Source organism: Amycolatopsis alba DSM 44262, assembly GCF_000384215.1.
GTDB lineage: Bacteria > Actinomycetota > Actinomycetes > Mycobacteriales > Pseudonocardiaceae > Amycolatopsis > Amycolatopsis alba.
In genome coordinates this window covers 4777549-4888264 of the sequence record NZ_KB913032.1, presented here as the reverse complement: position 1 = coordinate 4888264, position 110716 = coordinate 4777549, and the positions used below count along the sequence as shown (strand labels likewise).

Genomic DNA, 110716 nt, shown 5'->3' with positions numbered 1-110716 from the left:
GCTGTTCGTCCTGCTGCTGGCCGGGGTGAGCCTGCTCGTGCTCGCCCAGGAACAGGTCCGCGAACGACGGCGGGCCCTCGGCGCGCTGTCCGCCACCGGGGTCCCGGTCCGCGTGATCCTCCGGTCCCTGGTGTGGCAGAACGGGATCCCGCTGCTGCTGGGGATCGTGATCGCGACGGCGACCGGGATCGGGATCGCCGCGGTGGGCACGCGGATGTACTGGAGATCGCTGTACATCGACTGGGCCGCGGTCGGGGTGCTCGCCGCGGCGGCGATCGTGATGGTGCTGCTGGTGACGGCGTCGACGCTGCCGTCCGTGCGCTCGGCGGCGAAGGCGGAAAACCTGCGCACCGAGTGAGCCGTGTCCGCGGAGGCCTCTGCTTCAGGGCCTCCGCGGACTCACAGCACGGCGCTGACGTCGCGGGCGGCGGCGCGGAGCCCGTCGTGCGCCGCTCGCGTCGACCGCGGGTCGAGAGCGTTGGCGGCCAGGCGAAAGAGGATCGCGCGCAGCAGGAGCTGGGGCCATTCGGGCAGATGCGCCCAGCGTTCGAGCAGTTCGATGGTGGCGCCACCCCAGGCCAGCGCGTCGACCGCGACGATCGCGGCGCCCCATTCACCCGGCCGGTAGTACGGCACGAAATCGACGATGCCGGGGGCTTCGGCGCCGTCGAAGAGCACACCGGCGAGCAGTTCCCCGTGGACGACCTGGTCCGGCAGTTTGACCGGTCTTCGGGAGCCGGCCAGTACCTCGAACCAGCGGCCGCCCTTGTTCTCGTCGAGAGGCAGGTCCGCCTCGCCCCAGGCGAGTTTGTCGGCCAGTGCCTCGAGATCGGTGCGCCGTCCCAGGAAATCCGGCCGCGGCAGCCCCGCCGTCGCGCGGTGCAGTTTGACCGCAGCGTGCACGACCTCGTCATAGCGGTGTTCGGCCGTGCCGGACACGAACCGGTTCGCCGACCAGCCGCCGACCACCCACCGGCCGTCGCTGGACCGGACCGGCTTCGCGACCCGCAGTCCCGGCTCGTCGACGGCTTCCAGCGCACGGGCCGTCCACAGGGTCCGCGACTTGTCCTCGACCGGTTTGAGCACGAGATCGGCGTAGCGCCAGGAGGTGGTTCCGGGCATCGGCTCCGCGTCACCGTCACGTCCGCCGAACGCCGAACAGACGTGTTCCGGAGGGCTCTCTAGGGTGGCACGCACGGCTGGGCACGTTACCCCGTCTTCCGCACCACGAACGAGAAGACGCGCTGGTCATTGAGACACGATCACACTGACACCGCGTCCGGGGCGACGTCCGTGAAGGCCTCCTTGAGGGACTCTGAGTCCCTCAAGGAGGCCTTCACGGACTTGCGAACCTCGCGAGAAAGCGTCAGTACGTCGGCAGGCTCTGGTCGATCTGCCGCGCCCAGGCCAGCACGCCGCCGCCGAGGTGGGTCGCGTCCTTGAACCCGGCCTGGTGCAGCGCGGCCAGGGCCTCAGCCGAACGCGCGCCCGACTTGCAGTGCAGCACGATCGGCTTGTCCTGCGGCAGTTCCGCCAGTGCCTCGCCCGAGAGGATCCGGTCCTTCGGGATCAGCGTCGCGCCCTTGATGTTGACGATCTCGTACTCGTGCGGCTCACGGACGTCGATGAGGGCGAAGTTGTCGCCGTTGTCGAACTTGGCCTTGAGCTCCGCCGGAGTGATCGTGCTGCCCGCGGCGGCCGAAGCGGCCTCATCGGACACGACACCACAGAACGCTTCGTAGTCGATGAGCCCGGTGATCTCCGGGGTCTCCGGATCCTTGCGGATCTTGACCTCGCGGTACTTCATCTCGAGCGCGTCGTAGCTGACGAGCCTGCCCAGCAGCGGCTCGCCGATGCCGGTGATCAGCTTGATCGCCTCGTTGACCATGATCGAGCCGATCGACGCGCACAGCACGCCCAGCACGCCACCTTCGGCGCACGACGGGACCATGCCGGGCGGCGGCGGCTCCGGGTAGAGGTCGCGGTAGTTGAGGCCCTTGCCGTTCGGCGCGTTCTCCCAGAACACGCTCGCCTGTCCTTCGAACCGGTAGATCGAGCCCCACACGTAGGGCTTCCCGGTGAGCACGGCGGCGTCGTTGACCAGGTAACGCGTCGCGAAGTTGTCGGTGCCGTCGAGGATCAGGTCGTACTGCTCGAACAGCTCCAGCGCGTTCGACGACTCCAGCCGGTCGGTGTGCAGGTGCACCTTCACGAAGGGGTTGATCTCGGCGATGGTCTCCTGCGCCGACGCGGCCTTGAGCTTGCCGATGTCGGACTGGCCGTGGATGACCTGGCGGTGCAGGTTCGATTCGTCGACCTCGTCGAAGTCGACGATGCCGAGCGTGCCGACCCCGGCCGCGGCCAGGTACAGCAGCGCCGGGCTGCCGAGGCCACCGGCGCCGATGACCAGCACCTTGGCGTTCTTCAACCGCTTCTGCCCGGTCACCCCGACGTCCGGGATGATCAGGTGACGGCTGTACCGGGCCACCTCTTCCTTGGTGAGCTCGGCGGCCGGCTCGACGAGCGGCGGCAGCGTGCCTGACATCGGGTCCTCCATCTCGCGTGGATCGCGGGTCGCATCCCAGTATCTACAACAAAGACAGGCGGAAACGACTTCCCTTGTTTCAAATCCTGGGATATTCCAGCACGTGAGACGGCGGGGACTAAGGTGCCTGGTTCGGCCAGGAGCCCGGTTTGCAGACCTTGCCGTCCGCGGGCACCTTGCCGCGGTCACCGCCGGGGAGATTGTTCAGCTGCGCCACGAAGTCGTTGGAGACGCCGAACGTCTGCTGCATCATGACCGGCGCGATCGCGCCGTTCTCCTTGCAGCCCTGATGCTTTCCGCCCAGGGCATGGCCGACTTCGTGGTTGATCGCGTACTGACGGTACGAGACCATGTCACCCTCGAACGCCATCGCGCCACGTACCCAGCGGGCGAGGTTGATCACCACGCGCTTGTCGAAGCTCGACCGATAGCACGAGGTCTCGTAGGTGATCTGGAACATGCAGACGTCCGCGCGGTGCGTCGTGTTCGGTGTGGTGAGACTCACGCGGAAGGTGGGGTTCGGGAAACTAGCGTCGACGCGCTGGAGCGCCTTCTTCCCATCCCACGTCCAGCTCTTGGGGCTGGACAAGGTCTCCACGACCGACCTGGCGAAGCTGTCGTCGCCCATGTAGCTGGCCGGATCGATGCCGTCCTCGACCTCCACCGTGTAGGTGTACAACTGCCCCGTTCCGACCTTCTCCCCCTTGCCCGGCACCACGTGATAGGTGCCCTGGCCGGACTCGGTGAAGGGATCACCCTTGGGCAGGTCGGCGGTCGGGATCTTGAGGTCGACCGGTTTGGCCGGGTTCTCCGGGAGAACGTCGCCGCCCCCGTCGACACCGGCACCGCTCTCCCCGCCGTCACCACCCGAGCCGTCGGCCGAAGCGAGGCTCGTCCCGTCGGAGGCGATCGGCTCGGCCGGGCCGGTGGCGGTGTTGAACACGACCAGCGCGGTGATCACCACGAGGATCGGCAGCGCGTACACGCGCCAGCCGTAAGTCTTGGCGAAGTGGCCGATGCCGCCCTTGCTCTTGCGCTTGGCGGCCTTGGCTTTCGCGGTGCCGGGCTCGTGCGGCTCCCAGGACGCGCTGAGCGGCTGGGCACTGGTCCGGCGGCTGCCGGGGCGGTAGCGGTCTTCGTCGAGCCGCTGCGACGGCGGCGTCGTCGGCCGGTACTGGCCGGTGCGCGGAACGTCGGAGGACCGGGACTGCGCGCGCGGCGGACGACGGGCGGATGCGGAGTACTGAGACCGCCGACCTTCGCCCTGCGCGCCTTGCTTAACCCGATCCACGGAGACCAGGGTGCCATAACCGAACTGTGATGTTGTGAGCGACCGGCGCATCGCGCGGCGTGTCTTACCCACCCGAATGGGCTACCAGGTGTCCGTTTCGACCGCTTCCCACATGCCGAAAACGGCCTTCGCTACGACATTCGGGCGTTCCATCTGCGCCACGTGGCCGGTTCGGGGCAGAACGAGCAACCGGGCGTGCGGAATCAGCCGAGCGGTGCGTTCGGCGCGCCGGACGGAGATCACCCGGTCGTGCTGCCCCCATACGACGAGCGTCGGCGTGGCGACCGTCGGCGCGACGGCCCACAGCGACGCGGGCCCGCGTGCGGACCACGTCCGGAAGATGCCGAACGTGCTGCGGGCCAGCGCGGGCGCGGCCCAGTCGAACCCGGCGCGGGCGCTGTGCTCCTGTTCGAGTTCGTCGAGCCTGCTTTCGGCGAAGCGGGCAGGGTCGGCGAAGCACAGCTTGATGACCTGCATGGCACGTTCGCGCGGGCCGAGCGCGGCGAGCTGACGACGTACCCGCGGGCCGATCAGTGGCAGGTACGCGAACGCCATCCGCGGGTCGGACAGCCGCTTCATGCTGGGACGGAGGTCCGGCATGGCGGGCGAGATCAGCGTCAGCGTCTTCACCAGCTCCGGGCGGCGGGCCGCGACGAGCAGCGCGACCGCGCCGCCCATCGAGTTGCCGAACAGATGCACCGGCCCGGCTTCGAGGCTCTCGATGTGGTTCACGACGACCTCGGCGTGCGAGTCCAGGCTGAAGTCGAAGTCCTCAGGCGGCTCCGAATAGCCGAAACCCGGCAAATCAACCGAAGTGCCGCTTGCTTGAGGCGCCAGGAGGGCGGCGAGGTCCGTCCAGTTCGTGGACGAGCCGCCGAGCCCATGGACGTAGACCGCCGTCTCGGGACCGCCCGAGGTCCGGCGGATGTGCAATTTCACCCCGCCGACACCTATTGTTTCACCGGGCCAGGGCGGCGGCGCGGGGTCCAGCGACGGCAATGACCTGCGCGACAGCGGCACGTGGGTCAGCGGCGGGCGACCACGGGCGGCGCGGGAAACTGAAGAGGACACAGCATCAAGGATGCCCGACCCTTGGCGGTCCGGCCGTACCGGCGAGTAATCTCAAGCTCACTTCACGCGGCGGTGACCCCGCCCGGCGGAGCCCCGCTCGACTGGAGGCACGATGACAGAAATGGCGCGACTGCAGGCCCGAGGCGTCCGCCTGCCCAGAACCGAACGCCGCGCCCAGCTGCTGGCCGCCGCGCAGCGCGTGTTCGCCGCGAACGGATACCACGCCGCGGCGATGGACGAGATCGCCGAAGAGGCCGGAGTCAGCAAGCCGGTCCTCTACCAGCACTTCCCCGGCAAGCTCGACCTCTACATCGCGCTGCTGGAGAGCCACGTCGACGAACTGGTGCGGCGGGTCACGGAGGCGCTCGACTCGACGACGGACAACAAGCAGCGTGTCCCGGCGACCGTCGGCGCGTTCTTCGACTTCGTCAACAACGACGCCGGCGCGTTCCGCATGGTCTTCGAGTCCGACCTGCGCGGCGAGCCCGCCGTGCAGGAGGCGGTGGACCGGGCGACGTCGGCCAGCGTCGACGCGATCACCGAGACCATCACCGCCGACGCGGGCCTCGACGAGGACAAGGCGCGGCTGCTCGCCGTCGGCCTCGTCGGACTCTCGCAGGTCAGCGCCCGGTTCTGGCTGGCGCACCACAAGTCGATGAGCCGCGAAGAAGCCGTCGCCCTCACCGCCAACCTCGCGTGGCGAGGCATCGGCGGTGGCTTCCCGCTCCAGCACTGATCCCGGCGTTTCGTCCTCTGAATGCGAGCCTTTCACGCGTTCAGAGGACGAAGTGCGTGCGGTTTGGTCCGTCCGGTGGAACCGGGCCGGGCCGGGTTTCGGATATGACTCCAGCGACCGCGTTGCCGATCCGCGAGGAGTCCCATGCCCCACATCGCGCTCGACGAGAACCTGCCCGGTATCACCGCCCTGTTCGCCTACCGGCCGGAGACAGCGGCGCCGCTCGGGCAACTCGCCGAAGTCCTGCTTCGCGGCCCGAGCAGCCTCAGCGTGGGCGAACGTGAGCTGATCGGCGCGGTCGTTTCACGCGGCAACGACTGCACGTTCTGCTCGCGCAGTCATGCCGCCGTCGCCGCCGAAGCGCTCGAAGGCGGCATGCCGGTCGTCGAAGCGGCTTGGGAGGACGTCGACGGCGCGCCCGTGTCAGCGAAGGTGAAGGCTCTCCTGCGCGTCGCGCTCGCCGTCCGCGAAAGCGGGAAGTCCGTGAGCGAAGACCTCATCGCGGCTGCCCGCGCGGAGGGCGCGACGGACGTCGAGATCCACGACACGGTCCTGATCGCGGCCGCTTTCTGCATGTTCAACCGGTACGTCGACGGGCTCGCCACCCTCGCCCCGGACGACCAGGACGCGTACAAGGCGACGGGCGTCCGCCTGCTCGAAAACGGCTACACCCGCCTCTGAACGGAGCAAGGGACCTTTGCTCACGTTAGTTAGTGCGCTAACGAACGTGAGCAAAGGTCCCTTGCTCTCTCTTCAGACCCTCGCGGCGCGGCGGACGAGGGCGGCAATGCGGTCTGAAACCTCCTGGGCCCGTTCCTGCGGCAGCATGTGCCCGGCACCCGGATACCGCACGAATTCGGCCTCCGGCAGCGCGTCGGCGATGACCTTGGCGTGCGTCGTCGGGCAGAGCCTGTCCCGCTCCCCCGACAGCACGATCACCGGTTTCCCCTGCAACGCGCCCAAAGTGACCCGGCAGTCGTGCCGCGAGATCGCGTCCTGGAATCCGGCGACACTCGCCGGATGCGCGCACAGCAGCTGTTCGGCGACCGAGTCCACGTCGGCCCGCTGCGGGCGCCGTCCGAAGACGAGCAGCCGCGCGCCGGGGCGCACCACGGACAGCGGCAACGGCAAGGCGTCCCGGCGGTTCTTCGCGAGCAGCTTCGCGAGCCTCCGTTCGAACCTCGCCGCGCCGCTGCCCGCGATCCCCGGCAGGCCGAGGGTGATCCGGTCCATCTCACCGGACGAAGTGGCGACGAACGCGACCCCTGCGACGCGCCGGGCCACGAGGTCGGGATGCCGTCGGGACAGTTCCATGATCGTCATGCCGCCCATGGAGTGCCCGGCGAGCACGAGCGGTCCGTCCGGGACGCGGTCCTGGATCAGCTCGGCGAGATCGTCGGCGAGGGTCGCGATCGTGGCCGTCCCCGGTTTCGCCGGAGCGGAGCCACCGTGGCCGCGCAGGTCGTAGCGCAGGATCCGGACGGAATCGCCGAGCCGCGACGCCACGCCGTCCCAGGTCCGGTGGTCCTGGGTCCAGCCGTGCACGAGTACCAGCGTGAGTTCGGAGTCGGCGGGGCCGCTCACCTCGACGTGCAGGGCGGTGCCGTCGCCGGTGACGAAGCGGTGCTCGCGGGACGGATCCCAGGAGACGGCGTCGCGCTGTTTGACGCCCCTCATCGCTTCCCCGGCAAAAGGAAGGACTTGCGCCAGAAGTACATGCCGGGTTTGCCGACCAGACCGGATTCCTGCAGGAAAGGCATGATCTTCTCGCCGGCCCAGCGCACGCTCTCCTGCCAGTTCGGGTTGTTCATCGCGGCTTCGACGCCGTCACGCGGCCGGATGCCGACGGCCTTGTAGACGCGCGGGTTGATGAAGGCCCGCGTCACGAAGTACGAAATCAGCGCGATGATGAACTGCTGATAGATGATTTCCTTCTTCGTCAGCTTCGCCATCCCACGAGTGACCTCTTCACGGGCGAAGGTGACGTGCCGGGCTTCTTCGAGAACGTGGATCCGGTTGACCATGCGCACCAGCGGCTGGATGTCCGGGTCGTTCATCTGCTCGCGCTGAAGCCTGTCGAGGACCTCTTCGGCGACGAGGATCGCGCCGTAGCGCGCGGGGCCGTAGCTGATCGACGGCATCAGTTTCGCCAGTCGGCGCAGCCACGGGACAGGACCGTAGGACGGGCAGCCGATCCGCGACGCCATCCGCGCGAACATCGTCGAGTGACGGCATTCGTCCGCGATCTCGGTCAGCGCGTACTGCGCGTGCGAACTGGTCGGGTCCTCGTCGTAGACCTCTTTGAGCAGCATCTGCATCAGGAGGATTTCGAACCACAGCCCGGTCGTGGCGACGCTCGCGACCTCGTGCTTGCCGAGTTCGATGCGCTGCTCTTCGGACAGTGAATCCCACAGCTCGGTGCCGTAGAGCGAGGAACGGTGTGCCGGGATGTAGCGCTTCCCGTCCACGAGCGGAGCGTTCCAGTCGATGTCGACGTCGGGGTCGTAGAACTTGTTGGCGGAGGACTTGAGCAGCCGCTCGGCCGTCTTCTCCCTGTCAGTTTCCTTCAGCGCCCGCGTCATTGCCGACACACCCCTATCTGTAACTCGCGGTAACAGTTACCTCTGGTAGCATGACTTGGGTGATCGAACGTGTCAAGCGCAACAGCAAGCAGTCGAGCAAGCACCCCACGGCGGGTGAGGCCGACACGGGCGACGCCCGTCGCGACCGCTGGCGCAAGCACCGGATCACGCGCCGCGCGGAGTTCGTCGAGGCTGCTCTCCGCGCGCTCGACGCTCACGGGCCGGACCTCGGCATGGAAGACGTCGCCGCCGAAGCCGGCGTCACGAAACCCGTGCTGTACAGGCACTTCGACGACAAAGCGGATCTGTACGTCGCACTCGGGCAGCGCGGCACGGAGATCCTCTTCCAGCGGCTGATCCCGGCGATCAACTCCGAACTCGCCCCGGTCCCCCGGATCCGGATGGCGCTCGACGCGTTCTTCAGCGTCATCGAGGAGCACCCCAACCTGTACCGCTTGCTCGCGCGCGGCGGCCTGCAGGAGAAGGTGCTCGTCAAATCCGACGTCGTCGCCGAGGACAAGGAACTGATCGCCACCGCGCTGACCGCGCTGCTCGGCGACTACATGCGGATGTTCAACATGGACTCCGGCGCCGCCGAACCGTGGGCGCACGGCATCGTCGGCATGGTGCAGAGCACCGGCGAATGGTGGCTGGAGCGGCGCTCGATGGGCCGTGACAGCGTCGTCGAATACCTGACGCAGATCATCTGGGCCGCGATCGACGGCCTCTCCCGGCAGCAGGGCATCGTCATCGACCCGAACCTGCCGCTCGAAGAGAACAAGGTCATCCAGATGCGGAAGACCGAGGAAAAGCAGGTGGAGGGGCAATGAGCGAGCACGACGAAGACGGCTACGCCGGCGAAGCGGTCCTCGTGATCGACGGGACCGAGATCGCGGCCACGGTCGACCTGCGGGGCTACTTCCAGCCCATCGACGGGTACTACCGCTGGTACGGCCGCGTGGCCACCAACGAGCAGGTGTCCGCGGCCGCGGGCGGCAAGAAGACCGCCGTCGAGATCCGCGCGGGCGAATACAGCGCGAAGGGCGAGCTCTCCGACCCGGACCCCTGGGACCGCTACCGCATCATGGGCACCAGCACGCCGCCGTTCCACGTGCCGACCAGCCTCGAAGAGCTGAACGAGCTCAACGCCTGAGGCTCCCCAGTCAGCAGTCCGTGAAGGCCTCCTTCCCTACCTTCAGAGTAGGGAAGGAGGCCTTCACGGACTTTTGCTTCTCTCAACGTTAAGAGACGCGATAGCAAGGGACCTTTGCTCCCGTTCGTTAGCACGCTAACTAACGGGAGCAAAGGTCCCTTGCTCTCTTTCCGCAGGTCAGCCCCGCCGTTGAGCGGGCACCCGAGCATCGGCGAAAAGGTGTTTCGGCCAGCTCGACAGCTTGTTCATCGCCCATTCCAGCGGCCCGCGCCCGACGAACTTCCGCCACAGCACCGCGGCGGTCAGCGCGACCACCGAGAACTCGACGAAGTGCAGAACGCTGAAGATCGAGTCCCCGTCGCTCCCGTCCCACAGCAGCGCGATCGCCACGAAATGCAGCACGTACGCGCTCAGCACCCGTCCGCCCAGGTCCGAAAGCGGCCGCAGCACGCGCTCGAACTTCGGCATCAGCAGCTGGCAGCCGCCGATCACCCCCGCCGCGATCCCGATCGAGATCAGCAGGTCGAACGGCGTGTACGAGGTCCCCGTCGGCAGCAGTTCCCAGGCCCAGCTGGTGGTCGGCGGCGTGCCGTGGATCCAGGTCTGGTGGAGCCGGAAGAACTCCTGCGGCGTCATCCCCATCTGCGCGGCCGCCGGTTCCAGCGAGCGGTAGACGGCCTGCATGCCGCCGAGCGGCCCGGTCGCGATCCAGGACACGAGATAGCCGCCCACCGCGAGCGCCGATCCGCCGAAGAACAGCCGTCGGCACACGCTGCGCGAAGTCAGGTCCATCCGCCCGATCGACATCCCCGCGAACACGTACGCCATCAGTGTCATCGCGGGGAAGGTCCCGGTCAGGACGAGCACGGTCGCGGCCTTCAGCAGACCCGTCGACGTGACGTCGTCCGCGGTCAGGTCCGGCGCGAAGAAGAGCAGGTCACGGGGCAGCAGCTGGATCCGGATCAGATGCGAGAGCAGCGGGCCCGCCACGGCGACGACGACCGACGCGATCGCCAGCGCCTTCGCTCCCGCGCGCAGCCACGGGATCGCGAAGAGGAAACAGGCCCCGTAGTAGGCCAGGATCACCATGTAGCCGGTCTCGAGGCTGGTCAGCCACAGTCCCAGCGCCACCAGGAGCGGTGCGCGGGTCGCCAGTTTGAGCGCGACGCGCGTCCGGTCGCGGCCCAGTTTCGGGCGGCGCCCGCCGGACATCAGCGCGATCGAGACCCCGGCCAGCACCGCGAACAGCGCCGCGGAGTGGCCTTCGAACGGTTTGAACAGCACCCCGACGCCGCCCTTAGCGGGTTCGGGGCCGACATGCACCGCGTACATGCCGAGAACGGCCAGGCCGCGGGCGACGTCGATACCGGTCAGCCGCCCCGCGACCCGCTTGCCTCGTTCGGGAACAGTGCGCACGCCGTCGACCAGCGCGCGGTCCATCACAGTGACGCCGTCCACCTCATTTCTCGGCTAGCCCCCTGCCGTCCCCGCCTTAGCGTGACGATCAAATCTGAGAGCGAGCTGAGACGCAGCGGTGACGCCACTGTGACATGTGACTATGACCCGATCGGGTCAGCCTCCGACGGCGAACCCGACCTTGCGGACGTCCGACGGCGCGATCTCCACGTAGGCGATCCGGTCGGTGGGCACGATGTACTTGCGGCCCTTTTCGTCGTCGAGGCGGAAGATCCCGTCGCCGGCCCTCAAGGCGTTCGCGACCAGTTCCTCGACCTCGTCGGGTGACTGGCTGCTGGACACCACGAGCTCTCGCGGCGTGTCCTTGATGCCGATCTTGACCTCCACGTGGGACCTCCGCTTGAAAGTTCGAAATTCACTGGTCCGCCAAGGCTAGCCGAAGGGCTCAGCCGAGCCCCAGCACCTGCATGCGCTTGGTGTGCCCCTGCTGCAACCGGCGGAACAGCGCGGCGATTCCCGAAAGGTCGCCCGAACCTTCGACGATCAGTTCGGCGAGCCCGTCCCGCTCGGCGACGACGTACTGGGCCTGCGTCAGCGCCTCGCCCAGCAGACGGCGGCCCCACAGCGCGAGCTTGTCCCGCGCCTTCGGGTCGGCCACGATCCCGGCCGCGACCTCGCGCTCGGCGAACGCCGAATGCCCCGTGTCGGCGAGGACGGTGAGCACCAGGTCCTTGGTCTCGGGGTCGAGCCAGCTGGCCATCTCGCGGTAGAGGTCCGCCGCGAGCCCGTCACCGACGTAGGCCTTCACCAGCGACTCGAGCCACGAGCGCGGCGCCGTGGAGGCGTGCCAGGCGTCGATGTGCCCGACGAAGGGCCGCATCGCGTCCTCGATCGCGACGCCGTGCCCCGCGAGATGCGTGGTGAGCAGGTCGTAGTGCCCGATCTCGGCGGCCGCCATGGACGCCAGCGCGGCCCGGCCGGACAGCGTCGGCGCGGTGCGCGCGTCCTCGGCCATGCGATCGAATGCGGACAATTCCCCATAGGCGAGTACGCCGAGCAAATCGACTACGCCTTCACTGATCTGCTTTGCCTCCGTCACGGCGAAAAGGGTATCGCCGAACACACCGACACCGCCGGGAAGAGACCGATCCCACCCTGTCCGGCGCGGCGGGAGGTCGGCCGGAAAAGAGACTCATCCCACCTGGCGACACGATGGGGGCTATCGGAAAAGCGCAGACCAGGTACACTGACGGCCGGAAACGACGGATCTTCCGTCCGGACCGGAACGCTGCTGCGGCTGAAGGACAGTCGGCGCGGCACCGGTCAGCACAAAGAATGATGTGCGTGCACGCCATCCTGCGGCATTCCCACGAAGGGCCGCTTCAGCGCCAGTAGCGCGGAGCCGAGCGAATTTTCGTGGTCGAGTGTCGATCGGTGACCAGGGCAGTGCGCGCTGGTCACGAGAGAGGCGAGCACCCTGACCACGAACGAAATCACCACCGAAAAGAACACCACCACGAGCGTCCCGGAGGCCGTCGCGCTGGAGCACAGCGAGACAGGCCCGGCCGCGCTCGACACGTCGCACCCGCTGCAGGCGGGCGCGCCGGTGGAACCCGAATCCCCCACCTTCGCTTCCTTCGGCGTCAAGCCGGAGATCGTGAAGGCCCTCGGCGAGGCCGGGATCGAGCGCACCTTCGCCATCCAGGCGCTGACGCTGCCGCTGGCCATGGCGGGCGACGACCTGATCGGCCAGGCCCGCACGGGTATGGGCAAGACGCTGGGCTTCGGCGTCCCGCTGCTGCACCGCGTCGAGGTCCCCGGCGACGGCACCCCGCAGGTGCTGGTCGTCGTGCCGACCCGTGAGCTGTGCATCCAGGTCGCGAACGACCTCAAGGGCGCGGGCAAGCACCTCGGCATCCGCACCCTGGCCATCTACGGCGGCCGTCCCTACGAGCCGCAGATCGCGGCGCTGCGCAACGGCGTCGACGTCGTCATCGGCACCCCCGGCCGTCTGCTGGACCTGGCCGAGCAGAAGCACCTGGTGCTGGGCAAGGTCCGCGGTCTGGTGCTGGACGAGGCCGACGAGATGCTCGACCTGGGCTTCCTGCCCGACATCGAGCGCATCCTGCGGATGGTCCCGGACAAGCGGCAGACGATGCTGTTCTCGGCGACCATGCCGGGTCCGATCATCACGCTGGCCCGCACGTTCCTGACGCAGCCGACGCACATCCGCGCCGAGGAGAACGACGCCGGCGCCATCCACGAGCGCACCACCCAGTTCGTCTACCGGGCGCACTCGATGGACAAGCCCGAGCTGATCGCCCGCGCGCTGCAGGCCGAGGGCCGTGGCCTCACGATGATCTTCACCCGCACCAAGCGCACCGCCCAGAAGGTCGCCGACGAGCTCGTCGAGCGTGGCTTCGCGGCCGCCGCCGTGCACGGTGACCTGGGCCAGGGCGCCCGCGAGCAGGCGTTGCGCGCGTTCCGCTCCGGCAAGGTCGACGTGCTGGTCGCCACCGATGTCGCCGCCCGCGGTATCGACATCGACGACGTCACGCACGTGATCAACTACCAGACGCCGGAGGACGAGAAGACCTACGTCCACCGCATCGGCCGCACCGGCCGCGCCGGGCGCACCGGTGTCGCGATCACCCTCGTCGACTGGGACGAGGAGCCACGCTGGAAGCTGATCTCGGACACCCTCGGGCTCGACATGCCCGAGCCCGCCGAGACGTACTCGTCGTCGAAGCACCTGTTCACCGACCTCGGTATCCCCGAGGGCACCACCGGACGCCTCCCGCTGTCGAAGCGGACCCGCGCCGGGCTTTCGGCCGAGGCCGAGGAAGACCTCGGCGGCAAGCGCCGGGGCCGCGGCCAGGGTCAGGGCCCGAAGGACGAAGAGGCGCCCCGCAAGCGCAACCGCGCGCCGCGCAAGCGGACCCGCGGTGGAGCCGACGCGGCCGCCAAGATCGAGGCGGCGGACGCCGCCGCGACCGCGGAGGGCACCGAGGGCGAAAGCTCGTCGGAGGGCCGGACACGGACCCGCCGCCGCAGCCGCAGTACCGCGAAGCCGAGCCCGGAGGCCAGCGGTCCGGCGGTCGAAAAGGAGGCAGGCGAGGGCGCCGAGCGTCCGGCTCGCCGACGCCGCCGTCGCCGTCCGTCGGCGACTTCTGATACACCTGCGTCGGCAGACTGAGCTTTCAGACCGCGGACGTGGGGAGCTAGGGGCACGTGAGCGAACGCTGGGACGCCGCGCCGGACAACGATCCGGCGCGGCCCGTGCCCGCCGATCCCGAACCGGCGCCGAACGATGCCGAGCCGGACACGACGGCCGCGATCGGCACCGAAGACGTGCTGGACGCCGAACCCGCGCCGGTGGTGGCGGCCAAGCCACCGCTGGCCGGGAAACGCGCCCGGCGCTCGCCGTGGAACCGCACGCGGGATCGCGTGATCGCCGCGGCGATCGTGGTGCTCGTCGCGGTCACCGGCGTCGTCATCGGCGTGAACAGCGACAGCGCGGCGACGGTCACCCAGGTCGCCGTCACTTTGCCGCCGGGGCTCCCGCCCGCGCCGGCGCAGGTCCCCGGCTCGCTGAGCGAACTTTGGCAGGCGCCGAGTTCGTCGACGCCCGCCCCGATCGGCGAGGCCAACAGCGTCGTCACCGCCGACAAGGGCGAGGTACTCGGCCGGGATCCGTACACCGGCGACGTCCGCTGGCGTTATTCCCGCGATCTGGAACTGTGCACCGTCGCGCTCGCCGGGATCAAGGTGGACGCGGTGTACCGCAAGGACACCGGCTGCAGCGAGGTCACCCAGCTCGACGCGGGGACCGGGCGCCGCACCGCGCAACGCAACGGCGACGCCGAACTCGGCACCCGCCTGGTCGTCGACGGCTCGCATGTCACCACGACCGGCAAGAAACTGCTCAACACCTGGCGCGACGACCTGGTCAAGAGCATGGAGTACGGCCAGGTCCCCGCCATCGTGAACGCGAACAAGCAGCCGAGGACGGGCTGCACCTACGGCACGGTGGCCGCCGCCGCCGGCAAGATCGGCGTGATCGAACGCTGCCCCGGCGACCCCGCCGACCGCTTCACCGTCTACCGGGCGACCAACGACGAAGCCGACGACCCGAAGGTCGACTACAGCACTGTGCTCGCCGGGAAGAACGCGAAGGTCGTCGCGATGTCCGGTGACCTCGCGCTGATCGTGCTGCCCGAACAGAAACTGCTGGTCATCTACGGCGGCGACGGCGTGCAGAAGTCGGCGTACCCGCTCGACGTGCCCGCCGCAGACCTCGCGCAGGACCCGGTGGGCGGCATCATGACGACCTCGTGGACCGCTCAGGGCGTCTACTGGTTCACCGGCTCGAAGACCATGGCGTTCTCGCGGGACGACCTCACCCCGCGCTGGACACTGAACAGTTCCACCGGCCCCGGAGTGACCTTCGGCGACCAGCTGGTCGTGCCGATCCAGGGCGGGCTCGCCGTGCTCGACGAGCTGCTCGGCACCACGATCCGCACGGTCGGCGTCGACAGGCGCGGCTACACCGGCCCGGTGCTGGTCTCTTCGGTCGGGCCGGTGCTGCTGGAGCAGCGCGGCCCCACCCTGGTCGCCCTCAAGTGACCGCCAGGCGATAGCAAAGGTCCCTTGCTCCCCCGGCCGTCATCGCGTCGTCGAAGTCTTGGCGCTGCGAAGGCGGCCGATTTCCTTCCAGCACCATTTTTCGCCCTCGAGGGCGAGCGTGCCGGCACCGGTGCGGTCTCGCCCTTCGACGTTCACCGTGACCTCCACCGTGTACTCGGTTTCGGAGACCTTCGTGACCCCGCCGAGCGTGGCGCTCGAGACGTCGCCGACTCGTTCGATGGACTGATCGACGTCCTTTTCCGCATTCACGCACTTGAGCGCCGTCAACCCTGGCCTGTCGTGGGCGTTGATGCCGTCGATGATCGCCTGCGCGGTCGCTTCGGGACCGGTCGCCTTGCCGGCCTTGTCGTCGCTGAGGAAGAACCCTGGAGCGGCGAACCCGGTGATGGCCAGCGTCACCAGCACCACGACAGCGGCGGCGATGCCCACGATCAGGCCGGTGTTGCTCTTCTTCGGCGGCGCGGGCGGCCCGCCGAAGCCCTGTCCGTACTGCTGGTTCTGACCGGGGTACTGCTGGCCGTAGCCGGGGTACTGCTGCTGGGGCTGCTGGGGATACGCACCGCTCTGGTCGTAACCGCCCTGCGGGTACTGCTGCCCTGGATACTGCTGCTCACCTTGGCCATGGCCGGGCTGGGGTGGGTAGGTCATAACGGTGCCCTTCGTCCTCGCTGCGCGGCGGGTGTTCGTCTACGACGCGCCCAGTGAGTTCAAAGTTTCGCCGTACCGGAGCCTTTTTCCGGTCGCATGGCAGTTTGCTGCCGTACCGGCTAGTTCCACCAGAAGAGGCTCAGGGCCGCTGTCACGCTCACGACGACCAGGAGTCCCGCGAAGCCCGCGACGCGACCGTTGCGGGAATCGGCGACCCGTTGGGCCAGCAGAGCGACCACCGCCGCGACCGGATGTCCGGCCAGCATCAACGGTCCCGGCCCAGGGGCGCCGGTGAACAGGCAGATCCCGGCGACCACGAGGACGAACACCGCGAGCACGACCATCCCGGCCGCGAGCGAACCGGTCAGCCCGCGCCAGAACCGGCCGCGTCCGGCCGGTGCGGGCTCGTCCGCGGGTGGCGGTGTGGTCGCGAGTTCTTCGGTGTCCGGTGACGCCACGTCCTCGCCTGTCCAATCGTCGGGTCTCGGGAAGCTAAGGCGCCAGCAGCTCCCACGGCTGGGCCGCGGGTCCGGCTTCCTGCCCGGCGGCGCAACTGGGCCGGAAGTCGCACCATGAGCAACGGCGGCCAGGGCGCGCGGGGAACAACACGTCCTCGTCGCCGCCGGCGTTCAGGGTATCCGTCGCCAGCCGCAGGTCCCCGGCGGTCTCGTCGGCGCGCTGGAGATGCCTTTTGAGGCTCTGCTCGGTGTGCTCCGCCGCCGCGATGGTGCCTGTCGGCACATGATGCAACTCGACCTGATAGCACGGCGTCCGCAGCGTCCTGGCCGCCGCGACCGCGTACAGCGCCAAGGCCTGCGAAGAGCGCGCCTCGTACTCGTCCGGCGCGCGGCGGCCGGTCTTGTAGTCGATGATCACCAGTTCCCGGCCACGCTGGTCGATGCGGTCGGCGCGGCCCTCGATGATGAGGCTGGGCCCGCTGCCCGGCTCGAGCGTGACGGGCGCCGAAACCCAGCGCTCCAGCCCGACCGGGTCGACGCTGACGTCGTTGTCCTCGACGTACTCCGCGACCCACGCCTTGGCCCGTGCTCGATACCGGGCGGCCTGGTCGGTGTCTTCGAACCCGGCGTCCTTCCAGTGCTCGGCGACGAGCGCCATCGCCCGCTGCGGCACGCGTTTGATCACCGGCAGGTCGAACAACGCCCGCAAAGCGTTGTGCACCACCGCTCCCAGCGTGCTGTGCGCCCACGCGCCGGTGCGTGTCGGGGACGGGCGGTCCAGGTACGACATGCGGTAGCGGCGCGGGCAGTCTTCGAAAGTCGCGAGGCGCGCGGGCGAAACCTTCGTCAGCTTGCGCGGCGCCTCGACACCGAAGTCGAAACCAATCTGCTCCATCAGATCACCCCTCCCGCAACGCTACGCACCCCCACCGACACTTTTCGAGGGCATCCCCGCCGAAGAGAGCAAGGGACCTTTGCTATCGCCGGGGCCGGTGAGGGTCACGTGCCCGCAATGAAGCCCTTCACCGAGTTCGCCACCAGTTCGACCGCGATCGCGGCCAGCAGCAGACCGGCGATCTTCGCCAGCAGCGTGATCCCGCTTTCCTTGATCAGCCGGATGACCACGCCCGAGTACCGCATGCACAGGTACAGCACGAAGTGCACCGTCACGATCGAAAGCGCGAGAGCCACGTACGCGCCGGCGTGCCCATCGGCCTGGCGCACGAAGACGATGGTCGCGGCGATCGCGCCCGGACCGGCAAGCAGCGGTGTCCCGAGCGGCACGAGCGCGACGTTGACGTCGTCGCCCGCCGCCTCGGACTCGCCGCCGGTCTTCCCGGTCAGCAGCTGAAGCGCGATGAGCAGCAGCAACAGCCCGCCCGCGCCCTGCAGCGCCGGGATCCCGATGCCGAGGTAGGACAGGATCGCCTGCCCGGCGACAGCGAACAGCGAGATCACCAGCAGCGAGACCAGCACCGCCTGCCGCGCGGCCTTGGCGCGGAACGCCACCGGCTTGCGGCCGGTCAGGCTCAGGAACACCGGAACCGTGCCGGGCGGGTCCATGATGACGATCAGCGTGATCGTCGCGCTCATGAACAGGCGCGCGTCGAAGAAGTCCGTGATCGTCACCGGGTCACGACCTGGTACCCGGTCGACCGCGCGACGAGTTCTTCGAGCGCGAGCGGGTCGGTGGTCTCGTCGCCGAGATCGATGGTCTTGTTCGTGCCGTGGTAGTCACTCGACCCGGTGCGCACGAGTCCCAGCTCCCCAGCCAGCCCGTGCAGCCGGACGCGGGTCTCCTCGTCGTGGTTCGGGTGGTCGACCTCGACGCCGGTGAGCCCGTGCGCGGCCAGCCCGGCGAGCACGTCGACGGAGATGGTCGCGCCCCGCGTGTAGGCGAAGGGATGCGCGATCACGGTGACCCCGCCCGCTTCCGCGATCATGTCGATCGCGTCCTCGACGAGCGTGTCCTGCCGCGCCACGAAGTACCCGCTGCCGTTGCCGAGATAGCTCCCGAAGGCCTCGTTCACCGACGAGACGACACCGGCCCGCACGAGCGCTTGCGCGAGATGCGGCCGTCCGGCGGAACCGTCCTCGGGCAGCAGCGACATGACCTCGTCGGGATCGACCGGCAGGCCGTCGGCGGCCATCCGCTCGGCCATCACCCGCAGCCGCCACCGCCGCTCCGACCGCAGCCGGGTCTGTTCGGCGACGACCGCCTCCGACTCGGGGTCGAAGAGGTACGCGAGCAGGTGGACACTGATGTGCCGTCCGGACACCGGATCCACGGAGATCGTGGACAGCTCGGCTCCGGGCACCAGGGAAAGCCCTGGCGGGAGTGCCTCGGCGGCCGGGGCCCAGCCGGCCGTGGTGTCGTGATCGGTGATCGCGACTACGTCGAGGCCCGCCTTCGCGGCGGCCGCGACCAGCCCGGCAGGGCTGTCGGTACCGTCGGAGGCGGTGGAGTGGGCGTGCAGGTCGATGCGCATCGAGAATGAGTATCGAGGATGCGCCAGGTCACAGCGACCTCGGGACCTGCGCTAACCGACCTTCTTCTTGCCGCGGGCCGCACGCTGCGCCTTGATCATGGAGAAGCGCTCGGCCTGCTTCTGCTTGTCGCCGAAGACGAGCTCGGAGATCGTGTCGTAGAACTCTTCCGGCTTCGGCAGGTAGTCGATGCGGTTCAGCGCCTGGATCTGACCGGCCGACTCGACCACCATGGTCCCGTACCCCATCATCCGTCCCCACGCCGAACGTTCGTAGGTGAGGTCGGTGACCTTGGTGATCGGCATCATCAGCACTTTGGTCGTGTAGACGCCGGTGGTCATCACGAAGCGTTTGTCGGTGACCACCAGCCGCTCGACCCACCACTCCATCACCACATACGCGAAGCGCAGGATGACGAGCAACGCGGCGTACCAGAGAATGTTCTGGATCACCCACGCGGCGGGCGGCAGCAGGTACGACACCAGGACGCAGATGGCCAGCAAGGCCACCGCCTCGAAGGTGTCCCACAACAGCACAGCCCAGTGACGGCGGATCCTGATGACCCGTCGCTCGGTGTCGAGGAGATACTCGTCTGGATCGCGTGGGGCGAACATATCGATAGAGTATCCGCTCTGCCGCTAGCTGAAGACGTTGCTGACGAAGGTGATCACCGATTCGGCGGAGGAACGAAGGAAGCCGATGATGTTTCCCACGAGGCCCGCTGCCTGACCTGGCTGCGCGATCACGAAGAACAGCACCAACGCGATTCCTGCGAAAGTGAGTAGCTTTTTCGCGTTCACGGCGATCAATCCTGTCTCTTACGGTGACTGACTGCGGATACTGGCTATTCATTTTGTACCGCACCTTCCACCGGCGCGGGAGGGAAGTCCCGCGCTTGGGTCAGCCGGCGAGGTGAAGTGTACCGTACGGCTACTCTCCGTGTACAGGACAGCAGTTGTCAGGAAGCCCGCGTCTACCATTCGGGAATGAACACCGTTTCGGACAACACCGTCCGCTGCGTCGGCGGCATCGTCCACGACGAACTCGGCCGGATTCTGCTGATTCAGCGCGCGAATGAACCCGGTCGTGGACTGTGGTCGGTCCCCGGCGGACGCGTGGAACCAGGCGAAACGGACGAAGCGGCCGTCATCCGCGAGATGCGCGAAGAGACCGGGCTCGACGTGATACCGGGCACATACGTCGGCAACGCCCTCCGCGGCCGATACGACATCCACGACTACGCCTGCGCGGTCACCGGCGGCACTCTCCGTGCCGGGGACGACGCCGCCGACGCCCGGTGGATCGACGCCGAAACCTTGATCGAACTCGACAAAGGCGGCCGGTTGGCCGAACTCCTGTTCGTCACTCTCCGCGACTGGGGGGTGCTGCCGACCGGGTCTGCCACGTCGTCCTGACACGTGCTGTGTCCGGTTCGGCGAATACCGCGTGGATAAAGCAGCGCATGAGGTGAAAATTATCCTCGCCGATGCTTTCCCGACATCTTCGAAGCGGTGAAAAGCTAAACCGGGAGCCAGGTCATCCGCTGTCCGTGCGGAGCCGTTCTGGCCAGCGCCCGGACGTCCGGGACACCGCCGTCCCAGCGGACGAGCCCGAGCACGGCCTGATCCGCGGGTTCGGCCAGCTCGGTCCGGCCCGGCACCAGCGGCTCCAGCGCGGCGGCGTAGAACTCCTCGCTGACCCACCACAGCGGCCGGTCCGCGGCGAGTTTCCGCAGCTCTTCGAGGAAGTCCGTGCGCCGCTCCCCCAGGTACGCCAGCACGTGGCTGGTCAGCACGACGAGAGGAGCGTCGGCGGGCAGCGTGGCGGCCGCCGAGGCGAGATCGTCGACGGCGTCGCCGGTGATCAGCTCCGGCCGTTGCTTGCCCTGCGCCGCCGCGGCCGTGCGCAGGAGCCTGATCCGGTCCGGCTGGTCGGCCCAGACGCAGGCTTCGAGCCAGGCCAGCTCGTCCTCGTCGGCGAGGTCCACCGGGGCGCGGTCGAGACCGGCGCGGGCGGTGATCGTCAGCTTCTTCGGCACCTTCGGCGTGACGGCGCCGATCGCGAGGTCCAAGGCGCAGTGCAGGCCGACAGCGGTCTTCGCGGGCCCGGCGGTGAGCTGCTCGCCGCCGTCGCACTGGTAGCGGTAGGCGTATTTGTCCAGGCCGAGCAGCAGCCCGGCGCTGCAACCGACCTCGAGCAGCGCGATCTTGCCGCCCGCCTCCTTGGCCGCCGCCGTCACCGCGGGGTAGAGCAGCGCGGCGCGGCGGACCTCGTTGGTCTGCGTGTACCGCGAGGCGATGATCGCCCTGGCCCGGTCCGCCCGCTCCAGCAGGAACGAACGGAACAGCGGCCACGTCTCCGAGTCCACGCCGTCGAAACCGCCGACGGACGGGTAATACCGCGAGAGCGGGTGGATCGGGTCGGCCTGGATGAGCCGGTGCGCCGTCGCCATCAGCAGCGTTCCGCGCGCTTCACCGCCGCGAGCGTCGGTCAGCAGCCCGGCGACGTCGTCGTCCTCGGCGGCCTTCGCCGCCAAGTGCTCGTAAAGCGGCGAAACGCCGGCCGCCTCGACCGTCGCGAACTTCCGCAGGCGGCTTTTGATCTCATCCAGCCCGATGGGCATCGACGCGCTCCCTCTCCTGACAGCCGTTATTCGTGCGGCACGGGACGACCGGGCTGCTCCCCGCCCCTGGCGTCACCGTAGGACCGCTTCGGCACCATCACCTTGCGACGGAACACACACACGATCGTGCCGTCCTGCTTGTAACCGCGGGTCTCGACGTAGACGACGCCGCGATCGTCCTTCGACTTCGACGGCGTCTTGTCCAGCACCTCGGTCTCGCCGTAAATGGTGTCACCGTGGAAGGTCGGCTTCACGTGTTTCAGCGATTCGACCTCGAGGTTCGCGATCGCCTTGCCGGACACGTCCGGCACCGACATCCCCAGCAGCAGCGAGTAGACGTAGTTGCCGACCACGACGTTCTTCCCGAAGTCGGTGGTCTCCTCGGCGTAGTTCGCGTCGAGGTGCAGCGGATGGTGGTTCATGGTGATGAGGCAGAACAGGTGGTCGTCGTACTCGGTGACCGTTTTGCCCGGCCAGTGCTTGTAGACCGCGCCGACCTCGAACTCTTCGTAATAGCGACCGAACTGCACCCATTCCTCCTGCACGAGTAACGCGGCGTGAGCCTGGAACGACAGGCTTTCGTGTTGAGGAGTACCCTCGACCATTGGTGTCGGGTCGTCAACGCGACCCACACCACTGCGTAACCGTCCGTCGAGCCGAAGGAGGTGAGGAACCCGATGTCCAGTGGCGATAGTCCGCTTCCTAGTAGTCGCAGCGTTTCCGCCTTCACGTCTCGCCGGATCCCCACCTGGCAGGGCTGACGAAACCGGGAACGCTGGCCTAGCCGAGCGGCCCCCCGACCGCTTGGCCCGTCGTCTTCGCGCACAACGCACGACGTCTGCCCAGGAGATCCCATGCCTGCCATTCCCTCGCTCGGCGGCCTTCGCGGCCGGAGCAACGGCCGCGCCAAAGGTGCCCCCGAGCGCCCGCTGCCCGTCCCCCTTTCGGCGTACGTCGTCGACTGCGCGGTGTACGTGGAGGGCAAACGCCTGCCCGGCCGCTGGTCACACGCCGAGGCGATCAAAGAGGTACGCAAGCGGCACGCCGGGTTCGTCTGGATCGGCCTGCACGAGCCCGACGCGGTCCAGATCCAGGGCATCGCGGAGACCTTCGGCCTGCACGAACTGGCCGTCGAGGACGCGCTGGAGGCCCACCAGCGGCCCAAGCTGGAGCGCTACGACGACACGCTGTTCATGGTCCTGAAGACGGTCCGGTACGTCGAACACGAGTCGCCCGCGACGGCGAACGAGATCGTCGAGACCGGCGAACTGATGGCGTTCCTCGGCCGCGACTTCGTGATCACCGTGCGGCACGGGAACCACTCGGGGCTCGCCCGGCTGCGCCGCGAACTCGACCAGGACCCGGAGCGGCTCGACCTCGGGCCGTCCGCGGTGCTGCACGCGATCGCGGACCACGTCGTCGACCACTACCTCGACGTCACCACCGCGATCGAGTCGGACATCGACGAGATGGAGACGCACGTCTTCGCGCCGCGCTCCAAGGTGAGCGCCGAGCAGATCTACTTCATGAAGCGCGAGGTGCTGGAACTGCGCCGTGCGGTCATGCCGCTGGGGACGCCGCTGCAGCGGCTCGCCGAGGGCTACACGCGGCTGATCCCGGACGAGGTCCGCTCGTACTTCCGTGACGTCTCCGACCACCTCACCACGGTCGCGGAGCGGGTCGCGAACTTCGACGAACTGCTGACCACGCTGGTGGACGCGACACTGGCGAAGATCACCCTCCAGCAGAACACCGACATGCGCAAGATCACCGCGTGGGCGGCGATCATCGCGGTCCCGACGGCGCTGGCCGGCATCTACGGGATGAACTTCGACTACATGCCCGAACTGCATTGGCGGTTCGGCTACCCGCTGGCGATGACGATCATCTTCGGCGTCTGCATCCTGCTCTACCGAATATTCCGGAAGAACCGCTGGCTCTGACCCTTCTTCCGTTTTCGGCAGTACTGGAGTTCCCTCATGCCAAGGATCCTGACCAACCTCAAGTTCTGGGCACTGGCCTTCTGCGTCGTCTGGCTGGGCATCGTCATCGCGATCATCGCCAAGGACCCCGCGTTCGCGCACGGCCCCAAGTAGCGCCTCCGGCATTACGCTGGAGCGCATGAAGGCGCTGGTCGTCGCGGACGAGGTCGAGGAGCGGTTGTGGACGTCCGCTGTCCACAACCACCCGGCCGACCTCGTAATCGGCGCCGGTGACCTGCCGTACGCGTACCTCGAATTCCTGGCGGGCGCGCTCGACGTGCCGTGCGTGTTCGTCCCCGGCAACCACGATCCCGACCTGTCCGGCTACACCCGCTACGGCGGACTGTCCATGAAGGACGGTTTCCCCGCGGTATGGCCGGGTCCGGCGGGCGGGGTGAACGCGGACGGCCGGATCGTCGACATCGGCGGGCTGCGCTTCGCCGGGCTCGGCGGCTCCGTCCGCTACAACGACGGCCCGAACCAGTGGACGCAACGCCAGCAGGCCCGGCGCGCCCGTCGACTGGTGCGCCAGGCGCGGTTCCGCCGATGGCGGGACGGCAGGGACGTCGACGTCCTGCTCACCCACGCGCCGCCGCGGCACTGCGGCGACCGCGAGGACCCGCCGCACCGCGGGTTCGACTGTCTCCATCGCACGATCGAGTTGTTGCGGCCGAAATGGTTGCTGCACGGGCATATCCACCCGCACGGTGAACCCGTGCCGGACCGGGTGGTCGGCGGGACCACGGTACGCAACGTGGTCGGGCACCGGATCATGGAGTTCGGATGAAGGACACCGGTTTTCCCCGTGCGGACGCGGAACACGACTTCCTCCGCGCACGACGGCGTCAGGTGTTGTCGCGGCTCGCGAACTGGCTGCGCGGCGAACCCGACGACGTCAACATCATGCTGCCGTTCCACGAGGTGGTCGACGCGCTCGGCTACCTCGGCGAACGGAAGATCGGCGCGCGGGTGATCCGGCTCGATTCGATCGTCGGCAGCGTCGACCGCGGCCGCGACTTCGACCGCCGCTTCCGCCCGACGTCGGGCCGGGTCCGCGAACGCTGGGAACGGCTGGCGCTCGCCACCCGGCGCGGCGAGTCGATCCCGCCGATCGAGGTGTACCGCGTCGGCGAGCTGCATTTCATCATCGACGGGCACCACCGCGTCTCGGTCGCCCACGCGATGCGACTGTCCACAATAGAGGCGATGGTCACCGAGGTGCGGACCAAACTGGACCCGAGCGGGATCCGGTACCGCGGCGACCTGATCGTGAAGGACTACCGGCGGCTGTTCCTGGAGCGCGTCCCGCTTTCCGGGCACTCGCGGGCTTCGGTGGTGTTCACGGATCCGTGGGACTACGCGCGGCTCGGTGAGCACGTGGAGGCGTGGGGGTTCCGGCTGATGCAGGACGAAGGGGCCTTCTCGGATCGCGCGACGCTGGCGCAGCGGTGGTTCGACGAGGAGTTCGAGCCGGTGGTGGCGATGCTGCGGCAGGCGGACCTGATCGGCGAGCGGACCGATGCCGAGGCCTACCTGTGGGTCGCTTGCGAACGGTACCGGCTGATCCGGACGCACCGGTGGGACGACGAGGTCTTCGAGGCCGTGCGGTCACAGTCCCGCTGACAGCCGCATGGCCGGGTTGGTGGCAAGTCCGTGAAGGCCTCCTTGAGGGACTCAGAGTCCCTCAAGGAGGCCTTCACGGACATCCGGACGGCAACTACATGTGGACGGCGACCGGAGCGTTCTCCGGCGCCTTCGCCGGAGCACCGGACCGCAGCAGCAGCCCGCAGATCACCGCACCGATGACGAAGATCCAACCGCCCCACACGAAAGCGGTCGTGTAACTGTGCACCGCCGCTTCGGCCGCGAGCTGCGGCGTCGGCACCTTCCCGGCCAGGAACGACGTCGCCGCGTTACCGGCCAGTGTGCTCAGCAGCGCGGTCCCGATCGAGCCACCGACCTGCTGCGCGGTGTTGACCGCCGCCGACGCGACGCCGGCGTCGTGCGTGTCGACACCGAAGGTCGCGACGCTCATCGCGGGCGCCATGGCGAGACCGATGCCGACGCCCATGACCATCAGCGGGAACAGCACCCCGTTGGCGTAAGTGCTGGTGGTGTCGATGGCCGAGAGCCAGAACAGTCCCGCCCCGGCTATCAGCATTCCCAGTGACACCAACGGTTTCGCGCCGAACTTCGGCAGCAGCACCGCCGTCGCCGACGTCGCGCTGGCCATCAGGGTGGCCACCATCGGCAGGAACGCGACCCCGCTCTGCACCGGCGTGAACCCGAGGTTCAGCTGGATGTAGAAGGTGAGGAACAGGAAGATCGAGAACATCCCGATGGCGAGCAGGAACATCGCGAGGTACGAGCCGCCGCGGTCGCGGTCGAGCAGCACGCGCAGCGGCAGCAGCGGGTGCTCGGCCCGCTGCTGGATCACCACGAACACGGCGAGCAGCACGACACCGGCGGTGAGGAAGCCCCACACCGAGATCGCGGACCACGAGTCGCGCTCGGCGTTCGCGAAACCGTAGACCAGCGCGAACAGGCCTGCCGACGCGGTGATCGTGCCGGGGATGTCGAGCTTCGGGCGCGGGCCGTCGGACTCGGAGTTCTTCAGCAGCACGAACGAACCGGCGAACGCGATCACCGCGAAGATGATGTTGACGTACATCGACCAGCGCCAGTCGAGGTATTCGGTCAGCACCCCGCCGAGCAGGAGGCCGATCGCCGCGCCGCCGCCGCCGATCGCGCCGAAGACACCGAATGCCTTGCCGCGTTCCTTCGGGTCGGTGAAGGTCGTGGTCAGCAGCGAAAGAGCCGCCGGAGCGAGAAGGGCGCCGAAGACACCCTGCGCGGCGCGGGCGATGAGCAGCATCTCGATGCTGTTCGCGGCGCCGCCGATCGCGGACACGATGGCGAAGCCGGCGAGCCCGACGAGGAACGCGCGTTTGCGGCCGAAAAGGTCCGCGAGCCGCCCGCCCAGCAGGAGCAGGCTGCCGAACGCGAGCGCGTAGGCGGTGACGACCCACTGGCGGGCGTCGTTCGAGAAGCCGAGGTCCTGCTGCGCCGACGGGAGCGCGATGTTCACGACGGTGGCGTCGAGCACCACCATCAGCTGGGCGAGGCCGATCATCACCAGGATCAGCCATCTCCTGGCGTGGTGCGGGTTGGTGTGCTGCGTGGCGCCGGCCCCCGACGGCGTGGCGACAGCGGTGGATGACTCAGGCATACGGGCGGTTTCCTCACCGATAGTGACGAAGAAGCTATGTGGAGTAGGTATCTCCCCTTTTCGCCGCCAACGTACCCGAAAAGCGGAGAAGTGTCCTCTACTTCATTTGTTAAGCTGGACGGATGGCTCGGGACCTCGCTCCCGCCGCACCGGCGCGGCCGCTGCGGCGCGACGCTGAACTCAATCGGCAGCGCATCATCGCGGCGGCGCGCGATGTCTTCGGCGAGCGCGGGCTCGAAGCGACGCTCGACGACGTCGCGCATCACGCCGGCGTCGGCGTCGGCACCGTCTACCGGCGCTTCCCGAGCAAGGAACACCTGGTCGAGGCCATGTTCGTCGATCAGTTCGAGACGATCCGCGAGTTCGCTGAAGAGGCGCTTCGCGCCGAAGATCCTTGGGAAGGCTTCACCGACTTCACCTGGCGCGCGGCCGAACTCCACGCCGGTGACCGCGGGTTACGAGAGGTCATGCTGTCGAACGTCTTCGGCCAGGAACGCGTCGCCGAGGCGAAAGCACGCATGGTGCCGTTGATCACACAGCTCGTCGAACGCGCTCAGACGGCGGGCGTCCTCCGCGCGGACATCGTGCCGACGGACATGCCGCTGCTGCACCAGATGATCGGCTCGGTCATCGAATTCACGCACGGTATCCAGCCGGATCTGTGGCGCCGGTGCCTCGCGATGCTGCTGGACGGCCTGCGCGCCGAACCCGGCCGCGCCACCCCGTTGCCACATCCGCCACTGGACGTCGAAGCGCTGGAGGAAGTCATGTGCTCCTTCCGCCTGCCCAAACTCCGCTGACTCGCCGCCTTTCGCCTCAAATCGAGCCCGGCACCGATCTCGCGTGCTCGGAGGCGGAACTCGCGTGATCAAGGGGCGAACTCGCGTGATTGGGCGGCGATCTCGCGTGATTGGGCGGACGACACGCGTCGAACCCGGCGCCAGGCGTGTCGTCCGCCCAGTCACGCGAGTTCGCCCTTCAATCACGTGTGTTCCGCCTTCAATCACGCGAGTTCGCCGTCTGGACACGCGAGGTCCGTGTTCAGGCACGTGACGTGAAGCGAGACCTCTGCATCCAGAGGGCGAAACGCGGCTTGGAGGAGGGCTCAGGGGAGCTTCGGGAAGACCGCCACCGCGACCTCCCGCGCCGCCGCGCACGTGGTTTCTTCCGGCGCCCCGTCGACGCCGACCACCGAGATCGTCGCCTGCTCGACCCGTTCCGGGGTGCCGGGGATCGGCCGGTGCGTAGTCACCTGGCAGAACGCGCCCGACGTGGTGACCTGGACCTGCCGCCCGCCCAGCGCCTCCGTCGCGCCCGGCGTGGTGTCCGCCACCACCGACAGCGAAAAGCTGACCTTGCCGCGGATGCAGTCGTGCCCGGACAGCGCCGGGGCGGGTTTGGTCTCCGGACCGGCGGCGGCGTCGATTTCGTGCTGGTCGAGCGACGCGCACGGGGCCACGCGGCCCCACGAGCGCTGGTCGAGGTTCAGCCGCCCGACCTTGCGCGCGGTGATCACCTCCGCCGCGCCGCCGACCGTCGCGTCGGCGACCCGGCACCGGTCGCCCTGATCGGCCGGGGCCTTGTCGTCGGAGGTGACGGTGATGGACAGCCGGATCCCGTCGGCGAAGGTCAGCAGCCTGGTGCAGGTGGTCGCCTCGTTGAACGTCGACTGCTGGACGCTGACACCCTCCGGCAACGGCCCGGCGTATTCGTAGGGCTGATTGTTCGGGTCCTGGCCGGAGGTGATCGGGCCGGTGGTCACGGTGTAGCGGTTGGCGCCCTCGACGAATTCCAGCCGGCAGGATTCGAAAGAGCTCAGGGGCGGTTTGATCGCGTTTCCGCCGCCGATCACTTTTCGCTGGTCGACGAGGCTGCAGTAGTCGAGCGACGGATACTCGCCGAGCGCCTCGGACGCCGTCAGGGCCTCGTCGCCCGCGGTGGTCGGCGACGGCGCCGCCACCGGATCCGGTGTGGAGCAGGCCGCGGCGAGGAACAGGCCACAGAGTCCGGCGATCAGTCTCTTCGGGGGCACCGGAGAAGTATCGTCAAAAGATCCCGGAACACCACCCCTACGGGCGAAGAACACAGGGTCCGCCACGTTTTCCCAGGTGGATACTTCACGGCGATTTCACGCCCTTAGGGGTGTGTTTCGTTCCGCGGTGGGATGCGGGCGCGCCGTCACGCGACGAAAATGGGTTTCACACAACGTGACGACCGAAAGGGAAGAACCGTGAGCCACCCCGTAGCCGCCCGCCTGACCCGACCGCGCCAGGGCCGCATGATCGGCGGCGTCTGCGCCGGGATCGCCAAGCGCTTCGGCACCACGCCGGGCAAGGTCCGCCTGCTCGCCGTGCTGTCCTGCCTGCTGCCTGGCCCGCAGTTCATCATCTATCTGGTGCTGTGGCTCGCCCTGCCCGAGAGCGAGTACTGATCACGGGCAGGACGAGCCGGCGAGCTATGCGGTGTAGGTCAGGTTCTTGCCGCTGGCCCCGTCGAACAGCTTGATCTTGTCCGCGTCGAACCAGAGCTCCACATTCTGGTTCTCCGCGGCCGAAGACGCCGCCGAGAGCCGGGCCACGATCTGCGACTCGGCGCCGGGGACGTCCGAGGATCCGCTGTCGGCGGCGAGATCCGCGAGGTCGGACGACGACGCGGCCTCACCTTCGACCGAGAAGTGCGCGAACTTCTCCGAACCCATCGATTCGAGGACGTCCACGTGGGCGGTGAACGTCGCGCCCTGACGGGCGGAAGCGTCCACCAGCGCGGCGTCCTCGAAGTGCTCCGGCCGGATGCCGACGATGACCTCGCGCGGCGCGTCGGCGGCCTCGGCCAGCTGCCGGACCCGGTCGGTGAGCGGGATGTCGCCCAGCGCGCTGCGGGCGGTGCCGTTCTCCAGTGTGGCGGGCACGAAGTTCATCGACGGGCTGCCGATGAACCCGGCCACGAACAGGTTCGCCGGGTTGTCGTAGAGGAACTGCGGCGACCCGATCTGCTGCACGTAGCCCGCCCGGAGCACGACGACCCGGTCGCCGAGGGTCATCGCCTCGGTCTGGTCGTGCGTGACGTAGAGCGTCGTCGTGCCCAGCTGCTTCTGGATCTTCGACACCGAGGTCCGCATCTGGCCGCGGAGCTTCGCGTCCAAGTTGGACAGTGGTTCGTCCATCAGGAACGCCTTGGGGTTACGAACGATCGCGCGTCCCATCGCGACACGCTGCCGCTGCCCGCCCGACAGGTTCGCCGGTTTGCGGTCCAGATGCCCGGTCAGATCGAGGATCTGCGCGGCCTCCTCGACCTTGGACCGGACGATCCGGTCGTCGACCTTGGCCAGCCGCAACGGGAACGCCATGTTCTCCCGCACGCTCATGTGCGGGTACAGCGCGTAGGACTGGAACACCATGGCGATGTCCCGGTCCTTCGGCGCCTTTTCGTTGACGCGCTTGCCGTCGATGCGCAGTTCGCCGGAGGAGATGTCCTCCAGGCCCGCGACCATGTTCAGCGTCGTGGACTTGCCGCAGCCGGACGGGCCGACCAGGATGATGAACTCGCCGTCGGCGATCGTGATGTCCACTTCGGACACCGCGAGGGCGCCGTCCGGGTACTTCTTGGACACTTTTTCGAGAACGATTTCAGCCATGGGTCAGCCCTTCACCGCACCGGACGTCAGCCCCGCCACGATGCGACGCTGGAAGAACAACACGAACAGGATGATCGGGACGGTGATCACCACGGCGGCCGCGGAGATCGTCCCGGTCGGGTCTTCGAACTGCGACGACCCGGTGAAGAACGACAGCGCCGCCGGGACCGTGCGCGAGGCCTCGGTCGAGGTCAGCGAGATCGCGAACAGGAAGTCGTTCCAGCAGAAGATGAACACCAGGATCGCGGTGGTGAACACCCCCGGTGCCGCCAGCGGCGCGATCACCTTCCGGAACGCCTGCGCCGGGGTCGCGCCGTCCATCTTCGCCGCTTTTTCCAGCTCCCACGGGATTTCCCGGAAGAACGCGGACAGCGTGTAGATCGACAGCGGCAGCGCGAACGTGATGTAGGGCAGGATCAGGCCCGGCCAGGTGTCGAACAACCCCAGCTCACGTTCGATGTTGAACAGCGGCGTCACCAGCGATACCTGCGGGAACATCGCGATCAGCAGCGACATCCCGACCAGCACCTGCTTGCCGGGGAAGTCCAGCCGCGCGATCGCGTACGCCGCCATCGTGCCGAGGACGACCGCGATCACCGTCGCGATGATCGCGATCCCGATCGAGTTCACCAGCGCCCGGATGAACTCCGTGGTCTTGAAGATGTCCGCGTAGTTCTGCCACGTCCATTCCGTCGGGATGAAGCTCCCGTCGTTCAGGGTTTCCTTGGTCTTGAACGAAAGCGAGACGACCCACAGCACCGGGAACAGCGCGAACACCAGGACCAGGATGTCGATGAGGCCCCATTTGACCTTGCGGCCGGTAGTGACCGCTCCACCGATGGCCATCAGCGCTTACCCCCATTGTCACTGCCGGGTGCGGCCGTGCCGAACACCTTGATGAAGATGAACGCGATGATCGCCACCGTGATGAAGATCAGCACCGCCATCGTCGACCCGATTCCGAGGTTCAGCCCCTTGACCAGGTTGTTGTAGGTCTGCATCGACACCGACGACGTGTCCTGCGCGCCGTTGGTGAGCACGAAGATGTTGTCGAAGATGCGGAACGCGTCCAGGGTGCGGAACAGCAGCGCCACCAGGATCGCCGGTTTCATCACCGGCAGCATCACCTTGGTGAACCGCTGCCACGCCGTCGCGCCGTCCATCGCCGCGGCCTTCAGCAGATCGTCCGGCACCAGCGCCAGCCCCGCCATCAGCAGCAGCGCCATGAACGGCGTCGTCTTCCACACCTCGGCCAGCACGATGATCGCCAGCGAAGGCCAGTACTCGGTCAGCGGCGCGGTGTCCGGGAAGAACAGGTTGGCCAGGTAGCCCGTGTCCGGCGTCCAGGCGTAGTACCAGGAGAACGCCGCCACCACGGTCACGATGCCGTACGGGATCAGGGCGACCGTCCGCACGAGGCCCCGTCCGACGAGCGTCCGGTGCATGATCAGCGCCAGGCCCATGCCCAGGACGAACTCGATCACCACCGAAACGATGGTCAGCCCCATCGTCGTCCCGAACGCCGTCCACCAATAGCTGTTGGACAGCACCGAGACGTAGTTCTCCAGGCCGACGAACTCCTGCTGCGCCGGGAACCGGAGATCGTAGCGTTGCAGGGAAAGCCAGATCGAGTAGATGATCGGGTACCCGGTGACCGCGATCATCACGAACGCCGCCGGGGCACACAGCCAGAGCCCGAGTCTGCGCTCGGCCTTCTTTCCTTCACTGAGAACGGGTTTCGCCTTCTTGCCCGGCTTGCTCACGGTCGCCGAACCGGCGGTTTCCTGCACGGTCACGGGATCACTCCCTTCGACTGGAGCGCGTCGGCGAGCTGTTCCTTCAGCTTCTCCGCCGTCTTCTGCGGATCGATTTCGGAAGGCGGGGAAAGCACCTTCGACAGAACCGTCGAGGCGTTCTGGTACGCGGGCGTCAGCGGGCGTACCGCGGCGTTCTTGAGCGCGTCCAGAATCGTTTCCCGCATCGGGTATTTCGTGTCCATGCTCGGGTTGTCGTCGCTCACGCCCGCTGTCGCGTCGAGGGGGACCGTGTCGGTGTAGAGCGATTCGAGCGTCGGCGGGACACCGTCCTTGAGCGCGGAGAACTTCTGGTTCTTCTCGTTGCGCAGGCACAGCGCGACCTCGTAGGCCTCGGCCTTGTGCTTCGAAGTCGAGCTGACCGCCAGGTTGTAGCCACCGATCGTGGTCTTGGCGGGCTTGCCCGCCTCGAATTGCGGATAGGTGGTCCACTTGAAGTGCTGCAGTTCGGCCTTCTTCTCCTTGGCGTAGGAGGCGTAGACGAACGGCCAGTTCAGCTCGAAGGCGGCGTTGCCCCGCTGGAACGCCTGGCGGACCTCGTCCTCCTTGGAGTTGGTCAGCGACGGGTCGGTGATCCCGGCCGTGGTGACCTTCTTGAGCATCTCCAGCGCCTTGATCGCACCCTCGTCCATCACGACGGATTTCCCGTCGTCGGAGAGGATCTTGCCGCCTGCCGACTCGACGAGGGTGTTGTAGATGACGACGAGACCTTCGTACTGCGCGCCGGTGAACACGACGTTCCCCGGTTTGCCCTGTGCCTTGAGCGCCTTGGCCTGGTCGATCATCTCGTCCCAGGTCTTCGGCGGCGACGGGGTCAGCCTGTCGTCGTACCAGAGCAGCTGGACGTTGGTGTTCTTGGTCGCCGCGTAGAGCTTTCCGTTCCACGTGGCGGTTTCGAGCGGCCCTGGCAGGACGCCCGCGGTCGCCTCGGCCTTCGCTTCACCCGTCCATTCGTCGGCCCAGCCCGCCTCGGCGAACTCGGACACCCAGGTGACGTCCAGCCCCAGGACGTCGAGTGAATCGTCCCCGGCGGCCAGGCGCCGCACCATCTGTTCCCGCTGGCCGTCGGCCGGTCGCGGGAGCTTGTTGTAGACGACCTCGTACCGCCCGCCCGAGGCCTTGGTGCAATCGTCCACAACGGACTGGAAGTTGTCTTCGGGCGCGTAGTAGACGTTGATCTTCAGGCCGGCATCCGAACCACAGCCCGCCAGCAGGCCGACCGTCAGCGCTGTCGCGCCGAGTAGCGAGCCGGTGCGGCCTGGTGAGCGGCCTCTCCGGCTCGCGCTCATCCTCTTCCCCATGAGGCCTCCTCACCCGCGCACGCTGGGATACGCAAGCACTAGGACGCGTTGAAGAAGCCCGCGCGCCAGCACCCCGACGTGCTAGTGCTCGGGCGGCACGCTGGAGTACATGACCGCCCGACTGGTGTTGTGCAACCTATTCCGGGCGATCACCGCCCGCAAGCAGTATCGGTAACGATTCAGCGGACTGCACGACGAACAGGTGAACGAGTACCGCCGAATGTCACCGGTGCGGGCGCAGCGCCAGCTGGGCGAGGAGCTCCCGGCCCTGTTCGGCCGAACGCGGCTGGCACAGCACGTCGTAGCGGTTGGCGACCAGCTGGCTGGCCGAGGAGAAGTCGCGGCGCGACACGCTGTAGCTGATGGCCGCGAAGACCGTCCACGCCAGGATCCCGAGCACGAGCCCGCCGATCATGGGCTGCCAGGCGAACCCCTGGTTGTTGAACATGCCCAGCAGCAGCCCGATGATCAGGCCGAACCACGCGCCCGACACCGCCCCGGTGCCCAGCACACGTCCCCAGCTCAGCTTGCCGAGGATGCGTTCGACGAGCATCAGGTCGACGCCGACGATGGTCACGTCGGAGACCCCGAATTCCTTCTCCGCGAGAAAGTCGACGGCATGCTGCGCTTCGCCGTACGTCGCGTAGGAGCCGATCGGCCAGCCGGAAGGCGGTGTCGGCAGCCTGGGCAGCCCGCCCGCGGCCTGGCCGCCTCCGCCAAAGGGAGCACTCACGTAATCACCTCTCGCCCGTCCCGGTCCATCTTCTCAAGGACGGGCGAAAGGCGCGAACCTTCAGGAGCGCGACTTGTACTCGCGGAGCAGGCCACGGCTGATGATGGTCTTCTGGATCTCACTGGTGCCCTCGCCGATGAGCAGGAACGGCGCCTCGCGCATCAGGCGCTCGATCTCGTACTCCTTCGAGTAGCCGTAGCCACCGTGGATGCGGAACGAGTCCTGGGTGACCTCGGCGCAGTACTCGCTGGCGATCAGCTTCGCCATGCCCGCCTCGACGTCGTTGCGCTCGCCGGAGTCCTTGAGGCGGGCGGCGTTGACCATCATCAGGTGCGCGGCCTCGACCTTGGTGGCCATCTCGGCGAGTTTGAACGCCACCGCCTGGTGCTCGGCGATCGCCTTGCCGAAGGTCTTGCGCTGCTGGGCGTACTCCACCGCCAGCTCGAACGCACGGATCGCGATGCCGCAGGCACGCGCGGCGACGTTGACGCGCCCGACCTCGACGCCGTCCATCATGTACGCGAAGCCCTTGCCCGGCGCCTCGCCGAGGACCATGTCGGCACCGATCTCGTAGCCGTCGAAAACGGCCTCGGTGGTGTCGACGCCCTTGTAACCCATCTTGTCGATCTTGCCGGGGATGGTGAGGCCGGGAGCGACCTCGCCGAAGCCCTCCGGCTTCTCGACCAGGAACGTGGTCAGGTTCTGGTGGGCCTTCTCGGCGCCCTCGTCGGTCTTGACGAGCAGCGCGATCAGGTTGGAGCTGCCACCGTTGGTCAGCCACATCTTGGCGCCGTCGATGACGTACCCGTCGTCGGTCTTGCGGGCGCGGGTCTTGATGGCGGCGACGTCGGAGCCGAGGTCAGGCTCGGACATCGAGAACGAGCCGCGCACCTCGCCGGTCGCCATGCGGGACAGGAAGTGCTGCTTCTGCTCCGGCGTCCCGTGGCGGGAGATCATGTGCGCCACGATGAAATGCGTGTTGATGACACCGGAGACGCTCATCCAGCCGCGCGCGATCTCCTCGACCACGAGCGCGTAGGTCAGCAGCGATTCGCCGAGGCCGCCGTACTCCTCGGGGATGGTGAGCCCGAACAGGCCCATCTCCTTCATCCCCTCGACGATGTCGGCGGGGTAGGTGTCGGAGTGCTCGAGCTCCTGCGCGCGCGGGATGACCTCCTTGTCCACGAACTGGCGGACCGTGGCCAGGATTTCGGACTGCACGTCGGTCAAGCCGGCGGTCTGGGCGAGGCGAGCCATCGCTGCTCCTAAATTCGCGCGCACCGGGCTCCCGGCGCTGGGTTACCGGTGAGTATGACGCCTGACCGGGGACCTCGCTATGAGCGCAGTCACGCGTACACCATCGGTGCCATCGCACTACAGTGGCAAGCTGATCACGGTCCGAGGGGGACGGCGGGTGATCATCTCTCCCGCCATCGCGGTCGCGGTCCCGCCGAACATCGCCGCGAAACACGGAGCTTTCCGCTGACGACTACGGTCCGAAGCCGACGAGGGGACCCAGCATGACGAATCCGCATGACCCGTACGGGCAGCAACAGCCGTATGGGCAGCAGCAGCCGTCCGGGCAGTTCGAACAGCCGTACGGCCTCCAGCCGTACCAGCCTCCGCAGCAGTACTACGTCCAGCAGGCCTACGTCCGGCCGCCGGACCAGGGCATGGCGGTGGCGTCGCTGGTGTGCTCGCTGATCGGGCTGATCATGTGCTTCCCGGCGATCCTGGGGATCATCTTCGGGCACATCGCGCTCGGAAAGGCCAAACGCGGCGAAGCCGGTGGCCAGGGCATGGCGCAGGCCGGGATGATCATCGGCTACGTGGTCACCGGGCTGTGGCTGATCCCGGTCATCCTGTGGTTCGTTTTCGTGGTGTTCGCGATCGGTGCCGCGGGCGTCTCCTGACCCGTCCCCGGATACGGTGGGGTCCCGCACGAACCAGGGGGCCAACCGGATGAGCAGTCCCGACTCGCAGGACACACCGTCGACGTCGTCCTACACCGACTCGAACACCTTCTCGGACCCGACCTCGGCGTCCGAGACCGTGGCGAGCCCGTCGCCGACGGAACCGCAGCAGTTCCAGCCGCCCGCTCCCTTCGAGCCGCCGCCGCCGTTCGAGCCGCCCGCCCCGTTCGAGGTTCCTTCGGCCGATGCGCCGACGCCCGCCCCTGGGCCGGCTCCGGTGCCGGTGCCGGATGAGACGTACGGGCAGGCCATCGACCCGCTGACCGCCGAGCCCGTCCCGCCGTCCTTCGCGGCTCCGGACGCTCCTGCTCCTCCGGTGTACACGCCCGCGCCGGTCGCGTACCCGCCTCAGCCGTACGTTCAGCCGTACAACCCGTACGCGGCCTCGGCGGCGCCGCGGTCGCAGGACAACGGGATGGCGATCGCCGGGCTGGTGTGTTCGCTGGTCGGGCTCTGCTCGTGCGTGACCGTGATCGTCGGGGTGATCCTGGGGCACATCGGGCTGGCGAAGGCGAACCGCGGTGAGGCGGGCGGGCGCGGCATGGCGCTCGCGGCGGTGATCATCGGCTACGTCGTGATCGCGCTGTACGTCGGGTTCTTCGGGACTTTGATCATTCTGGGCGTCAACGGGGAGCTGGATTAGCGCAGGGCTCGCGAGTGGCAAGTGTCGTTAGAGCGGACCCGTATTTGCCTACCTGCGCGTGGGCGGGCTCGACGGTGGAGGATTTAGGACGTTGAACGTCCCAAATCCTCCACGCTCGACCACCACTCACGAGTTCGGGGCCGCATCGTCCGGCTCCCGTGGCGCCGGCGCCACCTGCCCGTTGGACTCCGGGGCCTTCACGGCCTCCGGCGCATTGTTCTTGGGCGTGGCAGCGTCGAGAAAGCGCAGCAGCTCCACCGGGAACGGCAGGACCAGCGTCGAGTTCTTCTCCGCCGAGACCTGCACGACGGTCTCCAGCAGCCGCAACTGCAGCGCCGCCGGGGTGTCGGCCATGGTCGCGGCCGCCTGCGAGAGTTTGTACGACGCCTGCAGTTCCCCGTCGGCCGAGATGACCCGCGCCCGCCGTTCGCGTTCGGCTTCGGCCTGGCGTGACATCGAGCGTTTCATCGACTCCGGCAGCGCGACGTCCTTGATCTCGACCCGGTCGATGTGGATGCCCCAGTCCAGCGCCGGGCTGTCGATCATCAGCTCCAGGCCCTCGTTGAGGCGTTCGCGGTTCGACAGCAGGTCGTCGAGGTCGCTCTTGCCGATGATGGACCGCAGCGAGGTCTGCGCGACCTGCCCGACGGCCGAGCGGTAGTCCTGCACGTTGACCGCGGCCAGCACCGGGTCGATCACCTTGAAGTACACGACCGCGTCCACCCGCACGGTGACGTTGTCGCGGGTGATGCCGTCCTGCGCGGGGATCGGCATCGTGACGATCTGCATGTTGACCTTCTGCAACCGGTCCGCGAACGGCATCAGCAGCGCGAGCCCCGGCTCCCGGATGGCCGGGCGCACCCGCCCGAACCGGAACACGAGACCGCGTTCGTACTGTTTCACCACGCGCAGGCTGGCCGCGACCCAAGCACCGCCCGCGACGGCGACCGCGCTGAGAATCTCCACCACCATGGCTGCTCCCAGGGTTGTTCTCGCTGTTCACGGTACGCCCGGCGGGTCACGGGGGAAACACGGTGGACAGGCCTGCCAAGGTGGATCCGTGACCGGTTTCAAGATCCCGCCCAAGTTCCTCGACCGCGCCGCCGAACTCGGCCCCGGAGCCGCCGAATGGCTCGACTCTCTCCCGTTCCTCGCCGAGAAGTACACCGCCAAATGGCAACTCGAATACGACGGTGACGCCATGCACGGCTTCGTCGGCGTCGCTCAGCCCGTGCGCCGCGCGGACGGCTCCCCCGCGATCCTCAAACTCGGCTGGCCGCACGAGGAATCCGACGACGAACCGCTCGCACTGTCCACTTGGGCCGGTCAGGGCGCGGTCCTGATGTACGACAACGTGCCCGAGGACGGCGTGCTGCTCCTGGAGCGGCTCGACGCCACCCGGTCGCTCGAAACGGAGCCGATCCAGCAGGCCGTCGAGACCGTCGGCGCGATCGCGCGACGGCTGGCCGTCCCCGCGCCCGAAGCATTGCGGCGATCCCTGCGCGAGGAAGCCGCCGAGCTGGTCACCGGACTCCCGGAGACCTGGCGTGAGCTGGGCGAACCGTTCGACCGCAAGTACATCGACGCCGCGGTGGAGATCTGCGTGGACCTCGGGCCGGAAGCCGGTGAGCTGATGGTGAACGAGGACCTGCACTTCGAGAACGTCCTCGCCGGGGAGCGCGAACCGTGGCTGGTGATCGATCCGAAGCCGCTTTCGGGTGACCTGGAGTTCGGCGCGATCTCGATCCTCTGGAACCGCGCGGGCGAGTCCACAATGGACGAAAAGATCAAGTGGTTCTGCGCGGCGGCCGGGCTCGACGCCGAACGCACCCTGGCGTGGACGCTCGTGCGCGCGGTGCAGAACTGGGCCTGGCTGTACGAGGACCTCGCCGAGGGCGCCTCACTCGAGAACCTCACCGAAGATCCGGCCTACGCCGCCGTCCCCGCGATCGCCGCGTGGGCATTGCGGTAGTCACACGAATCGTCGCGGGCCACGGGAGCCGATAGCCTTCTGGCATGGCAGCCGTGAACAGGGTATTCGCAGCTCAGCTGGCCGGTTTGCCGGTATTCGGGCCCGATGGTGAATCGATCGGCAAGGTACGGGACCTGGTGGCGGGCCTGCGGCTGGACCAGCAACCGCCGCGGATCCTCGGCCTCGTGGTCGAGCTGACGACCAGGCGCCGCGTGTTCGTGCCGATGTTGCGCGTGACCTCGATCGAGCCCAGCGCGGTCACGCTCGCCACCGGATCGGTGAACATGCGGCGCTTCCACCAGCGGCCCAACGAGGTGCTGGTGGTCGGCCAGCTGTTCGACGCGTACGCCACGCTCGCGGGTTCCGACACCAGGGTCACCGTCGTCGACGCCGGTATGGAGCCGACGCGGACGCGGGACTGGGTGCTCGCGAAACTCGCGATCCGCGAACGGTCGAGCAGGCTCGGCCTCGGCAGGCGGCGTTCGGCGATGCAGGTGCTGCCGTGGTCGGAGGTGTCCGGGCTCGGGCTCACCGACCTGACCGGCCAGACCCAGGGCGCGGCACAGCTGCTGATGCTGTTCGACACGATGCGCCCCGCCGACGTCGCCGCCACCGTCCGTGACCTGCCGCTGAAGCGGCGGCACGAGGTCGCCGACGCGATGGACGACGAGCATCTCGCCGACGTCATCGAGGAGCTTCCCGAGGACGACCAGAAGGAATTGCTGTCCTACCTCGCCGAGGAACGGGCCGCGGACATCCTCGAAGCGATGGACCCCGACGACGCCGCCGACCTGCTGGCCGAGCTGGCCCCCGCCGAGCAGAGCCGGTTCCTGGAGCTGATGGAGCCCGAGGAGTCGGCGCCGGTGAAACGGCTGCTGAAGTACTCCTCCGACACCGCGGGCGGTCTGATGACCCCCGAGCCGGTGGTGCTGACGCCGGACGCCACGGTCGCGGAGGCGCTCGCGCACATCCGCAACGCGGACCTCCCGGTGGCGCTGGCGAGCATGGTGTTCGTCTGCCGTCCGCCGACCGAGACGCCGACAGGGCGTTTCGTCGGCGTCGTCCACTTCCAGCGCCTGCTACGCGAACCACCGGCGGAGATGGTGGCGAGCGCCGTCGACTCGCAACTGCCCGCGCTGCGGCCGAACGCCACATTGGCCGAGGTCACCCGCTACTTCGCCGCCTACAACCTCACCTGCGGACCGGTGGTGGACGCCGAGGATCACCTGCTCGGCGCGGTCACCGTCGACGACGTCCTCGACCACCTGCTCCCGGAGGACTGGCGCGAGACCGGCCTGCACGACATCACCGGCGTGATCGCCGAAGAAACCGACGAGACCGAGGAGACCGAACGTGCCTGAACTGACGTCCGGGCGGCGGCTGGACCAGCCCCGCGGCCAGAGCCGGTTCAGGCTGAACATCGACCCCGACTCGTTCGGCCGGTTCACCGAACGGATCGCGCGGTTCCTCGGCACCGGCAAGTACCTGTTCTGGCAGACGCTGATCGTCATCATCTGGATCGTGCTGAACCTGGTCGCGGTCTCGCTGCAATGGGACCCGTACCCGTTCATCCTGCTGAACCTGGCGTTCTCGACGCAGGCCGCGTACGCCGCGCCGCTCATCCTGCTGGCACAGAACCGGCAGGACGACCGCGACCGGGTCTCACTGGACGAAGACCGGAACCGTGCCGCGCAGACGAAGGCGGACACCGAGTACCTCGCGCGGGAGCTGGCATCGCTGCGGATCGCGCTCGGCGAGGTCGCCACGCGGGACTTCCTGCGGGGCGAACTCGACAGGCTCCGTGAAGATCTTGATGCCAAGCCGCGCAAGGCCAAACCCGACCGCACGCCTACCGGTACGTAACATGGACGTGTGACCAGTACGCAGCAACTCCCCAGCGTCGACGATGTCCGCACCGCGCTGAAGGCCGTGTACGACCCGGAGATCAAGAAACCGATCACCGAACTCGGCATGGTCAAGGGCGTGGAGGTCGGCTCGGACGGTGTGGTCATCGTCGGGATCTACCTGACGGTCGCCGGCTGCCCGCTGAAGGCGACGCTGACCAACGACACCACCGAAGCCGTCAAGAAGCTCCCCGGCGTCAGCGACGTCCGGGTCGAGCTCGACGTGATGAGTGACGAACAACGCACTGAGCTGCGAAAATCGCTGCGCGGGGATGCCGCTGAGCCGGTGATCCCGTTCGCGCAGCCGGGCTCGCTGACTCGGGTCTATTGCGTCGCGTCCGGCAAGGGCGGTGTCGGCAAGTCCTCGGTGACGGTGAACCTCGCGGCCGCGATGGCCGAGCGCGGGCTCTCCGTCGGCGTGGTCGACGCGGACATCTACGGGCACTCGGTGCCGCGGATGCTCGGCACGCACGAAAAGCCGACCAAGGTCGACACCATGATCATGCCGCCGCAGGCGCACGGCGTGAAGGTCATCTCGATCGGCATGTTCACCCCCGGCAACACCCCCGTGGTGTGGCGCGGGCCGATGCTGCACCGCGCGCTGCAGCAGTTCCTCGCCGACGTCTTCTGGGGCGACCTCGACATCCTGCTGCTGGACCTGCCGCCGGGCACCGGCGACATCGCGATCTCGGTGGCGCAGCTGATCCCGAACGCGGAGATCCTGGTCGTCACCACCCCGCAGCAGGCGGCCGCCGAAGTGGCCGAGCGCGCGGGCGCGATCGCGCTGCAGACGCGGCAGCGGGTGGCCGGGGTCATCGAGAACATGTCGTGGCTGGAGACGCCGGACGGGCAGAAGATGGAGATCTTCGGCGCCGGTGGCGGGCAGTCCGTCGCCGATTCGCTGTCGAAGTCGGTCGGCTCGACCGTGCCGCTGCTCGGACAGGTGCCGATGGACCCGCGCGTGGTCTCCAACGGCGACTCGGGCACGCCGATCGTGCTGGCCGAGCCGGACGCCCCGGCGTCGCTGGTGCTCAAGGAGGCGGCGAAGAAGCTGACCGTCCGGGCGCGCGGGCTGGCCGGAATGATGCTGAACGTCACCCCCGCGGGCCGCTGACCTCCCCTTTACGCCATTTCGTCCGCTGAATGCGGTACTTGCACGCGCAAGGATCGCCTTCAGCGGACGAAAGGCATGGGGTCAGGTCGCGTCGGGGTCGACCGGAGGGCGCTCGCCCGGCTTCAGCGGCTCGGGTTGCGAAGCAGGCGCCGGGTGGCCGTTGGGCTTCGAGGCCCCGTTGGAACCGTTGGCCCCATTGGTGCCGTTGACGTCCTTGAGCCCCAGCGGGTCGGGGTCACCGTCGAACAGGTGCTGGGTCACGACCCGCTTCGGGTCGAAGTTCCGCAGGCCGCGCAGATCCTCCAGCGGCTTGCGCAACTGGTCGAACTCCGGGCCCATCTCCTCGCGCAGCTGCGTCTTGGCACCGGTCGCGAAATCGCGGACCTTGCGGACACTCTTCGCCACCCAGGCCGCCGCTTCGGGCAGCCGTTCCGGACCGAGGATGAAGAGACCCGCGACGACGATGATGAGGATTTCTCCCCAGCCGACACTCTCGAACACCTGTGTGAACCTCCGCCTCGGCGTCTTCCCCGTTCAGGGTACCCGCACGGACCCGCTAGTCCGAGGCCAGTTTCACGTCAACAACAAGTGAAGACCCATCCCGGACAAGGCGGACAGGGACCACTTCGCCGACTTCACGCGCGCGGACCGCGACGAGCAGTTCCGCCGAGTCGCGCACGAGCCGTCCGCCGACGTCGGTGATCACGTCGCCTTCCTTGATCCCGGCCGACGCGGCCGGGCCGCCGGGGGCGACGTTGCGGACCTGCGCGCCCATGGTGCTGGAGCCCGCGACGGTCGACGAGGCGTTGATGCCGATGTCGGGGTGGACGACCTTGCCGTCCTTGATCAGGGTTTTCGCGATCTTCACCGCGTAGTCGCTCGGGATGGCGAACCCGATGCCGATGCTGCCGCCTTCGGCGCTGGACGAGCGGATCGCCGAGTTGATCCCGACCAGCGCGCCGGTCGCGTCGACCAGCGCACCGCCCGAGTTACCGTGGTTGATCGCGGCGTCGGTCTGGATGGCTTCGTAGATCACCGGCGCGCTGCCGCCGTCGCCGCCCGCGGTCACCGGGCGGTTGAGCGCGCTGACGATGCCGGCGGTGACCGAGTTCTGCAGTGCCAGCGGCGAACCGACGGCGATCACCGAGTCGCCGACGGCGAGGTCGGCGGACTTCCCGACCTGCAGCGCGGTCAGGTTCTTGACGTCGACCTTGACCACGGCCAGGTCGGTTTTGGCGTCGGCGCCGACGACCTTCGCCTCGACGCGCTTGCCGTCGAAGAACACGGCGGTGACCTTGGTGGCCGAGTCGGCCGTCGCGGCAGAGATCACGTGTTCGTTCGTGAGCACGTAGCCCTGGTTGTCGATGACGACGCCGGAGCCCTGCTGTCCAGAGTCGGCGCCGGGCTTGAACACCTCGAGCGAGACCACGGCGGGTGCCACCCGGTGGGCGATGTCCGCGATCGAGCCCGCCGGACGTTCCTTGGCCGCGTCGGCCTCGGAGATGCTGGCCTGACCGGTCAGTTCGGTGCCGGTGTCGGCGAACCACCAGCCGATCAGCCCACCGGCGGCGCCGATGACCAGCGCGACGGCGGCGAGCATCGCCAGTGCCTTCGTCTGCACACGCCGCCCGAAGAGGACCTCGGGGAGGCTCAGCAGCGCACCTTGCGGGCGCTTCGCGTCCTTCTCCTCATCCGAATCCTGATGCACGGCGGGCCCGGCGAGCACCGCGCCGGAGCCGGGGTCGCGCCACGGATCCGAGGTCGTGGTCCAGAGCGGGCCGTCGGGGTCGTTCGCGGACGCCTCGGAGCCATTCGTCCCGTGCGGACGCTCCAGCACGACACCTTCGGCGCCCGGCGGGCGGCGGAAGGCCTCGGCGAGCGATTCCGGCGTCGGCGGTGCCAGGTTCAGGCCCGGCGCGGCCTGCCCGTTCGAACCGGGCTGGTAGAGCTTGTCGAAGGCGCCGTCGACGCCACGCGGCCTGCCGAACGTGGCCGCCTGCGCCGGATCGACGGCGGGCCGGGCCAGCGGGCGCGGCGCCAGCCGGTCCCCCGCCGGGTCACCAGGCTGCTGCGGATTCGCGTTCGGCTGCTCGGTCATCATTCCCCGGAGGCTGAGATCAGGTTGGCCGGACGCGAGAGTACGCCAAGCCTTGTCCTGGATTCTGCCGTGACCACGGTGAAGTGCGCGTTGATTCCCCGGAACGGCCAAGAAATGTGACACTTGAGGCAACCATGTCTCACTTGTGGCAGTCTAACCGGCATGTCGGAGAACACGGGAACTCCTTTCCCGCCTCAGAACGCCCCTCACCAGCAGTGGCCGCAGCACCAGCAGCAGTGGCCCCACCAGCAGCAGGGCTGGCCCCAGCAGCCGCCCAAGAAGAAGGGCCTGTCCACCAAGGTGAAGGTCCTGCTGCTCGTCGCCGCGCTCGTCGTGGTCGGCGGCGGGCTCGGCCTGGTCTTCGTGCTGAAGGCGGCCGCCGGGCCGGAGAAGCAGGCGGGGAAACTGACCGAGGGCGACTGCGTCGTGCTGACCGGATCAGGCAAGGAGGCCGACGCGGTCAAGACGCCGTGCGACTCGCCTCAAGCGCCGTACGCGGTGAGCCTCACCGGCGTGAACAAGGGCGATTGGGACTGTAAAGAGGGCTTCTACCGCTACGCCGTCGAGACGCCGCTGCGCGGGGAGGGCGTCGCCCTGTGCCTGGCGATCAACGCCAAGGTCGGCTTGTGCTTCGACGACATCGAGAGCAAGACCCCGCCGCCGCTCAAGGACTGCGGCTCGGCGCGGCTGAAGATCAGCGAGGTCTTCCCGCAGTCGAGCATGGTGAACAGCCCGTGCGCGGAAGGCACCGCGAACGTCATCTCCTACGCCAGTTACGGGACTTCGAAGTTCAAGAGCGCGACGATCTGCTTCGTCAAACCCTGACGAAGCAGATCAGCGAACCGACGCGGGCACGGGCACGCTCGACGTGCTCGGGCTCGGCGCGGTGCTCTGCGAAGGTTGCGGCGGCCTGGCGCCGCCCAGCTGCGCTGGCAGCAGACCGGCATTGACGCCCTGCGGCGGGACGAAACCAGGGTTCGGCTGGTCTTCGCTGCCGTCACCCGAGGTCGCGACCAGGGCCAGGGCGCTCAGCACCAGACCCGAAACGACGACTCCGGCGCCCTGCGCGTACTTCCGCCGGGCGAGGCCGAACCGCCCGCCACCGAGAACGTTCGGCGACTGGCCGAGCGGCGTCGATGAGCCCAACGGCGCTGTGCCGCCCAAAACCCCGGTGCCGCCCAAAACTCCGGTATCGCGCAGCCCGGCGACCCTGTCCGGCCGCTGGATGGCCACGAGCTGGCCGTCGGCCGTCATCGCCAGATTGTCCGGCGTGCCGGGGAGTTCGGTGTTCTGCGGGATGGAGCACAGGCTGGCCAGGAAACCCGCCGACATCGACGGGGCTCCCGCCTGCTTCACGGCCGCGACGGCCTGGCGCTGCGCGGAAACCTCGGCCGCGCAGACCTGGCAGCGGGCGATATGCGCCGAGGCCCTGTCCTGGGCGCCGAGGGTCAGCTCGCCGTCCACGAAGGCGACGATGGCGTCCGGAAGCAGATGCGACTCGGGGAGTCCCCAACCTCGCGGTGCGGTCATACCCCCACCTTCGCAGACTCCCGCGCCTCGGCGCGACGACGCTCCAAAGAAGCACGAAGCGCCTGGCGGCCGCGGTGGATCCGGCTGCGCACGGTGCCGAGCTTGACACCGAGAGTGGCGCCGATCTCCTCGTACGAGAGGCCTTCGACGTCACACAGCACGACCGCGGCGCGGAACTCGGGCGGCAACTCGTCGAGCGCGGCCTGCAGGTCCGGGTCGAGATGCGTGTCCGAGTAGACCTGCTCGGGGCTCGGGTCGTCACCGACGATGCGGTCGGTGTCCTCGGGGAGGCCTTCCATCCGCACGCGCGAGCGACGGCGGGCCATGTCGAGGAAGAGGTTCGTGGTGATGCGGTGCAGCCAGCCTTCGAACGTGCCGGGCTTGTAGGACGCGAGCGAGCGGAAGACCCGGATGAAGGTCTCCTGCGTCAGGTCCTCGGCGTCGTGGGCGTTACCGGTCAGGCGGTACGCCAGCCGGTACACGCGGTCGGCGTGCTCACGCACGACCTCGTCCCACGAGGGCGGCGTCCATGCGGCTTCGTCCACGGTCACCGGCGTGACCTGGTCCGCGTGCTGGTCTTGCATCGTGTCCTGCATCGGGGAAGTAGGCACCTCCATCAGCGTCTTCTCCCAACTACTCCACCCAACGCGGGCGATGTGCACGGTGTTCCCGTTGTCGAGGACCAGTCTGTCCGGCCTGCTTATGTTTCTAGTGAGACTGGACTGAGAAGAGGCTGAGAAGTCGGTACCAGGGAGTCTTCGCTCTTTTGCCGATAGGCAGCGCTAACCTCCGCGTGTGAATTCCGGGACGCATGCGGGCTCGCCTGCCGAGGCCGCCGACGCCGACCTCGTCGACGGGTACCTCCCCGACGACGAGGTTCTGGCCACCGCGCGGGCGCGGTCGGCCGATCTGGGATGCGGTCCGCTGAGCGCGGGCGCGGGCGCGACCCTGCGTTTTCTCGCCACGACACTGCGGGCGAAGGCCGTCGTCGAGGTCGGGACCGGGGCGGGGGTGAGCGGGTTGTGCCTGCTCAGGGGCATGGTCGACGACGGAATCCTCACCTCGATCGACATCGAGCCGGAGTACCACCGGGCGGCCCGGTCCGCGTTCCGTGAGGCCGGTTATCCGCCGGGACGGACCCGGCTGATCATGGGCCGCGCGCTCGACGTCCTCCCCCGGCTCACGCCCGGCGGCTACGACCTGGTGTTCGTCGATTCGGCGCCGATCGAGTACCCGAGTTGCTACGAGAAGGCCGTCGCGCTGCTCCGGCCCGGCGGGATACTGGCGTTCCACAATGTCTCGGGCACCAGGGTGACCGATCCCTCACGGCGCGATCCGGACACCCTCGCGCTGCGCGAGGTCGCGCGGGCCTTCCGGGAGGACGAACGGCTGGTCCCGGCGCTGCTGCCGGTGGGCGGCGGGCTGCTGGTCGCCGCGATCGCGTAGCAAGGGACCTTTGCTATCGCCGGGGGCTGAAGACGCGGTCCGTGAAGGCCTCCTTCCCTACGCTCAGGGTAGGGAAGGAGGCCTTCACGGACTTGGGGACCACCGCGACCACGGCCGCCCCGGCGAGGGCCAGCCAGCTGGCGGTCAGGGCGATCAGCCAGGTCCAGCCTGCGTGCCCGTAGACGGTCGCGCCGACGGCGCCGCCGATGCTGCTGCCGAGGTAGTACGAGAGCGTGTAGAGCCCGCCCACCTGGCCTCGCGCGTTGTCGGGCGCCTCCGCCGCGGCCCAGCCGTTGGCGACGGCGTGCGCGGCGAAGAAGCCGCCGGTCAGCACCACGAAACCGGCGACGACCAAGGGCAGCGAGTCGGACAGCGTCAGCGCGGCCCCGGCGATCGTGAGCAGCAGCGCGCCCACGAGTGCCCGGCGACGGCCGAGCCTGTCGACTAGTTTGCCCGCGGTCGCGGACGAGACCGAACCCATCGCGTAGGCGAGGAAGACCAGCGACGCGATCGCGGGCGAGAGGTTCAGCGGCTCGCCGGTCAGGCGGAATCCGGCGGCGTTGTACAGCGCGACGAACGAGCCCATCGCCAGCAGCGCGACCGCGTACTGGACCAGGAGGACCGGCTTCCGGACCGCGGCGCCGAGGCCGGCCAGCACCGCCCGCCCCTGCTCGCGCAACCGCTCTGACCTGGGACGATCCTCGGAAGTGATAGTAAAGGTCCCTTGCTTTCCCGGCGGCAGGGCCAGCACCGTGACCACCGCGCAGACCAGCCCGATCACCGCGACGACGAGCAGTGCGCCCCGGTAGCCGAACGGACCGGCGGTGAACCCGGCCGCGAGCCTCCCGACCATCCCGCCGATGGTGTTCCCGGCGATCATCGCGCCCACCGCCGCCGCGAGCCCGGCCTTGCCGAGCCGTTCCGCGAGGTAGGCCGCAGCCACTCCGGGGAACCCCGCGATGGCCACCCCTTGCAGCGCCCGCAGCACCAGCAGCGCCGGGTAGCTGGGCGCCAGCGGCAGGAGAAAGCCGAACACGACCGACGCGACCACCGAAGCGATGATCACCGGACGCCGTCCCACGACCTCCGAGAGCGCCGCGATCGGCAGCACGGCGATGGCGAGCGCGCCGGTCGCGACACTCACCGCGAGAGAAGCGCCACCGGGGTCGAGGTGGTATTGCCCGGCCAGCTGCGGCAGCACCGGCTGCGGCGCGTAGAGCAGGGCGAACGACGAGATCCCGGCCGCGGCGACGGCGATCGTCACCCGGCGGGTGGTTCCGGTGGCAGACACGATCTTGAAGCTAAGCCTGGCTAACCAATACGTCTAATACGATCATCTGCCACAATCGATACCGTGCTGAATGAAAGGATGACCGCCCAGTTAGCCCCCCAGCTCGCGCTGCTCTCCGCACTGCGCCGCACGACGAACGTCACACGCGCGGCCGAACTGCTCGGTGTCCCGCAGCCGACGGTGAGCCGCCGGATCTCGGCGCTCGGCGAGGCTCTCGGCGCGCCGCTCACGGTCCCCGACGGCCGGGGCATCCGGCTCACCCGTGCCGCCGAGCTACTGGCCGACGCCGCCGAACGTGCCCTCGCCGACGTCGACGCCGGAGTCCGCCAAGCCCGCGAAGAGGTCGACCCCGAGTCCGGGCACGTCGTTCTCGGCTTCCTGCACCTGCTCGGCCGGTCACTGGTCCCCACCATGCTCCGCGGCTACCGCGCGGACCATCCGGGAGTCCGGTTCACGCTGGTCCAGGGCTCACGACAGGACATGGTCGACAGGCTGACCAGCGGCGAACTCGATCTCGCGCTGCTCGCGCCCGCCCCCGTCGACGATCCGCTGCTCGACACGGCCGTGCTCTCCGAGCAGGAGATCTTCCTTTCCGTCCCGACGTCGCATCGGCTCGCCGACCGGCCCAGCGCCGCCATCGAAGATCTCGAGGACGAGGAATTCGTCCTGCTGGAGACGGGCTACGGTCTCCGCACCATCACCGACGAACTGTGCGCCGCGGCAGGCTTCGAACCGAAGATCGCCTTCGAGGGCCAGGAGTCCGACACCGTCCGCGGACTGGTCGCGGCCGGGCTCGGCGTGGCGCTGCTCCCCCGGTTCGAACCCGGCAGCCCGGCGGGTGTCGCCGAAGTCCCGCTGGTGCCGCCGGTCGGGCGGACCATCGGGCTGGCGTGGCGCAAGGACGTCGTCCTGCCGCCCGCGGTGATGCGGTTCCGGGAGCGGGTCCGCGCGCGGCAATGGTGACGTTCGTCAGGGTCGTTCCCTGACGAACGCGCAATGCGGCGCGGCTGTCTTTTTCGCTAACTTCGGGTGAATGTACGACGACATCGTGGAGCTGGCGGACGCGAGCCCGAGCTGGCTTCAGACGGCAGGCATCCTGTTCACCGAAGCAGGACTGCTCGCCTTCGCCGTGCTCTTCGTGTGGATGATCTGGCGGGCCCGCGCTTCTCCCGCCCGACTCGCGGTAGCGCTGCTGCCGCCTGCGGGAACCGCGCTCGCGTACGTGATCAGCGAAGGACTGAAGAGCGTGATCCAGGAGGACCGGCCGTGCCGGAACCTCGTCACGCTCGTCGCCTGCCCGCCGACCGGCGACTGGTCCTTCCCGAGCAACCACTCCACGATCGCCGCGGCGGCCGCCGTCGGGCTGGCCCTCGCCTGGCGGCGGCTCGCGCCGTGGGTGCTCCCCGGCGCCTTGCTGATGGGCTTCTCGCGGGTGTTCGTCGGCGCGCATTACCCGCACGACGTTCTCGCTGGGCTCGTCCTCGGCTCCGTGACGGCGTGGCTCGTGTTCCGGTACCTGTCAGGCCCCGCGACCGGCATCGCCCGCCGTCTCACCGCGCATGCCGGGGACGCGCCCACCCAGCCCATGCCCAGGGTGCGCCTGCGAGGCGATAGCAAAGGCCCCTTGCTCCCGCCCCGCAGGTAAGCCGCAGGTCAGACGTAGGAGGCGACCAGTTCGACCAGCGTCCGCGTCGCGAAACCGGTGGCTCCGGGCACGACGTCGGAGTAGGTCTTGTCGGCCCGCGCGGGGCCGGCGATGTCGAGATGCGCCCACGGCACGTCGCCGACGAACTCCCGCAGGAACAGTGCCGCGACGATGCCGCCGGGACCGCCCGGCGCCTGCCGGATGTCGCCCAGCGAACCCTGGACGGTCTCGGCGAGGTCTTCCAGCAGCGGCATCCGCCACCACGCCTCGCCGACCCGCTCGCCCGCCTTCGTGACCCGCTCCGCGAGGACGTCGTCGGTGGCGAAGACGCCACCGGTCCGGACGCCGAGTGAGACCTTCATCGCGCCGGTCAGCGTCGCCGCGTCGATCACGGCGTCGGGCTTGTGCTTCTTGATGCCGTAGACGAGCGCGTCGGCCAGGACCATCCGGCCCTCGGCGTCGGTGTTGCCCACTTCGGTGGTCTTGCCGCCGTAGTGCCGGACGATGTCGCCGGGCCGGTACGACGAACCGGACACGTGGTTCTCGGCGGCGGGCACCAGCCCGGTCACCTTGACCGGCAGGCGCAGCGCGGCGATCGCGCGGACGGCGGCGATGATCGCCGCGCCGCCCGCCATGTCGGTGCGCATGAGGTGCATGCCGTCGGCCGGTTTGATCGAAAGACCGCCGGTGTCGAAGGTGATGCCCTTGCCGACCAGCAGCAGATGCGTCGTCGTGCCGCGCGGCCGGTATTCCAGCTCGATCAGCCGCGGCGGTGCGGCCGAACCGCCGCCGACGGCGAGGACGCCGCCGAAGCCCTGTTCGGCCAGCCACTTCTCGTCCCGGACCGTCACGGCCAGGTTCGGGATGCCGCCGGAGGCGCGCGCGGCCGTGTCGGCGAGCCAGGCGGGGGTCTTGATGTTCGACGGCGTGTTCGCCAGGTCGCGCGCGAACGCGGCGGCCGCGGCGAGTTCGCGGATCCGCTCCAGCGCCTTGTCGTAGGCGGGCACGGCGCGTTCGTGGCGGGTGAGCAACCGCACGGCCCGCAGGCTCGGCTTCGGCTCTTCGGCCGTCACCGTGAAGCGGTAGCCGCCCAGCAGCAGCCCGAACGCGAGTTCTTCGAGGTGCTCGGCGCCCACGTCCTCGGGCAGTTCGACGGCGAAGGTGCGGAACGCCTTCTGACCCGCTTTGACGTCGTCCTCCAGCGCCGCCGAGACAGCGCGGACCAGCGCGGCACCGGCTTTGCGGTACTGCCGCGGTTCGCCGTCGCCGACGCCTGCCAGCCAGCGGGTGCGGCCGGTCGGCACGGTCTGCACGTCACCGGCCTTGCCGGAGGGCCGCACGCCGCCGATCTCCGCGAGTCCGGCGTCACCGTCCTCTTCGGACGGCGCCGCGATCAGCGTGGCCAGCGGCGTTCCGCGCCGCAGGTCGTCCGAGACCTCGAGTTCGAGCAGCTTCCCCGGAACGGGGGGTAGCGGGTTACGCACAGTGAGCGACCTCCGGGCGCAGATGAACCGCGACCCCGGCCTCCGAGGGGAGACCGGGGTGCGGGTGGTTGAACGTTGGTGCGGTCCGGCTCAGCCGGTGACCTCCTGCAAGGCCGCGCCGAGATCCTTCGCTTCTTCCGCGGAGAGTTCGACGACGAGACGCCCACCACCTTCCAGTGGTACGCGCATCACGAGGCCCCGCCCCTCCTTAGTCACTTCGAGGGGACCATCTCCGGTCCGGGGCTTCATGGCCGCCATAGCGTGCTCCCTCCGTCTCAACCGGCGCGCCCGGGTCGCGCTCGTCAAAGCCAGCCGGGTCTACTGTCCATTGTCCCTCATCAGCGGCCGAGCGCGAACGCGGACCGATCTTTTGCCGCCGTATCGGTGCTGGTATGCGGCTCGCGAGGCTGAAAGACTCAGTATCGGACCGCAGTTTCGCCGACTAGGAGATCCCGTGACCACATCCGACGTTCTGCTGACCGCCGACGCCGATGGCGTGCGCACCTTCACGCTGAACCGGCCGCAGGCGTACAACTCGCTGACCGTCGAACTCAAGGAACTGCTGCTGGCGGGCCTGACCGAGGCCGCGGCCGACGACAGTGTCCGCGCGGTCGTCCTGACCGGTTCCGGCAAGGCGTTCTGCGCCGGGCAGGACCTGAAGGAGCACGTCGGACTGCTTCAAGCGGGTGACCCGGCTCCGCTACACACGGTCAAGGAGCACTACAACCCGATCGTCAAGACCATCGTCGGGATGCCGAAGCCCGTCATCGCCGCGGTGAACGGCCCCGCGGCCGGCGCGGGTGCCGCCTTCGCCTACGCGAGCGACCTCCGGATCGCGGCGACGTCGGCGAACTTCCTGATGGCGTTCGCGAACGTCGGCCTCGGCCCGGACTCGGGCGCGTCGTGGACGCTGCAGCGGCTGATCGGTCTCGGCCGCGCGGCCGAACTGATGCTGCTGGCGCGCACGGTCGACTCCGCCGAGGCGCTGACGCTCGGTCTGGTCGGCGAGGTCGTGCCGGACGAGGAGCTGGCGGCCCGCGCGCAGAAAGTCGCCGCGAAGCTCGCGGCCGGCCCGACGGTCGCGTACGCGAAGATCAAGAACGTCCTGTCCGTCGCCGCCGAGTCCTCGCTTGAAGAAGCGCTCGACGCGGAGGACGCCGCGCAGTCCGCGCTGGGCGCGACCGCCGACCACAGCGAAGCGGTCGAAGCGTTCGTGGGCAAGCGCAAGCCGACCTTCCAGGGCAAATAGCCGAACCAGGACATCGACGAAGGCCGCCTCCAGCCCGCGACGGGCAGGAGGCGGCCTTCGTCGTCGCTGTCCCAGGTTTCCCCCAGTTTTTCCGAAGACCCCGGCGGCATGGTGAAACACACGACAAACCACGAACAAAGGGGAGGACATGAACAAAGTACGTTCCGCGGTGTCGATTCTCGCGATCTCGGCCGCGGCGTTGGCCGTCACGGCAGGCGGCGCCGGTGCGGCCGATGCCGGGGCCCGGTCGAGACCGTGCACCGTGGCCGGAGCTTTCTGCGCGACCTTCGACGGTACTTCGCGCACCGTGACGCTGCTCTGTGGCTGGGCGAGCCCCTTGCCGGCGCACGGGGGCGGCTATTGGAACAACCGTCTGCCCGGCAACGGCGTGGTCCGGATGGCGAAGGGCACCCAGGTCATCTACAACACGCCTCCCAATTACGGTCCCGTCCGAGGCAACTGGGCAGGGATCACCACCGTCCGCGCGGACTGCGGCTGAGCAAGCCGCGATACGTTTTCCGAAGGAGGGGAATCCATGTCAAGTCGTAGTCGTAAGTTCCTGGTGACCGGCGCGTTGGCCGCCCTGTTCCTGGTCGGGTCAGCGGCCGTGTCTACGGCGGCTCCCGGAGCGCACCACGCTGTGGGCACGTCGTACGGGGAAACCGGCCGCGATTACACGCGCGCCAACGTCATATCGACCATGGCTGCCGGGGAACGGCAAGCCGTCGAGGGGAAACCCGCGCCTCGGCCGGGAGCGGCGCAAGAGGCACTCGGATCGCCGGGACGATGGGCCTGACCGACCCGGTGAACGTCCGTTCGACCGCGGTTTCCTGAGCCGGGGGTGGGGGCAGTGGCCTGGCGCAGCCGCGCCAGGCCACTGGACGTGTCCCGAAGGATCACCCCACGGCCCGGAAGCAGTCCTTCACGTGGTCGTCGACCATCCCGGTCGCCTGCATCAGCGCGTAACACGTCGTCGGCCCCAGGAACACGAAGCCGCGCTTCTTGAGTTCCTTCGCCATCGCCTTCGACTCGTCGGTGATCGCCGGGACGTCCGCCATCCTGCGCGGCCGCTTCTGCGAGGAAGGCGCGAACGACCACAGCAGGTCGTCCAGCGAACCGTCCAGCTCCGAGATCACCCGCGCGTTGTTGATCGCCGCGAGGATCTTCGCCCGGTTCCGCACGATCGACGCGTCCTGCATCAGCCGTTCGACGTCGTCGTCGGTGAAGACGGCGACCTTCTTGGGCTTGAACTTCTTGAACGCCTTCCGGAACGACTCCCGTTTCCGCAGGATCGTGATCCACGAGAGCCCGGACTGGAACGACTCCAGGCACAGGCGCTCGTACAGTTCTTCGTCGCCGTGGAGCGGGACGCCCCATTCGGTGTCGTGGTACTCGACGTAGTCCGGGGCCGAGTTGCCCCACGAGCACCGCTTGATCCCGTCCGCGCCCAGCAGACCCGCCTCAGCCAACCCGGTACCCCTCCGCGTACTTCACGAATTTCTGCAGGCACAGCCGCAGTCCCAGTTCGAACCCCGGTTTCGCGACCGGCCAGCCGAGCCGTCCGACGACGCCGAACGGCGGCCGCAGATGCTCCGCCCAGACGAACGTCGACGAATGCGGCCCCTTCTCGATCACCTGGAACACCCCGGTGCCCTGCACGATCTTGCCGAGATGCGTCACGACGCAGCGCAGCGGTGGCTCCCAGGTGGTGATCTCCATGGTGTCGGTGAACCCGATCCCGGCGACACCGGTGAAGGCCGACAGCTTCGAACCCACGCTGCGCCCGTTGCCCTCGACGACCTTGACCTCGGTGCCGAGCATCCATTCACCCTGGCGTTCCCAGTCGGTCAGGGCGAGCCACGCCGTCCCGGCCGGTACCGCGACGTCGACGGAGACGACGACATCGGTCACCTGGCACTCTCGCGCTCGGCCTCCAGCTCGGCCACCTTGGCCCGCAGGTCCTCGATCTCGACCCCGAGCCGCCGCATCACCCAGTCCACTTCGGACATCTTGTAGCCGCGCAGCACCATCTGGTACCGGACGGCGTGGACGTCTTCGGCGGTGATGTCCTCGGCGGGCAGCCTGGTCGGCGAACTGCCGGGTGGCAGCGGGGCCAGTTCCTCACCCCGGCCGAACACCACGGCGGCCAGCAGAAACACCACCGCGGCCACCAGCAGCATGACTACGAGATAGATCAGGGCGGTCGTCACGCCACGATCGTGGCACACGAACGCCACGATCGTCGCGCCAGCAACGCGAGTCGCACGCTCAGCACCACCCAGAGGACCATCAGGATCCCGCACGGCACCGACAGGAACAGCCGCGAGGCGTCGATCAGGCCGGTGGCGATCACCAGCAGCGCCACCGAAAGCAGGTTCAGCCCGACGGCCTCGCCGATCAGCACGCCGGCGGTCTTGACCAGCTTGGCGCCGTCCATCCGCCGGGAGAGCCGGCGCATGCAGACGAGGGCGATCACCCCCAGCACCGGCACGATGAACACCGAACCGTGGGTGAATTGGGCGACGTAGCGGTACCAGTCCGGGGTCGGCGCGAGCTGCGACCAGTCACCGAAGGTCCACTTGCGCGCGAACTCCCAGGCGAGCTGCATCATCGGCACGCCGAGGATCAGTTTCCAGAGGGTGCGGGTCCCGCTGTGCATCCCCAGTTCGGCCTGATAGTCGCGGGCGATCAGGTGCACCGGCCCGAAGTCTTCGACGGCGCGCCGCTGGGCGTCGTGTTCGCTCCAGCCGCCGTCGCGGTAGGCGTCGGCGGCGTCGTTGAGCCCGTCGCGCGCCTCGCGCAGCAGATCCCGCTTCGCCGTCACGGGGCCGTCCAGCCGCGTGCGCAGCTCACCGAGATAAGCCTCGATCACCGTCATGCCGTGCTTCTCCGACTTCGTGCGGCGACCGTGAGCCGCGTACTGAACAGGATCCACGTTCCGGACAGGGCCGCGCACGGCATGCTGACGATCAGGCGGGCGGGCTCCAGCAGCCCGGTCGCGCCGCCGTACGTCGCGACCGCGAGCAGGTTCAGCCCCAGCGCCCCGGCCAGGGACCACGAGACCACGCGAGCGACGGGCAGGCCGTCCGGCCGCCGCGAGAGCACCCGTGCCGCGACCAGCCCGGCGATCGCGACCAGCGGGGACAGCGCGGCCAGGGTGTCGGCCGTGCCGATCGCGCGGTGGTACCAGGACGGTGGCTGCCCGAGCCTCGACCAGTCGCCGGAGCTGAGCACCCGCGCGAGATCCCAGGCGAGGATCAGCAGCGGGACCCCGACGATCAGCTCCCACAGGACGCGGATGTCGTGCCGCAGTCCCAGTTCCGCCTGGTAGTCACGGGCGATCAGGTCGGTGGGACCGAAGTCCGCGACGGCGCGGCGTTCGGCTTCCGCGTCGTCGACACCGCCCGCGCGATAGGCGTCGGCCGCGTCGATCAGACCGTCCCTGGCTTCGGTGAGCAGATCGGCCTTCGCCCCCGGCGACCCGCTCAACCGTCTGTCCAGATCGCCGATGCAGTCCTCGATCGCGTTCATGCCGTGCTCCCCCCGAGGACACCGCCGATCACGGTGGTGAACTCCTGCCACTCGGCCCGCTCCGCCGCCAGTGCCTTCTGCCCGGAGCGGGTGAGCTTGTACGTACGACGTTTGCGGCCGGAGACGACGTCCCATTCGCTGGCGAGGAATCCGGCGCGCTCCAACCGGCGAAGCGCCGGGTAGACGGTGCCCGTCGGCAGGTCGAGCGCACCGTCACTGCGGAGCTGGAGCGCCTCGATGATGGCGTACCCGTGCAGCTTCCGGCCGTCGAGGACGGCGAGAAGCAGCGCGTCGAGGTGCCCGCGCAGGCTGTCGGCCTTCATAGATAGACAGTCTACACATCGCCGAACCACAGGGTAGTCAGGTCTTTCCACTGGCCACCTCAGGGAATTACCCCGAGATCGCCCCGATTTCATAGATTTTGTGCCTACATGTAGCCAGGCTACGTATACAGTGCATCGGCATGGACGCACTCCCGATCGCGAGACTCCAGTTCGCGACGACGACCTCGTTCCACTTTCTGTTCGTGCTGCTCACACTGGGGCTCGTGACACTCGTCGCGGTGATGCAGACACGCTCCGCGTTCGGCGGCAAGCCGGAACTGACGCGGATGACGCGCTTCTGGGGCAAGCTTTACGTGATCAATTACGCGCTGGGAATCGCCACGGGGATCGTGATGGAATTCCAGTTCGGACTGACCTGGACCGGCCTGTCCGCCGTCGCGGGCGATGTCTTCGGCGCGCCGCTGGCCATCGAGACGCTGGTGGCGTTCTTCGCCGAGTCGACCTTCCTGGGGTTGTGGATCTTCGGCTTCGGCAGGCTGAACAAATGGGTTCACCTGGCGCTGATCTGGCTGGTCACGCTGACCGCGTACGCCTCGGCGCTGTTCATCATGGTGGCCAACTCGTTCCTGCAGAACCCGGTCGGCACCCATGCCGAAAACGGCGTGCTGAAGCTCGACGACTTCGGCGCGCTGTTCACCAACCCGGCGCTGACGATGTCACTGCCGCATGTGCTGAGCGCGGCGCTCATGACCGGCGGCTTCTTCGTGGCCGGTGTCAGCGCGTACCACTTCATCAAGCGCACCAAGGAGATCGAGTTCTTCCGGCGTTCGATGCGGATCGGCGTGCTCGCCTCGCTGGTGGGCAGCACGATGGTGATCGGCTTCGGCTTCGCCCAGTTCGGCCCGCTCGGGGAGTACCACCCCGGCAAGCTCGAAACACCGGAACCGCTGGTCGGCGCCCCGCTGGGGCTCATGATCCAGATCGGGTTCGTCGCCTTCCTCGCCTCGATCCTCGGCACGCTGCTGCTGTTCCGGAACTGGATCACCAAGGCACGGCCGCTGCTGTACGTGATGGTGCCGGCCATCCCGCTGCCGTTCTTCGCCGCGATCTCCGGCTGGCTGGTGCGGGAGATCGGCCGTCAGCCCTGGCTGATCCGCGGGCAGCTGAGGACCGCCGACGCCGTCGCGTCGATCCCGGCGGGGCAGATCCTGTTCTCCTTCATCGCGTTCACAGTGCTGTTCGCGGCGCTCGCGATCGCCGACTGGGTGCTGATGTCACGGGTCGCCAAACGCGGCCCGGAACCCGAAGAAGAGGCGATCGCGCCTCGCGCCGAACTTCCCGTCCTGAGCGGAGTCTGACCGATGGTGATCCTCTGGTGGTGTGTGCTCGGTTTCCTGATCTCCGGCTATTTCGCGCTGGCGGGCTACGACTACGGCGTCGGGATGCTGCTCGGCAGGCTCAGCCGTGACGAGACCGGACGACGGCGCGTGCTCGGCGCCTTCGGCCCGTTCTTCCTGGCCAACGAGGTCTGGCTGGTGGCGGCGGTCGGCGTCCTGTTCGGCGCTTTCCCGCATCTGGAAGGAAAAGTGTTCTCGGGGGCGTACCTCCCGGTCGTCGCCCTGCTGCTCGGGCTGGTCACGTTCACCGCGGCGGTGCAGCTGCGCAGCAGGCGGCCGGACGCGGGCCGCGGCGCCTGGACGCTGGCGATCAGCGCCGGCGCCTGGGTGACGGCGGTGTCCTGGGGCGTGTTCCTCGGCAACCTCGTCCTCGGCCTCCCGCTCGACGCCGAGGGGCATCCGGCAGGCGGTGTCCTCGCCGTGTTCCACCCGTACGCGCTGCTGTGGGGCGCCGGGTTCGTCGCGCTGTTCGCCTTGCAGGGAGCGGCTTTCCTCGCCGTGCGGGCACCCGCCGAATTCACCGCCCGTGCGAACCGGATCGCCAAGGCCCTGCTCGCGCCCACGTTCGCGTTCCTGGTCGTGGCCGTCGCCTGGGGCTTCTTCGAGACCACCGCGTCGTGGTCCGTGCTGCCCGCGATCGTGCTGGCGTTCGGCGCGCTGGGTGCCGCGTCCACGGCCTTGCGCGCCGGACGGCACAAGGCGGCGCTGATCGCCACGATGGTCCTGTCCGCGTCGCCAGCGCTGGCCGTCGGGACCATGCGCCTTCCGGACGCGCTTTCGTCCTCTGTGGACGGTGGATACTCGCTGAGCCTGACGGAAGCGGCCACCAGCACCGACATGCTCGGCCTGCTCACTTTCGTCCTGCCTCCCGCGCTGGTGGCGATCGCCGCCGTGCAGTGGGTGACGTGGCGCAGGCACGAGAGCCGGGTCGACCAGCGTTCGCTGCTGCACTTCTAGGAGCCTGAGATGCCTCCCCTTCCCGGACTGCGGCGTCATTTCGGTGTGCTGGGCGTCCTCGGAACACTGACCGCCGCGGCGATCCTCGTCCAGGCGGACGGTCTCGCGACGCTGCTCACCGGCGGCGGCGTGACCTGGACCCTCGCGGCCGCGATCGCCGCGCGGGTGTTGCTGGCGGGTGTCCAGGGTTCCCTCGGCGGCCGGTTCGCGGCGACGGTCAAGGCCACCCTGCGCAAACGGCTTCTCGGCGCGGAAGCGGAGAATCCCGGCGAGGCCGCGACCTTGGTGACCAAGGGAATCGACGCAGGTGACGCCTACCTGACCGGCTATCTGCCGACGGTGGTGCTGTCGGCGATCGTGCCGGTCGCGGTGGTCGTCCGGCTGTTCGCGGCGGATCTGTCGTCGGCGCTGATCATCACCGCGACGCTGCCGCTGATCCCGGTGTTCGCGATCCTGGTCGGGCAGCACACCAAAGCGAAGACCGCCAAACAGTGGCAGCTGCTTTCCAAGCTGGGCGGGCATTTCCTCGACGTCGTGCGCGGGCTCGGCACGCTCAAGGTGTTCGGCCGCGCCGAGGCGCAGGCCAAGACGGTGCGGGCGATGGCGGACGCGCATACGGACGCGACGATGCGCACGCTGCGGGTCGCGTTCCTGTCCGCGCTGGTACTGGAACTGGTGGCGACGCTTTCGGTGGCGCTCGTGGCGGTGCCGATCGGGTTCCGCCTGCTGGAAGGCGGGATGGTCGTGCACACCGCGGTCCTGGTGCTGCTGCTCGCGCCCGAGGCGTACCTGCCGTTGCGGGCGGCCGGGGCGAAGTTCCACGCCAGCGCGGAAGGGCTCGCCACGCTGAGGGAAGCGCTGGCCGTCCGTTCGGAAGAGGCCGTCCGGGGTTCGCGGGTGGCTCGCCGTGGCGCACCTCGGATCGTGCTGGAGAAGGTGAGTGTCGCGTACGGCGAAGAGCTCGTGCTGTCCGAAGTGGACATGACGGTCGAGGCGGGTGAGCACGTCGCGCTCGTCGGGCCCAGCGGTTCCGGGAAGAGCACGCTGCTGGCGGTCCTGCTGGGTTTCGTCACGCCGACGTCGGGCCGGGTCCTCGTCGACGGCGCCGACCTGCGCGAACTGGATCCGGCCGCGTGGCGGGCGGGAACGGCGTGGGTGCCGCAACGGCCGACGTTGTTCACCGGGACCGTCGAGGAGAACATCGCCACGGGCGGCGTGCCGGACGTCCAGGCGGCGGCCCGCGCGGCGGCGTTCGACGAGGTCGTACGCGGGCTGCCCGACGGCTACCGGACGCGCATCGGGGAGCTGGGCGCGCCGCTTTCCGCCGGACAGCGGCAACGACTCGGCCTCGCCAGGGCGCTGGCCCGCACGGAGGCGGGGCTGGCGCTGCTCGACGAACCGACCGCGCGGCTCGACGCGGGGACCGAAGCGGCCGCGCTCGGCGCGACCCGCGAACTGCTCACCGGCCGGACCGCGGTGCTCGTGGCCCACCGGCCCGCGATGGCCGCGCTGGCCACCCGCGTCCTCGAAGTCCGTGATGGCGCCGTACGAGAACGGGAACTGGTGTGAACGTCTGGGGTGTGTCCACAAAGGATGCTGTCCGGCTGGTCCGGGCCGGACTGATCGCGGCGGGCGCGGAACTGGCCGGGCTGGCGCTGATGGCCACCGCCGCGTGGCTGCTGCTGAAAGCGGCCGAGCAGCCGCCACTGGCGTCGCTCACGGTGGCGATCGTCGCCGTCCGGACGCTGGCGTTGCTGCGCGGCGGGCTGCGTTACGCGGAACGGCTCGCCGGGCACGAGGTCGTCCTGCGTTATCTCGGTGCCTTGCGGACCCGCGCGTACACGTCGTTGCTGCCACACCGGACCTCCCGGCATTCCGGCGGCGACCTCGTCACGCGCCTGGTGTCCGATGTGGACGCCGTGCAGGACGCGATCCTGCGCTGCCTGCTGCCCGCCGGTGTCGCCGCTTTCGTGGGCGCGGTGTCGACCGCGATCGCGCTCGTCTTCAGTCCGGTGGCCGGACTCGTCTTGGCGCTCGGGCTCGCGGTCGCGGGGATCGGGTTGCCGTGGCTGTGCGTGCGGATCACGCGCGACGCGGCTGAGAAGAGCGCTCCGGCACGGGCCGACCTCGCCGAACGGTCGGTCGAGCTGATCACCGGACGCCGCGAGCTGATCGCCTACGGCGTCCACGAGTCCACTGTGGACGCGGCGCACACCGCCGTCGACGCGCTCGCCGTCCGGGACCGGGCGACGGCGAACCGGACCAGCCTGCTGACCGCGGCCGGGATGCTCGTCCAGCTGCTGACCTGCGTCACGATCGCGCTGACCGCCGGGGTATCGCCGCCACTGACGGCGGCACTGGCGCTGGGTGCGCTGGCCGTGTTCGAACTGGTCCTCCCGCTGACCGCGGCCGCGCAGCGCTGGGTCGAGGTCCGGGCATCGGCGGAGCGGGTGCGCGCGCTGCTGACCGAGCCGTCACCCGCGCGGGGCAGCGCGATTCCCGAGCCGGGGCATCTGCGGCTGGAACGGGTCGGCGTTCACTTCGAAGGCCGGGCTCCGGCGCTGGACGGCGTCGACCTCGACCTGCCGCCGGGCAAGCGCGTCGGGATCCTGGGGCCGAGCGGAGCCGGAAAGACGACGCTGCTGAACGTCCTGCTCGGTTCCGTGGCGCCGACGTCCGGCCGGGTTGTGCTCAACGGCCGCGCGCTCGACGAGTACGACCCGGCGCTGCTGCCGTCGGTGGTCTCCGGCGCGCTCGCGGACGCGCACGTCTTCCACACGACGGTCCGGGAGAACCTGCTGCTCGCGAAGCCTGGCGCTTCGGACGCCGAGCTGCTCGCGGCGTGCGAAACGGCCGGGTTCGACCTGCCGCTGGACCGTGAAGCCGGTTCTGACGGCGACGCGCTGTCGGGCGGGCAGCGTCAGCGGCTCATCCTCGCGAGAGCAGTGCTCTCGGCGCCGCCGATCCTGGTGCTGGACGAGCCCGTCGAAGGACTGGACCCGGAACACGGCGACGCCGTCCTGGCAGACGTCCTCGCGGCCACGCGCGGCACCGTCGTCCTCGTGACGCACCGCGAATCGCAGGTGGCAGGGTTCGACGAGGTGCTACGACTGGGTTAAGCCACGCACTTCCCGCATCGGCGGCCGGTCGCTGACCGACACCTCGGCCACCTCCGGCAGCCATTCGTCACCCACCTGCGCGAACTGGGTGAGCTGGGCCGGGTCGTCCGACTTGATGCCGCAGCGCGCGAGCGCCGTCCCGAGGATCTGCCGCGCCATGACGCCCAGCTGAAGCAGCGAGCGGTTGCGATGTTTGCGTACGCCGAGGTTGACCTGTGCGAGCCCTTCGAGGCCGTAGCGCGCTTCGGCGTCGAGGATGAGTCCGATCTCGACGCCGTACCCGGCCGCGAAGGGCACTGACTCGAGGAACTCGCGCGTTGCCGCGTACTCGCCACCCAGAGGCTGGATGAGACCCGAAAGCGACGGGCGCAGCGCCGAGAGGACCGGCCGCGCCAGCAGTTCGGTGACCCGGCCGCCGCCGCTGCTCTCCAGCCGCAGCGGCCGCCGGTAGAAGCCCTTGACCAGGTGGACGCCGTCCTCGCAGAGCAGCGGTCCGAGCAGCGTCGGCACGAACGCCGGGTCCGGGTCGACGAGGTCGGAGTCGAGGAACACGACGACGTCACCCGTCGTCGCGGCGAGCGAGCGCCACAGGACCTCGCCCTTGCCCGGCACTGGCGGCAGCTCGGGGAGCACGTCCTCGCGGTGCACCACGCGCGCGCCTGCCTTCGCCGCGAGCTCGGCGGTGGCGTCGGTGGAGCCGGAGTCCATCACGATCAGCTCGTCGACGATCGTGCCCAGCAACGGGCGGACGGTGCCGACGACAGCGGCGACGGTGTCCTCTTCGTCGAGTGCCGGTAGCACGACCGAAACCGTCCGGTCACCCTTCGCAGCGACGATGTCGTCGAGCGTCCAACCGGGGTTCTGCCACGTACGCCGCTCGAACCAACTCATGAGTAGTGATCGTGCCATGCTGGAGTCCGACACCTTGTCGATGGAGGAACCTTGCTACCGCTGCTCGTCCGATTCGTCCTGGGTCCGCTGGTCAGGGCGCTGTACCGCCCCGATATCCGCGGCGTGGAGAACATCCCGGCCACCGGGCCGGTGCTGCTCGCGCCCAACCACCGGGCGGCACTGGACACCGGCGTGATCACTTTCACGGCGATGCGGCCGGTCAAGTTCCTCGGCAAGGCGGAGTACTTCACCGGCCGCGGGCTCAAGGGCAAAATGATGGCCGGTTTCCTCGGCGGCCTCGGCTACGTCCCGGTCGAACGCGGCAACGCGCAGGCCGGCCTCGCCGCGCTGGAAGCGGCGCGGAAGGTGCTCGACGCGGGCGGCGCGTTCGCGATCTACCCCGAAGGCACCCGCTCGCTGGACGGGCGGCTGCACCGCGGCCACACCGGCGTCGCGGCACTGGCGCTGGCGACCGGCGCGAAGGTCGTCCCCGTCGCGCTTTCCGGCACCGAGAACCTGCAGCCCGCCGGGAAGCGGATCCCGCGGCGGGCGAAGATCACCGTCACCTACGGCGAGCCGCTGGACTTCTCGCGCTACGAGGGTCAGGACTCGTCGCCGGCGATCCGGCGCTCGGTGACCGACGAGATCATGTACGCGATCCTGGAGCTTTCGGGCCAGGAGTACGTCGACTCTTACCACAAACGCCCTGATCAGAGCGCCGCCTGACGCCCTCCCGGTACCGGGGCGATAGCAAAGGTCCCTTGCTATCGCGCGAGCGCCGGGCAGCCGGCCCCTGGCTGCGAGTCCGTGAAGGCCTCCTTGCCTACCCTGAAGGTAGTGAAGGAGGCCTTCACGGAGCCAGGCGCAAGCAAGGGGGGCCTTCCTGTACCGAAACAGCGCCCGAAGCGCTACTTGGCCCACTTAGGGCGCGGAGGCGGCACGTAGTCCGCGAAGCCGTCCAGAAGCGCCGAAGCGTCCGAGTCGATCAAGAGCATGTCCCGGTACCCGGCCGACAGGAAGCCCTCCGACACCATGTGGTCGGCGAACTTCAGCAGCGGCCCGTAGTACCCGCCGACGTCGACCAGCCCGATCGGCTTCTCGTGCAGCCCGAGCTGCGCCCACGTCCACACCTCGAACAGCTCTTCCAGCGTCCCCGCGCCGCCGGGCAGTGCGAGGAAGCCGTCGGACAGCGCGGCCATCTTCGCCTTGCGCTGGTGCATGTCGGCGACGACGTGCAGTTCGGTCAGGCCGGCGTGCGCGATCTCGACGCTGCCCAGCGCCTCCGGGATCACGCCGATCACCTCGCCGCCCGCGGCCAGCGCGGCGTCCGCGATGACACCCATCGTGCCGACCGAGGCACCGCCGTAGACCAGCCCGATCCCCCGCGATGCCAGCAGCGTGCCCAGCGCACGCGCCTCGTCGGCGTAGCGCGAGTCGAAGCCCATCGAAGAGCCGCAGAAGACGCATACTCTGCGTGGAGCCGCCATCAGTGGGTGTCCTCCCATGCCTGGTACGAGTCCTGCACGACGCGGACGGCGTCGTCGATGTCGTCGGTGACGTGCAGCAGGTCGAGGTCCTTCTCGCCGATCTTGCCCTCGGCGAGCAGCGTCTTGGCGATCCAGTCGTACAGGCCGCCCCAGTAGTCGCTGCCGAAGAGCACGACCGGGAACTTGGTGACCTTCTTCGTCTGCACCAGGGTGAGCGCCTCGAACAGCTCGTCGAGCGTGCCGAAGCCGCCGGGCAGGCAGATGAACGCCTGCGAGTACTTGATGAACATCGTCTTGCGGGCGAAGAAGTACCGGAAGTTGACGCCGAGGTCGACCCACGGGTTCAGGCCCTGTTCGAACGGCAGCTCGATGCCGAGACCGACGGAGAACCCGCCCGCCTCGTTGGCGCCGCGGTTGACCGCTTCCATCGCGCCGGGGCCGCCGCCGGTCATCACCGCGAAGCCCGCGTCGGCGAGCGCGCCGCCGATCTTGCGGCCGAGTTCGTACTCGGGGTGGTCCCGTTTGGTCCGTGCCGAGCCGAACACGGTCACCGCGCGCGGCACCTCGGCCAGCGCGCCGAAGCCCTCGACGAACTCCGCCTGGATCCGCAGCACCCGCCACGGGTCGGTGTGCACCCAGTCACTCGGTCCCCGCGAGTCCAGCAGGCGCTGGTCGGTGGTGCTGCCCTGGTCACGGCGGTCCCGCCGCAGCACGACCGGGCCTTTGTGGCGCTCGATCGGACGTTCCGGGTACTGGCCGTCGGGGAACTCGCTTGTCTCACTCACCCCGCCAAGACTACGACGTCGTCACCGTCCGGAGCGGCGGCATCGCCGCGAACAGGAGTTGTCGGGTACGCGAACGCGGGGCCCGCCGCGTGAGCGGGCCCCGCGATCACGACTAGGAACGTCCGGCCAGGGAGAACGCGAGCATGGCCGTCGAGGTGAAGTCGATGGCGGGTTCGTTGCTCGGCCACGAGGCCAGGTCGTCGGTGTAGCGCGACTCGGTCGTGTCGAAGGCGTCGAACGGCTTCGTGCATTCCTTCGCCCCGGCCGGGAACGGCAGGTCCGCGAAGTGCTCCGCCCCGTTCGGTCCATTCACGACGGCGCCGTAGAGCACCTTCGCCTCACCCGCGAGGTTCGCCGCCTGGTGGTGCGGGCACTTCGGCGACGTCGTGCCGACGCCGACGACCAGCGAGACTCCCCACGCGTTCGCGCCGAGGGTGAAGTTCCGCTGCTGCGAGCCGAACGCCGCGTACCGCCTGTCTCCGGTCACGTCCGCGTAGAGCCGCTCGGTCGCGGCGAACCCGAAGCTCTTGCTGGCGGCATCGAAGTCCTTGACCGAGACGGCAGTCCGGAAAGGACTCTTCGCCGCGCTCGCGACACCTTCGTCGAGCTGACGCCGGAGGTCGCCGATCAGTTCCTTCGGGCCGAGCGCGGCGCCGGGGACACCGTGCCGCATGAGTTTCGCCAGCTCGGCGTGCGCCAGCGCGCTGGTGTCGTACAGGTTGAGCGTGCTCTTCTCTTCGAGGTCGATGTACGCCTTCGCCCAGTGCGCCGCCTGCCGCGTCCAGTCGCCCGCCCTCGGGTCCCGCAAGGCCTTGCCCGCCAGGGCGAGCTGCGTCGCGCCGAGTTCCATGTCGTCCCGCCAGGACGATTCCGGGTAGTACGCGTGCGGGAACGCGGTGACCAGTTCGCCGACGTTCTCGGTCTTGGCCTGCGCGAACACCGAGGCGGCCTCGGCGAGATACTTCCTTGCCAGCGAAGGGTTCCGCTTCGCCTCGACCTGCGCGCCGAGGGCGAAAGCGGCCGCGACACGACCGGCGAGGTTCGGGCTGAGCGCGGAACCGCCGGGGTTCGCCGGGAAGACCGGCCGGTGCTTGACGAAGTACTTGGGGTCACCGGGTTTCACGTCGAGCGCGTCGTCGTCGTGCGGGTTCCGCCAGACGTCGTGATCGCCGAGGAAGCCGAACTTGTCGCTGCCCGTCCCGATCCCGACCTGGGCGTAGAGCGTCTTGCTCTTCCCGTCCCACATCTTGTCGAGCCAGTCGAGGCCGAGCTTGACCTCCTTGGCCAGCACCGGGTCGTAACCCTCGCGAAGCACGTATCCCAGTTCCGCCAGCGAATACGCGGTGTTCGAGGTGAACTTGACGAAGTCGCCCGCGTCGACCCAGCCGCCTTCGACGTCGACCGGCCCGCCGACCGGCTTCAGCGGTTCGGCGATCTCGTCGCCGCCCTCGCCCACGAACACCGGCCAGTCGTAGACCGTGGCCTGTTTGTCGGCCAGGTGGGACGGCTTACGGCCGAGACGGCCGGGGACGATGTCGTCACCGTCGCGCTGCGCCTGGAAGAACTCGTTGGTGGCGCGGACGAGCGGGGTGAAGAGCCGGTCCTTGGTGTCCACCCGGAACGTCGGCGAAGTCGCCTTGGTCTCGCCGCTCACCTCGATCCGGTACTTGCCCGGCAGCCACACCTTCGACAGGTCGAGCTGGTACACCGCCGGATATTTCGCGCTCCACGCGCCGAGCGAGGCACCCGTCCGTCCACGGTGGACGGTCCGGCCGCGTTCGTCGACCACCGAGAACGACCCCGGCGCGCTGGACAGCAGATAGGCGTACTTGGTTTCGGTGATGCCGTAGCCGACCTGGTCGACCCGGACCTCCCCGCGTACCGCCGCCGCGGCCGAAACCACCGGAACCGTCAAACCCCCGAGGACCAGTGCCGAAACCGCGGCCACCGCCCTGGACCAGGAACTCACCATCATCGGCGCCCCGCTCGTAATTAGTTAAGAAAGTTTCCTTTTTAGTGCGCAAGACGCTAGCCCCCGGTGGCCGTGCCGTCAATATGTCCGTTTCGCCGGATGAAAATCACCGGATCCGCGGTACGGTTGGCAGGTATCCCACCGAGGGGCGCCCACCGGAACCGCCGCGTCGCTCACCCACTTGTCCGGAAAACGCCGGGAAATCGTCTACCGTTGACTGGTGCCGTCCAAGCCGACCGGGGCAGAACCACTCGGCGCGCGGGTCCGGCGGCTGCGCCGGGCGCGCGGGCTGACCCAGCGTGAGCTCGCCGAGCCCCGCTACGACCGGGGCTTCCTCGCCAAGGTCGAGTCGGGCCGCCGCCTGCCCTCGGACGACGTGGTGTCCCATCTGGCCGGACGACTCGGCCTGACCGCGGACGAACTCCGCTTCGGCAGGCCACCGGGCGCCGCCGAGGAACTCACCAGCGCCCTCGAAGCCGCATATCGCAAGTTGCAGCAAGGCGGCTTGGAGGACGCCGAACGCGAATTCACCCGCGTCGAACGACGAGCGGCGGAGTACCGGCTGCCCGAAGTCCAATGCCACGCGCGGTTCTACCTCGGCGAAGTCCAGTGGCAACGGTACGACATCCCGTTGGCGGACAAGGGTTTCGCCCACGCGATGGAACTCGCCGACGCCGCGTCGCCCCGGTTGCGCGCGATGATCGTCAACCGCGTCGCCGCCTGCCGGGCACTGTCGGGCGATCTGGGCGCGGCGGTCACACTCGCCGAGACCGCGCTCGCCGGGCTCCGCGCCGCCGGCCCCGTCGATCCCGACGCCGAACTCGCGCTCCTGACCGCGTTGATCCACCCGCTCATCGAAATGGGCGCGCTCCGCCGCGCCCGGCGGGCCGCCGAAGAAGGGCGCCGCGCTCTCGTTTCCGCCCGCCGCAAGGACATCTCCGCGCGGTACCACCGGCAGGCCGCGCAACTGTGGCAGGCGATCGGCCTGGTCGACCGCGCGGAAAAGGATCTCTCGCGGGCACTGCGGCTGTTCACCTCCATCGGCTACGACCGTGACGCCGCCCGGAGCCGCTGGGCGCGCGGCTTCCTGTGGCGACGACTGGGCAAACTCGACGACGCGCGCGCCGAGTTACAGCTCGCCCGCGATCTGCTGGCCAAAGCCGGTTCGGCCGAAGGTGTGCTCGGCGCGACCATCGAACTCGCCGACGTCCGCCGCCGCCAAGGGGCACTCGACGAGGCCGCCGAACTCGCCGAGGGGATCCGCCCGCTTCTGGATCGATCCCCCGACATCGAAGCCAGGGCCGAGGTTCTCCGCTTGCTGGGACTCATCGCCCGCGCCCGCGGCGATCTGCCCAAGGCGACGACGCTGCTCGAAGAAGCCGCCACCGCACAGGAAGAGTCCGAATTGCTCGGTGCGCTCGTCGCCACCTCTCTGCATTTGGGCGACACGTTGCGTGCTCGCGGATTAATCGAAGAAGCGTCGGACGCCTATCGCCGCGGCGTACGCGCGGCCGCTATGTCCGATTCCGGGCCGTCGGACTGAAAACCATACGAAAGTCGCCATATATCGCGACCGGTGGGAAAATCCTTACTACACAGGGATTTTACTCTTCGCGGAATGATCTTCGCCCGCGCCGCTAGGCCATCCGGCCCATTGACGCTTCCTGTGAGCAGCTCCTTTACTTCGAACGTGTCCATCGAGATAACTCCAGTTATCTGAATGGACACGCTTCCCCGTCCCCCGCCGTGCTCCCGATCCGGTCGAATTCCCCGCCGCGCCAATGGCCATGCCGGGTTCACGGTCCTGCCCATGGAAGGTTCCCATGACCGTTCAGCGAGGGCTCAGAACAGGGTTGGCGGCAATCGCCGGCCTTGCCCTGAGCATGACGTTCCCGGCGATCCCGGCGAACGCGACCACCGCCACCGTCCAACCCGCGAGCCCCGACTCGGTGGCCGCGAACGCGGCCGACCAGGCAGCCGCGGCTGGTGTAGACCACTTGCGGAAGGGTGCCCAGGAGGGCTTCCGCCGCGTCGGGATGACACCTGGTGGCGGAGGACTCTTCTACGCCGCTTACGAACGAACCTACCGTGGCCTGCCGGTTGTCGGCGGGGACGCGGTGGTGGTCGCCGATGGCGCCGGGCGCGTCCACGGCACCAGCTCCGCGGAGACCGCGGCGATCTCGGTCGACACCAAGGCCAAGATCACCTCGGCGAAGGCGGCCGAGGTCGCCCGTGGTCAGCTGTCCAAAGTAGACAGTGTCGTCGCGCCGCAGCTCGTCGTGCTGGCCGGGAACTCCCCCAAGCTCGCCTACGAGGTCGTCGTCAAGGGCACCAAGGCGGCAGCGCCGAGCAACCTGCACGTCTTCGTGGACGGCGTCACCGGCGCGGTCCTCGACACCCGTGACGACGTCAAGATGTCGAACATCCCGACCGCCACGAAGACCACGTCGGGCGACGTCAGCACGCTGGGCGCCGGGAACAGCTACTACGTCGGCAACGTCACCATCGACACGACGAACTCCGGCGGCACCTACTCCATGCGCGACCCGCAGCGCCCCAACATCAGCTGCAAGCCGCAGAACGGCGCGATCTACTCCGGTCCCGACGACAACTGGGGCAACGGTTCCGGCACCAACCTGGAAACCGCCTGTGTCGACACGCTCTTCGGCGTCCAGACCGAGTGGAAGATGCTGGGCGAATGGCTCGGCCGCAACGGGATCAACGGCAGCGGCGGCGGTTTCCCCGCTTCCGTCGGCCTCAACCAGGTCAACGCCTACTGGGACGGTTCCTCGACCACCTTCGGTCACTCGCAGGACAACCAGCGCCAGGCCACTTCGATGGACGTCGTCGCGCACGAGTTCGGCCACGCCATCTTCCAGACCACGCCGGGTGGCGCGGGCAGCGGCAACGAGAACGGCGGGCTGAACGAGTCCACCGGTGACATCTTCGGCGCCATCACCGAGCACTACGCCAACAACGCCAAGGACACCCCGGACTACGAGGTCGGCGAGGGCGTGAACCTGGTCGGCCAGGGCCCGATCCGCTACATGTACCAGCCGAGCAAGATCTCGGGTAACCCGAACTGCTACTCGTCGTCCATCCCGAGCACCGAGGTGCACGCCGCCGCGGGCCCGCAGAACCACTGGTTCTACCTGCTCGCCGAGGGCACCGCGCCGGCTGGCAAGCCTGCCAGCCCGACGTGCAACAACACCTCGATCACCGGTCTGGGCATCCAGAAGGCCGCGAAGATCTTCTACAACGGCCTGCTGAAGAAGACCTCCAGCTGGAACCACAAGGCCGCCCGCAAGGCGACCCTGGAAGCAGCGCTCGCGCTGTACCCGAACTCCTGCACCGAGTTCAACACCACCAAGGCGGCGTGGGACGCCATCAGCGTCACCGCGGCGACCGGTGAGCCGGGCTCGTGCACCCCGCAGGGCCCCGACTTCTCGGTCGGTGTCACCCCCGCTTCGGGTTCGGTCAAGGCTGGCGAGTCGGCCACCGTCACGGTGAACACCGCGACCGTCAACGGTGCGGCGCAGACCGTGGCGCTGACCGCCAGCGGCCTCCCCGCCGGGGCGACCGCGACGTTCAACCCGGCGTCGGTCCAGTCCGGTGCCTCCTCGACGCTCACCATCGCGACGTCGACGAGCACCCCTGACGGCACCAGCACCGTCACGGTGACCGGTACCGGGACCAGTGGCGCCCACACCGCGCAGTACACGCTGACCGTCGGCACCGGCGGCAACGTGCGGACGTTCACCAACGACACCGACTACCCGATCAACGACTACGGCACGGTGAACAGCCCGGTCACCTCGACCGCGACCGGCAACGCCGTGTCTCCGGTCAAGGTGACGATCACCGGTACGCACACCTGCTCCGAGGACCTTCGCATCAGCCTGAAGGCCCCGGACGGCAGCTCGTACTCGGTCAAGGCCACCGGTTCCCTGCCCTGCACCGAGCTGGGCACCCGGAACTACTCGGTCCCGGTGACCAACGAGGTCGCGGCAGGCACCTGGACCCTCGTGGTCTACGACGCCTACTCCGGCGACACCGGCACGCTCAGCAGCTGGTCGATCACCGTCTAGCTCGCCCTCGCGTGTGAAAGGACTCCTTCCCCCGGTCCCGCCGGGGGAAGGAGTCCTTCACGCAAATCCCTCCAGGAAGGAAAACCCCGGCATGAAGTGGGGAAAGCGAATAGGAGCGGCCGTCGTCGGCATGGCCGCCGTACTCGGTGTCGTCGTGACGCCGGCGCAGGCGGTCACGACCGCCAACGCCGCGCCGGACATCTCGCTCGCCAACATCAAGACACATCTGAACGCGTTGCAGACCATCGCCAACCAGAACGGCGGCAACCGGGCCGCCGGACGGTCGGGCTACACGGCGTCGGTGTCCTATGTGTCGCAGAAGCTGCGCGACGCCGGCTACAACGTCACGCTGCAGAGCTGCACCAGCTGCGCGGGTTCGAGCCAGAACATCATCGCGGAATGGCCGCAGGGTGACGCCAGCCAGGTCATCATGCTCGGCGCGCACCTCGACAGCGTGAGCGCCGGCCCCGGCATCAACGACAACGGCTCGGGTTCGGCGTCGATCCTCGAAGTCGCGCTGACGCTGGCCCGCGAGAACCCCACGCTGGCCAAGCGGGTCCGCTTCGGCTGGTGGGCCGACGAGGAGTCCGGCCTGCGCGGTTCCAAGTTCTACGTCAACAACCTGCCGCAGGCCGAGCGCACGAAGATCAAGACCTACTTGAACTTCGACATGATCGGCTCCAGCAACTGGGGTTACTTCGTCTATGACGACGTCGCTTCGGTCAAGGCGGTGTTCGACGAGTACTTCACCTCGATCGGCATCCAGACCGAAGGGGACTCCGAAGGCGACGGCCGGTCGGACCACGCGTCGTTCAAGGCCGCGGGCATCCCGGTCGGCGGACTCGCGACCGGCGCCGGGGACATCAAGAGCTCCGCGCAGCGGGCGAAATGGGGCGGCACCGCGGGCGCGGCGTTCGACAACTGCTACCACCGCGCCTGCGACACGACGTCCAACATCCCGGACACCCCGCTGGAGAAGAACAGCGACGCGATCGGTTACGCGCTCTGGAAGCTCGCCGTCACCACCCCGACGGGGCCCGACTTCTCGCTCGGTCTCTCCCCGTCGTCCGGCACCGTCCAACCTGGACAGTCGGCGACCGTCACGGTCAACACCACGACGACTTCCGGTGCGGCACAGACGGTCGCGCTGAGCGCCAGCGGTCTTCCCGCCGGGGCGACCGCGACGTTCAACCCGGCTTCGGTGCAGTCCGGCGCCTCCTCGACGCTCACCATCCAGACGTCGGCGGACACGCCCAACGGCACGAGCACGATCACGGTGACCGGTGACGGGACCTCGGTGGACCGCACGGCGCAGTACACCCTGACCGTCGGCAACGTCAGCGTGCGCACGTTCACCAACGGCACCGACTACCCGATCAACGACTACGGCACGGTGAACAGCCCGATCACGTCCACCGCGACGGGAACGGCGACTTCACCGGTCAAGGTGTCGATCACCGGTACGCACACCTGCTCCGAGGACCTCCGGATCAGCCTGAAGGCCCCCGACGGCACCACGTATTCGGTCAAGGCCACCGGCTCCCTGCCCTGCACCGAGCTCGGCACCCGGAACTACTCGGTCCCGGTGACCAACAAAGCCGCTTCCGGCACTTGGACGCTCGTGATCTACGACGCCTACTCCGGTGACACCGGCACGCTCGACAGCTGGACCATCACCGTCTGATCCATCCGAATGGCGAGGGCCATCTCACGAGGACACCCGGCCTCGTGAGATGGCCCTCGTGCGTAGGAACGATTTCCGGACAACCTTTCGATATCTGGTCTAGACCACCCGATCGTCGGTAGCGGGAGCCGGGCACCGCGACCTATGTTGAGCCGAACGGCCGCTTCCTGTTCGTTCACAATCGCTTTCGAGATGGGAGCTGGGTATGTTCGGTCGCGTCTCACGGCTGCTCGCAATCACCGGCGCGGCGGTACTCGCCGTCACCACACTCGTCGTCCTGACCCCGGCGCAAGCCTCGACGGACGCCGACGTCTGCGCGGTCAAATCGAAGCCCGCCGGGAAAATTCTGCAAGGCTACTGGGAGAACTGGGACGGCGCTTCGAACGGCGTCCATCCGCCGCTCGGCTGGATCCCGATCACCGACGCCCGCATCAAGGCCAACGGATACAACGTGATCAACGCGGCCTTTCCGGTCATCCTGTCCGACGGAACGGCCAAATGGGAGGATGGGATGGACGCGACTGTGAAGGTCGCGACCCCGTCCGAAATGTGCGCCGCGAAGGACGCGGGCCAGACGATCCTGATGTCGATCGGCGGCGCCACCGCGGGAATCGACCTCAATTCGTCCACCGTGGCCGACAAGTTCGTCGCGACCATCGTGCCGATCCTGAAGAAGTACAACTTCGACGGGATCGACATCGACATCGAAACGGGCCTCACCGGCGGCGGGAACATCAACACGCTTTCCGCGTCGCAGAAGAACCTCATCCGCATCATCGACGGCGTGCTCGCCGCGATGCCGTCGAACTTCGGGCTCACCATGGCGCCCGAGACCGCGTACGTCACCGGCGGCAGCGTCGTCTACGGCTCGATCTGGGGCGCGTACCTGCCGGTCATCAAGAAGTACGCGGACAACGGCAGGCTGTGGTGGCTGAACATGCAGTACTACAACGGAAGCATGTACGGCTGCTCCGGCGATTCGTACCAGGCCGGGACGGTTCAGGGCTTCGTCAAGCAGACCGAGTGTCTCGACAAGGGCCTGGTGATCCAGGGCACGACCATCCGCGTCCCCTACGACAAGCAGGCCCCAGGTCTGCCCGCGCAGGCCGGTGCCGGTGGCGGCTACATGTCTCCGGGCCTGGTTTCCCAGGCGTACCGCAGCATTCCGGGGCTCAAGGGCCTGATGACCTGGTCGATCAACTGGGACGGTTCGCGGAGCTGGACGTTCGGGAACAACGTGCGGTCTCTCCAGGGCCGCTGACCGCTCGTGAGTGGTAAGGCTGGTTCCCACCGGCCTTACCACTCACGAGACCCGCGATCCCCTGGGTTCCAGTGCGGTCTGGCGGGAGGGTGCGTTGCGAAAGCCACTTTCGCAACGTTGAAGGTTGCGAAAGTGGCTTTCGCAACGCGACCAGCGGGGCGCGCGCTTGGACCGTCGGCAGGGCTGGTCGTGAGTGGTCAGGACGGGATCGGATCGGCGTACTCCCCCGAGGGACCCGAATACTGCGTCCCGTCCGGATAGGGCCACGGATTCGGGGCGCAGTCGTGCAGGCCCAGCGTCTGCTGCTGCATCACCGGCGCGAGCGCGCCCGGCACGGGGCATTTCTCGTGACCGCGCCCGAGCCGGTGCCCGACCTCGTGCGTGACCATGTACTGGCGATAGACCGTCAAGGCCGCGCCGTAACCGGGGACGCCGTTCGCCCAGCGCGCGACGTTGAGCACGACGCTGGTCCCGTTGCGGCACGAGGTGTAGCCGTCCGGCCTGCCGCACAGCACGTCGCGCGTCTTCGGGGTGGCGAGGTAGAGCGTGAAATCGACCGGGCCGTCCGGGCCGACGCGTTGCAGCATCCATCGCCCGCCGCCGGTCCAGCCGCGCGGATCGCTCAAAGTGGACTCGACGGCCGTCGCGAAACCGTCCGGGTTCACGCCGGTGATGTCCGCTTCGACGGCGACGCGGTACCGCATCAGCTTTCCGGCTTGCCCGGCGACCGGGCCTTCGCCGGGTGGAAGGTTCCACTGGCCGGATCCCGCCTGCGGGAAGGTGATTTCGGCGGACGGCGGCGCCAGCACGGGCTTCGGTGAAGGCGTCGGAAGGGATGTCGGCGCGGCGATCACCGGTATCGGTGTCACCGCTGGAGGGGCGACCGAGTGAGCTTCGCAACCGGCCACCACCAGTGCGCACGCGGCGATGGCCAGGGCTCGGCGCACGGTCATCGGCCCTCCCGGAAATCATCTGTCACATCCAGGGATACGACCCTGGGCAGGGAGAAGTTGTGGGACCGCGCGCGCAACCTTTCGGCGCGTTCGCCCGTATCGTTCTCGGTCATGGGCGAGGAGGTCGGCGGACGGCTGCGGCGGCTGCGTGCCGAACGCGGCCTCACCCAGCGCGAACTCGCCGAGCCGCACTACACCGCCGCGTATGTTTCGTCCGTCGAGACGGGAGCGCGGACGCCGTCCGGTGACGCGTTGCGCCACTTCGCCGCGCGGCTCGGGGTGGACACCGGCGAACTGCTCGGCGTGACGTCGCCCCGCGACGACGTCCGGCTCGATCTGGACATCGCGGCGGCCGCGTCGGACTTCCTGGCGGGGAACGGCCCGGCGCCGAAGATGCGGCGGCTGGCGCGGCGGGCGGAAGGGATCGGCCGCGGCCGCCAGGCAGGCCTCGCCTGGCTGTGGCTCGCACGGTTCACCGAGGGAGACTCCCGGTCGCGATTGGTGGCAGCCGCCGAAACCGCTCTCGGCGACGACATCCCGCCGTACCGCGAACTGGCCGCCGCGCTGCGGGCGAACGTCCTGATCGGCCGAGGGGAGCCGCATCACGCGATGCATCTGCTCCGGACCGCGCTCGACGCGAGCCTCGACGGTCATCCGCATCCGGTGCTCCTGCTGACCCTGCACGCGTACCTCGCCGACGGGCACCTCCGCCTCGGCGAGACCGTCCAGGCCGCCCATCACGCGGGCGAAGCGCTTCGGCTGATTCGCGGCGGCGAGGAGATCCTGGCCGAACTCGCCGGGAACCAGCGTCGCCTGGCCGAGGCGTATCTCGCCGCAGGACGGGTGAGCGACGCCGTCGCCGCCGTATCGGTCCTGCACGACCTGCTCCACGAACGCGCGCTGCGGCCGGTCCTCGCCCGTTGCCTGTTCGCGCGGGCACTGGTCCGGCGTGCCGACGACCTCGAAGGCGCTCTCGCGGACCTTCGCTCGTCACGCGCGGCCGCGCCCGATCACGCCGTCACCTTGGAACTGGCCGACGTCTGCCGCGAACTCGGTCGTCTCGACGACGCTGCCTCACTGCTCACCGAAGCGGCCGAAGCTATCCCCGCGGACTCGCCGCTCTCCGCGTCACTCGAGTTCCAGCAGGGCTCACTGGCCCTGGCTCGTGGAGACCTCGAAGCAGCCGAAGCGGGCTTCGCACACGCCATCGATGTCGCCGCCCTTCGCGATGCTCGCGGGGTGTTGGCCGCTTCAGTCGACAAGGCGGGAGAATTGCTACGCGATCAGGGGCGCTCCGAAGAAGCCGCAGACCTGCTGCGGCGAGGCCTGCTTCTGCTCGGCGCGGAGGAGGACGTCCCGAAGTGACCGAAGTGGACTTGGAAGACATCAACACCCGGCTGGTGAGCCGATTCGGATCCGACGCCGAAGGGTGGCTGGCCGGCGTCCCTGCCCTCGCCGCACGGCTGGCCTCACGTTGGGGTTTCGTGCTCGGCGAGTTGTTCGACAGCGGGGCGTCGTCCGTCGTCCTGCGCTGCCATTGGTCCGACGGGACACCGGCGGTGCTCAAACTCAGCCCGGACGGGGCCCTGCTGACCAAGCAGATCGAGATGCTGCGGGTGTTCGCGCCGACGGGCCGGGTGCCCGCCGTACTGGCCGCCGACGCGGACGCCGGTGCCATGGTGCTGGAGGAGATCCTGCCGGGCACCGAGGCCGAGAAGCTGCCGTCGGTGTCCCTGCCTGGGCGCTGGGGAGAGCTGCTCACCGCACTGCACGCCGTACCTCCGCCCGCGGACTGGCCGTGGACGCTGCGCGGCCGGTTCGAGGAGTCCTTCGAGCGGATCGGCAAGCGGCTGGCCGATCCGGTCATCGGCGCCCGGATCGGCCAGGACACCTGGCGGCGGGCGATCCAACGCTGCGAGTCGCTGCTGGACACCCAGGCCACGGTCGTGCTACTCCACGGCGATCTCCACCTCGGCAACGTCCTGGACGGCGGCGAGGCACGCGGCCTGATCGCGATCGACCCGAAGGCGTGCGTGGGCGATCCGTGCTTCGACGCCGTCGACTACGTGGTGTCCGGCGCCGGGCACGAAGGAGTCGAGGCCCGTTGTCGGCTGGTGGCGGACGCGTGCGGGCTCGACGGGGACAGGCTGTACACCTGGAGCCGGGTGGTCGCGCCCATGTTCGCCATCGCGCACCTCACCTACGGAGGGCCGGAGCGGGTGCTCGACGAACTGCTCGCCCTGGCTAGCTGAGGAACTCGCGCAGCACCGCGGCGACCTGCCGGATCTCGCCCGCGCGCACGTTCTCCTGCCGCGTGTGCGCCAGCGTCGGATCGCCGGGCCCGAAGTTCACCGCCGGAATGCCGAGAGCCGCGAAGCGCGCGACGTCGGTCCAGCCCAGCTTCGCGACCGCCTTGCCGCCGGCCGCGGCGACCAGCTCGGCCGCCGCAGGGGCGCTCAGCCCAGGCAAGGCTCCTGGCGACAAGTCGACAACCTTGACGTCATAACCCGCGAAGACCTCGCGAAGGTGCGCCTCGGCTTGCTCGGCACTCCTGTCGGGCGCGAAGCGGTGGTTGATCGTGAGCACGGCCTCGTCCGGCACGACATTGCCCGCGACACCGCCGCCGATCTTCGTGGCCTGCAGGCCTTCGCGGTAGGTCAGGCCGTCGATGTCGACCACGCGCGGCGCGTACTCGGCCAGCCTGCGCAGTGGTTCGGCGAGACCGTGGATGGCGTTGACGCCCATCCAGCCGCGCGCGGTGTGCGCCCGCACGCCCTCGACGCGGATCTCGATCCGCATCGTGCCCTGGCAACCGCCCTCGATCCCGCCGTTCGAAGGCTCACCGAGGATCGCGAGGTCGGCCTGCAGCCATTCGGGCAACTCGCGCTCGATGCGACCGAGGCCGTTCTTCGTCGCTTCGATCTCTTCGCAGTCGTAGAACACGAAGGTGATGTCGTGCCTCGGCTCGCGGAGAGCGGCGGCGAGGTGCAGGAAGACAGCGTCGCCGCTCTTCATGTCGACGGTGCCCAGGCCGTGCAGGATCTCGTCGTCACCGGTCCCCTCACGGCGCACGGGCAGGTTCTCGTTCACCGGAACGGTGTCGAGATGCCCCGCCAGCATCACCCGCGAGGGACGGCCGAGATTCGTCCTGGCGAGGACCGCGTCGCCGTTTCGGATCACCTCGAGATGCGGGGCCTGTGCTTCCAAAGCGGCTTGCACGGTGTCCGCGATCACCTTCTCCTCCTCCGAAACGCTGAAGATGTCCACCAGCGCGGCGGTGAGGTCGACGGGGTCCGCGTGCAGATCGAGCGAAGGCATGCCCGCACCGTACCGGCGCGGCCTCGGGGCTACCGTGAAGGCGTGCGCACCAAAGCGATCCTGCTCGCCCTCCTCCTGGTACTCGGTGGCTGTGGAGCGAACGAGGTCCCGGTCACCGTGAAACCCACGCGCAGCGAGGGGCCGGACGTGCTGCCGATCAAGCTCAAGGCGCTGAGCACCGACCAGTGCTACCTGGCGCCGGGGACCGAATCGCCCAAGGGCTGCCAGAAGTACGTCACCGAACTCTCCAGCGCCGCGGGCAGCGTCCGCAAGCGCCGCCCGGATCTGGCGGCGAACATCGACGCGCTCGAACGCCCGATCTCCGTCTTCCGCACCACGAACTGCCAGGACCAGGCGGCCCCCGGCGGCCCGTGCGGCCAGGCGCTCGGCGACATGGCGTCGGCGCTGACCAGCGTGAAGAGCCTCGTCGGCGGTTGACGCGGATCACTGGGTTACCGTTCTAGACGTGAGCGAGCAGACCCCTGATCCCGAAACGACCGGCGCCACCGGCGTCGGACTGGCCACCGTCACGACCGACGGCACGGTGCTGGACACCTGGTTCCCGCTGCCCAAGCTGACCGATGGCGCCGGCAGCGAGCCCGGCACGGTGCGGCTGACCGCCGAAGAGGCCACCGAGGCCCTCGGCGAGGCGGCCGCCGCCCAGCTCGGCCCGGACACCGACCGCGGTGTCGAGGTCGTCGCGGTCCGCACGACCATCGCCCGCCTCGCCGACGCCCCCGGCGACACGCACGACGTCTACCTGCGCCTTCACCTGCTGTCGCACCGACTGGTCCGACCGCACGGCGCGAACCTCGACGGCATCTTCGGCCTGCTGGCGAACGTCGTGTGGACCAACCACGGGCCGTGCCCCGTCGAGGGCTTCGAAGCGACCCGGCTGCGGCTGCGGGCGCGCGGCAACGTCACCGTCTACAGCGTGGACAAGTTCCCGCGGATGGTGGACTACGTCGTGCCCGCCGGCGTCCGCATCGCCGACGCCGACCGCGCCCGCCTCGGCGCGCACCTGGCCAACGGCACCACCGTCATGCACGAGGGCTTCGTCAACTTCAACGCCGGCACGCTCGGCGCCTCCATGGTCGAAGGCCGGATCTCGGCGGGCGTCGTGGTCGGCGACGGCTCCGACGTCGGCGGCGGCGCGTCGATCATGGGCACGCTGTCCGGCGGCGGCAAGGAGACCATCTCGCTCGGCGAGCGCTGCCTGATCGGCGCGAACGGCGGCGTCGGCATCTCGCTCGGCGACGACTCGGTCGTCGAAGCGGGTCTCTACGTCACGGCCGGCACGAAGGTCACCTTCGAGGGCAAGGTCGTGAAGGCGCTGGAGCTGTCCGGCATCTCGGGCGCGGTCTTCCGGCGGAACTCCGGGACCGGCGCCGTCGAGGTCGTCGCGCGCACCGGTGTCGGTATCGAGCTGAACGCGGCCCTGCACGCCAACTGACCTGCGAAAAGACAGCAGGGGACCTTTGCTATCACTCGAGCCTGGCGGGTGTCGCGAAAGCCACTTTCGCGACGTCTGATGTCCCGAAAGTGGCTTTCGCGACATTCTCGGCTAGGGCACCCGACCTGCGAAAAGACAGCAAGGGACCTTTGCTGTCGCCCTCCGAGGGAGAGTGACAGCAAAGGTCCCTTGCTTCTCTCAGGGCCTGGACGACCTTGCCTGTTCACTTAGAATTCATCTTGTGACAGCCGAGACCCTGCCGCGTAAGAACGTCCCTTCGACCACTCCGGCCGCGCTCGGGCTCGGCGACCGCCCCGCGAAAGCCGGGCCGGACGATCCGGCGGCCACCCATGTCCGGGTCAAGCTCGACGTCGAGATCCGTGCGCTCCTCGCGCACGAGCCCGGCACCAAATCCGGCGCCGACCCCGAGGATCTGCATCAGATGCGGGTCGCGCTGCGCCGGATGCGCAGCGTCCTCAAACTCTCGGGCCGTCTCGTCGGCCCCGAAGCCGAACCCGTCCGCGCCGAACTCGGCTGGCTCGGCCAGTCCCTCGGCGACGTCCGCGACTACGACGTCCTGATCGGGCATCTCCGCGAGGTCGTCGCCGAGTTCGAGGTGCGCGACCAGCCCGCCGCGCGCAGTCTGGTCTCGAAGTTCGTCACCGAACGCGGGGTCGCGAAGCGGCGGCTCACCCGCGCGCTCGCCAGCCCCCGGTATTCCTCGATGCTGCAGGACATCGGCCGCCTGGCCCGGCAGCCCGCCGCCGAAAAGCCCACGTCCGAGGCCGCCCCCACCTCGGCGGACCTCGTCGCCGGGCTGACGAAGCCGCATCGAAAGCTCGCGAAGGCGGTGAAGGCGCTTCCCTCCGATCCCCCGGATGACGACCTTCACGCGCTTCGCATCTACGGCAAGAAACTCCGCTACGCCGCCGAGATGGCCAAGCCCGCCGCGAAGAAGAAGCAGGCGGAACGGATCCAGCAGCTGATCAAGGCCACGAAGAACTTCCAGACCGTCCTCGGGGACCATCAGGACGCCTGCGTCGCCGCGGACCGCATGCGTGGCGTCGTGACCTCTGTCGACCCCGAGGTCGCCTTCATCGCGGGCAGGGTCGCGGAGAAGGAGCTGCTGCGCCGCGCCGAGGTCCGTGCCGTGTGGCGCGACGTCTGGGCGGAGGTCGACGCGGCCGCTCAGGCGGTGAGCCCGCGGATGTAGCCGTCCGGGCGGATCGACACCTGCCGCCCGTTCCCGGCATCGTAGGCGGCGAAGGCGTGCCCTCCGACGTCCTCGAAGTCCACTTCGGACAGTGCGCTGCCCGCGGGCAGGATCCGCCGCGCGCCTTCGGGAGCCGGACCGTCACCGAACACCAGCACCGTCGGCTTCGGGCCGCGCAGCAGTTCGAACAGCCGGACGGATTTGCCGTTCGCGTCCTTCAGCGGCGCGTCCGGGGCGCGGTCACCCGGCCGGATCCGGCCGGTCGTCTCGGGCGCGAGCGGACCGCCGCGGTAGCCGATGTCGAGCTGACGCGTGTTCTCGCCGCGCTCGTGCGCGTCGTCCGCGCCCTCTTTGTACTTCTCCAGGATCTCCGTGCTGATCTTCAGCACCCGCGCGGCGACCCCACGACGCTCGGACTCGTAGCTGTCGAGCAGCTCCGGCGAACCGTCGGCGAGCTTCCACCCCAGGTTGTACGCATCCTGGACGCCGGTGTTGAGCCCCTGCCCACCGGTCGGCGGGTGGACGTGCGCCGCGTCGCCCGCGAGGAACACACGGCCGTCCCGGAACCGCGCGGCGAGCCTGATGTTGGGCCGCCACACCGTCGACCAGGTGAGATCGTGCAGCCGGATCCCGCCGCCGGACAGCTCGTCGAGCCGGGACTGCAGCGTGACCAGCGACGCCTCGACCTCTTCCTCCCCCAGCGGCGCGCCGAACTGGAAGTGCGGCACCCCCGGCAACGGTGTGAGCCCGATCCCTGACATGGGGTTTTCGGGCTTCGCGAACCAGTGCCCGTACGCGCGATCGAGTCCCTCCGCCTGGACGTCGCCCAGCAGCATGCGGATCGATTCGTCGGTGGTGCCCTCGAACGCGATCCCGAGCGCCTTGCGCACGAAGCTCTTCCCGCCGTCCGCGCCGACGAGGTAATCGACCCGGATCCGCTCGCCCGGCAGCTCGGCCGTCACGCCGTCGGCGTCCTGCTCGAAGCCGAGCAGCGGAGTGCCGAGCTCGACCTTGACGCCGAAGCCGGCGAGCCGGTCGCGCAGGATCCCCTCGGTCCGCGACTGACCGAGGAAGAAGCCGTTCGGATAAGGCACGTCCGGCGTCGGCTCGGCGAGCTCGGCCATCATCCGCTCGCCGACGACCTCGCCGCCCAGGTGGATCTTCATCGGCACCGGCGGCTGACCGGCGGCCAGCACCGCGTCCAGTACGCCGAGGTCCTCGAAGACCTCCAGCGTGCGCGGCTGGAGGCCGTCGCCGCGCGAGCCCTCGAAGAACGTCTCGGCCTTCTCCACGATCCGCACGCCGACGCCTCGGCGCGCCAGGTCGATGGCCAGCGTGAGCCCGGTCGGCCCCGCCCCCGCGATCAAAACCCCGGTCATCTCACCCTCCAGTGAATTTTGATTCAGTGAATCTGTATTCACTATGATCGTTGCTAGCCTTCCGTGTCAAGGAGGTGCCGATGACGGCGACGAGCCGCAAGGAGAAGGCGGCGGAGACCGAGGCCGCGCTCAAGGACGCGGCGAAGCGCGTTTTCGCGGCGAAGGGGTACCTGAACACCAAGATCACCGACATCACGGCCGAGGCCGGACGCGCGGCGGGATCGTTCTACAACCACTTCGCGGGCAAGGAAGAGCTACTCGAAGCACTCCTCGCGGACCTCGCGGCGGCGAGCGACGTCAACGCCGCCCTGCCGGAGCACAAAGCCGACTTCACCGACCCGGACGCGGTGCGCTGGCACGTCCGCGAGTACTGGAACTTCCACCGCGACAACGCCGCGACGATGCTCGCGCTGCGCCAGGCCGCGATGGTCAGCGACGACTTCGCGCGCACCTACGCGCGCTTCGGCGCCGATCAGGCGGCCGACATCCTCGGCCACCTCGGGTACATCACCGCGGCGGGGATGGAGCTCCCGGCCTCGGAACGGCTCACGCTCGCGATGATGGCCGAGCTGGTCAACGGTTTCGCGCATACGTGGCTGGTCGACCCGTCGACGGTCTCCGAAGAGGAGGCCATCGACGCGCTGACGCGGTTCATCTACCGGGGTTTCACCGGTCGCGACGTGGACTGAAGGGGCCCATGGCTTCAGATGTTGCGAAAGCCACTTTCGCAACGCTGCCAACCCCGATTGCCGCTCACGACCACCCCGGCCGCCCTAGGCGGTGAGCCGCTCCACCGCGGCGTCGATCCGCTCGTCCGTCGCCGTCAGGGCGATCCGGACGTGGTTCCCGCCGGTCGGCCCGTAGAACGTGCCCGGAGCGGCGAGGATGCCGCGGCCGGCCAGCCAGTCGACCGTGTCGAGCGCGGACTCCCCGCGCGTCGACCAGAGATACAGCCCCGCCTCGGAGTGCGAGATCTCGAAACCGCTGTCCAGCAGCGCCTTCCGCAGCACCAGCCGACGGCTCGCGTAGCGTTCCCGTTGCACGGCAAGGGCTTCGTCGTCCTTCAGCGCGGCGACCATGGCCTCCTGCACCGGCCGCGGCACGATCAGCCCGGAGTGCTTGCGGATCTCCAGCAGCCCGGCGACGAGCTTCGGGTCACCGGTGACGAACCCGGCGCGGTAGCTGGCGAGGTTCGCTGACTTCGACAGCGAGTGGACGGCCAGCAGGCCGTCGAGGGAGCCGCCGTGCACCGACGGGTGCAGGATCGACACGGGCTCGCTTTCCCAGCCCAGCGCCAGGTAACACTCGTCGGAGACCACGACGACATCGCGTTCCCGCGCCCACTCGACGACCTTGCGCAGGTGGTCCACACCGAGGACGCGCCCGGTCGGATTGGACGGCGAGTTCAGCCACAGCATCGACGGCTTCTGCGGGCCGAGCGCGAAAGTGCTGTCCGCGCGCAGCAGGGAAGCACCCGCCAGCAGCACGCCGACCTCGTAGGTCGGGTACGCCACCTCGGGGATGACGACGAGGTCACCAGGGCCGAACCCCAGCTGCCGCGGCAATGAGGCGACCAGTTCCTTCGAACCGATCGTCGGCAGCACGGCCGCTTCGGGAACGCCTTCGATGCCGTGCCGCCGCGAAAGGGCTTCGATCGCGGCGGCCCTCAGCTCGGGGATCCCGTGCGTGGTCGGGTAGCCGGGGATCTCCGACACGGACGCGAGCGCCGCGCGGATACTCTCCGGGACCGGGTCCACCGGCGTGCCGATCGACAGGTCGACGATGCCGCCGGGGTGTGCCTGGGCTTTCGCCTTGGCTCCGGCGAGGGAGTCCCAGGGGAAATCAGGAAGAGCGACCCGGCTCATTCGCCCTGCGGGGGAAGAGCCTTGATGAAGGCGGGGTCGTGGCTGGTCTTGCCGACCTTGGAGGCGCCACCGGGCGAGCCGAGCTCGTCGAAGAAGTCGACGTTCGCCTTGGTGTACGGGTTCCACTCGTCGGGGACGTCGTCCTCGTAGTAGATCGCCTCGACGGGGCAGACCGGCTCGCAGGCACCGCAGTCGACGCATTCGTCCGGGTGGATGTACAGCATGCGGTCACCCTCGTAGATGCAATCCACGGGGCACTCGTCGATACACGCCTTGTCGAGCACGTCGACGCAGGGCTCGGCGATCACGTAGGTCACTGCGTACTCCTGCTTATCTCTGCTTCACCAGTCTGCAACGGACATTACGCGCCCACGGGCGCGACAGGCCCGCTTAGGCCACCCTTATCCGTACTCCGGGTATGGGCTTTCAGCGGTCCTTCCGGCGTGGCGGCGGAGTGGCCCTGCTGTCCCCAGTGATGACGAACTTCGGCGCGGCGGGCTTCGCCGCTTCCGTTTCCTTCTCTTCGACGGCCTTTTCCGTGCCCAATGCCCGGTTGAAGCCGTCAGAGATTTCGCGGACCAGGTCTTCGTTGTGCCTGTCGTCCTTGCGCGCGATGCTCATCGGGGTCCCTCCACTGCCTTCCTTGGCACAATCTAACCGTGAACAGTGCGGAATTGCTCGAGCTCACCTGTAGCCAGGCCTGGACGCCCCTGCTGGAGCGCCGGATCGGCGACTGGAGGCTGCGCTGGGCGGACGGGTTCACCGCCCGCGCGAACAGCGCGCTGGCGATCGGTGACCCCGGAAAACCGCTGCCAGACGCCCTGCGGGCGGTCTGTGACTTCGCCCACCATCATGCCATCCCGCCGGTCGTTCAGGTGATCCAGAACACGTCTGCCGAAGACGCGATCGCCGCGCACGGCTGGGTCCAGTATGTGGAACACCGGCCCGCGCACGAGGTTTCGGTGCTGACCGGGCCGCTTACCCGCGGGACTTCGGCGGGAGCGGTGATTCTCGACGAACCGACGTCCGGATGGTGGGAAATGACCACCGGTGCCGAGGAGCCGGCGGAGGCGCCACGGCATGTCCTCGGCACTGGCAAGGTCGGTTTCGGCGTCGTGGAGCTGGACGGCGTCACGGCCGGGGCGGTGCGCGGCGCAATCGTCGGCGAGTGGCTGCACATCGGCAGGCTGGAGGTCCGGGCGGAGTTCCGGCGGCGGGGGCTGGCACGCGGGCTGATGACCGCGGCGGGCGGCTGGGCGGCCGCTCAGGGCGCCACCGGGGTCGTGCTGCAGGTCGCGGTGGCGAACTCCGGCGCGCTGAAGCTGTACGAGAACCTGGGCTGTACGGAGCACCACAGGTACCGCTACTGGGCCCCCGGCCCCGGCGCGTGCGAGGATCGCCCGTCGTGAAGGTCGTCATTTTGGTCGGCGGAGTGGGCGGGGCCCGCTTCCTGCTGGGGGTCAAGCAAGCACTGGGTCTGCCCGCGACCGGTTCCTCGCCGGAATCGCCGCATGAGGTGACCGCGCTGGTGAACACCGGGGACGACGTGTGGATGCACGGTCTGCGCATCTGCCCGGACCTGGACACCTGCATGTACACCCTCGGCGGGGGGATCGACAAGGAGCGCGGCTGGGGTCACTCCGGCGAGACCTGGACCGTCAAGGAGGAACTCGCCGAGTACGGCGCCGAGCCGACCTGGTTCGGCTTGGGCGACAAGGACATCGCGACGCATCTGATCCGTTCGCGGATGCTGCGCGCGGGTTATCCGCTCTCGCAGGTCACCGAAGCGCTGTGCGAACGCTGGCAGCCGGGAGTGCGGTTGCTGCCGATGTCGGACGACCGCGTCGAGACGCATGTCGTGATCGACGATCCGGAAGACCAGGACCAGCGCAAGGCGATCCACTTCCAGGAGTGGTGGGTGCGCTACCGCGCCGAGCCGAAGGCGCATTCGATCATCGCCGTCGGCGCCGACGAGGCCAAACCGGCGCCGGGCGTGCTCGACGCGATCGCGGGCGCCGACATCGTGCTGTTCGCGCCGTCGAATCCGGTGGTCTCGGTGGGTACGACCCTCGGTGTCCCCGGAATCCGTGACGCGCTGCGGAAGACGCGTGCCAAGGTCGTCGGTGTCTCGCCGATCATCGGCGGGAAGGCGCTGCGCGGGATGGCCGACGCGTGCCTGAGCGCGATCGGCGTGGAGACCTCGGCCGAGGCCGTCGGACGGCATTACGGCTCCCGCAAGGACTCCCCGGAAGGCGTGCTCGACGGCTGGCTGGTCGCCGAGGGCGAAACCGTCGACGTACCGGGTGTCGCCGTCCGCGACGTCCCCTTGCTGATGTCCGATGTGGACGCGACCGAGGCGATGGTGCGCGCCGCTTTCGATCTCGTGGGAGTTTCCGTTGACTGATCACGCTTCCGCGAAGATCGAGATCCTGCCGGTCGACGGCCTCCCTGAGTTCCGGCCTGGCGACGACCTGACCGGCGCGATCGTCACGGCGGCGCCGTGGCTGCGCTCGGGCGACGTCCTGGTCGTCACGAGCAAGATCGTCTCCAAGACCGAGGGCATGCTCATCCGGGTCCCGACCGACCCCGAAGAGCGCGACGCCGCCCGGCGCAAGCTCGTCGAAGAGGAGTCCGTCCGCGTGATCGCGCGGATCAACCGGACGGTGATCACCGAGAACCGGCTCGGCATCGTGCAGGCCGCTTCCGGGGTGGACGCCTCGAACGTGGCCTCCGGCGAGGTCGCGCTGCTGCCATCGGATCCGGACGCCTCCGCGCTCGCGCTGCGGAACGGGCTGCGGGAACGGCTGGGGGTCGAGGTCGCCGTCGTGGTCACCGACACCATGGGCCGCGCGTGGCGGGTCGGGCAGACCGACGCCGCGATCGGCGCGTCCGGCCTGCGGGTGCTGCATTCGTACGCGGGTGAGGTCGACAGCCAGGGCAACGAACTCGCGGTCACCGAGGTGGCGATCGCCGACGAACTCGCCGCCGCGGCGGATCTGGTCAAGGGCAAACTCGGCGGGACACCGGTCGCCGTGGTCCGCGGCCTTCAGCCGACCGATGACGGTTCGACGGCCCGCAAGCTCATCCGCCCGGTCGAAGAGGACCTTTTCCGGCTCGGTACCAACGAATCCATCGCGCAGGGCCGCCGGGAGGCCGTCCTCGCGCGGCGTTCGATCCGGTCGTTCACCGACGAACCGGTCGATCCCGAGGTGCTGCGCCGCGCCGTCGGGACGGCGCTGACCGCGCCCGCGCCGCATCACACGAAGCCGGTCCGGTTCGTGTGGCTGCGCGAGGAAGGCTTGCGCCACAAGCTTCTCGACGCGATGAAGGCGTCATGGCAGGCCGATCTCGAAGGCGACGACTTCACCGCCGAGCAGGTCGCGAAACGGCTCAGCCGCGGCGACATCCTGTACAACGCGCCAGAAGTCGTGGTGCCGTTCCTCGTCGCCGAGGGCGCGCACACCTACCGCGACGACCGCCGGAACGCTTGCGAGCACACGATGTTCACCGTCGCCGGTGGCGCGGCGGTGCAGGGTCTGCTGGTCGCGCTCGCCGCCGAAGACCTCGGCTCGTGCTGGATCGGGTCGACGATCTTCGCCGCGGACCTCGTGCGCGAGGTCCTCGGCCTGGACGCGCGCTGGGAGCCGCTCGGCGCGGTCGCGATCGGCCATCCCGCCGCCCTGCCGCCCGCGCGCGGCCCCGTCGAACCCGGTGAAGGACTTCTCGAACTGTGACCCTGCACGACGACGTTGTGTCCACTTTGTCCGGTTGGCGACCGGCGGGCGCCGCTCAGGAATCCTTGCGCCAGGCCTATCTCGGCTTCCTGGCCGCCCGCGAAGACGTCTGCCGCCGCGAATGCGCGGCCGGGCACATCACCGCGTCGGCCGTCCTTCTCGACGCCGACGCGGAGAACGTGCTGCTCACCTTGCATCCGCGAGTCGGCCGCTGGTTGCAGCTCGGCGGGCATTGCGAACCGGGCGACGCGACACTCGCCGACGCCGCCCTTCGCGAGGCACGGGAGGAATCCGGCATCGAGGACCTGGTGATCGATCCGGTTCCGGTGCATCTCGACGTCCACCCGATCACCTGCTCGCTCGGCGTGCCGACCCGGCATTTCGACGTGCGTTTCGTGGTGCGCGCACCACGGGGCGCACAACCGGTCCAAAGTGACGAATCGGACGATCTTCAGTGGTGGCCGGTGAATTCCCTGCCGAAAGGATCGGAAGATCTCGCCGAACTGGTGGAAGCCGCACTGCCCGCGGCGTCGGACGGTTAAGGTGTCGCCTGACGTTTAAGGGGGAATGATGTTGACGACGCTGACGCCATACCTGGACCGGGTCCGGGTCCACAGCAGCGGGGACGGTGACGGCTTCGGCTGGTTCCTGCTGATCTTGGCGATCATCATTATCATCATCGTGATCGTGGTGATCATCGTGAAGGTCAACCAGGCGAAGAAGCCGCCGATGACCTTCCCGCAGAACCCGAACTTCGGCGGTGGCGGCCCGGCGCCTGGTTTCCCGCCGCCTCCCCCGCCCACCGGTGGTCCCGCCCCGCAGGGCAACTGGCAGCAGCAGCCCGGTTTCCCGCCGCCGCCTCAGCCCGGTTTCGGCCAGGCGCCCGGCTTCCCGCCGCCCCCGGCCCCGGCTCCGGCCGGTTTCCCGCCGCCGCCCGGCGCTTCCGGCCCCTTCGGCGCGCCCGGCATGGCACAGCCGCCGATGTCCCAGCCCCCGATGCCCGCACCCGGTTTCCCGCCGCCGCCTCCGCAGGCCGGACCGCCGGTCGACGGCAGCGCCGACCGCACCCAGGTCGTCTCCCCGCAGCAGCAGGCGGACGCCGGTGCCGACCGCACCCAGGTCGTCTCGCCCGCGGGCGGTGACCGGACGCAGGTGGTGCCCGGCGGCACGGGTGACGCCACCCAGGTCGTCTCCGGCGCCGACCGCACCCAGGTCATGCCGCCCCGCCAGTAGGAGCCGATCGCATGGTCCGCGTCGACCAGAACTCCCCGGTCCCGCCCTTCGAGCAGGTCCGCACCGCCTACGCGGCGCGGATCAACGACGGCACGCTGCCCGTCGGGGCGAAACTCCCGACCGTGCGGAAGCTCGCCGAGGACCTTGGCATCGCGCCGAACACCGTCGCCAAGGCCTACCGCGAACTCGAAGAAGCCGGCCTGATCGAGACTCGCGGCCGGGCTGGGACGTTCGTCAGCGCCGTCGGCGACGAAACCCGCGAACGGGCGAGGCAGGCAGCCGCCGACTACGCCGCGTTGATCAGGAAACTGGGTCTCGACCGCGACGAAGCCAAGGCGATCATCGACGCGGCACTGGGCTGATCTACCCTCCGCGGGGACGAACGAAGGGGGTATGCCGTTATCGGGATCATTCAGCTGGTGGTCATCCTGGTCGTGCTCACGGGCTTGGGGTTCGGGATCTACTTCATGATCAAGACCCTCAACAAGCCGAAGCCGCCGCCGTACCCACCCCAGTACCCGCCCCAGCAGCCGTATCCGCCGCAGTATCCGCAGGGCGGTCCTCCGGGGCAGTACCCGCCGCAGCAGTACCCCGGCCGGCCTCCGCAGCATCCGCCGGGCTGGTGACGGAGCCTGCGGTTAGTCTCACGGCATGGTCTTACTTTTGGTGCTGCTGGTCGGCTTCCTGATCCTGGCCGGGATCGGGGTCGGGATCTTCTTCTTGGTCAAGGCCGGCACAAAGCAACCGCCCGCCCTGCCGCACCACCAGTACGGGCAGCAGCCGCAGCAGTACCCGAGCCAGCAGCAGCCCTATCCGCCGCAAGGCTGGGGCAACTGAGCCAGCAAGTACATGAAGGCCCCCTTCCTTGCGCCTATCGCAAGGAAGGGGGCCTTCATGTACTGGGACCGCCGCGAAGTCACATGGCGCGGTAGTCACGGAGTTCGATCTTCGGCCCGAACCTCGGGCGGCGGAATCCGGCCGTCGACAGGTAGCGCACCGCGCGCTGCCGCTGCGGCGAATACGGCGCCAGCACCTCCGACATCCCGGCGTCGTCGAGTTTCGTGCCGACGAGCGCGTGCCCGACCATCGACGGGATGTTGTAGTCGCCGAAGCTCACCGCGTCCGGGTCTCCCCAGGCGCGCTGTGCGATCTCCGCCGCGGTCCACACCCCGATGCCGGGGACTTTCCGCAGCCAGGCCCGGCCTTCGACGCCCTTGAGTTCGACGGCCTTCTCCAGCCGCGGCGCGACGCGGGCCGCGGCGATCAGCGTCGTCCGCCGTTTCAGGTCCACCCCGGCGCGATGCCATTTCCAGTCCACAATGGAGCGGATGGCGACCGGCGTCGGCGGCACGCGCAGCCGTGACGGCCCCGGTCCCGGCGCCGGTTCCCCGAACCAGCGGCACAATTCGCCCCACGACCGCAGCGCCTCCGAGCTGGTCACCTTCTGTTCCAGCACGGCGAGCACCAGCGCGTCCCACACCCGGCCGGTCGAGCCGAGGCGCAGTCCGGGGTTCAGCCTCCGCGCCGACGCGATGACGTCGTGGTGCGCCACGAATTCGGAATCGTCGTCGGACGCGCCCAGCATCGCTGGGACACCGTCGAGCAACCTGTCCGCGCCGGGGCCCCAGGCCTCCGCCTCGACCTCGCCGTCCGCGCGCCGCAGCAGCGCCAGCGTGCCCGCGCCGTCCGCCGTGTTGGCGGCCAGCCAGGTGACCCCGCCCTCGGTGCGGACGACGTTCGGCGAACGCGACCCACGGCTCAGCGGACCCAGCACCGTGTCCAGGTCGAGTTCGAAGCCGGGGCGGAACAGCACACGCTGAAACTACCCGGCACTCGGCTAGGGTTGTCCGAGCCACCCGAAACCGTAAGCCGACGGAGGACACTGACGATGACCGAGCGACCGGCGAAGGCCTCGATCGTCAGCGGGTACTTCAACCCGCTCCACCAGGGCCACCTCGACCTGTTCGAGGACGCGCAAGCGCGGTCCGGCTACCTGATCGTCATCGTCAACAACGATCACCAGCAGGTCCTCAAAAAGGGCAGGGTGATCCAGACCGAGGACATCCGGGCCAGGATCGTCCGCGCGCTGCGCATCGTCGACGACGTGTACGTCGCCGTCGAGCAGGGGCCGGGCATCAACGAATCGTTCGACCTGATCCGCGCGGCGTACCCGGACACGGAACTCGAGTTCTGCAACGGCGGCGACAGGCGCAGCGTCGACGAGCTTCCGGCCGACGAGATCGAGGCAGGCGCCCGCAACAACATCGCGTTGCTCTACGGCATCGGCGGCACGGACAAGGCCGACTCCAGCACCCGGATCCTTTCGGACATGGAAGCCTGAGTTCCTCGCGGCAGGCAACTTTTGTCGGAAGACGTTTGCGGGTCTGCTGACGGCGGCCGCACCTAGGGCCTACCCTAGACACCACACAGTCGGCCCTGAACCCAGAGGGCCCCAGGTCAGTCGGGAGGCCTAGGGGAATGGACCCCCGTGCTCGGGCGGACGCCCTGCTCGCACGCGCCAGCGCGCGTGGAGCCTTCGTCGTGACACCGGACAACGCGACGTCGCCGATGGACTCCGCGAACACCCAGCAGATCCCCCGATCGGTGGTCGCCGAGATCGACCGCTCCTCGGACCCGGACACGACCACCCAGCTACCGGCCTCACTGATCGCGGAAAACGATCACCCGCTGGCGGGGCCCGAACCGACGACCCGGCTGGACCTGCCACCGGCACGCGGCGAAGGCTCGACACAGCCGCAGCCGTATCCCCGCCGTCCCGGCACCCAGCCGACCAGGCCGCTGCCGCAGGCGACGACCCCGCTCACCCGGCGGCCGCCCGCCGCGCCCGTGCAGAGCCCGCTGATCGAGCAGCCGGAACCGGAGACCGCCGAGAACGAGATCGGCGGCCTGGTCCCGACGGTGAAGCAGAACACTTCAGGGCGTTCGAACCTCTCGCGTCGGCTGGACGGCATCTAGCCCTCTCACGCGCGCTGTGAACGGTCCGGGCCCCTGCTTCAGGCGGCCCGGATCACCCGATCGATCTCCTTGATCGCCGCACCCCCGCCATAGGTCGCGTTGGACAGCATCGCGACGTCCAGCCCTTCACCTGGGTAGTGCCGCATGAGTGAGCAGACGCCGACGTTCCCGCCGTCCTTGTAGTAGTTCCGCACCGAGCCGTCCTGATCCAGGACGAATTCCAGGCCGAAGCCGTACCAGACACCACTGCTGTGAAGCACCTGCGGTGTGAGGAACTCCTTCGTGCGCTCAGGGCTCAGAAGCCGCTCTTCGCGGATCGCCCGCAGCAGCCGGACGAGGTCGCCGACGGTGCAGTACGCACCCCCATCGGGTGAACCGATCGGCGGGTAACTGAAGATGTTCTGCTTCCAGCCGGTGACCTGCTCGCCGTTGAAGACCGGGTCCCAGCCTTCGGCGACCCTCGGCTGCGGATCACGCCGGTCGAAGAAACCGGACTCGGTCATCCCCGCACGGTCGAGCACGGTCTCCCGGACGTGGTCGCGATACGGCCTTCCGGTGAGCTCCTCGATCACCAGCCCGGCGAGGACGTAGCCCGAATTGCAGTACCGGCAGCTCTCGCCCGGCGCGAAATTCGGTGCCCGGTAAGCGAAATTGGGCAGGTGATCCCGCGTTTCGACGATCGAGTACACCGGCTTGTCGACCCACAGCGCCTCGTAACTCTCGCCCGCCTCCTCGTCGGCGTCGTCGGCGATCCCGGACGTGTGCGTGAGCAGCTGCCGCGTCGTCGCCCCGGCCGCGATCGTCGTGCCGCCGAGGTCGAGGAGCTCGCCGATCGGGCGGTCGAGGTCCAGCCGTCCCTCGTCGGCCAGCCGCAGCGCGGCGATCGCGGTGAGGACTTTGGTGATCGACGCGGTGTCGTACCGGACGTCCGGCGCGTTCGGCACCGACCAGCGCCGGCTGGCCAGGCCGTATCCGCGTTCGAAGAGCGTCTCGTCGCCGCGCCGGATCAGCACGACCCCGGAAAAGCGGTCCTCCCCGGCGCGTTCCGTCAGCCAGGTGTCCAGTTCGGCGAAGTCCATGCACCGACGGTAACGACGGCGGGAAGCCGGGTCGCGCGAGTTCCGGTGGCCGGAACGGCTACTTCCGGCGCGTTTCGAGTTTGAGCCGTAGCGCGAGCCCGGCCTTCACCGCGAGCATGACCGGCTTCCACAGGAGACCGCGGTGACGGTCCGCGAGATAGCGATACGCGCTTTCGTGGTGCGCGCCCAGCATCTTCGCCGAAGCCTGCGAAGTCGAGTGCCCGCCGATGTGCATGACGCTGGACGAAGGCGCGTACACGTTCAGCCAGCCCGCGCGGGTCAGCCGATCGCCGAGGTCGACGTCCTCGAAGTACATGAAGTAGCGCGTGTCGAATCCGTCGACCGAGTCGAAGGCCTCGCGGCGAAGCAGCTGGCAGGATCCGGAAAGCCAGCCCGCCGTGCGCTCGACCGGGGTACCGGTCTCCTGACGGTACTGACGCGTCCACGGGTTGCCCGGCCAGATCTTGCCGAACGCCGCGTGCCCGATCCCGCGGCCGAACGACGGCAGCAGCCGCGCCGACGGGTAGACCGTGCCGTCGAGATCGTGGATGAGCGGACCGAACGCGCCACCGCGCGGCCAGCGCCCGGCGACCTCCAGCAGCGCGTCGAGCGAACCGGGCTCCCATTCGAGGTCCGGGTTCACCACGACGACCCAGCCGTAGCTGTCGTCGAGTTCCGCGACACCCCGGTTGGCGGCCGTGCCGTAACCGACGTTCTCGCCGATGCTGAGCAGCTTCACGTTGTCCCGGCGGGCGGCCTTCTCCGGCGCGCCGTCCGTGGAGTCGTTGTCGGCGACGACGACCTGGACGTCCCGATCCGTCGCCTTCTCGAGCGTGTCGAGGAACTTCTCGAGAGTTTCGCCGGGGAAGTACGTCACGGTCACGACGGCGATCCCGTCGCCGTAGCTGGGGTGCTCAGTCACGCGGCCATTGTCCACCCGTCACCGAACGCGCCTTGCGCCCCCACCCCATCTCACGCGATTTGCGTGCCTGCAACAGAGAGTACCCACCCGACTCCTTTTCGTAGTCACCAGCGGGCAGAATGGGACGATGCCCGTGCACGCCTTCATCGACGAATCAGTGCGAGATCAGCGATACCTCCTGTGCATGACGCTGGTCGCACCAGCTCAGCTCACACCCGCACGACGAGAGCTGACTTCGTTGCTGCTCCCCGGCGGGCGAGAGCTGCATTTCAAGAAAGAGAAGGAACCTCGTCGCAGGCAACTGATCGACCGGATAGCCGCTTTGGAAGTCACGACAGCCATCTATCTGGGCTCATGCACCCGAAAAACGGAGGAAGACACCAGGCAGAAATGCCTTGAACGCGCTGTCACCGACTTGCTCGCCAAGAATGCTCATCGACTGGTTCTCGATTCGCGGGACCATCGTGATGTCCACGACCGCGGGACACTCCAGCGAGCCCTTGGCTACCGCCCGTCCAAAACCGAGCTCACCTATGAACATCTGAACTCGACCGCTGAACCCTTGCTGTGGATTTCCGACGCGGTGGGATGGTGTTTCGGCGCGAGCGGTGCTTGGCGCCGGAGAACGAGTCGGCTCATCGATTCGATCACCGAGCTTTGAACAGCGAAAAGCCCGTGAGACGACCGTCCGGACGCGTCACGGGCTTTCATACTCGGCCCCACCGGGACCTCGCACACCAATGATACCCCACCCTCCGACAACGGCTACAACATCCGAGGCCGAAGCTTCAGCCCGCCCGCCGCTGCGCATGCCGGTGCCGGGCCTTCGCGTAAGCCTCCCGGTGCCGCTCCGCGGTCGTCGCCCACGAGAACTCCTTCGCCCGCCGCAGCGCGGCTTCGGCCAGTTCGGCCCGCCGCGCGGGAGCGTCGAGCAGCTCCGAGATCGCCGCCGCGACGTCTCCGGCGCCCACACCGCAGTAGGCGACCGCGTCCCCGCCGACCTCCGGCAGCGAGAGCCGCCGCGTCGTGAGCACGCTCGCTCCGCACGCCATCGCCTCCAGCACGGGCAGCCCGAAACCTTCGCCGAGGCTCGGATAGGCGACCAGTTCGGAGCCGCCGAGGAAACCGGCGAGCGTGTCGAACGGCAGATAGCCTGCCCGGATCACCCGCAGCCGGTGCGGCACGGCGTCGAGAGCGCGCTCGACCTGGGAGTCCCAGCCCGGCTGCCCGGCCAGCACCAGCGCCGGCGGGTTCGGCCTCCCGATCACGGCGTGCGCGAAGCCGCGGATGAGCGCCGGCACGTTCTTGCGCGGTTCCAGCGCGCCGAGGAAGGCGACATAGGGCGTTTTCCCGAGTCCGACGGCCTCACGGGCGGCCTCGATCTCGGCGGGCGAGGGCGGATGGAACCGGTCCGGTTCGACGCCGTGGTGGATGATCTCCAGTTCGGCCGTCCGCACCTGGCCGACGCGTTCCAGCTCGGCCGCCGTCGCGATGCTCGGCACGACACACAGTGTCGCGCGGCGAAGCGCCGTCGCGGTCCAGGCGCGGAAGAAACGCGCTTTCACCGAAGAGTGCAGGACCGCGTCGGTGAAGAAGGTCGCGTCGTGCAGTGTCACCACCGAGGCGGCCGGACTGGCCAGCGGCATCGTGTAGTGCGGCGAATGAACGACGTCGGCGGCGAGCCGCCGGACCAGCCGGGGCAGGGTCGCCTGCTCCCAGGTCAGCCTCGCCGTCCTGGTCGAAGTCGACGGCGAGGTGGGCACGATCCGGGCGCCGGGCGCCAGCCGGTCGTACAGCACGGCGTCCCGCGGCTGGCAGACGACGGTGATCCGGGCGCCGTCCTCGTCCAGCGCCGCGACCAGCGAATCCACGTAACGACCGACGCCACCCCTGTCCGCGGGGACGGCGGTCGCGTCGATCAGCACGCGAGGGTCATCGGTCACCCTAGGAGAGTACGACTGCGAGTCACCTTCGCGGTGAGGAACCGACAAACTGATCGCGCTGGTGGAGGCCCCAAACAGCGGAAGCGGCACGCTGCCAGGTGAACTCACTCGAACGGCTGAGACCGCGGTCACGCAGCGCTGCCGCCTGCTCCGAATGGCCCAATACGCCGCGAAGGGCGTCGGCAAGCGTTTGCGCGTCCCCCACCGGGACGGTGACACCCGCTCCCCCGGCCACCTCGACCAGTGCCGGGACGTCCGAATGCACCACCGGCACCCCGGCCGCCATCGCCTCGATCAGCGGCAGCCCGAACCCCTCCGCCCGGCTCGGCATCGCCAGCACCGACGCGCCCCGCAGCACGAACGCCAGTTCCGCGTCACTCACCTTCCCCAGCATCCGGACGTCGGCGCCGTGCTCGCGCGCCAGCGCCACCGGGTCGACCCCGCCCCAGCCCGGCTGCCCGGCCAGCACCAGCGGCACCCCGATCCGGCCGGCGGCGTCGATCAGCACGTCGATGCCCTTGCGCGGTTCGATCGTCCCGATCGCGAGCACGTACCGCTCCGGCAGCGAAACCTCGGCGAACCCGGCGGGCGGCCGGACACCGTGCGGGATCACGCGAACCGGGACGGAGACCGGCACCAGCGCGGCGAGCTCGTCCGCAATCGCTTGCGTCGGCACCGTCAACGCCGTCGCCCGTGACGCCGCCCGCGCGATCACCGCCTTGTGCCACGCGACACCGCGCGGGGTCAGCGTCTCGGGATGCGTCCACGGCACGGTGTCGTGCACGGCGACCGACAACGTCCGCCCCCTCGGCACCCGTGCGGGCGCGAGCGGTGTCGGCGCGTGGACGGCGTCGCCGCCCGGCCACCACGGCAGCCCCAGCTGCCAGGCGGCGATCAGCGCCCGCGGCGGGACAGGCAGCACTCGCGGCCCCTCGACGCCCTCCACGACCGCGGCCTCGATGTCCGCGTGCCGCGCGACCACGCTCGACACCGTCCATCCGGACGGCGCGGTCTCGGCGAGCGCTCGCAGCAGCTCGCCGGTGTAGCGGCCGGTCCCGCCGGGGACGGGCGCCAGCAGCTGCTCGGCGAGCACGACCAGTTCGGGCATGGTCACTATTCTCTCCGGCATGACCAGCACCACCGTCGTCGTGGTCACCTGGCGCGGCGCCGCGCACATCACCGCCTGCCTCGACGCCGTCGCCGCGCAGTCCCGGCCGCATCGCGTCCTGGTCGTCGACAACGCCTCCGACGACGGAACGGCCGGGCTGCTCGCCGCCCACCCGTCGAAGCCCGAGGTGCTGCGGCTGCGGCGCAACACCGGCTACGCGGGCGCTATGGCCGCCGCACTGGACAAAGTGGACACCCCGCTGATGGCCTGGCTGAACGACGACGCCGCGCCCGCCCCCGAGTGGCTCGCGACCTGCGAAGACACCCTCGGGAAGGCTCCGCTCGCCGCGGCCGTGAGCGCCCGGTTGACCCTCGCCGACGGGACCGTCCAGTCCACTGGCGTCCGCCTGACGGCCGATGGCCACGGCGCCGATCTGACCGAACACGCCGCCGAGGTCTTCGGCTTCTGCGGGGGCGCGGCCGTGCTGAACGTCGAGGCGCTGCGTTCCGTCGGCGGTGTCCCGGCCTCCTACTTCTGCTACTACGAGGACACCGACACCGCGTGGCGGCTGAGGCTGGCGGGCTGGGACGTCGTCGGCGCCGAAGCCGACGTCACCCATCAGCATGGCGCGAGCACGCAGCCGGGGTCGGTCCAATTCCACCTGTGGAATGAACGCAACCGCCTGCTGACCCTCCTCCGGTGCGCTCCGCGCGCGGTGGCGATCCGCCAGCTGGTGAAGTTCGCCGCGCTCACGGCAGTACTCCCGTTACGAGGGAAACCGCAAGCGCCGAACTTCCGTCTGAGCCTCCGGTGCCGGGTGCTCGGCGCCGTCGTCACCCGCCTGCCCCGGACGCTGCTCGAGAGACGGGCCATCGGGCGGCGGGCGGCGCTCGGCCGAGGCGCGGTCTGGGAGGCGTGGGCCGGGCTTTAAGCTTGGGCCATTCGAGTAGCAGGGAGTACGACTTTGGCGCAGGGGGAAACGCAACCGGTCGTCTCGGTGATCGTGGTGAACTACCGGGGAGCGGCCGACACCGTCACCTGCCTGCGCGCACTCGCCGAACACGATTACCCGAACCTCGAGGTCATCTGCGTCGACAACGCCTCCGGCGGCGCCGACGTGGCCGAGATCAAGGCCGCCGCCCCGGACGTCAAACTCGTCGAGTCCCCGGTGAACTCCGGCTTCGCGGGCGGCTGCAACCTCGGCGCGCAGCACGCCACCGGCACCGTCCTCGCCTTCCTCAACAACGACGCCCGCCCGGCGCCCGGCTGGGTGGGCGCGGCCGTCGCCGAACTGCGCGCGCAGCCGACGGTCGCCGCGGTGGCCGGCAAGGTCCTCGACTGGGACGGCACCGGCACCGACTTCGTCGACGCGGGCCTGACCTGGTTCGGCATGGGCTACAAACGCCACGCGGGCAGCCCCCTGTCCGACGTCCCCGCCGCCGAACACGAGATCGCCAAGGACGTCCTGTTCGCGACCGGTTCGGCGATGTTCGTCCGCGCCGGGGTGTTCGCCGAGCTCGGCGGATTCGACGAGCGGTTCTTCATGTTCTACGAGGACGTCGACCTCGGCTGGCGGCTGAACCTGCGCGGCTGGCGCGTCCGCTACCTGCCGGAGTCGCTGACCTATCACAAGCACCACGCCACGATGTCCACAGTGGACGCACCCGACTCCGGCCGCGAGACGTTCCTGCTGGAACGCAACGCGCTGGCCGCGCTGTACAAGAATCTCTCCGACGAGACTCTCGCACGTGCGCTGCCGGCCGCGCTGGCACTGGCCGTCCGCCGGGCGACGGCGCGCGGCGATCTCGACGCCACCCAGCTCGACCTCGCCCAGGGCGTCGGCCCGGCCGAGACCGGTCCGGTCGAGGTGCCGAGGACCACGCTCGCGGGTGTGCTGGCGATCGATCAGTTCGTCGAACTGCTGCCGTCGCTCGCCGAGTCACGCGCCGCCGAACAGGCCGCCCGCGTCCGCACCGACGCCGACCTCCTTCCCTTGATGCGCAAGGCCTTGGAGCCTGCGTACCCGCTGCCGCGCTATCTCGCGGCGCACGACATCCTGGTCGAGACGTTCGGCATCGACGCGCTCTTCGGGCAGCGCCGCAAGGTGCTGGTCATCACCGGCGACGCGATCACCGAACGGATGGCGGGCCCGGCGATCCGCGCGTGGAACATGTCCGCGACCCTGGCCGCCGAACACGACGTCCACCTGGTGACGGTCAACCCGCTCGCCGACCCGCCGCCCGCGCCGTTCCGGGTCAGCGCGGCGACCCGGCGCGATCTGGAGGCCCCGATCGCCTGGGCCGACATCATCGTCCTGCAGGGTCACGTGCTGGAACTCGCGCCTTCGCTCAAGAAGCAGTACGCGCACAAGATCGTGGTCGCGGATCTGTACGACCCGATGCACCTGGAACTGCTCGAACAGGGCAAGGGCGCCCCCGACGACAAACGAGCGCTGGACCTGATCGGGGTCACCAAGGTCCTCGACGCGCAGCTGGAACGCGGGGACTTCTTCCTGTGCGCGTCGGAACGGCAGCGGCATTTCTGGCTGGGCCACCTCGCCGCGATGGGCAGGCTCTCGCCCCGGCTGTACGACGCCGACCCGACCACCCAGTCGCTGCTCTCGATCGTCCCGTTCGGACTGTCGCCGCAAGCACCGGTCCGCACCGGCCCCGGTCTCCGGTCCACTTTGGACGGTATCGGCGAAACCGACCACGTCGTGCTGTGGGCGGGCGGGGTCTACAGCTGGTTCGACCCGCTCACCCTGGTCCGCGCGATCGAGCGGCTGCGCCGTCGCCGCGGCGACGTCCGCCTGGTGTTCCTCGGGATGAAGCATCCGAACCCCGAGGTCACCGAGATGGACATCGGGGCGCGCACGATGCTGCTCTCCGACACACTCGGCCTCACCGGCAAGCACGTGTTCTTCAACCAGCACTGGGTGCCCTACGAGGAGCGCCAGAACTGGCTGCTGGACGCGAACTGCGGCGTCACCACGCATTACGAGCACGTCGAGACGACGTTCGCGTTCCGCACCAGGGTGCTGGACTACCTGTGGGCCGGGCTGCCCATCGTCACCACCGACGGTGACTCGTTCGCCGACCTGGTCCGCGAGGAGAAGCTCGGCGTCGTCGTCCCGGCCGAGGACGTGGACGCGCTGGCCGACGCGCTGGAAAAGGCGTTGTACGACGAGGAGTTCGCGGCGGGCTGCGTCGAAAGAATGGCCGCTGTCGCCCAGCGTTACGCCTGGCCGGAGGCGCTGAAACCGCTGGTGGAGTTCTGCCGGAACCCGCGGCCCGCCGCGGACCGGCTGCCCGGCTCGGAAGACCTCGTGGTCACCGCGCCGGTGCGAGGCGCGGAAATGCTGCGCCGCGACGTCGACCTGATCCGCGAGTACCTCGCCGACGGCGGCCCGAAGGAACTCGTGCGGCGCGTCGGCGGCCGGGTGGTCAAGGTCGCGAAGCAGAGGCTCGGCCGTGGCTGACCGCCCCTTGCGCGTCCTGCTCGACGGGACCCCGCTTCTCGGTGCCAGGACCGGTATCGGCCGGTACACCGTCGCACTGTCGGAAGAGCTCGCCTCGATGTCCGAAGTGGACACTCGCGCGGTGGCGTTCACGTTGCGCGGCTGGCGACGGCTGCGGCACGTGCTCCCGCACGGCGTCCGGGCCCGCGGCATGCCCGTCGCGGCACGGTTGCTGCGCAAGGCGTGGCTGCGTTCGCAGCTGCCGCCGGTGGAACTGTTCGCCGGGCCGACGGACGTCGTGCACGGCACCAACTTCGTACTGCCAGGGCGATTCCGCGCGGCTGGTGTGGTGACGATCCACGATCTGGCCTTTTTGGACGCTCCGGAAGAGCTCGCGCCGAGCGATCACGAACTCCCGCGGCTTGTCCGTCGCGGCGCCCGGCTCGCCGACGCGATCTGCACGCCCACCAACGCGGTCGCCGACCAGGTGGCCGAGCGGCTCGACGTGGACCGCGGCAAGATCATCGTCACCCCGCTCGGGGTGAACCCGGCCTGGTTCACCGCGCGCCCGCCGGACAAGGAACAACGCAAGGAGCTCGGTCTTCCGGGCAAGTACCTGCTCTTCGCCGGTGCCCCTGGGCCTCGCAAGGGCCTGCACTGGCTTCAGCAGGCGCACGAAGCGGCGCCGGATCTGCCGGAACTGGTGTTCGTCGGCCCCGGTTCGTTCTCGGTCGGCTCCCGTTCGCGTCACGTGGGCTACCTGTCGGACGTGAACCTCCGCCGCGTCGTCGCCGGGGCCAGCGCGCTGGTGCTGCCGTCACGTGACGAGGGCTTCGGGCTGCCGGTGCTGGAAGCGCTGGCGTCGGACGTTCCCGTGGTGTGCACGGACATCCCCGCGTTGCGCGAGGTCGCGGGGAACTGCGCGAGCCTGGTGCCGTACGAGGACGTCGACGGGCTCGTGGAGGCGCTGCGGATGGCCGTCAGCGACCCGCACGCCGTCGCCACCTCGGCCGCGCGCCGCGCCCACGTCGCGAACTTCACCTGGCGCGCGTGCGCCGAACTCACCGTCGCCGCCTACCGCCAGGCCAGCACCAAGCACTGACCCCATGGGCTCAGGAGGCGAAGTAGGCCTTCAGGGCGTCCGGCCAGTCCCGAAGCGGCGTGAGGCCTGCCTCGCGCCACGCGGCGTTCGACAGCACCCCGTACACCGGGCGCGCGGCCGGACGCGGGAACTCCGCCGTCGTACAGGGTTTCACCCGTGCCGGATCCGCGCCGAGTTCCGCGAAGATCGCCCGCGCGAAGCCGAACCACGTCGTCGACCCGCCGCCCGTGCAATGCAGCACTCGTTGCGACGGCCCGTCACCGGCGGCGACCCGACCGGCGAGTTCCAGCAGCCCCGCGGCGAGATCGCGAGACCAGGTCGGCGCCCCGGTCTGATCGTCCACTACGGACAGTTCTGCACGTTCCTTTTCCAGCCGTGCCATGGTCTTCACGAAGTTCGACCCGGTCTTGCCGTACACCCAGGACGTCCGCACGATCCAGGACCGCGCGCCCGACCCGAGCACCGCGTCCTCGCCCGCCGCCTTCGTCCGGCCGTACGCGCTGAGCGGGCGCAGCAGATCGCCGACCTCGTACGGCGAAGTCGCGTCACCGGCGAAGACGTAATCCGTGGACACGTGGATCAGCGGTACTCCCCGCGACGAGCACACGGCGGCGAGCACGCGCGGGCCGTCGGCGTTCACCGCGAACGCGCGTTCCTCGTCGGTTTCCGCCGCGTCCACCGCGGTGTAGGCCGCCGCGTTGATCACCACCGGCGACGTCCCCGCCGACCGTGCCCGATCCGCCAGCTCGGTCACCGCGGCGACGACCTGGCCGGTGTCGCGCAGGTCCAGTTCCGCGGACGACGGCGTCGCGGAGTCCGGCGCCAGCGCCGCGATGTCCTGCCCCAGCTGACCGGAACCGCCCGGTACGAGAACACTCAGCACCTTCAGGCCCCCGCGCGGTTCTTCAGCGGCTCCCACCACGAACGGTTTTCGCGATACCAGGCGACCGTGTCGGCCAGGCCGTCCTCAAAGGACATTTGCGGCGCGTAACCGAGTTCCTGCGAGATCTTGGTGATGTCCACCGAGTACCGGCGATCGTGGCCCTTGCGGTCCTCGACCGGCTCGACGCTGTCCCAATCGGCGTCGACGGCCGTCAGCAGCCGTCCGGTCAGCTCGCGGTTGGTCAGTTCCGTGCCACCGCCGATATTGTAGACCTCGCCCGGCCTGCCGCCGTCGGCGACCGCCTGGATCCCGCGGCAGTGGTCGTCCACGTGCAGCCAGTCACGCACGTTGAGCCCGTCGCCGTACAGGGGGACCTTCTTGCCGTCGAGCAGGTTGGTCACGAAGAGCGGGATGACCTTCTCGGGGAATTGGTACGGACCGTAGTTGTTCGAGCACCTCGTGACACAGACGGGCAGTCCGTGGGTGCGGAAGAAGGAACGGGCCAGCAGATCCGACGACGCTTTCGACGCCGAATACGGCGAATTCGGCTCCAGCGCGTGGTCTTCGCTCCAGGATCCTTCTTCGATCGAGCCGTAGACCTCGTCGGTCGACACGTGGACGAACTTCCCGACCTCGGCCTCGAGCGCGGCCTGCAACAGGGTCTGCGTCCCGAGCACGTTGGTCAGCACGAAGTCGGCCGCCCCGGCGATCGAACGGTCCACATGGGACTCGGCGGCGAAGTGGACGACCAGGTCGACGCCCCGCATCAGCTCGCTGACCAGGGCGGCGTCGCAGATGTCGCCCTTTTCGAACCGGTAGCGCGGGTTCTTGCGCACCGGCTCCAGATTCGCTTCGTTGCCCGCGTAGGTGAGCTTGTCGAGCACGATCAGTTCGGCGTCGGCCATGCTCGGGTACGCCCCCGTCAGCACCTGCCGGACGTAATGCGAACCGATGAACCCGGCACCCCCGGTGACCAGCACGCGCATCCCGCGATCCTCCCTTGACGACTTCCCGGACCGGCCGAGTGTGTCACGACCGGGGCAACCTTTCACCAGCCTACGGACGTCTAACACGGAGATCAGTAGAGTCATGGACGAGGCACGAGTGTGCCCTGGGGAGATTCGTGGAGGATCGCACGTGACCGAGTGGCACGGGCCACCCATTCAGGCGCGCCGTGGCGGCGTCGCGGTGTTCGCCCGCCGCGGGGTGAAGGTCGTGTTCAGCCTGGTCTCGCTCGCGATCCTGACGCTGACCTGGTGGGGCTGGCAGTTCATCGGCGACCCTTCGAAGGGCTTCGCGACCACGAACATCTTCGAGGACAACGGCCACCCGCCGGCGAAACCGCTGGACGGCGCGATCGACATCCTGCTCGTCGGCCAGGACAGCCGCACCGACGCGCAGGGCAACCCGCTGCCGCGCGAGGTGCTCGACATGCTGCACGCCGGCGTCTCCGACGGCGAACGCCAGACCGACACGATGATCCTGGTGCACATCCCCCAGAACGGTAAGAAAGCGGTCGCGATCTCCTTCCCGCGCGACTCGTGGGTCGAGATCACCGGCGGTTTCGGCAAGCACAAACTCAACAGCGCGTACGTGTACGCCTACAACGACACGTCGAAGACGCTGCAGCAGCAGGGCAACTCCGATCTCAAGGACGTCGACGCCAAGGCCAAGGACGCCGGCCGCAAGAACCTGATCGCGACGCTGGAGAAGTTCATCGGCAAGCCGAAGATGATCGACCGGTACGCCGAGGTGAATCTGTCGAGCTTCTACGAGATCACCAAGGCGATCGGCGGCGTCGAGGTCTGCCTCAACGGCCCGGTCAAGGAGAAGAAGTCCGGCGTGGACCTGCCCGCCGGGAAGTCGACCGTCGAAGGGGTGCAGGCGCTCGCGTTCGTCCGGCAGCGGTACGACCTGCAGAACGGCGATCTCGACCGGATCGCCCGGCAACAGGCCTTCCTGTCCGGGCTGGCGAACAAGGTCCTCTCCTCCGACGTCCTGATCAACCCGGTGAAGATCTCGGACCTGATCGGCGCGGTGAAGAAGTCGGTCGTGCTGTCGGCAGGCTGGGACCTGCCGGAGTTCGCCGCGCAGATGCGCGGGCTGACCAGCGGAAACGTCGAGTTCCACACGATCCCGACCCAGGGTGACGCGACCATCGGCGGTGCCGCCGTGCTCCGGGTCGACCCGGAGCAGGTCCAGGCCGAGATCACCCGCCTGACCTCCGACGGGCAGACCGCCCCCACCGAGACCCCGGACAAGCTGCCGGGCGCGGAAGCGGTGACCGTCGAACTCTTCGACGGATCGGGCTCCCCCACGATGGCCACCGAGACCCGGAATCTCTTGCAGGGCAAGGGTTTCAAACTCGCGGCCGACACCAAGCTCAGCACCAGGAACTCCACGGTCATCCGGTACGCGCCGGGCGACGACGCCGCGCTCGCCCTGATCAAGCAGATCTTCGGCACCGCGGTGCAGGCCGAGGCGGATCGCGACGTCGCGCACGGCAAGGTGCGGGTCCTGCTCGGCAAGGACTTCAAGGGCGCGACCGGCGGCACGAGCACGGCCCCGTCGAAGACGTCGACCCCCTCGAAGCCGGCTCAGCCGCCCTCCAGCGCTCCGGCGGCGCCCACCACGACGCCGATCGTCGCGGGCAATGTGCCCTGCGTCAATTAATTCCGGGTACTCAGCGTGGCCGACCCCATGGTGGCCTAGCCTTCTCCTACGATCGGACTGACGGGCAGCTTCAGGGGAGGTGAACAGGGATGGACCGCGAGAACGAAGACGTCGACGAACAGTCTGAGCAGTTGGACGCCGAAGAGCCAAGGCCGGACGAGGACGCCACCTCGGACACCGAGAGTGACGAAAAGCCCAGGTTCGTCCCGACGCCGTACCCGCGGAATCGGCTCCCCCAGCCCGAGGACGAAGCTGTCTCGGGCGTACTCGCTGTACCCGAGCGACCGCTGCGCCGCGCCGGCCGGATCACCCGCCGGATCGCGATCGGCCTCGTGTCGCTGCTCGCCCTCGGCACGACGGGCTACGCGTACGTCACCAAGGACCAGCTTCAGAACAACGTCCCCACGACGAACGCCCTGAGCAGGGCCGACGATCCCGCGGCGCCCCCCGCCGACGACGGCGCGAACGACATCCTCCTGGTCGGCAGCGACGCGCGCACCGACGCGCAGGGCAACCCGCTGCCGCTCAAGGTGCTCAAGGAGCTGCGCACCGAGGAGAAGGCAGGCGTCAACACCGACACGATCATCATCCTGCGCATCCCGAAGAACGGCGGGAAGCCGTCCGGCGTCTCGATCCCGCGCGACACCTGGACCGACATCCCCGGCCGCGGCCCGAACAAGATCAATTCGGCGTACGGCGTCGCGAAGGCCAACTACGCGAACGCCCACCGCGGCGAGTCGGACCAGGCGAAACTCGAACGCGATTCGGACCAGGAGGGCCGCAAGGCTTTGGTCCAGACCGTCCAGGACCTGACGAAGATCCGCATCGACCACTACGCCGAGGTCAACCTGCTCGGGTTCTACCTGCTGACCGAGGCGCTGGGCGGCGTCAAGGTCTGCCTGAACCACTCCACCGAGGACAAGGATTCCGGCGCGAACTTCCGACGCGGCGAACAGACCGTCTCGGGCGGCGAGGCGCTCTCCTTCGTGCGGCAGCGGAAGAACCTGCCGCGCGGCGACCTCGACCGCATCGTGCGGCAGCAGACGTTCCTGTCCTCGGCACTGAACCAGGTCCTGTCGGCGGGCACGCTGACCAGCCCGTCGACGATGGCGGGCCTGGTGGATGTCGTGCGCCGGTCGATCGTCCTCGACGAAGGTCTGGACCTGCTGGAATTCGCCCAGCAGGCGAGGGGGATCGCGTCGGGTGACCTGACGTTCACGACCATCCCGGTGGTGAACATCAACGGCCGCAGCGCGGACGGCCAGAGCATCGTCGAGATCGACCCCGCGGCCGTGCGGACCTTCGTCTCCGGCCTGGTGGGCCGGGGTGGCGGCGGCGGGGCTTCCGGTGCGGCTCCCCTGCTCGCCGCGTCGAGCGTTCCCTGCGTGAACTAGCGTTGGGGGCGTGAGCCTCACCGAACTGCTGCTGCGGCCCCTGCTCGGGTCGCCCGCGAAACCGCTGATCACGCACTACGACGACAAGCAGGGCAGCCGGGTCGAACTGTCCGTGGCGACCACGGTGAACTGGGCCGCCAAGACGGCGAACTGGCTGGTCGACGAATTCGACGTCGAACCGGGCGACGAGGTCGCCGTGGTGCTGCCGTCGCATTGGCAGACCGCCGGTGTCCTGCTGGGCGCGTGGTGGTGCGGCGCCAGGGTGGTGACGGAGACCTCGGGCGCGCGGGTGGCGTTCGTCGCGCCCGGCGGCGTTTCCGACGCGGCCGCGACGGCCGTCGTCTCGCTGCACCCGATGGGTCTCGGACTGCCCGCCGGCTCCGTGCCCGACGGCGCCCTGGACTACCTGACCGAAGCCCGGCTTTCAGGCGACCAGTTCAGTCCGCTGTTCCCCGTGCCGGGCGACACTCCGGCGCTGGGTTCGTCCACTGTGGATGAGGTGCTCGCCGAGGCTCGCTCTCGCGCTTCCGGGCTGGGACTGTCCTCTCAGGACCGCGTTCTGTCCACTGTGGAATGGTCCGGCGAGGAGGGGATTCTCTCGGGATTCCTGACGCCGCTCGCCGCGAGTGCGCATCTGGTGCAGGTCACCGACGCGGATCCGGCCAAACTCGCTTCCCGGCGCGAAGCCGAGCGAACGACCGCGGATCTCCCCGCCTGACAGGGACGGGAATGGGCCGTTCCCGAAGGAAACGGCCCATTCCGTCAGGCGTCCTGAAGCTGCTTCGCCTCACGCTTGCGTCCGAAGAGCACGTGGTCCAGCGACAGTTTGCCGGCGTTGAAGCCGAGCGCGAGCCCTGCCACCGCCAGGACGAGGACGAGTTCGTAACCGCCCTGTCCGGTCAGCCCGTTGTCGACGTGCACCGAGAGCAGCGCGCCGACGGAGACCACGACGAAGCCGAGGCCGACCAGCGGTGTCAGGAAACCGGCGATGAACAAGATCGATCCGACGATCTCCACCGCGATCGCGAAGATCGCCGCGAGCGTCGGCAGCGGGATTCCGGTCTGCTCGAAGAACTTCGCGGTGCCGTCGATCCCGTTTTCCCACTTCTGCAGGCCGTGTGCGAGGAAGACCACACCGACACCGATCCGGCCCAGCAGGAGGGCGACATCCTTGAAACGAGCGAACATCGGGTCTCAGCTTTCTGGTCGGTGAATATTCAACTTACCGGGATCACGGTAAGGCACCGGGCGCCTCCGATGTCACCTCCGGAGCGTGATCGACAGGTACCCGACAGGAACCGCGGCATGTCCTCTGTGGAAGGTCGCGGGCGTCATTCCCCCGTACGGCGCCGTTTGTACCGAGCGTGCGGCGGGCACAATCTCCTATGTGATGGATGAACGTCTGATCGGCCTCTGGTCGGACCGCAAGCTGTTCCCGAGCGATGTCGAGTCCGCCGAACTGGCGTTCCGCGGCGACGGCTCCGGATGGCTCTACTGGTCGAGCTGGAGCACCGAGTTCACGGTGTCGCGCTACACGTGGGCGGCGTTCACCCCCGGCGGACTCGCCCTGAAATTCCATCGCACCGTCAACGGCACGTGGTCGATCGACGACGGCAACACCAGGCACGAAGTCGAATCCGAGGAGAAGGAAGAGTCGGTGATCGAGGTCGGCTACGAGATCGCTCCCGGCGAAGACCCGTTCGGCACCCCGGTGACCCTGCTCTCCTTGGACCGTCCCCTGGACGACCATCTCGCGGGCTCGCGGTTCGCGTGGGTCGACAAACCGGATTCGCTCAACGATCCGTCCGTCGACGCTCCCCGGCGAGGCCCGTCCAGCCCCCACTGACGGCGAGCAGTTCGAGGACCCGCTCGGCCTGCTCGGCGAACCCGGCAAGATCCGCGTGCAGCAACGCGATGCGCTCCGCGTCGAGCGGGACCTCGTCGTCGGCCCACAGCTCGATCACCGTGCTGACGGTCCACACGAGGAACTGGACGATCCGGATGAACTCCTCCGACGGCTCGTCGACGGCGTCGCGATAACCCGTCTCGATCTCGTCACACGCCGCGACCAGCTCACGCAGCGGCCTGACGACGTCGGCCGCCGTCCCGTCCCACGCGGCGGACGGCCACATGCGATCCCCGAGTTCGAGCCACAACCGCCAGCCGGCGATCAGCTCGGCCTCGTCGTGCGGTGTCCACGACACCGGAGCGAACCAGAACATCCTTCGAGAGTGACACCGCGCGTCCATGATCGCCGTACTTCCGTGAAGCATCTCACCGAGGCCCGACCTCACACGCGCTTTTGGTCACCTGCCTGCAGCCCCATCCCGCCGCCAAGCGGCGGTTCCGCGTGTTCGGAAGGCGAACTCACGTGATTGGGGACCGAACTCACGTGATTGAACGGCGAACTCACGTGATCAGACGGACGACACGCGGCGAATCCGGCCACCGACGTGTTCCGCGCCCAATCACACGTGTTCGCCGCCCAATCACGCGAGTTCGCCATCCAGCCACGCGTCTTCGCCGTCCGATCACGCGACAGCGGCCCGCACTTCGTCACCTACTTGCGCAGGCCCTGAGTACATGAAGGCCCCCTTCCTTGCGCCAGGCGCAAGGAAGGGGGCCTTCATGTACTTCCGCAGAAATCAGCCCTTGAGCAGGGCGCGCGCCATGACCATGCGCTGGATCTGGTTGGTGCCTTCGTAGATCTGCGTGATCTCTCGGCCGGTTTCGGCCCTCCTGGCGATCTTGCCTGAAAACGGCCTCTGAGCTGCTGAAACGTCTCTCGACAGTTCTCGGTGGATCTTGGCCCTACCCGACGTCTGACGGCCTGTAGACGGCCTGGCTCACGTCGGGACTTTGGCATGGCTGCCGACGATTACGGGTCCGGCAGGGACTCGCAGGTGCCGGTCGTGCACCACGCATGCGAAATCCCCCATATCGCTGCTTACCCTCGCCGGTTCGGCTTTCGCCTCGGGCGCCCCGCGCGCCTGTTGAAGGGGACTGTCCGAAGTATGGCGCAATGCCCGCTGGCCCTCGACGGATTTTCAGCGCCCGACCTGCCCGTGCCTCTTCTCCCCGCTTCCCTCGCCCCCGCCATCCCTAGCGCCGGGTCGGTCGCGTCAAGGCACGCTTTCCCGCCTTGATGCGGGCGGGCCGGTGTTAGACGCTGAGAAGCGAGGGACCTCCTGGTGACCACTGCGCGTCGGCTGGGCGAGTCGGGAGATCTAGCCGGAGTGCTCCGTGGGTCTCCGTCGGCGGCGGCGCGCTGCACGGTGCTGCTCTTCGGCGGGCTCGCCGCGACCGGCGGCCGGAGCGGAGCGGCAGGCCGTCCGTGTCGCATGGGGCGGAGCCCGCCGTACGGGTGGTGACGTGCGCGCCGCCGACGGCGGCGCCTTGATCCCATAGAGCCAAGTTCGGCAGGCTTGAAGCCCAGCCTCGACCAGAACTATGTGCACATCAGATCAGCAACCCATACCGGACCAATCGACCCGACCGAGGAGCACGCCTTAGAATCGCATCTCTCCTTCCTCGGACAGGCGGTCACTGTATGAAGTACTTTCCCGACTCAGGCTTCGCTTCGGCAAGCTCTGCCGGGCCTCAGCGCGAGCAGCCTCGCGACTGGCTGGTATGGCACTTCACTCACCTTGAAAACCTGGAACCAATAGTCAAGGAAGGCCACCTTCTCTGCCCGGAGAGAAAGCTACCCGCCGTAAGCGTCGCACTTCATGGCGTCAAAGAGCGGCGACGCCACTTGATGGTCGCGCCGGACGACCAATATCCAGCAAGGAAGTCAGTAGCGGATCACGTTCCGTTCTATATTGCCGCCAGGTCACCCATGCTATTCACCGTTACCCGAGGCCACGATAACTACAG

The 110716-nt window shown here is 68.8% G+C and carries 120 protein-coding genes (2 of these 120 running past the window's edge); 61 read left to right on the top strand and 59 right to left on the bottom strand.

Translation table 11 applies throughout. The annotated features are described in order from the left end of the window. Positions 1-358, top strand: partial view of an FtsX-like permease family protein gene (locus AMYAL_RS0123565; protein ID WP_020633723.1) — the final stretch only. The gene continues 1874 nt to the left of window position 1, outside the view; the window shows 358 of its 2232 coding nt (coding positions 1875-2232); its start codon lies off the left edge, out of view; the stop codon is at positions 356-358. A gap of 41 nt (positions 359-399) precedes the next feature. Here the strand turns inward: AMYAL_RS0123565 and AMYAL_RS0123560 are convergent, their stop codons facing one another. The 4 genes from AMYAL_RS0123560 to AMYAL_RS0123545 form a co-directional block, all read right to left on the bottom strand. Beyond that, positions 400-1197 (bottom strand): TIGR02569 family protein, encoded by a 798-nt coding sequence (locus AMYAL_RS0123560; protein WP_020633722.1) that lies wholly within the window; start codon positions 1195-1197, stop codon positions 400-402. Between the two features lie 169 nt (positions 1198-1366). Then, a complete protein-coding gene (gene moeZ / locus AMYAL_RS0123555; protein ID WP_020633721.1) occupies positions 1367-2545 on the bottom strand; it encodes an adenylyltransferase/sulfurtransferase MoeZ in 1179 nt (392 codons plus the stop codon). Between the two features lie 118 nt (positions 2546-2663). Continuing rightward, entirely contained in the window at positions 2664-3836 is a 1173-nt protein-coding gene (locus AMYAL_RS0123550; RefSeq protein WP_026467378.1) for a DUF3152 domain-containing protein, read from the bottom strand. 81 nt (positions 3837-3917) lie between these two features. Beyond that, positions 3918-4775, bottom strand: coding sequence for an alpha/beta fold hydrolase (locus tag AMYAL_RS0123545; protein ID WP_020633719.1), 858 nt, complete (start codon positions 4773-4775; stop codon positions 3918-3920). Positions 4776-5019: 244 nt separating this feature from the next. Between AMYAL_RS0123545 and AMYAL_RS0123540 the strand changes: the two genes are divergently transcribed. Both AMYAL_RS0123540 and AMYAL_RS0123535 read left to right on the top strand, forming a co-directional pair. Beyond that, on the top strand, positions 5020-5643 hold the full coding sequence (locus AMYAL_RS0123540; protein ID WP_026467377.1) for a TetR/AcrR family transcriptional regulator: 624 nt from the start codon (positions 5020-5022) through the stop codon (positions 5641-5643). A 144-nt stretch (positions 5644-5787) separates the two neighbouring features. After that, entirely contained in the window at positions 5788-6324 is a 537-nt protein-coding gene (locus tag AMYAL_RS0123535) for a carboxymuconolactone decarboxylase family protein (RefSeq protein WP_020633717.1), read from the top strand. 72 nt (positions 6325-6396) lie between these two features. Here AMYAL_RS0123535 and AMYAL_RS0123530 read toward each other — a convergent pair whose 3' ends face one another. Then, complete coding sequence (locus AMYAL_RS0123530; protein WP_020633716.1) at positions 6397-7320, bottom strand: alpha/beta fold hydrolase; 924 nt, start codon at positions 7318-7320, stop codon at positions 6397-6399. Next, entirely contained in the window at positions 7317-8225 is a 909-nt protein-coding gene (locus tag AMYAL_RS0123525) for an AurF N-oxygenase family protein (RefSeq protein ID WP_020633715.1), read from the bottom strand. The genes AMYAL_RS0123530 and AMYAL_RS0123525 overlap by 4 nt, the downstream gene beginning before the upstream one ends. 50 nt (positions 8226-8275) lie before the next feature. Here AMYAL_RS0123525 and AMYAL_RS0123520 point away from each other — a divergent pair, with 50 nt between their 5' ends. Beyond that, a complete protein-coding gene (locus AMYAL_RS0123520) occupies positions 8276-9055 on the top strand; it encodes a TetR/AcrR family transcriptional regulator (RefSeq protein WP_020633714.1) in 780 nt (259 codons plus the stop codon). Beyond that, positions 9052-9378 carry a DUF4873 domain-containing protein gene (locus AMYAL_RS0123515; protein ID WP_005167612.1) on the top strand — a complete coding sequence of 109 codons (327 nt, stop codon included), beginning with the start codon at positions 9052-9054 and terminating at the stop codon, positions 9376-9378. Before AMYAL_RS0123520 ends, AMYAL_RS0123515 begins: the two co-directional genes overlap by 4 nt. 177 nt (positions 9379-9555) lie before the next feature. On the opposite strand, the gene AMYAL_RS0123510 is transcribed toward AMYAL_RS0123515, so the two are convergent. The 3 genes from AMYAL_RS0123510 to AMYAL_RS0123500 form a co-directional block, all read right to left on the bottom strand. Beyond that, the gene (locus AMYAL_RS0123510) at positions 9556-10836 is read right to left on the bottom strand and encodes a DUF418 domain-containing protein (RefSeq protein WP_020633713.1); all 1281 of its coding nucleotides are present in this window, start codon (positions 10834-10836) and stop codon (positions 9556-9558) included. Between the two features lie 114 nt (positions 10837-10950). Then, the gene (locus AMYAL_RS0123505; RefSeq protein ID WP_005167610.1) at positions 10951-11181 is read right to left on the bottom strand and encodes a DUF3107 domain-containing protein; all 231 of its coding nucleotides are present in this window, start codon (positions 11179-11181) and stop codon (positions 10951-10953) included. A gap of 58 nt (positions 11182-11239) precedes the next feature. Then, positions 11240-11893, bottom strand: a complete 654-nt coding sequence (locus AMYAL_RS0123500) for a ferritin-like fold-containing protein (RefSeq protein ID WP_026467376.1) — start codon at positions 11891-11893, stop codon at positions 11240-11242. 507 nt (positions 11894-12400) lie between these two features. On the opposite strand from AMYAL_RS0123500, the gene AMYAL_RS0123490 reads away from it, so the two are divergent. Next, positions 12401-13990 carry a DEAD/DEAH box helicase gene (locus AMYAL_RS0123490; RefSeq protein ID WP_020633710.1) on the top strand — a complete coding sequence of 530 codons (1590 nt, stop codon included), beginning with the start codon at positions 12401-12403 and terminating at the stop codon, positions 13988-13990. 35 nt (positions 13991-14025) lie between these two features. Then, positions 14026-15420: an Rv3212 family protein gene (locus tag AMYAL_RS0123485; protein WP_020633709.1), complete on the top strand. Its 1395-nt coding sequence runs from the start codon at positions 14026-14028 to the stop codon at positions 15418-15420. Between the two features lie 39 nt (positions 15421-15459). On the opposite strand, the gene AMYAL_RS0123480 is transcribed toward AMYAL_RS0123485, so the two are convergent. The 7 genes from AMYAL_RS0123480 to AMYAL_RS49305 form a co-directional block, all read right to left on the bottom strand. Next, the gene (locus tag AMYAL_RS0123480; RefSeq protein WP_020633708.1) at positions 15460-16089 is read right to left on the bottom strand and encodes a hypothetical protein; all 630 of its coding nucleotides are present in this window, start codon (positions 16087-16089) and stop codon (positions 15460-15462) included. Positions 16090-16208: 119 nt separating this feature from the next. Further along, positions 16209-16547, bottom strand: a complete 339-nt coding sequence (locus AMYAL_RS0123475; RefSeq protein ID WP_020633707.1) for a hypothetical protein — start codon at positions 16545-16547, stop codon at positions 16209-16211. A gap of 34 nt (positions 16548-16581) precedes the next feature. Next, positions 16582-17442 (bottom strand): RecB family exonuclease, encoded by an 861-nt coding sequence (locus tag AMYAL_RS0123470; protein ID WP_020633706.1) that lies wholly within the window; start codon positions 17440-17442, stop codon positions 16582-16584. A 104-nt stretch (positions 17443-17546) separates the two neighbouring features. Next, entirely contained in the window at positions 17547-18176 is a 630-nt protein-coding gene (locus AMYAL_RS0123465) for a MarC family protein (RefSeq protein WP_020633705.1), read from the bottom strand. Next, positions 18173-19036 (bottom strand): PHP domain-containing protein, encoded by an 864-nt coding sequence (locus tag AMYAL_RS0123460; protein ID WP_020633704.1) that lies wholly within the window; start codon positions 19034-19036, stop codon positions 18173-18175. The genes AMYAL_RS0123465 and AMYAL_RS0123460 overlap by 4 nt, the downstream gene beginning before the upstream one ends. Positions 19037-19087: 51 nt before the next feature. Beyond that, positions 19088-19648 (bottom strand): PH domain-containing protein, encoded by a 561-nt coding sequence (locus AMYAL_RS0123455; protein ID WP_016331479.1) that lies wholly within the window; start codon positions 19646-19648, stop codon positions 19088-19090. Between the two features lie 24 nt (positions 19649-19672). Then, positions 19673-19834: a hypothetical protein gene (locus AMYAL_RS49305; protein WP_167336154.1), complete on the bottom strand. Its 162-nt coding sequence runs from the start codon at positions 19832-19834 to the stop codon at positions 19673-19675. A 186-nt stretch (positions 19835-20020) separates the two neighbouring features. Between AMYAL_RS49305 and AMYAL_RS0123445 the strand changes: the two genes are divergently transcribed. Beyond that, entirely contained in the window at positions 20021-20449 is a 429-nt protein-coding gene (locus tag AMYAL_RS0123445) for an NUDIX hydrolase (protein WP_020633702.1), read from the top strand. Positions 20450-20553: 104 nt separating this feature from the next. On the opposite strand, the gene AMYAL_RS0123440 is transcribed toward AMYAL_RS0123445, so the two are convergent. Then, positions 20554-21657 (bottom strand): DUF2332 domain-containing protein, encoded by a 1104-nt coding sequence (locus AMYAL_RS0123440; protein WP_020633701.1) that lies wholly within the window; start codon positions 21655-21657, stop codon positions 20554-20556. Between the two features lie 26 nt (positions 21658-21683). Next, a complete protein-coding gene (locus AMYAL_RS0123435) occupies positions 21684-22262 on the bottom strand; it encodes a MaoC/PaaZ C-terminal domain-containing protein (RefSeq protein ID WP_020633700.1) in 579 nt (192 codons plus the stop codon). A gap of 249 nt (positions 22263-22511) precedes the next feature. On the opposite strand from AMYAL_RS0123435, the gene corA reads away from it, so the two are divergent. From corA to AMYAL_RS0123415, 3 genes are all read left to right on the top strand, one after another. After that, a complete protein-coding gene (gene corA / locus AMYAL_RS0123430) occupies positions 22512-23600 on the top strand; it encodes a magnesium/cobalt transporter CorA (protein WP_020633699.1) in 1089 nt (362 codons plus the stop codon). A 178-nt stretch (positions 23601-23778) separates the two neighbouring features. Further along, positions 23779-24426, top strand: a complete 648-nt coding sequence (locus AMYAL_RS0123420) for a metallophosphoesterase family protein (protein WP_020633697.1) — start codon at positions 23779-23781, stop codon at positions 24424-24426. Continuing rightward, complete coding sequence (locus AMYAL_RS0123415; RefSeq protein WP_020633696.1) at positions 24423-25262, top strand: ParB N-terminal domain-containing protein; 840 nt, start codon at positions 24423-24425, stop codon at positions 25260-25262. Before AMYAL_RS0123420 ends, AMYAL_RS0123415 begins: the two co-directional genes overlap by 4 nt. Positions 25263-25356: 94 nt before the next feature. Here AMYAL_RS0123415 and AMYAL_RS0123410 read toward each other — a convergent pair whose 3' ends face one another. After that, positions 25357-26868, bottom strand: a complete 1512-nt coding sequence (locus AMYAL_RS0123410) for an MFS transporter (protein ID WP_020633695.1) — start codon at positions 26866-26868, stop codon at positions 25357-25359. A gap of 122 nt (positions 26869-26990) precedes the next feature. On the opposite strand from AMYAL_RS0123410, the gene AMYAL_RS0123405 reads away from it, so the two are divergent. Beyond that, positions 26991-27668 carry a TetR/AcrR family transcriptional regulator gene (locus tag AMYAL_RS0123405; RefSeq protein ID WP_020633694.1) on the top strand — a complete coding sequence of 226 codons (678 nt, stop codon included), beginning with the start codon at positions 26991-26993 and terminating at the stop codon, positions 27666-27668. Positions 27669-27973: 305 nt separating this feature from the next. Here the strand turns inward: AMYAL_RS0123405 and AMYAL_RS0123400 are convergent, their stop codons facing one another. Further along, positions 27974-28900: a hypothetical protein gene (locus tag AMYAL_RS0123400; RefSeq protein ID WP_020633693.1), complete on the bottom strand. Its 927-nt coding sequence runs from the start codon at positions 28898-28900 to the stop codon at positions 27974-27976. Positions 28901-29098: 198 nt separating this feature from the next. Here AMYAL_RS0123400 and AMYAL_RS48520 point away from each other — a divergent pair, with 198 nt between their 5' ends. Further along, on the top strand, positions 29099-29299 hold the full coding sequence (locus AMYAL_RS48520) for a PspC domain-containing protein (RefSeq protein ID WP_026467374.1): 201 nt from the start codon (positions 29099-29101) through the stop codon (positions 29297-29299). A 24-nt stretch (positions 29300-29323) separates the two neighbouring features. On the opposite strand, the gene AMYAL_RS0123390 is transcribed toward AMYAL_RS48520, so the two are convergent. From AMYAL_RS0123390 to AMYAL_RS0123365, 6 genes are all read right to left on the bottom strand, one after another. Next, complete coding sequence (locus AMYAL_RS0123390) at positions 29324-30502, bottom strand: ABC transporter ATP-binding protein (protein WP_020633691.1); 1179 nt, start codon at positions 30500-30502, stop codon at positions 29324-29326. A gap of 3 nt (positions 30503-30505) precedes the next feature. Then, positions 30506-31348 carry a carbohydrate ABC transporter permease gene (locus AMYAL_RS0123385; RefSeq protein ID WP_020633690.1) on the bottom strand — a complete coding sequence of 281 codons (843 nt, stop codon included), beginning with the start codon at positions 31346-31348 and terminating at the stop codon, positions 30506-30508. Further along, on the bottom strand, positions 31348-32298 hold the full coding sequence (locus AMYAL_RS0123380) for a carbohydrate ABC transporter permease (protein ID WP_020633689.1): 951 nt from the start codon (positions 32296-32298) through the stop codon (positions 31348-31350). Before AMYAL_RS0123380 ends, AMYAL_RS0123385 begins: the two co-directional genes overlap by 1 nt. After that, entirely contained in the window at positions 32295-33617 is a 1323-nt protein-coding gene (locus AMYAL_RS0123375) for an ABC transporter substrate-binding protein (RefSeq protein WP_026467373.1), read from the bottom strand. The genes AMYAL_RS0123380 and AMYAL_RS0123375 overlap by 4 nt, the downstream gene beginning before the upstream one ends. A gap of 223 nt (positions 33618-33840) precedes the next feature. Then, a complete protein-coding gene (locus AMYAL_RS0123370) occupies positions 33841-34350 on the bottom strand; it encodes a YflT domain-containing protein (RefSeq protein WP_020633687.1) in 510 nt (169 codons plus the stop codon). A 60-nt stretch (positions 34351-34410) separates the two neighbouring features. Beyond that, complete coding sequence (locus AMYAL_RS0123365; protein WP_020633686.1) at positions 34411-35607, bottom strand: acyl-CoA dehydrogenase family protein; 1197 nt, start codon at positions 35605-35607, stop codon at positions 34411-34413. A 263-nt stretch (positions 35608-35870) separates the two neighbouring features. Between AMYAL_RS0123365 and AMYAL_RS0123355 the strand changes: the two genes are divergently transcribed. Both AMYAL_RS0123355 and AMYAL_RS0123350 read left to right on the top strand, forming a co-directional pair. Continuing rightward, positions 35871-36263 carry a DUF4190 domain-containing protein gene (locus AMYAL_RS0123355; RefSeq protein WP_020633685.1) on the top strand — a complete coding sequence of 131 codons (393 nt, stop codon included), beginning with the start codon at positions 35871-35873 and terminating at the stop codon, positions 36261-36263. A 49-nt stretch (positions 36264-36312) separates the two neighbouring features. Beyond that, positions 36313-36966: a DUF4190 domain-containing protein gene (locus tag AMYAL_RS0123350; RefSeq protein ID WP_020633684.1), complete on the top strand. Its 654-nt coding sequence runs from the start codon at positions 36313-36315 to the stop codon at positions 36964-36966. A gap of 126 nt (positions 36967-37092) precedes the next feature. Here the strand turns inward: AMYAL_RS0123350 and AMYAL_RS0123345 are convergent, their stop codons facing one another. Then, positions 37093-37938, bottom strand: coding sequence for a slipin family protein (locus tag AMYAL_RS0123345; protein ID WP_020633683.1), 846 nt, complete (start codon positions 37936-37938; stop codon positions 37093-37095). Between the two features lie 88 nt (positions 37939-38026). On the opposite strand from AMYAL_RS0123345, the gene AMYAL_RS0123340 reads away from it, so the two are divergent. From AMYAL_RS0123340 to AMYAL_RS0123325, 4 genes are read left to right on the top strand one after another with little or no spacing between them, the layout of a single operon-like run. After that, on the top strand, positions 38027-38938 hold the full coding sequence (locus AMYAL_RS0123340; protein ID WP_020633682.1) for an aminoglycoside phosphotransferase family protein: 912 nt from the start codon (positions 38027-38029) through the stop codon (positions 38936-38938). Between the two features lie 44 nt (positions 38939-38982). After that, on the top strand, positions 38983-40299 hold the full coding sequence (locus tag AMYAL_RS0123335; RefSeq protein WP_020633681.1) for a magnesium transporter MgtE N-terminal domain-containing protein: 1317 nt from the start codon (positions 38983-38985) through the stop codon (positions 40297-40299). Beyond that, a complete protein-coding gene (locus AMYAL_RS0123330; protein ID WP_020633680.1) occupies positions 40292-40801 on the top strand; it encodes a DUF1003 domain-containing protein in 510 nt (169 codons plus the stop codon). Before AMYAL_RS0123335 ends, AMYAL_RS0123330 begins: the two co-directional genes overlap by 8 nt. Positions 40802-40810: 9 nt before the next feature. After that, positions 40811-41956, top strand: a complete 1146-nt coding sequence (locus AMYAL_RS0123325) for an Mrp/NBP35 family ATP-binding protein (RefSeq protein WP_020633679.1) — start codon at positions 40811-40813, stop codon at positions 41954-41956. Between the two features lie 81 nt (positions 41957-42037). Here the strand turns inward: AMYAL_RS0123325 and tatB are convergent, their stop codons facing one another. Continuing rightward, positions 42038-42457 carry a Sec-independent protein translocase protein TatB gene (gene tatB, locus AMYAL_RS0123320; protein WP_020633678.1) on the bottom strand — a complete coding sequence of 140 codons (420 nt, stop codon included), beginning with the start codon at positions 42455-42457 and terminating at the stop codon, positions 42038-42040. A gap of 55 nt (positions 42458-42512) precedes the next feature. After that, the gene (locus AMYAL_RS0123315) at positions 42513-44054 is read right to left on the bottom strand and encodes a S1C family serine protease (protein WP_026467371.1); all 1542 of its coding nucleotides are present in this window, start codon (positions 44052-44054) and stop codon (positions 42513-42515) included. A 162-nt stretch (positions 44055-44216) separates the two neighbouring features. On the opposite strand from AMYAL_RS0123315, the gene AMYAL_RS0123310 reads away from it, so the two are divergent. Next, on the top strand, positions 44217-44879 hold the full coding sequence (locus AMYAL_RS0123310) for an LppU/SCO3897 family protein (RefSeq protein ID WP_020633676.1): 663 nt from the start codon (positions 44217-44219) through the stop codon (positions 44877-44879). 9 nt (positions 44880-44888) lie between these two features. Here AMYAL_RS0123310 and AMYAL_RS0123305 read toward each other — a convergent pair whose 3' ends face one another. Both AMYAL_RS0123305 and sigE read right to left on the bottom strand, forming a co-directional pair. Next, positions 44889-45584, bottom strand: a complete 696-nt coding sequence (locus AMYAL_RS0123305; protein WP_020633675.1) for an anti-sigma factor family protein — start codon at positions 45582-45584, stop codon at positions 44889-44891. Beyond that, positions 45581-46201: an RNA polymerase sigma factor SigE gene (gene sigE / locus AMYAL_RS0123300; protein WP_026467370.1), complete on the bottom strand. Its 621-nt coding sequence runs from the start codon at positions 46199-46201 to the stop codon at positions 45581-45583. Before sigE ends, AMYAL_RS0123305 begins: the two co-directional genes overlap by 4 nt. A 178-nt stretch (positions 46202-46379) precedes the next feature. Between sigE and AMYAL_RS0123295 the strand changes: the two genes are divergently transcribed. After that, positions 46380-47030 (top strand): O-methyltransferase, encoded by a 651-nt coding sequence (locus tag AMYAL_RS0123295; RefSeq protein WP_005155387.1) that lies wholly within the window; start codon positions 46380-46382, stop codon positions 47028-47030. A 13-nt stretch (positions 47031-47043) separates the two neighbouring features. Here the strand turns inward: AMYAL_RS0123295 and AMYAL_RS46030 are convergent, their stop codons facing one another. Then, a complete protein-coding gene (locus AMYAL_RS46030; protein ID WP_020633673.1) occupies positions 47044-48294 on the bottom strand; it encodes an MFS transporter in 1251 nt (416 codons plus the stop codon). Between the two features lie 105 nt (positions 48295-48399). Here AMYAL_RS46030 and AMYAL_RS0123285 point away from each other — a divergent pair, with 105 nt between their 5' ends. Together AMYAL_RS0123285 and AMYAL_RS0123280 are read left to right on the top strand one after the other, a co-directional pair. Then, positions 48400-49284 carry a LysR family transcriptional regulator gene (locus AMYAL_RS0123285; RefSeq protein WP_020633672.1) on the top strand — a complete coding sequence of 295 codons (885 nt, stop codon included), beginning with the start codon at positions 48400-48402 and terminating at the stop codon, positions 49282-49284. A 70-nt stretch (positions 49285-49354) separates the two neighbouring features. Further along, entirely contained in the window at positions 49355-49966 is a 612-nt protein-coding gene (locus AMYAL_RS0123280; RefSeq protein ID WP_020633671.1) for a phosphatase PAP2 family protein, read from the top strand. Between the two features lie 8 nt (positions 49967-49974). On the opposite strand, the gene AMYAL_RS0123275 is transcribed toward AMYAL_RS0123280, so the two are convergent. Both AMYAL_RS0123275 and AMYAL_RS48515 read right to left on the bottom strand, forming a co-directional pair. After that, on the bottom strand, positions 49975-51450 hold the full coding sequence (locus tag AMYAL_RS0123275; protein ID WP_020633670.1) for a leucyl aminopeptidase family protein: 1476 nt from the start codon (positions 51448-51450) through the stop codon (positions 49975-49977). Between the two features lie 90 nt (positions 51451-51540). Continuing rightward, positions 51541-51708: a DUF3117 domain-containing protein gene (locus AMYAL_RS48515; protein ID WP_005155393.1), complete on the bottom strand. Its 168-nt coding sequence runs from the start codon at positions 51706-51708 to the stop codon at positions 51541-51543. Between the two features lie 196 nt (positions 51709-51904). Here AMYAL_RS48515 and AMYAL_RS0123265 point away from each other — a divergent pair, with 196 nt between their 5' ends. The 3 genes from AMYAL_RS0123265 to AMYAL_RS49300 all read left to right on the top strand — a co-directional run bounded on the left by AMYAL_RS0123265 (position 51905) and on the right by AMYAL_RS49300 (position 53495). Then, complete coding sequence (locus AMYAL_RS0123265) at positions 51905-52699, top strand: enoyl-CoA hydratase-related protein (protein WP_020633668.1); 795 nt, start codon at positions 51905-51907, stop codon at positions 52697-52699. A gap of 148 nt (positions 52700-52847) precedes the next feature. Continuing rightward, positions 52848-53198 carry a hypothetical protein gene (locus AMYAL_RS0123260; RefSeq protein ID WP_020633667.1) on the top strand — a complete coding sequence of 117 codons (351 nt, stop codon included), beginning with the start codon at positions 52848-52850 and terminating at the stop codon, positions 53196-53198. A gap of 36 nt (positions 53199-53234) precedes the next feature. Next, a complete protein-coding gene (locus AMYAL_RS49300; protein ID WP_157358210.1) occupies positions 53235-53495 on the top strand; it encodes a hypothetical protein in 261 nt (86 codons plus the stop codon). A gap of 100 nt (positions 53496-53595) precedes the next feature. Here the strand turns inward: AMYAL_RS49300 and AMYAL_RS0123255 are convergent, their stop codons facing one another. Genes AMYAL_RS0123255 through AMYAL_RS0123230 form a run of 6 tightly spaced genes read right to left on the bottom strand, consistent with a single transcriptional unit; the run spans position 53596 to position 56553 of the window. Next, on the bottom strand, positions 53596-54168 hold the full coding sequence (locus AMYAL_RS0123255) for a DNA-3-methyladenine glycosylase I (protein WP_020633666.1): 573 nt from the start codon (positions 54166-54168) through the stop codon (positions 53596-53598). Then, the gene (locus AMYAL_RS0123250; RefSeq protein ID WP_020633665.1) at positions 54161-54610 is read right to left on the bottom strand and encodes an SRPBCC family protein; all 450 of its coding nucleotides are present in this window, start codon (positions 54608-54610) and stop codon (positions 54161-54163) included. Before AMYAL_RS0123250 ends, AMYAL_RS0123255 begins: the two co-directional genes overlap by 8 nt. Beyond that, positions 54607-54909, bottom strand: coding sequence for a DivIVA domain-containing protein (locus tag AMYAL_RS0123245; RefSeq protein WP_020633664.1), 303 nt, complete (start codon positions 54907-54909; stop codon positions 54607-54609). The genes AMYAL_RS0123250 and AMYAL_RS0123245 overlap by 4 nt, the downstream gene beginning before the upstream one ends. Further along, complete coding sequence (locus tag AMYAL_RS0123240) at positions 54906-55577, bottom strand: permease prefix domain 1-containing protein (RefSeq protein WP_020633663.1); 672 nt, start codon at positions 55575-55577, stop codon at positions 54906-54908. The genes AMYAL_RS0123245 and AMYAL_RS0123240 overlap by 4 nt, the downstream gene beginning before the upstream one ends. Beyond that, the gene (locus AMYAL_RS0123235) at positions 55574-56230 is read right to left on the bottom strand and encodes a permease prefix domain 1-containing protein (protein ID WP_020633662.1); all 657 of its coding nucleotides are present in this window, start codon (positions 56228-56230) and stop codon (positions 55574-55576) included. The genes AMYAL_RS0123240 and AMYAL_RS0123235 overlap by 4 nt, the downstream gene beginning before the upstream one ends. Further along, a complete protein-coding gene (locus tag AMYAL_RS0123230) occupies positions 56227-56553 on the bottom strand; it encodes a helix-turn-helix transcriptional regulator (RefSeq protein ID WP_005155407.1) in 327 nt (108 codons plus the stop codon). The genes AMYAL_RS0123235 and AMYAL_RS0123230 overlap by 4 nt, the downstream gene beginning before the upstream one ends. Positions 56554-56693: 140 nt before the next feature. On the opposite strand from AMYAL_RS0123230, the gene AMYAL_RS0123225 reads away from it, so the two are divergent. Genes AMYAL_RS0123225 through cydC form a run of 4 tightly spaced genes read left to right on the top strand, consistent with a single transcriptional unit; the run spans position 56694 to position 61987 of the window. Continuing rightward, complete coding sequence (locus AMYAL_RS0123225; RefSeq protein ID WP_020633661.1) at positions 56694-57872, top strand: cytochrome ubiquinol oxidase subunit I; 1179 nt, start codon at positions 56694-56696, stop codon at positions 57870-57872. A 3-nt stretch (positions 57873-57875) separates the two neighbouring features. Beyond that, complete coding sequence (locus tag AMYAL_RS0123220; protein WP_020633660.1) at positions 57876-58868, top strand: cytochrome d ubiquinol oxidase subunit II; 993 nt, start codon at positions 57876-57878, stop codon at positions 58866-58868. A gap of 9 nt (positions 58869-58877) precedes the next feature. After that, positions 58878-60437: a thiol reductant ABC exporter subunit CydD gene (gene cydD, locus AMYAL_RS0123215; protein WP_026467369.1), complete on the top strand. Its 1560-nt coding sequence runs from the start codon at positions 58878-58880 to the stop codon at positions 60435-60437. Between the two features lie 11 nt (positions 60438-60448). Continuing rightward, entirely contained in the window at positions 60449-61987 is a 1539-nt protein-coding gene (cydC, locus tag AMYAL_RS0123210) for a thiol reductant ABC exporter subunit CydC (RefSeq protein ID WP_245192998.1), read from the top strand. Here the strand turns inward: cydC and AMYAL_RS0123205 are convergent. Then, a complete protein-coding gene (locus AMYAL_RS0123205) occupies positions 61973-62878 on the bottom strand; it encodes a glucosyl-3-phosphoglycerate synthase (RefSeq protein ID WP_020633657.1) in 906 nt (301 codons plus the stop codon). The genes cydC and AMYAL_RS0123205 overlap by 15 nt on opposite strands. Positions 62879-62929: 51 nt before the next feature. On the opposite strand from AMYAL_RS0123205, the gene AMYAL_RS0123200 reads away from it, so the two are divergent. Further along, entirely contained in the window at positions 62930-63604 is a 675-nt protein-coding gene (locus tag AMYAL_RS0123200) for a lysophospholipid acyltransferase family protein (RefSeq protein WP_020633656.1), read from the top strand. A gap of 182 nt (positions 63605-63786) precedes the next feature. Here AMYAL_RS0123200 and AMYAL_RS0123195 read toward each other — a convergent pair whose 3' ends face one another. The 3 genes from AMYAL_RS0123195 to AMYAL_RS0123185 form a co-directional block, all read right to left on the bottom strand. Continuing rightward, positions 63787-64365, bottom strand: coding sequence for an LOG family protein (locus AMYAL_RS0123195; RefSeq protein WP_026467368.1), 579 nt, complete (start codon positions 64363-64365; stop codon positions 63787-63789). Next, on the bottom strand, positions 64365-65150 hold the full coding sequence (locus AMYAL_RS0123190) for an LOG family protein (RefSeq protein WP_005155415.1): 786 nt from the start codon (positions 65148-65150) through the stop codon (positions 64365-64367). Before AMYAL_RS0123190 ends, AMYAL_RS0123195 begins: the two co-directional genes overlap by 1 nt. 112 nt (positions 65151-65262) lie before the next feature. Further along, positions 65263-67125, bottom strand: coding sequence for a glycoside hydrolase family 9 protein (locus AMYAL_RS0123185; protein ID WP_020633654.1), 1863 nt, complete (start codon positions 67123-67125; stop codon positions 65263-65265). A 217-nt stretch (positions 67126-67342) separates the two neighbouring features. On the opposite strand from AMYAL_RS0123185, the gene AMYAL_RS0123180 reads away from it, so the two are divergent. From AMYAL_RS0123180 to AMYAL_RS0123165, 4 genes are all read left to right on the top strand, one after another. Further along, positions 67343-68665, top strand: a complete 1323-nt coding sequence (locus AMYAL_RS0123180) for a helix-turn-helix domain-containing protein (protein ID WP_020633653.1) — start codon at positions 67343-67345, stop codon at positions 68663-68665. A 280-nt stretch (positions 68666-68945) separates the two neighbouring features. Then, positions 68946-71210, top strand: coding sequence for a M4 family metallopeptidase (locus AMYAL_RS0123175; protein WP_026467367.1), 2265 nt, complete (start codon positions 68946-68948; stop codon positions 71208-71210). 91 nt (positions 71211-71301) lie between these two features. Beyond that, positions 71302-72894 carry a M20/M25/M40 family metallo-hydrolase gene (locus AMYAL_RS0123170; RefSeq protein WP_026467366.1) on the top strand — a complete coding sequence of 531 codons (1593 nt, stop codon included), beginning with the start codon at positions 71302-71304 and terminating at the stop codon, positions 72892-72894. Positions 72895-73099: 205 nt separating this feature from the next. Continuing rightward, a complete protein-coding gene (locus AMYAL_RS0123165; protein ID WP_020633652.1) occupies positions 73100-74155 on the top strand; it encodes a chitinase in 1056 nt (351 codons plus the stop codon). Between the two features lie 197 nt (positions 74156-74352). Here the strand turns inward: AMYAL_RS0123165 and AMYAL_RS0123160 are convergent, their stop codons facing one another. After that, positions 74353-75108, bottom strand: a complete 756-nt coding sequence (locus tag AMYAL_RS0123160; RefSeq protein WP_093976643.1) for a DUF3152 domain-containing protein — start codon at positions 75106-75108, stop codon at positions 74353-74355. 111 nt (positions 75109-75219) lie between these two features. Between AMYAL_RS0123160 and AMYAL_RS0123155 the strand changes: the two genes are divergently transcribed. Next, positions 75220-76473: a helix-turn-helix domain-containing protein gene (locus AMYAL_RS0123155; protein ID WP_026467364.1), complete on the top strand. Its 1254-nt coding sequence runs from the start codon at positions 75220-75222 to the stop codon at positions 76471-76473. Further along, positions 76470-77360, top strand: coding sequence for an aminoglycoside phosphotransferase family protein (locus AMYAL_RS0123150; protein ID WP_020633648.1), 891 nt, complete (start codon positions 76470-76472; stop codon positions 77358-77360). The genes AMYAL_RS0123155 and AMYAL_RS0123150 overlap by 4 nt, the downstream gene beginning before the upstream one ends. Here the strand turns inward: AMYAL_RS0123150 and dapE are convergent. Next, positions 77353-78426: a succinyl-diaminopimelate desuccinylase gene (gene dapE / locus AMYAL_RS0123145; RefSeq protein WP_020633647.1), complete on the bottom strand. Its 1074-nt coding sequence runs from the start codon at positions 78424-78426 to the stop codon at positions 77353-77355. The two genes, AMYAL_RS0123150 and dapE, sit on opposite strands and share 8 nt — an antisense overlap. A gap of 42 nt (positions 78427-78468) precedes the next feature. Here dapE and AMYAL_RS0123140 point away from each other — a divergent pair, with 42 nt between their 5' ends. The 3 genes from AMYAL_RS0123140 (at position 78469) to AMYAL_RS0123130 (ending at position 81092) form a co-directional block, all read left to right on the top strand. Beyond that, positions 78469-78864, top strand: coding sequence for a hypothetical protein (locus AMYAL_RS0123140; RefSeq protein ID WP_020633646.1), 396 nt, complete (start codon positions 78469-78471; stop codon positions 78862-78864). A gap of 28 nt (positions 78865-78892) precedes the next feature. Further along, the gene (dapD, locus tag AMYAL_RS0123135) at positions 78893-79879 is read left to right on the top strand and encodes a 2,3,4,5-tetrahydropyridine-2,6-dicarboxylate N-succinyltransferase (protein WP_020633645.1); all 987 of its coding nucleotides are present in this window, start codon (positions 78893-78895) and stop codon (positions 79877-79879) included. A gap of 241 nt (positions 79880-80120) precedes the next feature. Then, entirely contained in the window at positions 80121-81092 is a 972-nt protein-coding gene (locus AMYAL_RS0123130; protein WP_020633644.1) for a CHAD domain-containing protein, read from the top strand. On the opposite strand, the gene AMYAL_RS0123125 is transcribed toward AMYAL_RS0123130, so the two are convergent. Then, entirely contained in the window at positions 81068-82471 is a 1404-nt protein-coding gene (locus tag AMYAL_RS0123125) for an FAD-dependent monooxygenase (protein WP_020633643.1), read from the bottom strand. The two genes, AMYAL_RS0123130 and AMYAL_RS0123125, sit on opposite strands and share 25 nt — an antisense overlap. Before the next feature lie 80 nt (positions 82472-82551). On the opposite strand from AMYAL_RS0123125, the gene AMYAL_RS0123120 reads away from it, so the two are divergent. After that, entirely contained in the window at positions 82552-83160 is a 609-nt protein-coding gene (locus AMYAL_RS0123120) for a TetR/AcrR family transcriptional regulator (protein WP_020633642.1), read from the top strand. A gap of 84 nt (positions 83161-83244) precedes the next feature. Here AMYAL_RS0123120 and dapC read toward each other — a convergent pair whose 3' ends face one another. The 3 genes from dapC to AMYAL_RS0123105 form a co-directional block, all read right to left on the bottom strand. Beyond that, complete coding sequence (gene dapC / locus AMYAL_RS0123115; RefSeq protein ID WP_020633641.1) at positions 83245-84336, bottom strand: succinyldiaminopimelate transaminase; 1092 nt, start codon at positions 84334-84336, stop codon at positions 83245-83247. Further along, positions 84333-84653 (bottom strand): ferredoxin, encoded by a 321-nt coding sequence (gene fdxA / locus AMYAL_RS0123110; protein ID WP_005155436.1) that lies wholly within the window; start codon positions 84651-84653, stop codon positions 84333-84335. The genes dapC and fdxA overlap by 4 nt, the downstream gene beginning before the upstream one ends. Positions 84654-84762: 109 nt before the next feature. Beyond that, a complete protein-coding gene (locus AMYAL_RS0123105) occupies positions 84763-84957 on the bottom strand; it encodes a hypothetical protein (RefSeq protein ID WP_020633640.1) in 195 nt (64 codons plus the stop codon). A gap of 53 nt (positions 84958-85010) precedes the next feature. On the opposite strand from AMYAL_RS0123105, the gene AMYAL_RS0123100 reads away from it, so the two are divergent. From AMYAL_RS0123100 to AMYAL_RS0123065, 8 genes are read left to right on the top strand one after another with little or no spacing between them, the layout of a single operon-like run. After that, positions 85011-85745, top strand: coding sequence for a GNAT family N-acetyltransferase (locus AMYAL_RS0123100; RefSeq protein ID WP_020633639.1), 735 nt, complete (start codon positions 85011-85013; stop codon positions 85743-85745). Then, complete coding sequence (gene cofD, locus AMYAL_RS0123095) at positions 85742-86740, top strand: 2-phospho-L-lactate transferase (protein WP_020633638.1); 999 nt, start codon at positions 85742-85744, stop codon at positions 86738-86740. The genes AMYAL_RS0123100 and cofD overlap by 4 nt, the downstream gene beginning before the upstream one ends. Continuing rightward, a complete protein-coding gene (locus AMYAL_RS0123090; RefSeq protein ID WP_020633637.1) occupies positions 86733-88070 on the top strand; it encodes a coenzyme F420-0:L-glutamate ligase in 1338 nt (445 codons plus the stop codon). The genes cofD and AMYAL_RS0123090 overlap by 8 nt, the downstream gene beginning before the upstream one ends. After that, on the top strand, positions 88067-88612 hold the full coding sequence (locus AMYAL_RS0123085; protein WP_020633636.1) for an NUDIX hydrolase: 546 nt from the start codon (positions 88067-88069) through the stop codon (positions 88610-88612). Before AMYAL_RS0123090 ends, AMYAL_RS0123085 begins: the two co-directional genes overlap by 4 nt. Positions 88613-88640: 28 nt before the next feature. Further along, positions 88641-89303 (top strand): hypothetical protein, encoded by a 663-nt coding sequence (locus AMYAL_RS0123080; RefSeq protein WP_245192996.1) that lies wholly within the window; start codon positions 88641-88643, stop codon positions 89301-89303. A gap of 11 nt (positions 89304-89314) precedes the next feature. Next, a complete protein-coding gene (locus tag AMYAL_RS0123075; RefSeq protein ID WP_020633634.1) occupies positions 89315-89665 on the top strand; it encodes a GntR family transcriptional regulator in 351 nt (116 codons plus the stop codon). A 57-nt stretch (positions 89666-89722) separates the two neighbouring features. Then, positions 89723-89929 carry a hypothetical protein gene (locus tag AMYAL_RS0123070; protein ID WP_020633633.1) on the top strand — a complete coding sequence of 69 codons (207 nt, stop codon included), beginning with the start codon at positions 89723-89725 and terminating at the stop codon, positions 89927-89929. A gap of 25 nt (positions 89930-89954) precedes the next feature. Then, the gene (locus tag AMYAL_RS0123065) at positions 89955-90140 is read left to right on the top strand and encodes a hypothetical protein (protein ID WP_020633632.1); all 186 of its coding nucleotides are present in this window, start codon (positions 89955-89957) and stop codon (positions 90138-90140) included. Between the two features lie 79 nt (positions 90141-90219). Here AMYAL_RS0123065 and AMYAL_RS0123060 read toward each other — a convergent pair whose 3' ends face one another. Further along, positions 90220-91116: a DNA-3-methyladenine glycosylase family protein gene (locus AMYAL_RS0123060; RefSeq protein ID WP_020633631.1), complete on the bottom strand. Its 897-nt coding sequence runs from the start codon at positions 91114-91116 to the stop codon at positions 90220-90222. Positions 91117-91191: 75 nt separating this feature from the next. Here AMYAL_RS0123060 and AMYAL_RS0123055 point away from each other — a divergent pair, with 75 nt between their 5' ends. Continuing rightward, positions 91192-91644, top strand: a complete 453-nt coding sequence (locus tag AMYAL_RS0123055; RefSeq protein ID WP_020633630.1) for an adenylyltransferase/cytidyltransferase family protein — start codon at positions 91192-91194, stop codon at positions 91642-91644. Positions 91645-91781: 137 nt separating this feature from the next. Beyond that, positions 91782-92279, top strand: a complete 498-nt coding sequence (locus AMYAL_RS0123050; protein ID WP_020633629.1) for a hypothetical protein — start codon at positions 91782-91784, stop codon at positions 92277-92279. A 38-nt stretch (positions 92280-92317) separates the two neighbouring features. Here the strand turns inward: AMYAL_RS0123050 and AMYAL_RS0123045 are convergent, their stop codons facing one another. Both AMYAL_RS0123045 and AMYAL_RS0123040 read right to left on the bottom strand, forming a co-directional pair. Continuing rightward, positions 92318-93358, bottom strand: a complete 1041-nt coding sequence (locus tag AMYAL_RS0123045) for a serine hydrolase domain-containing protein (protein ID WP_020633628.1) — start codon at positions 93356-93358, stop codon at positions 92318-92320. Positions 93359-93416: 58 nt separating this feature from the next. Then, positions 93417-94280 (bottom strand): glycosyltransferase family 2 protein, encoded by an 864-nt coding sequence (locus AMYAL_RS0123040; RefSeq protein ID WP_020633627.1) that lies wholly within the window; start codon positions 94278-94280, stop codon positions 93417-93419. A 127-nt stretch (positions 94281-94407) separates the two neighbouring features. Here AMYAL_RS0123040 and AMYAL_RS48510 point away from each other — a divergent pair, with 127 nt between their 5' ends. Then, positions 94408-94941: a hypothetical protein gene (locus AMYAL_RS48510; protein ID WP_084702144.1), complete on the top strand. Its 534-nt coding sequence runs from the start codon at positions 94408-94410 to the stop codon at positions 94939-94941. Between the two features lie 127 nt (positions 94942-95068). On the opposite strand, the gene AMYAL_RS0123030 is transcribed toward AMYAL_RS48510, so the two are convergent. Further along, a complete protein-coding gene (locus AMYAL_RS0123030) occupies positions 95069-96205 on the bottom strand; it encodes a glycosyltransferase family 4 protein (protein WP_020633625.1) in 1137 nt (378 codons plus the stop codon). A gap of 40 nt (positions 96206-96245) precedes the next feature. Beyond that, entirely contained in the window at positions 96246-97331 is a 1086-nt protein-coding gene (locus AMYAL_RS0123025) for a glycosyltransferase family 4 protein (protein ID WP_026467362.1), read from the bottom strand. A gap of 19 nt (positions 97332-97350) precedes the next feature. Here AMYAL_RS0123025 and AMYAL_RS0123020 point away from each other — a divergent pair, with 19 nt between their 5' ends. The 3 genes from AMYAL_RS0123020 to AMYAL_RS0123010 are packed head-to-tail and all read left to right on the top strand — an operon-like array spanning position 97351 to position 101890. Beyond that, a complete protein-coding gene (locus AMYAL_RS0123020; RefSeq protein ID WP_026467361.1) occupies positions 97351-98262 on the top strand; it encodes a glycosyltransferase family 2 protein in 912 nt (303 codons plus the stop codon). A 33-nt stretch (positions 98263-98295) separates the two neighbouring features. Next, a complete protein-coding gene (locus AMYAL_RS0123015) occupies positions 98296-100809 on the top strand; it encodes a glycosyltransferase (protein ID WP_020633622.1) in 2514 nt (837 codons plus the stop codon). Continuing rightward, entirely contained in the window at positions 100802-101890 is a 1089-nt protein-coding gene (locus AMYAL_RS0123010) for a glycosyltransferase family 4 protein (RefSeq protein WP_020633621.1), read from the top strand. The genes AMYAL_RS0123015 and AMYAL_RS0123010 overlap by 8 nt, the downstream gene beginning before the upstream one ends. A gap of 10 nt (positions 101891-101900) precedes the next feature. Here AMYAL_RS0123010 and rfbD read toward each other — a convergent pair whose 3' ends face one another. Together rfbD and rfbB are read right to left on the bottom strand one after the other, a co-directional pair. After that, entirely contained in the window at positions 101901-102773 is an 873-nt protein-coding gene (gene rfbD, locus AMYAL_RS0123005; protein ID WP_051137692.1) for a dTDP-4-dehydrorhamnose reductase, read from the bottom strand. A gap of 2 nt (positions 102774-102775) precedes the next feature. Beyond that, positions 102776-103759, bottom strand: a complete 984-nt coding sequence (gene rfbB / locus AMYAL_RS0123000; protein ID WP_020633619.1) for a dTDP-glucose 4,6-dehydratase — start codon at positions 103757-103759, stop codon at positions 102776-102778. Between the two features lie 151 nt (positions 103760-103910). Here rfbB and AMYAL_RS0122995 point away from each other — a divergent pair, with 151 nt between their 5' ends. From AMYAL_RS0122995 to AMYAL_RS0122985, 3 genes are all read left to right on the top strand, one after another. Next, entirely contained in the window at positions 103911-105446 is a 1536-nt protein-coding gene (locus tag AMYAL_RS0122995; protein WP_020633618.1) for an LCP family protein, read from the top strand. An 89-nt stretch (positions 105447-105535) separates the two neighbouring features. Next, positions 105536-106840, top strand: a complete 1305-nt coding sequence (locus tag AMYAL_RS0122990) for an LCP family protein (protein ID WP_020633617.1) — start codon at positions 105536-105538, stop codon at positions 106838-106840. A gap of 10 nt (positions 106841-106850) precedes the next feature. After that, the gene (locus tag AMYAL_RS0122985; RefSeq protein ID WP_020633616.1) at positions 106851-107558 is read left to right on the top strand and encodes a TIGR03089 family protein; all 708 of its coding nucleotides are present in this window, start codon (positions 106851-106853) and stop codon (positions 107556-107558) included. Between the two features lie 44 nt (positions 107559-107602). Here the strand turns inward: AMYAL_RS0122985 and AMYAL_RS0122980 are convergent, their stop codons facing one another. Then, on the bottom strand, positions 107603-108028 hold the full coding sequence (locus AMYAL_RS0122980) for a DoxX family protein (RefSeq protein ID WP_020633615.1): 426 nt from the start codon (positions 108026-108028) through the stop codon (positions 107603-107605). A gap of 202 nt (positions 108029-108230) precedes the next feature. On the opposite strand from AMYAL_RS0122980, the gene AMYAL_RS0122975 reads away from it, so the two are divergent. Then, the gene (locus AMYAL_RS0122975) at positions 108231-108686 is read left to right on the top strand and encodes a hypothetical protein (protein WP_020633614.1); all 456 of its coding nucleotides are present in this window, start codon (positions 108231-108233) and stop codon (positions 108684-108686) included. On the opposite strand, the gene AMYAL_RS0122970 is transcribed toward AMYAL_RS0122975, so the two are convergent. Continuing rightward, the gene (locus AMYAL_RS0122970; protein WP_020633613.1) at positions 108634-109062 is read right to left on the bottom strand and encodes a hypothetical protein; all 429 of its coding nucleotides are present in this window, start codon (positions 109060-109062) and stop codon (positions 108634-108636) included. The genes AMYAL_RS0122975 and AMYAL_RS0122970 overlap by 53 nt on opposite strands. Before the next feature lie 969 nt (positions 109063-110031). Here AMYAL_RS0122970 and AMYAL_RS49295 point away from each other — a divergent pair. Continuing rightward, positions 110032-110211, top strand: coding sequence for a hypothetical protein (locus AMYAL_RS49295; protein WP_143267908.1), 180 nt, complete (start codon positions 110032-110034; stop codon positions 110209-110211). 179 nt (positions 110212-110390) lie between these two features. Next, positions 110391-110716 carry the beginning of a DUF4433 domain-containing protein gene (locus AMYAL_RS0122965; RefSeq protein ID WP_026467359.1) on the top strand. It continues 370 nt past the right edge of the window, so only the first 326 of its 696 coding nucleotides appear in the window; it begins with the start codon at positions 110391-110393; its stop codon lies beyond the right edge, outside the window.

Bases quoted from the DNA above. Each gene is read 5' to 3' on its own strand.
- moeZ (WP_020633721.1), bottom strand. From the start codon at position 2,545: ATGTCAGGCACGCTGCCGCCGCTCGTCGAGCCGGCCGCCGAGCTCACC.
- AMYAL_RS0123540 (WP_026467377.1), top strand. From the start codon at position 5,020: ATGACAGAAATGGCGCGACTGCAGGCCCGAGGCGTCCGCCTGCCCAGA.
- AMYAL_RS0123535 (WP_020633717.1), top strand. From the start codon at position 5,788: ATGCCCCACATCGCGCTCGACGAGAACCTGCCCGGTATCACCGCCCTG.
- AMYAL_RS0123530 (WP_020633716.1), bottom strand. From the start codon at position 7,320: ATGAGGGGCGTCAAACAGCGCGACGCCGTCTCCTGGGATCCGTCCCGC.
- AMYAL_RS0123525 (WP_020633715.1), bottom strand. From the start codon at position 8,225: ATGACGCGGGCGCTGAAGGAAACTGACAGGGAGAAGACGGCCGAGCGG.
- AMYAL_RS0123520 (WP_020633714.1), top strand. From the start codon at position 8,276: ATGACTTGGGTGATCGAACGTGTCAAGCGCAACAGCAAGCAGTCGAGC.
- AMYAL_RS0123515 (WP_005167612.1), top strand. From the start codon at position 9,052: ATGAGCGAGCACGACGAAGACGGCTACGCCGGCGAAGCGGTCCTCGTG.
- AMYAL_RS0123480 (WP_020633708.1), bottom strand. From the start codon at position 16,089: ATGACCTACCCACCCCAGCCCGGCCATGGCCAAGGTGAGCAGCAGTAT.
- AMYAL_RS0123470 (WP_020633706.1), bottom strand. From the start codon at position 17,442: ATGGAGCAGATTGGTTTCGACTTCGGTGTCGAGGCGCCGCGCAAGCTG.
- AMYAL_RS0123460 (WP_020633704.1), bottom strand. From the start codon at position 19,036: ATGCGCATCGACCTGCACGCCCACTCCACCGCCTCCGACGGTACCGAC.
- AMYAL_RS0123455 (WP_016331479.1), bottom strand. From the start codon at position 19,648: ATGTTCGCCCCACGCGATCCAGACGAGTATCTCCTCGACACCGAGCGA.
- AMYAL_RS0123445 (WP_020633702.1), top strand. From the start codon at position 20,021: ATGAACACCGTTTCGGACAACACCGTCCGCTGCGTCGGCGGCATCGTC.
- AMYAL_RS0123440 (WP_020633701.1), bottom strand. From the start codon at position 21,657: ATGCCCATCGGGCTGGATGAGATCAAAAGCCGCCTGCGGAAGTTCGCG.
- AMYAL_RS0123435 (WP_020633700.1), bottom strand. From the start codon at position 22,262: ATGGTCGAGGGTACTCCTCAACACGAAAGCCTGTCGTTCCAGGCTCAC.
- corA (WP_020633699.1), top strand. From the start codon at position 22,512: ATGCCTGCCATTCCCTCGCTCGGCGGCCTTCGCGGCCGGAGCAACGGC.
- AMYAL_RS0123420 (WP_020633697.1), top strand. From the start codon at position 23,779: ATGAAGGCGCTGGTCGTCGCGGACGAGGTCGAGGAGCGGTTGTGGACG.
- AMYAL_RS0123415 (WP_020633696.1), top strand. From the start codon at position 24,423: ATGAAGGACACCGGTTTTCCCCGTGCGGACGCGGAACACGACTTCCTC.
- AMYAL_RS0123410 (WP_020633695.1), bottom strand. From the start codon at position 26,868: ATGCCTGAGTCATCCACCGCTGTCGCCACGCCGTCGGGGGCCGGCGCC.
- AMYAL_RS0123405 (WP_020633694.1), top strand. From the start codon at position 26,991: ATGGCTCGGGACCTCGCTCCCGCCGCACCGGCGCGGCCGCTGCGGCGC.
- AMYAL_RS0123390 (WP_020633691.1), bottom strand. From the start codon at position 30,502: ATGGCTGAAATCGTTCTCGAAAAAGTGTCCAAGAAGTACCCGGACGGC.
- AMYAL_RS0123385 (WP_020633690.1), bottom strand. From the start codon at position 31,348: ATGGCCATCGGTGGAGCGGTCACTACCGGCCGCAAGGTCAAATGGGGC.
- AMYAL_RS0123375 (WP_026467373.1), bottom strand. From the start codon at position 33,617: ATGGGGAAGAGGATGAGCGCGAGCCGGAGAGGCCGCTCACCAGGCCGC.
- AMYAL_RS0123365 (WP_020633686.1), bottom strand. From the start codon at position 35,607: ATGGCTCGCCTCGCCCAGACCGCCGGCTTGACCGACGTGCAGTCCGAA.
- AMYAL_RS0123355 (WP_020633685.1), top strand. From the start codon at position 35,871: ATGACGAATCCGCATGACCCGTACGGGCAGCAACAGCCGTATGGGCAG.
- AMYAL_RS0123350 (WP_020633684.1), top strand. From the start codon at position 36,313: ATGAGCAGTCCCGACTCGCAGGACACACCGTCGACGTCGTCCTACACC.
- AMYAL_RS0123345 (WP_020633683.1), bottom strand. From the start codon at position 37,938: ATGGTGGTGGAGATTCTCAGCGCGGTCGCCGTCGCGGGCGGTGCTTGG.
- AMYAL_RS0123335 (WP_020633681.1), top strand. From the start codon at position 38,983: ATGGCAGCCGTGAACAGGGTATTCGCAGCTCAGCTGGCCGGTTTGCCG.
- AMYAL_RS0123315 (WP_026467371.1), bottom strand. From the start codon at position 44,054: ATGACCGAGCAGCCGAACGCGAATCCGCAGCAGCCTGGTGACCCGGCG.
- AMYAL_RS0123310 (WP_020633676.1), top strand. From the start codon at position 44,217: ATGTCGGAGAACACGGGAACTCCTTTCCCGCCTCAGAACGCCCCTCAC.
- AMYAL_RS0123305 (WP_020633675.1), bottom strand. From the start codon at position 45,584: ATGACCGCACCGCGAGGTTGGGGACTCCCCGAGTCGCATCTGCTTCCG.
- sigE (WP_026467370.1), bottom strand. From the start codon at position 46,201: ATGGAGGTGCCTACTTCCCCGATGCAGGACACGATGCAAGACCAGCAC.
- AMYAL_RS0123285 (WP_020633672.1), top strand. From the start codon at position 48,400: ATGACCGCCCAGTTAGCCCCCCAGCTCGCGCTGCTCTCCGCACTGCGC.
- AMYAL_RS0123280 (WP_020633671.1), top strand. From the start codon at position 49,355: ATGTACGACGACATCGTGGAGCTGGCGGACGCGAGCCCGAGCTGGCTT.
- AMYAL_RS48515 (WP_005155393.1), bottom strand. From the start codon at position 51,708: ATGGCGGCCATGAAGCCCCGGACCGGAGATGGTCCCCTCGAAGTGACT.
- AMYAL_RS0123260 (WP_020633667.1), top strand. From the start codon at position 52,848: ATGAACAAAGTACGTTCCGCGGTGTCGATTCTCGCGATCTCGGCCGCG.
- AMYAL_RS49300 (WP_157358210.1), top strand. From the start codon at position 53,235: ATGTCAAGTCGTAGTCGTAAGTTCCTGGTGACCGGCGCGTTGGCCGCC.
- AMYAL_RS0123240 (WP_020633663.1), bottom strand. From the start codon at position 55,577: ATGACGGTGATCGAGGCTTATCTCGGTGAGCTGCGCACGCGGCTGGAC.
- AMYAL_RS0123235 (WP_020633662.1), bottom strand. From the start codon at position 56,230: ATGAACGCGATCGAGGACTGCATCGGCGATCTGGACAGACGGTTGAGC.
- AMYAL_RS0123230 (WP_005155407.1), bottom strand. From the start codon at position 56,553: ATGAAGGCCGACAGCCTGCGCGGGCACCTCGACGCGCTGCTTCTCGCC.
- AMYAL_RS0123225 (WP_020633661.1), top strand. From the start codon at position 56,694: ATGGACGCACTCCCGATCGCGAGACTCCAGTTCGCGACGACGACCTCG.
- AMYAL_RS0123220 (WP_020633660.1), top strand. From the start codon at position 57,876: ATGGTGATCCTCTGGTGGTGTGTGCTCGGTTTCCTGATCTCCGGCTAT.
- cydD (WP_026467369.1), top strand. From the start codon at position 58,878: ATGCCTCCCCTTCCCGGACTGCGGCGTCATTTCGGTGTGCTGGGCGTC.
- AMYAL_RS0123205 (WP_020633657.1), bottom strand. From the start codon at position 62,878: ATGAGTTGGTTCGAGCGGCGTACGTGGCAGAACCCCGGTTGGACGCTC.
- AMYAL_RS0123195 (WP_026467368.1), bottom strand. From the start codon at position 64,365: ATGGCGGCTCCACGCAGAGTATGCGTCTTCTGCGGCTCTTCGATGGGC.
- AMYAL_RS0123185 (WP_020633654.1), bottom strand. From the start codon at position 67,125: ATGATGGTGAGTTCCTGGTCCAGGGCGGTGGCCGCGGTTTCGGCACTG.
- AMYAL_RS0123175 (WP_026467367.1), top strand. From the start codon at position 68,946: ATGACCGTTCAGCGAGGGCTCAGAACAGGGTTGGCGGCAATCGCCGGC.
- AMYAL_RS0123170 (WP_026467366.1), top strand. From the start codon at position 71,302: ATGAAGTGGGGAAAGCGAATAGGAGCGGCCGTCGTCGGCATGGCCGCC.
- AMYAL_RS0123165 (WP_020633652.1), top strand. From the start codon at position 73,100: ATGTTCGGTCGCGTCTCACGGCTGCTCGCAATCACCGGCGCGGCGGTA.
- AMYAL_RS0123160 (WP_093976643.1), bottom strand. From the start codon at position 75,108: ATGACCGTGCGCCGAGCCCTGGCCATCGCCGCGTGCGCACTGGTGGTG.
- AMYAL_RS0123155 (WP_026467364.1), top strand. From the start codon at position 75,220: ATGGGCGAGGAGGTCGGCGGACGGCTGCGGCGGCTGCGTGCCGAACGC.
- dapE (WP_020633647.1), bottom strand. From the start codon at position 78,426: ATGCCTTCGCTCGATCTGCACGCGGACCCCGTCGACCTCACCGCCGCG.
- AMYAL_RS0123125 (WP_020633643.1), bottom strand. From the start codon at position 82,471: ATGACCGGGGTTTTGATCGCGGGGGCGGGGCCGACCGGGCTCACGCTG.
- AMYAL_RS0123120 (WP_020633642.1), top strand. From the start codon at position 82,552: ATGACGGCGACGAGCCGCAAGGAGAAGGCGGCGGAGACCGAGGCCGCG.
- dapC (WP_020633641.1), bottom strand. From the start codon at position 84,336: ATGAGCCGGGTCGCTCTTCCTGATTTCCCCTGGGACTCCCTCGCCGGA.
- AMYAL_RS0123105 (WP_020633640.1), bottom strand. From the start codon at position 84,957: ATGAGCATCGCGCGCAAGGACGACAGGCACAACGAAGACCTGGTCCGC.
- AMYAL_RS0123080 (WP_245192996.1), top strand. From the start codon at position 88,641: ATGTTGACGACGCTGACGCCATACCTGGACCGGGTCCGGGTCCACAGC.
- AMYAL_RS0123075 (WP_020633634.1), top strand. From the start codon at position 89,315: ATGGTCCGCGTCGACCAGAACTCCCCGGTCCCGCCCTTCGAGCAGGTC.
- AMYAL_RS0123065 (WP_020633632.1), top strand. From the start codon at position 89,955: ATGGTCTTACTTTTGGTGCTGCTGGTCGGCTTCCTGATCCTGGCCGGG.
- AMYAL_RS0123055 (WP_020633630.1), top strand. From the start codon at position 91,192: ATGACCGAGCGACCGGCGAAGGCCTCGATCGTCAGCGGGTACTTCAAC.
- AMYAL_RS0123050 (WP_020633629.1), top strand. From the start codon at position 91,782: ATGGACCCCCGTGCTCGGGCGGACGCCCTGCTCGCACGCGCCAGCGCG.
- AMYAL_RS0123045 (WP_020633628.1), bottom strand. From the start codon at position 93,358: ATGGACTTCGCCGAACTGGACACCTGGCTGACGGAACGCGCCGGGGAG.
- AMYAL_RS48510 (WP_084702144.1), top strand. From the start codon at position 94,408: ATGCCCGTGCACGCCTTCATCGACGAATCAGTGCGAGATCAGCGATAC.
- AMYAL_RS0123025 (WP_026467362.1), bottom strand. From the start codon at position 97,331: ATGCCCGAACTGGTCGTGCTCGCCGAGCAGCTGCTGGCGCCCGTCCCC.
- AMYAL_RS0123020 (WP_026467361.1), top strand. From the start codon at position 97,351: ATGACCAGCACCACCGTCGTCGTGGTCACCTGGCGCGGCGCCGCGCAC.
- rfbB (WP_020633619.1), bottom strand. From the start codon at position 103,759: ATGCGCGTGCTGGTCACCGGGGGTGCCGGGTTCATCGGTTCGCATTAC.
- AMYAL_RS0122990 (WP_020633617.1), top strand. From the start codon at position 105,536: ATGGACCGCGAGAACGAAGACGTCGACGAACAGTCTGAGCAGTTGGAC.
- AMYAL_RS0122980 (WP_020633615.1), bottom strand. From the start codon at position 108,028: ATGTTCGCTCGTTTCAAGGATGTCGCCCTCCTGCTGGGCCGGATCGGT.
- AMYAL_RS0122975 (WP_020633614.1), top strand. From the start codon at position 108,231: ATGGATGAACGTCTGATCGGCCTCTGGTCGGACCGCAAGCTGTTCCCG.
- AMYAL_RS0122970 (WP_020633613.1), bottom strand. From the start codon at position 109,062: ATGTTCTGGTTCGCTCCGGTGTCGTGGACACCGCACGACGAGGCCGAG.